Origin of the sequence: Alkalihalobacillus sp. BA299 (assembly GCF_017745675.1) — a bacterium.
In the GTDB taxonomy this organism is placed as follows: Bacteria; Bacillota; Bacilli; order Bacillales; family Bacillaceae_F; genus Alkalihalobacterium.
The window spans coordinates 346,029-461,371 of sequence record NZ_JAFLJM010000001.1; the positions used below are offsets into that span (position 1 = coordinate 346,029).

The 115,343-nt window shown below is 36.6% G+C and carries 106 protein-coding genes, 1 other RNA gene and 5 pseudogenes (1 of these 112 only partly in view); 86 read left to right on the forward strand and 26 right to left on the reverse strand.

Going from position 1 to position 115,343, the window contains the following annotated elements; genetic code table 11:
- The 3 genes and pseudogenes from J0N78_RS01640 to J0N78_RS01650 all read left to right on the forward strand — a co-directional run.
- Positions 1-786, forward strand: the 3' portion of a protein-coding gene (locus tag J0N78_RS01640) for a Cof-type HAD-IIB family hydrolase (RefSeq protein WP_209121253.1). 87 nt of this gene lie to the left of the window's left edge; the window shows 786 of its 873 coding nt (coding positions 88-873); the start codon falls outside the window, past its left edge; its stop codon occupies positions 784-786.
- A gap of 175 nt (positions 787-961) precedes the next feature.
- Positions 962-1,204: pseudogene (locus tag J0N78_RS01645) on the forward strand (PadR family transcriptional regulator); the annotation flags it as partial.
- A 21-nt stretch (positions 1,205-1,225) separates the two neighbouring features.
- A complete protein-coding gene (locus J0N78_RS01650) occupies positions 1,226-1,468 on the forward strand; it encodes a hypothetical protein (protein ID WP_209121254.1) in 243 nt (80 codons plus the stop codon).
- Positions 1,469-1,668: 200 nt separating this feature from the next.
- On the opposite strand, the gene J0N78_RS01655 is transcribed toward J0N78_RS01650, so the two are convergent.
- Together J0N78_RS01655 and J0N78_RS01660 are read right to left on the reverse strand one after the other, a co-directional pair.
- The gene (locus J0N78_RS01655) at positions 1,669-2,097 is read right to left on the reverse strand and encodes a VOC family protein (protein WP_209121255.1); all 429 of its coding nucleotides are present in this window, start codon (positions 2,095-2,097) and stop codon (positions 1,669-1,671) included.
- A gap of 125 nt (positions 2,098-2,222) precedes the next feature.
- Positions 2,223-2,531 (reverse strand): hypothetical protein, encoded by a 309-nt coding sequence (locus tag J0N78_RS01660; protein WP_209121256.1) that lies wholly within the window; start codon positions 2,529-2,531, stop codon positions 2,223-2,225.
- Positions 2,532-3,085: 554 nt separating this feature from the next.
- Between J0N78_RS01660 and J0N78_RS01665 the strand changes: the two genes are divergently transcribed.
- From J0N78_RS01665 to J0N78_RS01690, 6 genes are all read left to right on the forward strand, one after another.
- Complete coding sequence (locus tag J0N78_RS01665; protein WP_374193841.1) at positions 3,086-3,874, forward strand: ABC transporter ATP-binding protein; 789 nt, start codon at positions 3,086-3,088, stop codon at positions 3,872-3,874.
- Positions 3,874-4,737, forward strand: coding sequence for an ABC transporter permease (locus tag J0N78_RS01670; RefSeq protein ID WP_209121258.1), 864 nt, complete (start codon positions 3,874-3,876; stop codon positions 4,735-4,737). Before J0N78_RS01665 ends, J0N78_RS01670 begins: the two co-directional genes overlap by 1 nt.
- A 24-nt stretch (positions 4,738-4,761) precedes the next feature.
- The gene (locus tag J0N78_RS01675; protein ID WP_209121259.1) at positions 4,762-5,811 is read left to right on the forward strand and encodes an ABC transporter substrate-binding protein; all 1,050 of its coding nucleotides are present in this window, start codon (positions 4,762-4,764) and stop codon (positions 5,809-5,811) included.
- A 149-nt stretch (positions 5,812-5,960) separates the two neighbouring features.
- Positions 5,961-7,130 (forward strand): amidohydrolase family protein, encoded by a 1,170-nt coding sequence (locus J0N78_RS01680; RefSeq protein WP_209121260.1) that lies wholly within the window; start codon positions 5,961-5,963, stop codon positions 7,128-7,130.
- 194 nt (positions 7,131-7,324) lie between these two features.
- Complete coding sequence (locus tag J0N78_RS01685; RefSeq protein ID WP_247747051.1) at positions 7,325-8,110, forward strand: FadR/GntR family transcriptional regulator; 786 nt, start codon at positions 7,325-7,327, stop codon at positions 8,108-8,110.
- A gap of 89 nt (positions 8,111-8,199) precedes the next feature.
- On the forward strand, positions 8,200-9,426 hold the full coding sequence (locus J0N78_RS01690) for an amidohydrolase family protein (RefSeq protein ID WP_209121261.1): 1,227 nt from the start codon (positions 8,200-8,202) through the stop codon (positions 9,424-9,426).
- A 120-nt stretch (positions 9,427-9,546) separates the two neighbouring features.
- Here the strand turns inward: J0N78_RS01690 and J0N78_RS01695 are convergent, their stop codons facing one another.
- Positions 9,547-10,182: a cell wall hydrolase gene (locus J0N78_RS01695; RefSeq protein ID WP_209121262.1), complete on the reverse strand. Its 636-nt coding sequence runs from the start codon at positions 10,180-10,182 to the stop codon at positions 9,547-9,549.
- Between the two features lie 269 nt (positions 10,183-10,451).
- On the opposite strand from J0N78_RS01695, the gene J0N78_RS01700 reads away from it, so the two are divergent.
- A complete protein-coding gene (locus J0N78_RS01700; protein ID WP_209121263.1) occupies positions 10,452-11,378 on the forward strand; it encodes a ketopantoate reductase family protein in 927 nt (308 codons plus the stop codon).
- A 58-nt stretch (positions 11,379-11,436) separates the two neighbouring features.
- On the opposite strand, the gene J0N78_RS01705 is transcribed toward J0N78_RS01700, so the two are convergent.
- The gene (locus J0N78_RS01705) at positions 11,437-11,892 is read right to left on the reverse strand and encodes an acyl-CoA thioesterase (RefSeq protein ID WP_209121264.1); all 456 of its coding nucleotides are present in this window, start codon (positions 11,890-11,892) and stop codon (positions 11,437-11,439) included.
- Between the two features lie 309 nt (positions 11,893-12,201).
- Between J0N78_RS01705 and J0N78_RS01710 the strand changes: the two genes are divergently transcribed.
- Positions 12,202-13,395, forward strand: coding sequence for an aminotransferase-like domain-containing protein (locus tag J0N78_RS01710; RefSeq protein ID WP_209121265.1), 1,194 nt, complete (start codon positions 12,202-12,204; stop codon positions 13,393-13,395).
- Between the two features lie 63 nt (positions 13,396-13,458).
- Here the strand turns inward: J0N78_RS01710 and J0N78_RS01715 are convergent, their stop codons facing one another.
- Complete coding sequence (locus tag J0N78_RS01715) at positions 13,459-14,016, reverse strand: polysaccharide deacetylase family protein (RefSeq protein WP_209121266.1); 558 nt, start codon at positions 14,014-14,016, stop codon at positions 13,459-13,461.
- 209 nt (positions 14,017-14,225) lie between these two features.
- Complete coding sequence (locus J0N78_RS01720) at positions 14,226-15,464, reverse strand: aspartate kinase (protein WP_209121267.1); 1,239 nt, start codon at positions 15,462-15,464, stop codon at positions 14,226-14,228.
- 208 nt (positions 15,465-15,672) lie between these two features.
- Here J0N78_RS01720 and ectA point away from each other — a divergent pair, with 208 nt between their 5' ends.
- Positions 15,673-16,164, forward strand: coding sequence for a diaminobutyrate acetyltransferase (ectA, locus tag J0N78_RS01725; protein WP_247747053.1), 492 nt, complete (start codon positions 15,673-15,675; stop codon positions 16,162-16,164).
- Positions 16,165-16,193: 29 nt separating this feature from the next.
- Entirely contained in the window at positions 16,194-17,471 is a 1,278-nt protein-coding gene (gene ectB / locus J0N78_RS01730) for a diaminobutyrate--2-oxoglutarate transaminase (protein ID WP_209121269.1), read from the forward strand.
- A gap of 59 nt (positions 17,472-17,530) precedes the next feature.
- On the opposite strand, the gene J0N78_RS01735 is transcribed toward ectB, so the two are convergent.
- The 6 genes from J0N78_RS01735 to J0N78_RS01760 form a co-directional block, all read right to left on the reverse strand.
- Positions 17,531-17,893: a hypothetical protein gene (locus J0N78_RS01735; RefSeq protein ID WP_209121270.1), complete on the reverse strand. Its 363-nt coding sequence runs from the start codon at positions 17,891-17,893 to the stop codon at positions 17,531-17,533.
- Positions 17,894-17,968: 75 nt separating this feature from the next.
- Positions 17,969-18,748, reverse strand: coding sequence for a phosphonate ABC transporter ATP-binding protein (gene phnC, locus J0N78_RS01740; protein WP_209121271.1), 780 nt, complete (start codon positions 18,746-18,748; stop codon positions 17,969-17,971).
- A 96-nt stretch (positions 18,749-18,844) separates the two neighbouring features.
- Positions 18,845-19,600 (reverse strand): phosphonate ABC transporter, permease protein PhnE, encoded by a 756-nt coding sequence (phnE, locus tag J0N78_RS01745; protein WP_209121272.1) that lies wholly within the window; start codon positions 19,598-19,600, stop codon positions 18,845-18,847.
- 12 nt (positions 19,601-19,612) lie between these two features.
- On the reverse strand, positions 19,613-20,512 hold the full coding sequence (gene phnD / locus J0N78_RS01750; RefSeq protein WP_209121273.1) for a phosphate/phosphite/phosphonate ABC transporter substrate-binding protein: 900 nt from the start codon (positions 20,510-20,512) through the stop codon (positions 19,613-19,615).
- Positions 20,513-20,586: 74 nt separating this feature from the next.
- On the reverse strand, positions 20,587-21,639 hold the full coding sequence (gene selD, locus J0N78_RS01755) for a selenide, water dikinase SelD (protein ID WP_209121274.1): 1,053 nt from the start codon (positions 21,637-21,639) through the stop codon (positions 20,587-20,589).
- Between the two features lie 48 nt (positions 21,640-21,687).
- Complete coding sequence (locus J0N78_RS01760; protein ID WP_307794887.1) at positions 21,688-22,701, reverse strand: glycosyltransferase; 1,014 nt, start codon at positions 22,699-22,701, stop codon at positions 21,688-21,690.
- Between the two features lie 320 nt (positions 22,702-23,021).
- Between J0N78_RS01760 and J0N78_RS01765 the strand changes: the two genes are divergently transcribed.
- The 3 genes from J0N78_RS01765 to J0N78_RS01775 all read left to right on the forward strand — a co-directional run bounded on the left by J0N78_RS01765 (position 23,022) and on the right by J0N78_RS01775 (position 24,712).
- Positions 23,022-23,906 carry an ion transporter gene (locus J0N78_RS01765; RefSeq protein WP_307794878.1) on the forward strand — a complete coding sequence of 295 codons (885 nt, stop codon included), beginning with the start codon at positions 23,022-23,024 and terminating at the stop codon, positions 23,904-23,906.
- A 158-nt stretch (positions 23,907-24,064) separates the two neighbouring features.
- Positions 24,065-24,313, forward strand: a complete 249-nt coding sequence (locus J0N78_RS26325; protein WP_209121276.1) for a thioredoxin domain-containing protein — start codon at positions 24,065-24,067, stop codon at positions 24,311-24,313.
- 9 nt (positions 24,314-24,322) lie between these two features.
- A complete protein-coding gene (locus J0N78_RS01775; protein ID WP_209121277.1) occupies positions 24,323-24,712 on the forward strand; it encodes a peroxiredoxin family protein in 390 nt (129 codons plus the stop codon).
- A gap of 192 nt (positions 24,713-24,904) precedes the next feature.
- Here the strand turns inward: J0N78_RS01775 and J0N78_RS01780 are convergent, their stop codons facing one another.
- The gene (locus tag J0N78_RS01780; protein WP_209121278.1) at positions 24,905-25,042 is read right to left on the reverse strand and encodes a hypothetical protein; all 138 of its coding nucleotides are present in this window, start codon (positions 25,040-25,042) and stop codon (positions 24,905-24,907) included.
- A 281-nt stretch (positions 25,043-25,323) separates the two neighbouring features.
- On the opposite strand from J0N78_RS01780, the gene J0N78_RS01785 reads away from it, so the two are divergent.
- Both J0N78_RS01785 and J0N78_RS01790 read left to right on the forward strand, forming a co-directional pair.
- The gene (locus J0N78_RS01785; protein WP_209121279.1) at positions 25,324-25,869 is read left to right on the forward strand and encodes a tripartite tricarboxylate transporter permease; all 546 of its coding nucleotides are present in this window, start codon (positions 25,324-25,326) and stop codon (positions 25,867-25,869) included.
- Between the two features lie 297 nt (positions 25,870-26,166).
- Entirely contained in the window at positions 26,167-26,691 is a 525-nt protein-coding gene (locus tag J0N78_RS01790) for a cell wall hydrolase (protein ID WP_209121280.1), read from the forward strand.
- Between the two features lie 74 nt (positions 26,692-26,765).
- Here the strand turns inward: J0N78_RS01790 and J0N78_RS01795 are convergent, their stop codons facing one another.
- The 3 genes from J0N78_RS01795 to J0N78_RS01805 form a co-directional block, all read right to left on the reverse strand.
- Complete coding sequence (locus J0N78_RS01795) at positions 26,766-27,326, reverse strand: CBO0543 family protein (protein WP_209121281.1); 561 nt, start codon at positions 27,324-27,326, stop codon at positions 26,766-26,768.
- Between the two features lie 527 nt (positions 27,327-27,853).
- Positions 27,854-28,270, reverse strand: a complete 417-nt coding sequence (locus J0N78_RS01800; RefSeq protein ID WP_209121282.1) for a cupin domain-containing protein — start codon at positions 28,268-28,270, stop codon at positions 27,854-27,856.
- Complete coding sequence (locus tag J0N78_RS01805; RefSeq protein ID WP_209121283.1) at positions 28,267-28,866, reverse strand: TetR/AcrR family transcriptional regulator; 600 nt, start codon at positions 28,864-28,866, stop codon at positions 28,267-28,269. The genes J0N78_RS01800 and J0N78_RS01805 overlap by 4 nt, the downstream gene beginning before the upstream one ends.
- A 352-nt stretch (positions 28,867-29,218) precedes the next feature.
- Between J0N78_RS01805 and J0N78_RS01810 the strand changes: the two genes are divergently transcribed.
- Entirely contained in the window at positions 29,219-29,647 is a 429-nt protein-coding gene (locus J0N78_RS01810; RefSeq protein WP_209121284.1) for a hypothetical protein, read from the forward strand.
- A 5-nt stretch (positions 29,648-29,652) separates the two neighbouring features.
- Entirely contained in the window at positions 29,653-30,630 is a 978-nt protein-coding gene (locus J0N78_RS01815; protein ID WP_209121285.1) for a right-handed parallel beta-helix repeat-containing protein, read from the forward strand.
- A gap of 130 nt (positions 30,631-30,760) precedes the next feature.
- Here J0N78_RS01815 and J0N78_RS01820 read toward each other — a convergent pair whose 3' ends face one another.
- Positions 30,761-31,309 (reverse strand): CBO0543 family protein, encoded by a 549-nt coding sequence (locus J0N78_RS01820; protein ID WP_209121286.1) that lies wholly within the window; start codon positions 31,307-31,309, stop codon positions 30,761-30,763.
- Between the two features lie 480 nt (positions 31,310-31,789).
- Between J0N78_RS01820 and J0N78_RS01825 the strand changes: the two genes are divergently transcribed.
- Positions 31,790-33,616 carry a MotA/TolQ/ExbB proton channel family protein gene (locus tag J0N78_RS01825; protein ID WP_209121287.1) on the forward strand — a complete coding sequence of 609 codons (1,827 nt, stop codon included), beginning with the start codon at positions 31,790-31,792 and terminating at the stop codon, positions 33,614-33,616.
- A complete protein-coding gene (locus J0N78_RS01830; RefSeq protein WP_209121288.1) occupies positions 33,609-34,307 on the forward strand; it encodes an OmpA family protein in 699 nt (232 codons plus the stop codon). Before J0N78_RS01825 ends, J0N78_RS01830 begins: the two co-directional genes overlap by 8 nt.
- A gap of 672 nt (positions 34,308-34,979) precedes the next feature.
- On the opposite strand, the gene J0N78_RS01835 is transcribed toward J0N78_RS01830, so the two are convergent.
- A complete protein-coding gene (locus tag J0N78_RS01835; RefSeq protein WP_209121289.1) occupies positions 34,980-35,207 on the reverse strand; it encodes a hypothetical protein in 228 nt (75 codons plus the stop codon).
- 269 nt (positions 35,208-35,476) lie between these two features.
- Here J0N78_RS01835 and J0N78_RS01840 point away from each other — a divergent pair, with 269 nt between their 5' ends.
- The 27 genes and pseudogenes from J0N78_RS01840 (at position 35,477) to J0N78_RS01970 (ending at position 64,205) form a co-directional block, all read left to right on the forward strand.
- On the forward strand, positions 35,477-36,268 hold the full coding sequence (locus J0N78_RS01840; protein ID WP_209121290.1) for a SurA N-terminal domain-containing protein: 792 nt from the start codon (positions 35,477-35,479) through the stop codon (positions 36,266-36,268).
- A 318-nt stretch (positions 36,269-36,586) separates the two neighbouring features.
- Positions 36,587-36,763, forward strand: coding sequence for a hypothetical protein (locus J0N78_RS01845; protein ID WP_209121291.1), 177 nt, complete (start codon positions 36,587-36,589; stop codon positions 36,761-36,763).
- Positions 36,764-36,792: 29 nt separating this feature from the next.
- Positions 36,793-37,005: a hypothetical protein gene (locus J0N78_RS01850; protein WP_209121292.1), complete on the forward strand. Its 213-nt coding sequence runs from the start codon at positions 36,793-36,795 to the stop codon at positions 37,003-37,005.
- 73 nt (positions 37,006-37,078) lie between these two features.
- On the forward strand, positions 37,079-37,363 hold the full coding sequence (locus J0N78_RS01855; protein WP_209121293.1) for a DUF1292 domain-containing protein: 285 nt from the start codon (positions 37,079-37,081) through the stop codon (positions 37,361-37,363).
- 472 nt (positions 37,364-37,835) lie between these two features.
- Positions 37,836-39,323, forward strand: a complete 1,488-nt coding sequence (locus tag J0N78_RS01860; RefSeq protein WP_209121406.1) for an AbgT family transporter — start codon at positions 37,836-37,838, stop codon at positions 39,321-39,323.
- 188 nt (positions 39,324-39,511) lie between these two features.
- Positions 39,512-40,747, forward strand: coding sequence for a M20 metallopeptidase family protein (locus J0N78_RS01865; RefSeq protein WP_209121294.1), 1,236 nt, complete (start codon positions 39,512-39,514; stop codon positions 40,745-40,747).
- Positions 40,719-42,074: an amidohydrolase gene (locus J0N78_RS01870; RefSeq protein ID WP_209121295.1), complete on the forward strand. Its 1,356-nt coding sequence runs from the start codon at positions 40,719-40,721 to the stop codon at positions 42,072-42,074. The genes J0N78_RS01865 and J0N78_RS01870 overlap by 29 nt, the downstream gene beginning before the upstream one ends.
- Entirely contained in the window at positions 42,075-43,334 is a 1,260-nt protein-coding gene (locus J0N78_RS01875) for a M20 family metallo-hydrolase (RefSeq protein ID WP_307794879.1), read from the forward strand.
- Positions 43,335-43,458: 124 nt separating this feature from the next.
- Positions 43,459-44,784, forward strand: coding sequence for a helix-turn-helix domain-containing protein (locus J0N78_RS01880; RefSeq protein ID WP_209121296.1), 1,326 nt, complete (start codon positions 43,459-43,461; stop codon positions 44,782-44,784).
- Between the two features lie 604 nt (positions 44,785-45,388).
- Positions 45,389-46,999: a gamma-glutamyltransferase family protein gene (locus J0N78_RS01885; RefSeq protein WP_209121297.1), complete on the forward strand. Its 1,611-nt coding sequence runs from the start codon at positions 45,389-45,391 to the stop codon at positions 46,997-46,999.
- A 130-nt stretch (positions 47,000-47,129) separates the two neighbouring features.
- Positions 47,130-47,945 (forward strand): N-formylglutamate amidohydrolase, encoded by an 816-nt coding sequence (locus J0N78_RS01890; RefSeq protein ID WP_247747055.1) that lies wholly within the window; start codon positions 47,130-47,132, stop codon positions 47,943-47,945.
- 390 nt (positions 47,946-48,335) lie between these two features.
- Positions 48,336-49,166 (forward strand): hypothetical protein, encoded by an 831-nt coding sequence (locus J0N78_RS01895; protein WP_209121299.1) that lies wholly within the window; start codon positions 48,336-48,338, stop codon positions 49,164-49,166.
- A 191-nt stretch (positions 49,167-49,357) separates the two neighbouring features.
- Entirely contained in the window at positions 49,358-50,695 is a 1,338-nt protein-coding gene (locus tag J0N78_RS01900) for an FAD-binding oxidoreductase (protein ID WP_307794880.1), read from the forward strand.
- Between the two features lie 220 nt (positions 50,696-50,915).
- On the forward strand, positions 50,916-52,103 hold the full coding sequence (locus tag J0N78_RS01905; protein ID WP_209121301.1) for a sulfite reductase subunit alpha: 1,188 nt from the start codon (positions 50,916-50,918) through the stop codon (positions 52,101-52,103).
- A gap of 302 nt (positions 52,104-52,405) precedes the next feature.
- The gene (locus J0N78_RS01910) at positions 52,406-52,783 is read left to right on the forward strand and encodes a hypothetical protein (protein WP_209121302.1); all 378 of its coding nucleotides are present in this window, start codon (positions 52,406-52,408) and stop codon (positions 52,781-52,783) included.
- Between the two features lie 400 nt (positions 52,784-53,183).
- The gene (locus J0N78_RS01915; protein WP_209121303.1) at positions 53,184-53,570 is read left to right on the forward strand and encodes a MarR family winged helix-turn-helix transcriptional regulator; all 387 of its coding nucleotides are present in this window, start codon (positions 53,184-53,186) and stop codon (positions 53,568-53,570) included.
- Positions 53,571-53,577: 7 nt separating this feature from the next.
- A complete protein-coding gene (locus tag J0N78_RS01920) occupies positions 53,578-53,916 on the forward strand; it encodes a nitroreductase family protein (RefSeq protein ID WP_209121304.1) in 339 nt (112 codons plus the stop codon).
- 774 nt (positions 53,917-54,690) lie between these two features.
- A complete protein-coding gene (gene hppD / locus J0N78_RS01925; protein WP_209121305.1) occupies positions 54,691-55,809 on the forward strand; it encodes a 4-hydroxyphenylpyruvate dioxygenase in 1,119 nt (372 codons plus the stop codon).
- Positions 55,810-55,842: 33 nt separating this feature from the next.
- Positions 55,843-56,820, forward strand: a complete 978-nt coding sequence (locus tag J0N78_RS01930; RefSeq protein WP_209121306.1) for a hypothetical protein — start codon at positions 55,843-55,845, stop codon at positions 56,818-56,820.
- Positions 56,821-56,840: 20 nt separating this feature from the next.
- Positions 56,841-58,100 (forward strand): fumarylacetoacetase, encoded by a 1,260-nt coding sequence (fahA, locus tag J0N78_RS01935; protein WP_209121307.1) that lies wholly within the window; start codon positions 56,841-56,843, stop codon positions 58,098-58,100.
- Positions 58,101-58,161: 61 nt separating this feature from the next.
- A complete protein-coding gene (locus J0N78_RS01940) occupies positions 58,162-59,331 on the forward strand; it encodes a homogentisate 1,2-dioxygenase (RefSeq protein WP_209121408.1) in 1,170 nt (389 codons plus the stop codon).
- Positions 59,297-59,596: pseudogene (locus tag J0N78_RS01945) on the forward strand (4a-hydroxytetrahydrobiopterin dehydratase). Before J0N78_RS01940 ends, J0N78_RS01945 begins: the two are co-directional and overlap by 35 nt.
- 87 nt (positions 59,597-59,683) lie before the next feature.
- On the forward strand, positions 59,684-61,414 hold the full coding sequence (locus tag J0N78_RS01950; protein ID WP_209121308.1) for an aromatic amino acid hydroxylase: 1,731 nt from the start codon (positions 59,684-59,686) through the stop codon (positions 61,412-61,414).
- A gap of 185 nt (positions 61,415-61,599) precedes the next feature.
- Positions 61,600-61,965, forward strand: a complete 366-nt coding sequence (locus J0N78_RS01955) for a putative zinc-binding protein (protein ID WP_209121309.1) — start codon at positions 61,600-61,602, stop codon at positions 61,963-61,965.
- 473 nt (positions 61,966-62,438) lie between these two features.
- Positions 62,439-62,666: a DUF1858 domain-containing protein gene (locus J0N78_RS01960; RefSeq protein ID WP_209121310.1), complete on the forward strand. Its 228-nt coding sequence runs from the start codon at positions 62,439-62,441 to the stop codon at positions 62,664-62,666.
- A gap of 14 nt (positions 62,667-62,680) precedes the next feature.
- Positions 62,681-63,910, forward strand: coding sequence for a DUF438 domain-containing protein (locus J0N78_RS01965; protein ID WP_209121311.1), 1,230 nt, complete (start codon positions 62,681-62,683; stop codon positions 63,908-63,910).
- Positions 63,911-63,962: 52 nt separating this feature from the next.
- Positions 63,963-64,205, forward strand: coding sequence for a metal-sulfur cluster assembly factor (locus J0N78_RS01970; protein ID WP_209121312.1), 243 nt, complete (start codon positions 63,963-63,965; stop codon positions 64,203-64,205).
- A 130-nt stretch (positions 64,206-64,335) separates the two neighbouring features.
- Here the strand turns inward: J0N78_RS01970 and J0N78_RS01975 are convergent, their stop codons facing one another.
- Positions 64,336-65,109 (reverse strand): hypothetical protein, encoded by a 774-nt coding sequence (locus tag J0N78_RS01975; RefSeq protein ID WP_209121313.1) that lies wholly within the window; start codon positions 65,107-65,109, stop codon positions 64,336-64,338.
- Positions 65,110-65,343: 234 nt separating this feature from the next.
- Between J0N78_RS01975 and J0N78_RS01980 the strand changes: the two genes are divergently transcribed.
- A complete protein-coding gene (locus J0N78_RS01980) occupies positions 65,344-67,014 on the forward strand; it encodes a ribonuclease J (RefSeq protein ID WP_247747056.1) in 1,671 nt (556 codons plus the stop codon).
- 201 nt (positions 67,015-67,215) lie between these two features.
- Here J0N78_RS01980 and J0N78_RS26330 read toward each other — a convergent pair whose 3' ends face one another.
- Positions 67,216-68,775 carry a DUF4084 domain-containing protein gene (locus J0N78_RS26330; protein WP_209121314.1) on the reverse strand — a complete coding sequence of 520 codons (1,560 nt, stop codon included), beginning with the start codon at positions 68,773-68,775 and terminating at the stop codon, positions 67,216-67,218.
- A gap of 365 nt (positions 68,776-69,140) precedes the next feature.
- An RNA gene (gene ffs, locus J0N78_RS01990) (signal recognition particle sRNA large type) lies at positions 69,141-69,405 on the reverse strand.
- A 443-nt stretch (positions 69,406-69,848) separates the two neighbouring features.
- Here ffs and J0N78_RS01995 point away from each other — a divergent pair.
- The 15 genes from J0N78_RS01995 (at position 69,849) to J0N78_RS02065 (ending at position 87,696) form a co-directional block, all read left to right on the forward strand.
- Positions 69,849-71,219, forward strand: coding sequence for an aspartate aminotransferase family protein (locus tag J0N78_RS01995; protein ID WP_209121315.1), 1,371 nt, complete (start codon positions 69,849-69,851; stop codon positions 71,217-71,219).
- Positions 71,220-71,225: 6 nt separating this feature from the next.
- Positions 71,226-72,782, forward strand: a complete 1,557-nt coding sequence (locus J0N78_RS02000) for a pyridoxal phosphate-dependent decarboxylase family protein (RefSeq protein ID WP_247747057.1) — start codon at positions 71,226-71,228, stop codon at positions 72,780-72,782.
- A 14-nt stretch (positions 72,783-72,796) separates the two neighbouring features.
- Complete coding sequence (locus tag J0N78_RS02005; protein ID WP_209121316.1) at positions 72,797-74,632, forward strand: IucA/IucC family protein; 1,836 nt, start codon at positions 72,797-72,799, stop codon at positions 74,630-74,632.
- Between the two features lie 7 nt (positions 74,633-74,639).
- On the forward strand, positions 74,640-75,197 hold the full coding sequence (locus J0N78_RS02010; RefSeq protein ID WP_209121411.1) for a GNAT family N-acetyltransferase: 558 nt from the start codon (positions 74,640-74,642) through the stop codon (positions 75,195-75,197).
- On the forward strand, positions 75,166-76,527 hold the full coding sequence (locus tag J0N78_RS02015; RefSeq protein WP_209121317.1) for a lysine N(6)-hydroxylase/L-ornithine N(5)-oxygenase family protein: 1,362 nt from the start codon (positions 75,166-75,168) through the stop codon (positions 76,525-76,527). The genes J0N78_RS02010 and J0N78_RS02015 overlap by 32 nt, the downstream gene beginning before the upstream one ends.
- Before the next feature lie 3 nt (positions 76,528-76,530).
- Complete coding sequence (locus J0N78_RS02020) at positions 76,531-77,730, forward strand: MFS transporter (protein ID WP_209121318.1); 1,200 nt, start codon at positions 76,531-76,533, stop codon at positions 77,728-77,730.
- A 19-nt stretch (positions 77,731-77,749) separates the two neighbouring features.
- Positions 77,750-79,576 (forward strand): IucA/IucC family protein, encoded by a 1,827-nt coding sequence (locus J0N78_RS02025; protein ID WP_209121319.1) that lies wholly within the window; start codon positions 77,750-77,752, stop codon positions 79,574-79,576.
- Between the two features lie 172 nt (positions 79,577-79,748).
- Positions 79,749-80,624 carry a glycerophosphodiester phosphodiesterase gene (locus J0N78_RS02030; RefSeq protein WP_209121320.1) on the forward strand — a complete coding sequence of 292 codons (876 nt, stop codon included), beginning with the start codon at positions 79,749-79,751 and terminating at the stop codon, positions 80,622-80,624.
- Positions 80,625-80,646: 22 nt separating this feature from the next.
- Positions 80,647-81,333 carry a response regulator gene (locus tag J0N78_RS02035; RefSeq protein ID WP_209121321.1) on the forward strand — a complete coding sequence of 229 codons (687 nt, stop codon included), beginning with the start codon at positions 80,647-80,649 and terminating at the stop codon, positions 81,331-81,333.
- Positions 81,330-82,694 (forward strand): sensor histidine kinase, encoded by a 1,365-nt coding sequence (locus tag J0N78_RS02040; protein WP_209121322.1) that lies wholly within the window; start codon positions 81,330-81,332, stop codon positions 82,692-82,694. Before J0N78_RS02035 ends, J0N78_RS02040 begins: the two co-directional genes overlap by 4 nt.
- 133 nt (positions 82,695-82,827) lie before the next feature.
- Positions 82,828-83,820 carry a Gmad2 immunoglobulin-like domain-containing protein gene (locus J0N78_RS02045; RefSeq protein WP_209121323.1) on the forward strand — a complete coding sequence of 331 codons (993 nt, stop codon included), beginning with the start codon at positions 82,828-82,830 and terminating at the stop codon, positions 83,818-83,820.
- A 142-nt stretch (positions 83,821-83,962) separates the two neighbouring features.
- Positions 83,963-84,157: a hypothetical protein gene (locus tag J0N78_RS02050; protein ID WP_209121324.1), complete on the forward strand. Its 195-nt coding sequence runs from the start codon at positions 83,963-83,965 to the stop codon at positions 84,155-84,157.
- Positions 84,158-84,353: 196 nt separating this feature from the next.
- Positions 84,354-84,998: an arylformamidase gene (kynB, locus tag J0N78_RS02055; RefSeq protein WP_374193844.1), complete on the forward strand. Its 645-nt coding sequence runs from the start codon at positions 84,354-84,356 to the stop codon at positions 84,996-84,998.
- Positions 84,999-85,050: 52 nt separating this feature from the next.
- On the forward strand, positions 85,051-85,905 hold the full coding sequence (gene kynA, locus J0N78_RS02060; protein ID WP_209121325.1) for a tryptophan 2,3-dioxygenase: 855 nt from the start codon (positions 85,051-85,053) through the stop codon (positions 85,903-85,905).
- A gap of 279 nt (positions 85,906-86,184) precedes the next feature.
- On the forward strand, positions 86,185-87,696 hold the full coding sequence (locus J0N78_RS02065; RefSeq protein WP_209121326.1) for a flotillin family protein: 1,512 nt from the start codon (positions 86,185-86,187) through the stop codon (positions 87,694-87,696).
- Between the two features lie 110 nt (positions 87,697-87,806).
- On the opposite strand, the pseudogene J0N78_RS02070 reads toward J0N78_RS02065, so the two are convergent.
- Positions 87,807-87,998, reverse strand: a pseudogene (locus tag J0N78_RS02070) (NAD(P)H-dependent oxidoreductase); the annotation flags it as partial.
- A gap of 206 nt (positions 87,999-88,204) precedes the next feature.
- On the opposite strand from J0N78_RS02070, the gene J0N78_RS02075 reads away from it, so the two are divergent.
- From J0N78_RS02075 to J0N78_RS02105, 8 genes and pseudogenes are all read left to right on the forward strand, one after another.
- The gene (locus tag J0N78_RS02075; RefSeq protein ID WP_209121328.1) at positions 88,205-89,632 is read left to right on the forward strand and encodes an MDR family MFS transporter; all 1,428 of its coding nucleotides are present in this window, start codon (positions 88,205-88,207) and stop codon (positions 89,630-89,632) included.
- Positions 89,633-89,797: 165 nt separating this feature from the next.
- Positions 89,798-91,480, forward strand: a complete 1,683-nt coding sequence (locus J0N78_RS02080) for a methyl-accepting chemotaxis protein (RefSeq protein ID WP_209121329.1) — start codon at positions 89,798-89,800, stop codon at positions 91,478-91,480.
- Between the two features lie 427 nt (positions 91,481-91,907).
- Positions 91,908-92,429: an AMP-binding enzyme gene (locus J0N78_RS02085; RefSeq protein ID WP_209121330.1), complete on the forward strand. Its 522-nt coding sequence runs from the start codon at positions 91,908-91,910 to the stop codon at positions 92,427-92,429.
- A gap of 190 nt (positions 92,430-92,619) precedes the next feature.
- The gene (locus tag J0N78_RS02090; protein ID WP_209121331.1) at positions 92,620-92,799 is read left to right on the forward strand and encodes a hypothetical protein; all 180 of its coding nucleotides are present in this window, start codon (positions 92,620-92,622) and stop codon (positions 92,797-92,799) included.
- An 82-nt stretch (positions 92,800-92,881) separates the two neighbouring features.
- Positions 92,882-93,505 (forward strand): TetR/AcrR family transcriptional regulator, encoded by a 624-nt coding sequence (locus J0N78_RS02095; protein WP_209121332.1) that lies wholly within the window; start codon positions 92,882-92,884, stop codon positions 93,503-93,505.
- A 61-nt stretch (positions 93,506-93,566) separates the two neighbouring features.
- A pseudogene (locus tag J0N78_RS26335) lies at positions 93,567-93,666 on the forward strand (acyl-CoA dehydrogenase family protein); the annotation flags it as partial.
- Between the two features lie 182 nt (positions 93,667-93,848).
- On the forward strand, positions 93,849-94,637 hold the full coding sequence (locus J0N78_RS02100) for an SRPBCC domain-containing protein (RefSeq protein WP_209121333.1): 789 nt from the start codon (positions 93,849-93,851) through the stop codon (positions 94,635-94,637).
- Between the two features lie 167 nt (positions 94,638-94,804).
- Positions 94,805-95,137, forward strand: coding sequence for a ribonuclease M5 (locus tag J0N78_RS02105; RefSeq protein WP_209121334.1), 333 nt, complete (start codon positions 94,805-94,807; stop codon positions 95,135-95,137).
- A gap of 88 nt (positions 95,138-95,225) precedes the next feature.
- Here J0N78_RS02105 and J0N78_RS02110 read toward each other — a convergent pair whose 3' ends face one another.
- Positions 95,226-96,386 carry a hypothetical protein gene (locus tag J0N78_RS02110; protein ID WP_209121335.1) on the reverse strand — a complete coding sequence of 387 codons (1,161 nt, stop codon included), beginning with the start codon at positions 96,384-96,386 and terminating at the stop codon, positions 95,226-95,228.
- Positions 96,387-96,689: 303 nt separating this feature from the next.
- Here J0N78_RS02110 and J0N78_RS02115 point away from each other — a divergent pair, with 303 nt between their 5' ends.
- The 5 genes from J0N78_RS02115 (at position 96,690) to cysI (ending at position 102,457) form a co-directional block, all read left to right on the forward strand.
- Positions 96,690-96,890 carry a cold-shock protein gene (locus tag J0N78_RS02115; RefSeq protein ID WP_209121336.1) on the forward strand — a complete coding sequence of 67 codons (201 nt, stop codon included), beginning with the start codon at positions 96,690-96,692 and terminating at the stop codon, positions 96,888-96,890.
- 303 nt (positions 96,891-97,193) lie between these two features.
- Positions 97,194-98,084 carry a metal-dependent hydrolase gene (locus J0N78_RS02120; protein WP_209121337.1) on the forward strand — a complete coding sequence of 297 codons (891 nt, stop codon included), beginning with the start codon at positions 97,194-97,196 and terminating at the stop codon, positions 98,082-98,084.
- Positions 98,085-98,273: 189 nt separating this feature from the next.
- On the forward strand, positions 98,274-98,567 hold the full coding sequence (locus J0N78_RS02125) for a Dabb family protein (RefSeq protein ID WP_209121338.1): 294 nt from the start codon (positions 98,274-98,276) through the stop codon (positions 98,565-98,567).
- A gap of 316 nt (positions 98,568-98,883) precedes the next feature.
- A complete protein-coding gene (locus J0N78_RS02130; protein WP_209121339.1) occupies positions 98,884-100,713 on the forward strand; it encodes an assimilatory sulfite reductase (NADPH) flavoprotein subunit in 1,830 nt (609 codons plus the stop codon).
- A 25-nt stretch (positions 100,714-100,738) separates the two neighbouring features.
- Positions 100,739-102,457, forward strand: coding sequence for an assimilatory sulfite reductase (NADPH) hemoprotein subunit (gene cysI / locus J0N78_RS02135; RefSeq protein ID WP_209121340.1), 1,719 nt, complete (start codon positions 100,739-100,741; stop codon positions 102,455-102,457).
- A gap of 167 nt (positions 102,458-102,624) precedes the next feature.
- Here the strand turns inward: cysI and J0N78_RS02140 are convergent, their stop codons facing one another.
- Entirely contained in the window at positions 102,625-103,545 is a 921-nt protein-coding gene (locus tag J0N78_RS02140; protein WP_209121341.1) for a DMT family transporter, read from the reverse strand.
- Positions 103,546-103,757: 212 nt separating this feature from the next.
- Between J0N78_RS02140 and J0N78_RS02145 the strand changes: the two are divergent.
- The 4 genes and pseudogenes from J0N78_RS02145 to J0N78_RS02160 form a co-directional block, all read left to right on the forward strand.
- Positions 103,758-104,833 (forward strand): annotated as a pseudogene (locus J0N78_RS02145) (aminotransferase-like domain-containing protein); the annotation flags it as partial.
- A 185-nt stretch (positions 104,834-105,018) separates the two neighbouring features.
- A complete protein-coding gene (locus J0N78_RS02150; RefSeq protein ID WP_209121342.1) occupies positions 105,019-105,246 on the forward strand; it encodes a hypothetical protein in 228 nt (75 codons plus the stop codon).
- 36 nt (positions 105,247-105,282) lie between these two features.
- On the forward strand, positions 105,283-105,381 hold the full coding sequence (locus J0N78_RS02155) for a hypothetical protein (RefSeq protein WP_209121343.1): 99 nt from the start codon (positions 105,283-105,285) through the stop codon (positions 105,379-105,381).
- Between the two features lie 384 nt (positions 105,382-105,765).
- Positions 105,766-106,743 (forward strand): ring-cleaving dioxygenase, encoded by a 978-nt coding sequence (locus J0N78_RS02160; RefSeq protein ID WP_209121344.1) that lies wholly within the window; start codon positions 105,766-105,768, stop codon positions 106,741-106,743.
- A 373-nt stretch (positions 106,744-107,116) separates the two neighbouring features.
- Here the strand turns inward: J0N78_RS02160 and J0N78_RS02165 are convergent, their stop codons facing one another.
- A complete protein-coding gene (locus J0N78_RS02165) occupies positions 107,117-108,316 on the reverse strand; it encodes an iron-containing alcohol dehydrogenase (protein WP_247747058.1) in 1,200 nt (399 codons plus the stop codon).
- A gap of 450 nt (positions 108,317-108,766) precedes the next feature.
- Between J0N78_RS02165 and J0N78_RS02170 the strand changes: the two genes are divergently transcribed.
- The 4 genes from J0N78_RS02170 to J0N78_RS02185 all read left to right on the forward strand — a co-directional run bounded on the left by J0N78_RS02170 (position 108,767) and on the right by J0N78_RS02185 (position 113,761).
- Complete coding sequence (locus tag J0N78_RS02170) at positions 108,767-109,414, forward strand: nitroreductase family protein (protein ID WP_209121346.1); 648 nt, start codon at positions 108,767-108,769, stop codon at positions 109,412-109,414.
- 400 nt (positions 109,415-109,814) lie between these two features.
- Positions 109,815-111,272 carry a CoA-acylating methylmalonate-semialdehyde dehydrogenase gene (locus tag J0N78_RS02175; protein ID WP_209121347.1) on the forward strand — a complete coding sequence of 486 codons (1,458 nt, stop codon included), beginning with the start codon at positions 109,815-109,817 and terminating at the stop codon, positions 111,270-111,272.
- Between the two features lie 89 nt (positions 111,273-111,361).
- Positions 111,362-112,456 (forward strand): enoyl-CoA hydratase/isomerase family protein, encoded by a 1,095-nt coding sequence (locus J0N78_RS02180; protein WP_209121348.1) that lies wholly within the window; start codon positions 111,362-111,364, stop codon positions 112,454-112,456.
- A gap of 108 nt (positions 112,457-112,564) precedes the next feature.
- Entirely contained in the window at positions 112,565-113,761 is a 1,197-nt protein-coding gene (locus J0N78_RS02185) for an iron-containing alcohol dehydrogenase (protein ID WP_209121349.1), read from the forward strand.
- A gap of 291 nt (positions 113,762-114,052) precedes the next feature.
- Here J0N78_RS02185 and J0N78_RS02190 read toward each other — a convergent pair whose 3' ends face one another.
- The gene (locus J0N78_RS02190) at positions 114,053-114,238 is read right to left on the reverse strand and encodes a hypothetical protein (protein ID WP_209121350.1); all 186 of its coding nucleotides are present in this window, start codon (positions 114,236-114,238) and stop codon (positions 114,053-114,055) included.
- Between the last annotated feature and the right edge of the window lie 1,105 nt (positions 114,239-115,343).

A 115,343-nucleotide genomic window follows, 5' to 3' on the forward strand; every position in this document is an offset into this window, starting at 1 on the left:
GCCATCAAATTGGCTCAAACGAATGATGTTGAAGTCGTAGTTGCGACTGGTCGTGCCTATTTCGATGTCCAGACCATTTTTAAAAATACCGATATTAAAACCTGGATTATTGGTGCGAATGGAGCAACAATACATCAACCGAATGGCGATCTGTTTCACTCTGTACCCATCAATAAACAAGATGCGATAGCTATTTTGAGCTGGCTTGAGCAAGAGGATTACTATTATGAAGTTTTCAGCAATCATGCTATTTTTACTCCACAGAATGGACGAGAGCTTTTAACTATTGAAATGGACAGAATAAAAAGTGCTAACCCAGAAGTGAGCATCGAACACCTCGAACATGCTGCCAAGAAGCAATTCAGTCAAACTGGTTTTTCTTTTATCAATTCGTACAGAGATCTTTTAGAGACGGATGTCGATATTTATAATATCCTTGCTTTTTCGTTTAATGAAGAGAAGCTGAGAAAAGGGTGGGCAAAATTTGAGCATAAAAAGGATTTAACGATTGTTAAGTCTGCTAAACATAATTTTGAACTAGAACATAAAAATGCTTCAAAAGGGATTGCCCTAGAAATTCTTGCCAATGAGTTAAAAATCAACTTATCTGATACAGCTGCTGTTGGCGACAGCTTTAACGATTTATCGATGTTAAAAAAGGCAAGAAGAAGCGCCGCAATGGGAAATGCCCCACAGGAAATTAAAAATTCCTGTGATGAAGTGACCCTTTCAAATGTTGAGGATGGGGTTGCTCATTTCATCTATTCCTTAACCAAGGATGCTTAATTTATTATTATATCCTCTAATACACACTGCTTAAACTCGTACAGTGTTAGAAGTGTTTAACAGTTAGATTAATGGTGAATTCTTTAATGAAGAATTTGCCTTTTTTATTATTTTTATAAGAACGTTAGAATAGCTAAAAAGATGGTGATAAAATCAGTGGATATAATTACAGTATCTGAGCGGGAACCAGTATGAACTAAAGGAAGCAACTTTGTACACGGCTTTTCGCAGGTTAGAGAAAGAAGGGTTAATTGTTTCATATTGGGGAGATGAAACACAAGGTGGACGAAGGAAATATTACCGTCTTACTGAAGAGGGAGTGGAGCGTTACGAACAAAATAAAAAAGAATGGAAGTTTGCAAAAGGTGTATTAGATCAATTAATTGAGGGAGGAATTACCGATGAAGAACCAAAGTAATTTGGATCAAAAAATCAAAACATGATTGTAACTTATAGTGTCTTAACAAGAGAGACAAGTCAAAAGTATGCAATGAACAAGGTTCGCGCTATTTTTTATGCGATAGGATTCGGTTTAATTTTATTTAGTTTATTTGTGGCCTTTACTTCTGGTTTTGCTACTGGGGAGATGTTTATTGCGATTAGTTCGTTTATGGTTTTCTTCTTAGTCGGAATTGGATTGTTATTAGGTCTTCTCTTTACTGGGACAGACCGGAAAAAATGAAGGTGATAGACGTACAATTTATGATAAGATATACGAAAACCACCCAACGCCCTTACAAGCAAGAGGTGGCTCTCAAGAAAAAATAAAAAATAACAACCACTAATTGGCGTTAGAGGTTGCAGAGAGAAGTGTTGGCGCACTTCTCGCTCTTAATTATACATTAAAGTAATATGAGATTCTAGCTTACCTTAATACAGGCATTATATTCCCATTTCTCCACTGTCATAGTTGAATTGCCAAATAATCCCAAACTTATCTGTTACTTGACCGTAGCACTTGCTCCAGAATGTTTCTTGAAGTTCCATCCCTACTGTGCCGCCATCCTTTAATTTATTGAAAAAAGACTTAATTTCGTCTATGTTCTTACTGATTATGGCAAGGCTAATATTATTACCTGGGTTAAAAGGCATTCCAGGAAAAACATCAGAAAACATAACATTGCTACCAGCAATAGTAAGGCGTGTATGCATGACCAAATTTTTTGCTTCTTCTGGAAGAACAAATTCTGGATTAGGGGGCGAATCCCCAAAAGTCATAATTTGTGGTTTTTCTGTTTCAAAGACTTGGGCGTAATACTCTACAGCTTCCCGGCAGTTGCCATTAAAATTTAGATAAACATCTACAGCCATTTACTTCACTCCCATTATTTTTACAGTTTAATTAAATGATCAGCCTACCTCAATTATCTTATCCGATAAATTAAGAAGAAACAAATTTAACGCAGTTATGGCCCCATAAATTCATTGATTTTTCATCATAAATAATAATAATTTATCTTTGGCTCCGAATGGATGATCATTTGTCCTTCCTTTTCTTCGAGATCGACTCTAAAGGTTGTCGGATTACCCGGAATCGTAATGACGACAAAGGGTGGTATATCTGAGTTTTTATCTAAATGAATTTTGTATTGAACATATGTATGCGTTCCAAAATTAAAACGTCGAAGTTTTTTCTGATCTTTTTCTTCACAAAACAACGCTTCATGTAAATTCCTGCTTGTTAACTCCTTACCAATCAACGAGCTTAACCTTTTTAACATATCAGCTTTTTTAATCATTTTCATCTTTCCCTTCGTATATCTATATCCATTTTAAGCGATTTAACTTTAATTATCCTAATACATTATTTTGATAAAAAGAAATATCGGAAGCCAATAGTTAAGAAGAAAATATTAGTTAGAAACACTGACAGGAAAGCTATACAAACCTAATGTATTATAGATTTTTTTAAAAGTAAAAATGATAGAGAGTCAGTTATAATAAGGAAATTCGATTACCTTAATAAAAAACGTCCGATTTATGCGAGGGGGCTGCCACAATAGTGGGGGCCCCCTAATCTTTTACCATACTGGTTTTTACAAGACTTTACAAACCACGTTAGGAAAGCTGACCTAGTACAAGACGATTGAACGTTGGTGGTGATATCGTGATTATCAAGGAACCGTAGGAGGAGATCAATGTACAGTTCTCTGGTAAGACCGGTCATACCAGACGGGGCAGGAAATTTTAAGCACGGTTTTCTTAATATGTGAAGGAATTCAAATCGAAAATTTAACAAGTGTCATGTCGAAAGTCTTACTTCTATTCGAATACAACGTAAAAAAGGAGGGTAGCCGTGGTGACTATAGAACGAGAGATCGTTAAATTTCAACACGTTGACAAAGTCTTTAATAATGAAACCATTGCTTTAAGTGAGTTTGATTTGTCAGTTATAGAAGGTGAATTCGTGTGTTTTTTAGGACCTTCGGGATGTGGTAAATCAACTGCGCTAAGGATGGTTGCTGGTTTAGGGGAAGCAACAAAGGGGGTAGTCAAAGTATTTAACAATTCTCCCAAAGAATTAATTAAACAAACAAATGAAATTGCTTTTGTCTTCCAAGATGCGAATTTGTTGCCATGGAGAACGGTTCTTGATAATGTACTTCTTCCTCTTGAATTAAGAGCAGGTAATAAGAAGGAACAAAAGCAGGAAGCGATTCGTGTATTAGAGATGGTTGGATTAAAAGATTATTTAAAAGCTTACCCTCGCCAACTATCTGGCGGGATGAAAATGAGAGTATCCATTGCTCGTGCATTAGTGGCTAAGCCAAAACTGTTATTGATGGATGAACCTTTTGCAGCACTAGATGAAATGACGAGACAAACCTTGCAATTGGAATTACTAGACATTTGGCAGAAGGAAAAGGTGACATGTCTATTTGTTACCCACAATGTTAACGAGGCTGTGTTTCTTTCTACTAGAATTGCAGTGATGTCTGCGCGTCCTGGTAGGTTATCATCATTAATTACTGTCGATTTACCCTTTCCCCGAGAGTTGAATATCAGAACAGAGCCTAGCTTTACTAAGTATGTCGATCTAGCATCTAAAAAGCTCGAAAATAGTAATGAAAGAAGGGAGGTACTTTAATGTCTATGCCTTCTGCTGAGGTAACCAACAAAAAGAAGCTGTTAACCGAAAATACTAGTTTGAAAAAAAGTAACATTTGGAGGACGTTTAAGGAAAGTTATTTTGGTCCGATCGTTGCCTTCATTATTTTTATTGCGATTTGGCAGACAGTCCCTTTAATTTTAGGGTTAAAACATTATATTTTACCTAAGCCTACCGATGTTGTAGCAGCAGCCGTTGCAGATTGGCACCTGTTATGGCCAGCCATTCAAATCACTGTCTTTGAATCCATTATAGGTTTCGTTCTCAGTGCTGTCATTGGGGTATTGTTCTCAGTTTTATTGGCTAGTTCCAAAATAATTGAGAGAAGTATATATCCTTATGCGATCCTTTTACAGACCATACCGGTAGTTGCGGTAGCACCGATCGTCGTCATTTGGTTTGGAGCAGGCTTTAATTCTATTGTAGTTATCTCATTCTTAATTGGTTTCTTCCCTGTCATATCCAATACATTAATGGGGTTGAATTCTGTAAATAAAAATATGGATGACCTGTTTACATTGTACAATGCTTCTAAATGGCAACGAATGTGGAAATTACGAATTCCATCCGCATTGCCGTATATGATGGCTGGGCTAAAAATCTCGTGTACATTGTCCATCGTAGGTGCAATCGTTGGTGAATACATTGCTGGAATTGGAGGAGGTAAGGGTGGCCTAGGATATTCGATTACAGTTGCTGCGATACAAGTAAAAACACCCTACTTATTTGCGTGTGGTATTGCTGCTGCCCTTTTAGGAATTGGTTTTTACCTTCTAGTAAGCTTGTTTGCTAATATGATGCTTAAATCTTGGCACGAGTCAGCGATGAAGGTTGAAAAATAATAAAAAAGAAGAGGTGTTATCAAGATGAACAAACTTGGGGGTCTTTTGAAATTTAACATGTTGTTAGTAAGTATGGCTGTCCTGTTATTATTAGTGGCTTGTGGTAATGAAAATGAAGGCACTGCTACTGATGCTGCCGGTGAAGAGGTATCCAATGAAACGGTAGGTAGTGAAGAAAATCAAGAGCTAGAGTCTGTGAAACTCGTATTAAACTGGTTTGCACAGGCTGGACATGGCGGAATATATGCAGCAGACGCCCAAGGTTTCTTTGAGGAAAAGGGAATCGATGTAACCATTGAACCCGGTGGTCCGCAAGTTTCATCCATCCAGATGGTTGCCTCTGGCAGTGCAGAGTTTGGTCTTGTCCACGGAGATCAGCTAATCGTTGCAAGAAATCAAGGGATTGAATTAGTAGCTTTAGCAACAATTTATCAACGGAGTCCACAAGCATTTATGTTTCATAAAGGTCATGGTATTGATGATTTCGATGAAGTAAGTGGTCGAACCGCCTTTATTCAACCTGGGATTACCTATTGGGAATATTTTAAAAGTAAATATGATTTAAGTGATGTTAATGAATTAGCCTTTACTGGAGACCACACTAACTTTATAAACAATGTTGAATCAGTAAATCAAGTTTATGTCACAGGAGAACCATTTTTTATGGAACAGCAAGGAATTGAAACAGAAGTAAAATTAATTTCTGATTCCGGCTACGATCCCTATCAATATGTTCTGTATGTAACGAAAGATTATCTAACAGAGAATGAAGAGACTGTGCAAAACTTTGTTACGGCTTTTATCAAAGGTTGGAATTATTTTAAAGAAACGCCGGATGAAACATTAGAATTAATTCATGAGAAAAATCCAGATAAGTCAATGGAATCCTTGCAGTACGAATTAGAAGTAGCAAAAGACTTTATCTATGTAGGAGATGCAGAAAAATATGGTTTTGGTTATATGACAGAAGAAAGATGGTCCACACTCATTGACCAGCTGAATGAAGCAGGGGTGTTGGATGAAGCGGTTGAGGCAACAGATATATTTACTACGAAGTATTTACCTGCCAAATAATCAGTGGAGGGATTAATCCCTCCTCCCATGCTAGTTGATCTAATCCGTGCTACACCAACTTTAATCAAAGTACCAGTTATTGTCTTGAGATAACTTCTGTCGCTTATTTACTAACTTTATCGGTTAGATAGAACGAGGAGGATGAAGTCATGAAAAAAGTAATTAAAAATGTACGGTTCGAGGGTAAGGTAAGGGATCTGGTTATCGAAAACGGACTCATCCAGGAGATTGTAGAATCTGAAATGGAAACAGAGGTTTTTACATATGATGCGAAGGGTCTTTTATATTTACCAACACTCGCTGATATGCATTGTCATTTGGATAAACACCTTCTTGGTGAGTCATGGCGATCGCTCCAGCCCTTTACTACGTTATCGAAACAATTAAAGTTTGAAAAAGAGTTGCTCTCATCTATGGAGAATTCAGTGGCAACTCGAGCATTAATCTTGGCAGAAGTCATGCTAAAACAAGGAACAACAAAAATCAGAACTCATGTAGATGTCGATCCTGAACTTGGGTTGAAGCACCTAGAGGCCGTTCTTGAGCTGCGTGAACAATTAAAAGAATTAATGGAAATTGAAATCGTTGCCTTTCCACAACAAGGCTTATTACGGTCAAATTCTGTGGGCATTATGAAAGAGGCGCTTCGAAACGGAGCCGATCTTGTCGGAGGCGTTGATCCAGCTGGTCTTGATAGAAGAGTGGAAGCAAGCTTAGAGGCCATGTTTGATTTAAGTGTAGAATTTAATGCAGGTATAGATCTACATTTACATGATCCAGGTCATCTTGGTGTGTACACGATTGATCTTGTCACAGACTATACAAGACAAACGCAGAAGCAAGGTAGGGTTGCCGTCAGTCACGCCTATTGTTTAGGTATGGTTGCTGATACGGAGTTAAGTGATACTATGAATGCCTTAAAGGAAGCAAGTGTATCGATTATTTCAAGTGTTCCTATTGATCGTCCGATGCCACGAATAGAAACAATGGTTTCTGCGGGGGTAACCTTTCAAGTCGGTACAGATAACATCCGTGATGCTTGGTCCCCATATGGTAATGGAGATATGCTGCAACGGGGTTCGCGATTAGCGGAGAAGAACGGATGGGTAACTGATGAGCTCTTAACCAAAGCGTACTCCTTTATAACGAACCGTTCCTTGACCCCAAAAGTCGGTGAAAAGGCTGATTTTATGCTAGTAGACGCGCAAAACATTAAGGATGCCATCGCATCCGTACCAAAGCGAGAAGCAGTTTTTTCAAAAGGGAACCTCATCTCTGGTGAAGAACACCAATTAGAAGGTGAGTACATATCTCGGTAAGCAACTGCAGGGTATCAGTAAAAATAAAATCATTCCAACTAAGATAAATTCCAGAGACTAAGTAGTGCCAGTTAGTTTGATGGACAATGCTCCATTGATCTTCTGGCATTTTAAATACTGGTATAAATAGAGTTTAGAAACCGAGTCAGAAAACTTCACGTACTACACGACGTCTGTAATTTGGCGTGATATCGTTGAGGAACAAGAAAACGGAAAAAATGGATGGCAATCTGGTAAGACCGGTCATACCAGATAATGAAGAAAAACTATACGCCCAAGGAGAAACGAATATGATCGTTGTAAGTGAAACCGTTCAGAAGTTTTTACTAGACTATATTAGGAAGAAGGGGCTTCAAACAGGTGATAAACTTCCGTCTGAAAGAGAGCTCGTTCAATTATTAGAGGTAGGGAGATCATCGGTTAGAGAAGCGATTCAAATTCTTGCTGAAAAAGGTATCATTGAAAAGAAACCTGGAAAGGGAACCTATTTAAAAACAAAGATTCATTATAATAAATTAAAGGACATCACGACATGGTTACCTTCGATTGATGTAAACCAGTCCTTGGACTTATTAGAATTTAGAAAAGGAATTGAAGTAAAAATTGCGTTCTTAGCTGCCAAAAGGAGAGATGAGGCTTGTATAAAAAAAATGGAAAAGTCCATGGATGATTTAGCTGTTTGTGTCGCAAATGGAACCTCTATTATTGTTCCTGATCTCGATTTTCATGGAACGTTAGCTATAGCAACACAAAATGATGTCATCGTCAACGTCTATCAATCAGTTGTAGAAAATTTTAAAAAGGTGCGAATGGAAATGGCAATTAATGATGATGTCGAGCACGCTTACTATTATCATAAAGAAATCTTAAAAGCTGTGAAAGAAAAAGACGCGGAAAGAAGTAGTATCCTAATGCAAAGGCATCTCGAGGATGTGCAATTTAATTACCGAACGATGTTATCTGAGTTAGGAGCAAAATAACAATAACAAGGGTATTAGGAGCTTTTACTGGTTTTGCAACTCTATTATTCTAAGTTAATCGTTCAATTATTTATAAGAGGGGGCCAATAATGCTAGACATGTTGTTTCATAAAGTTGCTATTCCGCACAACGATGAAAAAATGGATGTAGGGGTTCAGAATGGTAGGATTACTTATCTATCTAAGGCGGGAGAGCAGGTACCCCAAGCAAAGCAAACCATTAAAGCTGATGGAAGGGTTCTATTACCTGGACTTGTGGAGCCGCACATTCATTTAGATAAAGCCTATTTGCTGGATCAAATGAAAGAAGATGCTACAACGCTGGATGAGGCAATTCAATTAACAGGTGATTTAAAGAAAGGATTTACAAAGGAAGATATTAAACAACGCTCGATAAAAGTATTAGAAAAATGTATTTCATATGGTGTAACTCATCTTAGGTGTCATGTAGAGGTAGACCCGATTGTAGAGTTAAAAGGTTTGGAGGTTTTATTAGAACTTAAAGAGCAATATAGAGAACGGATTGATATACAACTCGTTACGTTTCCTCAAGAGGGAATATTTCAACAAAAAGGAACGGCTGAACTGATGGAAGAATCGCTGATTATTGGCGCAGATGTTGTTGGTGGGATTCCCTATAATGACCCGAATCCCATAGGTCACCTTGATTTTGTTTTTCAATTAGCTCATAAATATAATAAACCACTCGATTTTCATGTTGATTTTTCCGATGACCCACAGCAATTGGCCATAAAAGACATCATAAATCGGACATTAACATACGGGTTTCAAGGACGAGTATCGGTGGGGCACTTGACTTCACTTGGATCCGTTCCGTACAACCTCGCCCAGCAAATTGCTGCAGATATTGCTAAAGCAAATATCCATGTGATGTCATTGCCGGCAACCGATTTATTTCTCAATGGTAGAGGTGATAAAGAGAGAATGAGGCGAGGGGTGACACCTGTCAAACTTCTTTTGGAAGAAGGAGTGAATGTCATCGTTGGAACCAATAATATTCAAAACCCATTTACTCCTTTTGGTACAGGCGATCCTTTAGATGTAGCATTACTTCTTGCACATGTAGCACAAATGGGGACGTATCGGGATTCAGAAACGTTGATTGATATGACTACTGTCCATGCTGCGAGGGCATTAGGCATACCATCCCACACAATAGCGCTCAATCATCAAGCGGACCTTGTCCTTTTTGATACAACAAATCCTCGTAATGTTTTACTAGAACGACCGCAAAGGTTAGGAGTATGGAAAGGAGGAGTTCAAGTTGATAGGGATAGAACAGTTATCCAAGTGTAAATCAGATCAGATCAAATCCACCAGATATAAAGTTAGGTGGATTTATCTGACAACCTCCTTGACCACATTCTGATCACATTATATTACTTAAACATATGTACTTACCTATATGAAAATGTATTAATTTTTAAATACATGTTGTCCAATAACAAGGGTTGTCCTCCTAGAGTCTAACCAACGGCTTGTAGCTATGTCTGGGTTGTAGAAGAATAACGAACCTCGAGCTATATTTCTCATGTTGGATAATGCTGCATATACTGCCTTGATGGACTCCTTATCAGCTGGTTTGTTTATTTGTCCATTTGCAACGGGTTGAAATTGACCACGTTGATAAATGACTTTTTTTATGGTATTAGGAAATTGGGGGCTTTCTACTCGATTTAAGACAACATCGGCCACCGCAACTTTTCCTTCAAAAGGCTCTGTTTGGGCTTCGGCTCTTACAATTCTAGCTAATAAATCGATCTCAGCTACCGAGAGGCTTACTTCGAGGTTTACTTCGGTAGAGTGGTTTTTTTCCTCTATAGACATAGCTTCGGAAGAATTACTTGTTTCATTTATATTAATATGCTGACCTACAAAAATCAGGTCAAGATTCTCAATTTCTGGGTTATCCTTCGCTAGTTCTTCTAATGTTAAACCATGTTCCTGTGCGATTTTCGTCATTGTATCTCCTTTTTCAACGGTATAAGCAAAAGTAGGTGCAGCAAAAGATAGAGCTGCTAGTAATGTCAGTACAAAAATTAATTTTTTCATAAATATAGTCCTCCTAGTTGATATAGTAGTTTTAAAAACTCTTATCTACTTCCATTCCTATGAACGAAAAAAATAGAATAGTATTACAATTTGATTACAATGAGATAAAGGAGCTTGAAATTGAGAGATTTGGAAAAAAATAGAATTCTATCCCATTTAACTGGCGCTAAGACTCCCACTTCATGGTTTTAGGTGATAGAATAGAGTATGCGAAGGGGTGTTTGTTAGAATAAATGGATAAAGTTTATCATTAGGGAGGCTGTTCTATTATGAATATACTGGTGCAAGGTGCAGGAGCTTTGGGAGTTTATTTTGGTGGGAGAATGTTAGAAGCAGGTGAAAGCGTTTCGTTTTTTGTTAGAGAAAAACGCGCTAATCAATTAATAAAAGAAGGTTTGAAAATAAACAGCCCTGAAGGAAGCTTTGAAACAAAAGACGTAATGGTTTATACATCGCCTGAAAAAGTCAAAGATATAGATTTAGTAATACTGGCTGTAAAAGGATATCATCTTAACCAAGTCATACCGCAAGTCCAAATGATCGTACAACAGACAGGAGCGTTTGTGTTGCCTTTGTTAAATGGTATGGAGCATTTGCAATTATTACAACAAGCAGTTGGAACAGAAAAGGTGGTAGGTGGCTTTGCTTCTATCATTGCTACGTTAAATGAACAAGGTCACGTAGAGCATACAAACGGAAGTAGTACTATAAAATTTGGAGCCCTTCATAACGAGCAAACAAAAATATGTGAGCAACTAGAAGCGATACATAGTCATGTAAAAACAAATATACTAAGAGAAGAAAATATTTTAAAACATATGTGGAAGAAGTATATATTTATTACAGCTTTTTCTGGAATCACTTCAGCAATGCAGCTGCCAGCAGGTTTTATTGCGAGCTCAGAGGCTTCATTTGCCGTTGCTAGAAAAGTAATCTATGAGATGAGTTTGCTCGCTGAGAAAGAGGGCATTGCTTTAACAGATCAAGAAGTGGAAGTAATGGCAAACCGATTAAAGGGTTTCAAAAAAGAAGCGACATCTTCCATGCATCAGGATATGAGAAAAGGGCTGCCTATAGAAGTCGAGCATTTACATGGGGGAGCACTGCGGATGGCAGCCAAACACCATGTGACTGTTCCTGTCATTGAAACGCTGTATGGTGTACTGAAACCGTATGAAAACGGCAAACCGAATTGACTATTATAAATAGTAATGAACGAGCAATAATCAAATGCGATTTTTGCTCGTTCATCTTTCAATTAGTCCCTTTTTTTGATAATTCCTCTCCTTTTTCAAACTTCACTATTTTCTCTCGAATGAAATCAGGAACTTGTTCAGAACTTTTTGTGTTAGCATTGTAACTAACATAGATAATTTCAGCTAAAAGTAAAGGGGCACGTTCTCCTTCCTTTGTTATCATGAAATCCATAGTAAAACTAGTATGGCCTATTTTTTTTACTCGACACCAAATATTTAACCAATCACCAAGCCGTGCAGGGCTTTTGTATTCAAGTGTTGTTTTTGCTAAGACAAAGTCAAATTCTTCATCTTCAGCAAGCTGGACTAAATCTAGTCTTAATCCTTCTTCGAAATATTCAGATACTGTGACATCTAAATATGTAAGGTAATGGGCGTTAAAAACAATTTTTTGCCCATCTATTTCTGAATAACGAACTTTAAGGCGATGAGAGAATTGGTAATTTTCAATCATAATAAGATAATCTCCTTTTTATTTGTCATTATAGAATATTCATAATATTACAATAATTATTGTTGCCTTTGCAAGTAAAACCGTTTTCAAATGATCAAAGATTGTATAAGTCAATGAATTCTATTAATGAAATTGTTAACTGGGAAAAGGGAAGGAATTACATGATATTTATCAATATTTGAAGTTTCAGTTTACGTAATGTATCTTAGTTCAGATAGAGGAAATTTAAAATAACTTAATGATTAATTAAACAATTTTTGAATAATCCTATTGTATTAAAAGGGATGAATGGAAAGGTGAATGATAGAAGTGAGTATTGAATCTTTTTTTTCCGAAAACATTAAATCCGCACTTAAGAGTAATCCTCCTGGTGAATGGATGACGAAAGTTCCAGCTGGGTGTATTCGTCTTAATTCTGGCTATCCGTCACCTACTCATGTGCCTGTTATGCCGTTAAAGACAGCAGTAGCTAAGTTATTTGAAGAGGAGCAGGATTTACCGCTCCATTATCTTGGGAGTCCAAGAATTACGAAATTAAAGGAGCAGATCCAAAAAAGATTGGCTGAGCGTGGTATTCATGTTTCGGAAGAAGAGCTTTTGATTACATCAGGTGCTTGTCAGGCGATCGATCTCATTGCGCGCATTCTAATAGATGATAAAACAATCGTTGCTATAGAAACACCAACGTATATGGAGGCTTTAGAGATTTTTCAAAATTATACGAAGAGTTTTATTAGTATTCCAGTAGATAAGTATGGATTCGATACCAATCGATTAGAAGAAGTTCTAGCAGAAAGGAAAAGTAAAGGGCTCACTCTTCCACGGCTACTATATACAATCCCAACCTTTCAAAATCCTACAGGAACAACCCTGACAGCGGAGCGCCGGCAGCATTTACTGGAGCTTGCTGCCAAATATAATTTCCTTATTTTAGAAGATGATGCCTACGGAGAATTATCTTTTAATAAATGTCCAATCCCACTAAAAGCACTGGATAGAGAAGACCGTGTTCTCCATGTTGGTTCATTATCAAAGGTAGTAGCACCAGGGCTACGGATTGGATGGGCAGCAGGGGCGTCTGAATTGATTACTGCGTTAGCTTGGTTTAAAAAAGACTTAGGCCATCCTTTTTCTCATGCTACAACGGCTACATTCTTAGAAATCACAGATTTTGAAAAAAGGCTCAAAACCTTAAGAGACGCGTATCAGGAAAAGTGTACTGTTTTAATCTCCTCACTGGAACAATACCTTTCAGAATTAGTGTCGTGGTATGTGCCTGAAGGTGGGTACTTTGTGTGGGTCAAAATTCCAGGTGTCGATACGGCTCAATTGTTAACTCAGGCTCTAGTTGAAGGTGTTGCATTTGTTCCTGGTAAATACTTTTTCTTGAACCAAAAGGATGGAACTGAGTTTATCCGCCTTTCGTTTAGTTATGCGGATGAAAAAGAAATCGTTGAAGGAATTAAAAAACTAGGTAAAGCTGTAAAATCAATTCTTGTTTAATTATAATAATTAATTTAAATCCGAATGGAGTTCCATGCATTACAGCGTTTAACAAAAAGAAGATTATATTTTTCTAAAGTGAAATCCTTTTGCTTTTATTTCGGTAATTAACTCAGGCAACGCCTCTAGTGTTTGTTTTAGTTCGTGCAAAAGAATAATGGCACCGTCTTCTAAATGTTCCAATACATTGGTAATAATTTTTTGTGGATTATCTTTTAGCTCCCAATCCATAGATGAAATTCTCCACATGACCGGAGTTAGCCCTAATGTTTTTGCTACAGCCATTGTATCTTCGTTGAACTGTCCAAATGGGGGACGAAAGTATTTGATTTTATGCTTTGTTATTTGTTCTATTTTCGATTTACTGCTTGCTATATCCTGAAATTGTTCCTTGTAGGACAACTTTGTCAAATTAAGATGCTTTCTTGAATGTGTTCCAATATCATGGCCCTCATCTAAGACTCTTTGCCACGGTCGTTGATCGTATAATAGTCTTGATTGCCAAAAGAAGACAGCAGGGACATTTTGGTGCCACAGGACATCGAGTATATCAAGAAGAACTTTACTCGGGCCATCATCAAAGGTAAGGACAACGGTCTTTACTTTTTCCTTCTTAACCATTGTCACAGCGTTTGAATGTACAGAATCGTACACGATCCTTGAGTGATCAACAATTCACGGATTTTTTACCATGACCACCCCTCCTTTGGTTTATACATATTCGTTTATTGGTCGATCATGTGAATTTTCGTAGGGGTGGTCATATAATTTTCCTGGTATTAAAAAAGCTTAACTTAACCCAATTACCTTATTAATGCATGGAAGAGTATTTAGGCCTCTACTTTTGCTTTTTCAGTAGTATCTAAATCGAAGGCGCTATGTAGAATTTTTACAGCATTTTTTCCTTTTTCCTCTGGGATAATGCAGGAAACTTTTATTTCAGAGGTTGTTATCATTTTTATTTGAATATCCTCATTAGATAATGTTTGAAACATTTTTGCCGCTACACCGGGGTGGATGCTCATTCCTGAACCGATGATAGATACTTTGGCCACATCTTTTTCATAAAAGGCATCAGTAAATAGTAATTCACTTTCATGTTGTTTTAATGTTTTAATTGTACGCTCTGCATCTTCTATACTTACACTGAAGGATAAATTAAACGTTTCTGTACCACGATCACTTAAAACGATCATATCTACATTAATCTTTTCTGAAGCTAAGGAATCAAATAAACTAGATATTGTGTCAACTTTATTAGGCATGTTTAGCACGTCTATTTTAATGACATCAGTATCATAAGCTATCCCGCTAACCACATTTTCTTGTTCCATTTCGTTTGCCTCCTTAATATAAGTTCCTTCCTTATCTGAAAAGCTGGAGCGAACCAAAATTTTAACTCCATGAACTTTAGCAAGTTCAACTGCTCTTGGGTGTAAAACAGATGCACCTAATGTTGCCATTTCCAACATTTCATCATGTGATATAGCCGGAAGTTTTCTAGCTTTTGGAACAATTCGCGGGTCCGTACTATATACCCCTTCAACATCAGTATTGATCTCACAATAATCAGCTTTTACTGCAACGGCAAGAGCTACAGCTGAAGTATCTGAGCCACCTCTTCCTAAAGTGGCAATTTCCTCTTTTTCTGTAATTCCTTGAAATCCTGCAACGATAACAACCTTTCCTTCTTTTAGTGATTTATATATTCGCTTTGGGTTAATATCCAAAATTCTTGCATTGCCAAATTCAGATTCTGTTTCTATGCCAGCTTGCCATCCTGTATAAGATATGGAAGGGACATCTAATTCTTGTAAAGCTGTAGATAATAAAGCGATCGAAATTTGTTCGCCTGTAGTTAAAATCATATCCATTTCACGACGAGGAGGTTTTTTTGTAACTTGATTCATTAAAGAAATTAACTCATCCGTTTGATCTCCCATCGCCGAAACAACAACAACGACTTGTGTTCCTTCTTGAACGGTTTTTTGAATTCGTTTGGCAACGTTTTTAATTCGCTCTACATTCCCAACCGACGTTCCACCATATTTCTGTACTACAATTCCCATAAGTGACCACCTTTTAAGTTCAATATAATCAGTAGTTTTAACAATTTTTTCGACTCTTAATTTTAAATTAATTAAATGGCTGAATGTTCCAAGAAATATTGAACTATTACTAAAACTGGAGATAGTTTTTTTTATAACTGTACGTATTTTAACTAATCATAAGATGAAGATGTTTCTCTTTCATCAAACTTTTAGGAGGTTCGATCTGTTGCCTACAAAAACAATGACTTTACGTAAGCCTCATATAGAGGATGGCGCAAATATTTGGAGGCTTATTCGCGATACTCAAGTTCTGGATTTAAATTCACCTTATTTTTATCTAATTTTATGTAAATATTTTGAGGATACCTGTGTTGTTGCAGAAGAAGATCATCAGATTGTCGGATTTGTTTCTGCTTTTTGTCATCCAAAAAGCCCCGAAAAAATGTTTGTCTGGCAAGTTGCAGTAGATGATTCCCAGAGAGGAAAAGGGGTAGCTTCTGCTCTTCTGCACGAGCTTGTTAAAAGGAAGGAATGTTCAAGTGTTCAATTTATAGAAACAACCATTTCTCCTTCAAATAAAGCTTCACAAGCACTATTTAGCAAGCTGGCTAAAAATTTAGGAACGAAAATAGAAAAAACGGATCAAATTCCACCAGAAATTTTTCCAAGTAATAATCATGAGACGGAACAAACCTATTTAATAGGACCTTTCCATTAATTAAGAAACCAAAAAGGAGGAGAAACATTTTGCCAACTGTACAAGACAAACCTAATTTAAATGTATTTAAAGAGCATGAATCTGAGGTGCGAAGTTATTGCCGAAGTTTCCCCGCAGTTTTCACAAAAGCAATCGGCGACAAACTTTGGGATCAAGATGGAAATGAATATATTGATTTTTTTGCAGGAGCAGGAGCGTTAAATTATGGGCATAATCACCCAAAAATGAAAGAAAAATTATTGGAATATATTAAAAGTGATGGAATTACTCATGGGCTTGATATGGCAACAGAAGCAAAAGAAAAGTTTATTACAAAATTACAAGAAACGATTCTTAATCCAAGAAATATGAAATATAAGGTTATGTTTCCAGGACCTACAGGGACTAATTCCGTTGAGAGCGCTCTAAAATTAGCAAGAAAAATTACAGGACGAGAAACGGTCATGAGTTTTACGAATGCGTTTCATGGAATGACCCTAGGAGCACTGTCAATCACAGGAAATCAATTTAAACGGCACGGTGCTGGGGTCCCGCTGCATAATACAGTTGTTATGCCATTTGATGAATTTATGGGGGAGGAAACAGATTCAGTCGATTATATTGAGCGCTTTTTAGAAGACAATGGAAGTGGGGTTTCTAAACCTGCAGCGATCATTTTAGAAACCGTTCAAGGAGAGGGAGGAATAAACGTTGCAAGCTTTGCATGGATAAAACGAATTGAAGAGCTGTGTCGGAAGTGGGATATCCTTTTAATCATTGATGATATTCAAGCAGGTATAGGACGTACAGGATCATTTTTTAGCTTTGAGCCAGCGGGAATTGAACCAGATATTATCTGTCTTTCCAAATCAATTGGGGGGTATGGTCTTCCATTTGCGTTAACTTTATTTAAGCCAGAACACGATATATGGGAGCCAGGAGAGCATAATGGAACGTTTCGAGGGAACAATCTAGCTTTTGTAACAGCAACAGAAGCCTTAGCTTTTTGGGAAGATGATTCATTAGTAAAGCAAGTGGAAAGAAAAGGAGAAAAAGTCCATCAGTTTTTAAAAAGCCTTGTTCAGAAATATCCTGACCTTAAAGGAGAAGTTCGTGGAAGAGGCTTAATGCAAGGATTGGTTTGTCATGTTGAAGGATTAGCCAGCACGATTTGTTGTACTGCTTTTGAAAAAGGGTTAATTGCTGAAACCGCTGGAATAAATGATGAAGTTCTAAAAGTGATGCCTCCATTAAATATTGATGATGAAGTATTAGATAAAGGATTATCAATATTGGAAGAAAGTATTAAGGCCGTATTAAAACAATAGGAAGATTATGGATAAAAGGACTCCTTCGTTTGTAACCAGGAGTCCTTATTTGATTAGTCTTATTCTTGAATTTGCTCATTCCAGCAAGCATCATGTTCCCATGGTTTAAACAGCTGCTGACTTTGCTTATTGAGGTATTGGGAATAGGTGACATTATTTTGTTCGTCATTAAAGCCGCTGCATTCAAAGATTTGTGACAGAATATCATCTTTATTAAAATGCATTTCTTCGATGGCAGGATCGATTGTAATGACGATGTTTTTAAATGAACTTTTTATTAACCTAAATTCGTCACTATTTATGGATGACATGCCGTTCTCTTCCAATCTAAATCTTTGTTCATAATTAGGGTCAGATAAAAAACCATTAAAAAATGTTTCTAATAATTCCTTCTCATTTTCATTTTGAACAATGATTTGCAACAAAAATCCCTCCTTTAGTTATAATTTGTTCTCCAATAATCATCCTATACTTAATTGCTTATGTGAAGTTTCACTTTATACATATTCGAGTATTGGTCGGTCATGTGATATTTCGTAAGTGTGGTCATATGTTTCCTGATATTGTTTTTCTGTGAAATCTTCAGGTTTACCGTCAAAAATAAGCTCACCGTTTTTTAAAGCAAGAATCCTTGTCGCATACCTTTTAGCGAGTGTTACATCATGGACGTTGATAACGGTTAGTAACTGATTTTGAACGTGCATCTCTTGAAGAAGCATAAAGATATGGTTGGATGTACCAGGGTCCAAACTTGCTACAGGTTCATCACCGAGAAGAACTCGAGGTCTTTGTAGAACTGCGCGTGCGATTCCAACCCTTTGCTTTTGTCCTCCGCTCAATAGTTCAACTCTGCGGTCTATAAAGTCACTAAGTCCTACATCGTGAATGACCTTTTTTGCTTGTTCAATTTCTTCCTTTGAAAACCAGCCAATTAAATTTTTAAATGTACTTCTGTAGCCAAACATTCCCGTTAACACATTTTGTAATACGGAAAGACGGGGGACGAGGTTAAAATGTTGAAAAATCATCCCCATTTCTCTTCGAACATTCCGTAATTGTTCTTCATTTTTAGTGGATAATGGCTCACCATCAAAAAATACTTCTCCACTGGTTGGTTTATGTAATCCATTCATACAACGGATTAAAGTTGATTTTCCAGCACCGCTTTTTCCCAATATACAAACGAATTCACCTTCTTGAAGTGTAAGATCAATTGACGAAAGTGCGTTTTGGTTCGTTCCTTTATAACGGACTGATAAATTTTGTATTTCAAGCATTACCTTGACTCCTTTTTTTACGGATTAAGGGTAGTAGAGTTAATTTATTTAAACAAACTTGAAGGGGGATTAAAGCCACTTCAAAGCATGAAATTTTTAAATGATTCTATTTCTGACAAAACCACCATACAAATCAACGATAATGACAATAACCATAATAACGAAAACATCAAGGGCAACAGCAGAGTACTGAAACGTTTTAAAGTCATTAAAAAGTCGTTGCCCGATGCCGCCGCCACCAATAAAACCAAGAATTAATGACGTCCGAATAGCCACTTCAAATCGATAGAAATAATGTGATAATACATTCGGCCAAATTTGCGGAAGGATACTAAAAAGGTAAGCAAACCATTTTTTTGCACCAACCGCTTTTATGGCTTCTTGTGGTCCGCGTTCAGCGGATTCAATCAGTTCTGATATTAATTTTCCCAAAACACCGATATTATGAATCATAATGGCTAAAACAGCAGGGAAGGGACCGAGTCCAAGTGCTGTTAACAATATCAAACCAAACACAATTTCAGGAACAGAGCGTACAAAGCTTAAGCTTACTCTTGAAAAATGAAAGAATAGCTTGGACGGCGATGTATTTCTTGCAGCTAAAAAGCTAATAGGGAGGGCAATCAGTAGCCCTAAAAAACTGCCAAGAAATGCCATTGCTAACGTTACAAAGCTAGCTTCTAGAATTTTGGGTAATAAAGAGAAATCCAATGGGAACCAGTGTGAAAGAAAATCAATCATGTTCCGAAAATCTCTAAATTTGGATAAATCAAAATCTGTTAACTTCATACTGATATAAACTGCTAATGCTAACAGAAAAAAAGTTATAAAATTACGCCCATTAAACCACACGAAAAATCAGCTCTATTCTGTAATAATTCCTTCTTTTATTGCTGCGTCCCTAATCGCTTTATAATCCTCATCTGTCGCTTCAGTAAATCCAGAAGCACCAAAAGCATCTAATATGACTGGATCATCGATTGCTTTGAATGTCTCAATCAATGTGTTTATTGTCGTTTCTTCTGTATCACGGTGAACGGCCCATGGATATTGGAAAAGCTTTTCTGATTTCCAGATAATCTTGATTTGTTCTCCGTTAATTTTCCCAGATTCAACTAATTGATGATAAATGGCACTGTCGATGGCCCCAACATCAACTTGTTTATTTTGAACCGATAGAGCAGTTGCGTCATGAGAACCAGAATATCTCACGGACTGAAACGAATGTTCATCATCAGATTGAATAACACCACGGTTTTTTAATTCGATCGAAGGGATCAATGAACCAGATGTCGAATTGATATCACCAAAGGCAAGGTTAACCTCGCTAGGATTTTTTAAAACATCTTCAAGTGTATCCCACGGAGAATCTATTTGTGTAATAAAATAGGAGTAGTAATAAGGTTCCCCGTCTACTAACTGGGTAATAATCGCCTTAGCACCGCTTTTTTCATGGGCAACGACATAAGTTAAAGGACCGAAAAAGGCCATATCGATTTTGTTGTAGTTCATCGCTTCAACAACGCCGTTATAATCAGGATATACATCTATTGTTACATTTCGATCTAGTTTTTCTGAAAGGGTAGCTTGGAGGTTTTCCATTGCTTCATCCATAGCACCCTCAGTTTGAGCAGGGATAACCCCAATTGTAAAGTCTTCAACTGTTTCCTTGTTCTCTTTACCGTCACTAGTTGAATCGTTTCCACAAGCCGTAAGAAAGACGAACAATAATAGAGTCACGGAAAAAATAATGCTCTTTTTCATTTTTACCACCTTAATTTTTTTATTAAATTTTTAATATTTAAATTGGTTAAAAAAGGACCCGTACCCGAGTCCTTTTATATGACTTTAATGCAGCCAGGTTTTTCATCTGTAACTTCACCGATGATAGCTGAAGTAACTTGCTTATCTTCTAAAGTACGCTGTAATGCTTCAGCCTCGGCTTCTGGTACTGAAATAAGTAATCCCCCTGATGTAATTGCGTCACAAAGGATCAATTGGTCGATTTCACTAATCGCCTTGTCATATTCAACTCTTCCACAAATCCATTTATGATTTTTCTTTGTTCCACCTGGAATGATGTTTTGTTCTGCAAGCTCTTTCGTTTTAGGTAAAATTGGGACTGCTTTATGGTCAATCACAATTCCAACTTGACTGCCCTCTGCTATTTCAAGGGTATGACCGAGCAATCCAAAACCAGTCACGTCAGTACAAGCATTAACATTGTATGGTTCCATCGCTTCAGCAGCATCTTTGTTTAAGGTAGCCATAACGTGCATGACGTTATCTAAGTCTTCTTTAGAAAGAAGGTCTTTTTTGATGGCTGTTGTAAGAATACCAACGCCAATTGGCTTTGTTAAAATCAAGCGATCACCAGGCTTAGCACCTGCGTTGGATCGAATACGATCAGGATGAACAGTCCCAGTAACAGATAAGCCGAACTTTGGTTCTTGATCATCAATGGAATGACCACCAACTAAGGCGGCACCTGATTCTTTAACCTTATCAGATGCCCCAGCTAAAATTTCGGCTAGAATACTTTTATCTAATGTATTTATTGGAAAGCCAACAATATTCATCACCGTAATTGGTTTTCCACCCATGGCATAGACATCGCTTAATGAATTAGCTGCTGCGATTTGTCCAAACATATATGGATCATCCACTATGGGTGTGAAAAAATCGAGTGTTTGCACAAGTGCGGTTTCTTCATTAATTTTATAAACTCCAGCATCATCAGAAGTATCAAGTCCGACTAATAAATTTGGATCAGGTACAGACTTTGGTAAATGACGCAGAACCTGCGCCAGGTCTTCAGGACCAATTTTGCATCCTCAGCCACCTTTTGAGGATAAAGAAGTTAATTTAATGATTTCTTCTTTTTTACTCATATATATCACTCCTTAAATAATTATTAAAAAAATTTTTTTGGAGTTCATCTATGCTTCAGTTAGGCTCAATCTTTCCTTCAAGACATCCTGATAGATCTTAAGTAATGTTTGAACCTCAGATGTACTTGAATGATATTTTTCAATGTACGCTTGAGCGGCCTCACCGAGCTTCTCCCTTATTTCGTTATTATTGACTAGTTGCTCAGCATAATCAAGAAATTCGACTTCATTGTTATATACAAAACCGGTCTTTTCATTGAATACAAGGCTAAGGTTCCCGTGGTTGCTTGATACTAATACAGGTAGGCTATATGCCATTGCCTCAATAATCGCAGAGGGCTGACCCTCTGTGTGAGATGTGTTAAGAAGCGCATCGGCTTGCTTATAAATGGCACCCATGTTGGAGTGTGGAATTTGACCAATATAACTTACCCAATCCTTATTTTGGTCAACGAGATTTTTTACAATCTGTCCTTCATCTTCTTCAATTACTGGACCGACAAGTAACAAGCGAACGGATGGATATTTTTCATATAAAGTTTTGAGCATGTTAATGGCAAATGGAACATTTTTTACCTTTCTTATCCCAGCTGGTAGAACAAATAGGAAAGTGTTTTCTTCCTTTTCAATTGAAAAATCGGTTTCTTTAAATAGGGTTGCCCCTTGTGGAATAACGTAGATTTTATTTGCCATATTCGGAGCTTCTTTTACTAAAACCTGCTTTGCTTCCTCATTAAATACATGAATCGCCTTTGCTTCAGATAAACATTGAATGACATCTGCACGTTTGTCTTGATGGTATAAATCATGATTTAAATCCGTTCCTGTCATCGTAACAACAAAAGACTCGATTTTCGTTTTAAGGTGTTCCTTAAACTTATAAAATTTATAGGCGTGGAAGCCATGGGTAATATCCGATGGGGGCAAGGCAGTCACCGAGCTGTTCTCTGTTATCGAAATAATTTCTGTTTCAACATCTAAATTCTCTAGTCCATCTGCAATTCGCTGGACAGTCACCGTGTTTCCTCGTGGTTGATGAAAATTGGGGGTGGCTAAAATCACCTTCAAACAATCACTTCCTTAGTACAAAATAAAGTAATGTTGGTTCCTTACTAAGTTTTATTTAAAGTTAATAAAATATCAAGAAGATTGCACTATAGATTAAGAACTCATAATTTATTTTTATAATAATTTATCCTAAAAAGGCGGTAAGTTTACATAGATTAGATATATATTATTTTCCAGATTTCAAGTGTCTTTAATTGAATAGAATCGCCAGAATTAATCGTTAAAATAGCGGTATTAAAAATAATTGTAGAAGTTGGACAACAGAACATTTAAAATAGATCTTGTTAGGAAAAAGCAAATGATAGAAGGGGAATGTGGTTGATACCATGGAATTAATAAAGAAAGAAGAAACGAATCAAAATAATAGTTCATTAAGAACTAAAGTTAGAAAAATCGTTGAGCATGAATATTTCCAACCGATAATCATTGGGATCATCCTATTAAACGGACTGATTATTATTAGTGAGACGTATCTCAAAGGAAATAGTCTATTAATTACTTTAGATAGAATCATTGTTTGGGTCTTTGTGCTAGAACTCATTTTTAAGATTATTGGTCTTGGTTTCAAAGGTTATTTCTCTGATCGTTGGAATCGATTTGATTTTCTTATTGTTATAGGAAGTATGATCTTTTACTCTACGCCTTTCGTCAGCGTTCTGAGGTTAATCCGGGTATTGCGCTTATTACGAATGATTCCAGCTATTCCTGCGTTACGGAAAATTATTGATTCCTTAATGAAATCCGTCCCAGCATTAACAGGGATATTAGGATTGTCGGTGTTGATTTTTTCTATTTATGCGATTATTGGAACAACATTCTTTAGTGAGGTACTTCCTTATGAGTTTTTTGGAAGTTTTCACACCGCGTTATTTACCTTAATGCAAGTCGTGACGTTTGAATCGTGGGCTAGTCAGGTGGCAAGACCCATTATTAATGAAATCCCATGGGCTTGGGTCTATTTTGTATCATTTATCATCATTGGTGCATTGGTTATTTTAAACCTTGTTGTCGCCGTTATCTTAAGCTATTTAGGACAGGACGATGATGCGAAGCGCGAGGAACAAATGGAGCAATTATTCAGGGAGAATCAAGAACTAAAGCGGGATATCCAAGATATTAAACAATTAATCCTTGCTAGTCATCAAAATCAAACCATAAAAAACAATGAAGATAATAATGTTTACCAAGAAAACCGCTAATTTACTGGGATCGGACAAGTAAATTTGTAGATGGCATGAACAATTAAAATGGTGCTCTGGTGAAACTTTATGTTAACGGCTTTATTATCGGTGATAATATCAGCAGCATTCAGTAGGTAGAAAATGGTATAATAACTTAAGAAAGGAGGTTGAAGCATTTGCCGTCACTTCAAGAACAATTACTAAAGTTAAAAGAAAAGGTTTCTCAGAAAGTACCGGAAGAATTTATGAAAGTTACGACAGAGGAGATCCAAAAATTAATGGATAGCCGATTGATAGATGGTTTATCGATCAGGAGTAAAGCACCCGAACTTTCTTTACCTGATAGTCAAGGGAAATTGGTAACCTTATCTGAAACACTTCAAAAAGGACCCGTTATTCTATCCTTTTATCGGGGCAGCTGGTGACCGTATTGTGTGATTGAACTTCGTGAGTTGCACGAAGCTATAGCAAGTCAAACGAATATTCAAGCATCTATACTTGCCGTAAGTCCAGAACAAAAGGAGAAGACAGCCGCTTTAGCTGAAAAGGTTCCAGTTTCTTTTCCGCTGCTAAGCGATGTAACAGGGCAGGTCATGGAGGACTATAAGGTTGCGTGGGTGATCCCGCAAAAGATCCGAGACCTATACATGGAAAACTTTAATCGGGATTTAAATGCTATCAACACAGGAGCAGGATGGGTTTTACCTGTCCCAGCGACATATATTATCAATCAGGAGGGGGACATCGTTTCTCGATACGTAAATGAGGATTATACTAGCCGAATGGAACCTTCAGATATTGTTAATATCATCCAATCGTTATAAGTTTATTTCCTATCCAGCCTAACTAAGGTCAGACCTGCATTGATAGACGAGAATGTACATTAAAACATTCTCGATATTTAGGAGGGTGACTACTATAGGTGAGGTGTCGAACCTTTGTCATTTTAACATAATATATCGTTACATTTTTAGGCTAGTACCGATATACGATGATTAGGTCCTTCTATTTCCTTTTTAGTTACCCTCCTGAACCCCACCATGTACACCGTAGAGAACAGGCTCCTCAAAACCCTCAATGTAAGCTTCTCGAATTTTGTTCGCAGTATCCTTTTGAACGATCGTAATATTAGTTAGTTTGATCGGTTTACTCACCTTTATCACCACCTTTTACTAAGTATAGCATTCTCGTCCAATTATGGAAAACAATTAGAGTTGGGCCGATGCCTCTACCAGAAATTTTATTATTGGATGAGCTCTTTGGATGAACACTTATAATGAATACTAATAATACCCCGAAACTTCTTCTACCATCTTTTCTATAAATCTCACTTAAGTATCCATAAAAAACTTTAATTTTATTTATAATTCCCTTGATAGTATAATGAGTTCAAGCTTTTTTCTAATTTTTTTAATTTTTAGTTAATATTTAAATAATGGAAAAACGGATTGCGGAAACACCAAGTGGAAACATCTATTTGAAGTTCTTTTATGAAGAATTAATTTTGAAGCAATTGTTGAATGATTCCGCTGATATCGTCTGGGCCGCCATTGCTACATTATTCGTAGCAAACATCTTATTACTTATATTAAACACTTTATTTGTTCCCTTTTTTGCAGTACTCATCCAAAAAGCAGAACCGTACCTTACAGCAGTTATCGCTTGTTTGTGTTTTGTAGGTGTGTACGCCTATAGAAATAGCTTGTTTGATGTAGGACTATTAATGTTATTTGGAGTTGTTGGTTATTTAATGAGGAAAAATGGTTACCCTTTAGCACCATTATTACTTGGAATGATATTAAGTCCGATGCTAGAGCAAAATTTTAGAAGAGCATTGCTGTTATCAGATAATAATTATTTCATATTTGTGAGTAGTCCAATATCTATTAGTTTTGTCTTATTGTCACTTCTTATCATCGTACTTCCGAAAATTCAAAAATATAGACGTTTGAAAAAAGATAGTTCACATTTAAATTACTAATAGCCAAGTAAAGCTGATCGAAGAAGCTATTAATTCATTGCCAAAACAAAATGATGAACAACACCATGAAGGACACCATTGATATATTTAAAGTCGGCTTGAAAGTCATTACCCCATTTCTGGAACTTAATACCTGATATTCCATGGAAGACATTACAGGTTTAAAGACTGTTAAATGTTTGTTAAGGTGGTAAAAGAGAATTTTAGTTGGACGTTAGAGAAGTTAATGATGCTTCTCTTATTTCATCCTAGCCGAAATCAAATAGGATATATTTTGATAACAAGGAGGATGATTTTATGATTAATATCCTTACAACATTAATGTTATTAACAGGAGCAGAAGTGACGGAAGAAGAAATCGGATTACCGAAGTTGCACGATGAACGTGGCGTTTATACGATAGATAAAGAATTGAATGAGCTAAACGAAGCGGGAGAATTGAAGAGCCGAATCGTCCGAGCTTCATTAACAGATGAAGAAAAAGATCTCCTTGAACGTCTTGTAACAGCAGAAGCTAAAAGCGAACCATTTGATGGGAAGGTTGCAGTTGCAGAAGTCGTTTTGAATCGAATGGACAATGAGCATTTTCCAGACGAGTTAGAAGCTGTCGTCTATCAAGAGGACCAGTTCTCTCCAGTATCAAACGGGAAAATTAATAAAGAACCTACTAAACAGTCAAAGAAAGCAGTAGAGGTAGCTCTAAAAGGAACGAATCAAACAAATGGTGCTTTGTATTTTTACAACGACAACATCATTAAGACCAGTTGGTTGGAAAACAGACAAACGACAACTAGAATTGGACAACATGTATTTAAGCGATAGATACTTTCTTATTCTTTAAGAAAAAATGGGCCCCCGAAATAGCAGCCCAGATTTTCTGTATAAACATTCTATTACTAATTCGAAATATATTTGAAGTTTTGACGCTTACTCAAAAAGTAACTAGTCAAATACAACAAAAAGAAGATTAGAAAAGAATAATAGTGATTCCAACGCACTGGTTGATATAAACCCATCCATATGAATAGGGGTTCGAATACAAAAGATGTGATTCCGCTAAAAAATAATCCTTTGATAAATGGATTTATTTTTGGTTTCCACTCTATTAAAAACATAACAGATACGGGAATAAGTGTAATATCCCATGGAATGAAAGCAGGAATGAAAGGAAGCACATCGTAATAATAGAACCACAGACCTAATTTCGTCCCTAAAAAATCCAAGTATGTAGAGACAATCATGAGGAAAAAACTAACGAATAATAGACGGTCAGAGCTTTCTTTATTACGAAAAATAATCCAGATAATCCATGGTACAATAGTAAGAATAACACCAATCCACCAATGCACAGTAAAAATAACATGTTCCTTCCAAATGTCAAACTTTAATTTTTGAGCATCATTCATTAACTCAATAATACCATTTAAAGCCTCTTTATAATCTTTAGGTGGATTCATTTATTCTCATCACCCCTTCTTTCCCTTTCCATTATTAAACCTTAGTTAATAATTGTTTGTAATAACCTTTTATTTTATTAATACTATTTAATTTTTTTATTTTACATTTTTTGTATTAAATATTATTTCCATCGCTTGTGCTTTAGTTAAAAAGCGCAGGCGAGTGGAAATTCTTGTATTTATTGAAAAGACATTCTGCATCTGCAGTAGGGATTAAAATTGGATTTGGTAATACATGAAGGGCAGGGTTTTTGGTAGGTTTTACAAGGCTCACAGTTTCAGGATTTAATAAGTATGAGGGATCTCTAAGTAAAGTGAAAGGGGAAACCAAAAAGAGGAGGACTCAAAAGCAAAGTGACAAGCACCTCCACTACAAAAAATAGTTGCTACTATATTGAGTAGCAACTATTTTTGTGTAAAAGCAAGGACCGTAGACATTTTATAAGCCCCTCTTTTATTGCTGAAAATGGTACCTTAATTATAAATTCTGCCTAAGGGAAAGGACTAATTAGGTCTAGTTACCTGTTTTAAAGGACCTTCATCCCAACTGGTGATACTTCTTCTGAAAACGTTGTGCGGGAATCTTTGTTAGCAAAGAAGCCTAAAAATTTTGCAGTTCCTTCGCCGTTATTGATAATGTAGTGCGGTACCGATGGAGGAATTACGACTAGGTCACCGTCTGAGACGTTGCTACGTTCATTATCGATGACTACTTCGGCATCACCACTTAAAACAAATAAAATTTCTTCACTGCTTTCAAAATGTTCCCCAAGCTCTTTACCTGGTTCCAACTCAAAATACACTACAGTGGACTGCGTACTATTAATTCCAGACCAAAGGGGAAATTGTGGTGTAAATGGTAAATTGGCTTTCCACTTCTTACTCTTTTCACTGTCATACCATAAATCCATTAAGGGCAGTTTATGAATGTTTACTTTATTCATTCTTTATCCTCCTTTAATTGAATCAAAATAGATCTTTCCGTTTGTTCAATACACTTATTTTTTTCTAAACCACCAACCATTCTTAACGTGCGGTAAAAGAGGGGATGCAGCAATCCTTGGATGAAACCCTGTACTTGTTCTTTCTTGTCATTAGAAATAAGTATGTCTTGAAGCATGACCTGTACAGCTGCTTTAATTAATGCTTCATTTTGTAAGGAGGAATTTCTCATGACTTTTGATTGATCTGCGAGACGAAACGACAGCCATACAAGCTCCAATGTATCCTCATGGAAGGAATAAAAGTCATTGACGATGGCTGAAACTTTTTCATCAAGATTTTGTAGATGCATGTACTTATGAATCTCAGGTAACTTATTAATTTCTAGAAAGTGGTTGGCACATCCCCTAAATAAGTCTTCGTTAGTAGGAAAATACTTTCGAATGGTTGGAACCGAAACACCAGAATGTTCTGCGATCATTTTAATATCTGTAATCCCTTCAGAGTGCATATTGTAGGTCGTTTTTATAATGTTTTCAATGGTTGATTGTTTGCTTTTTTCACGTAGATCTGAATGATAAGTGCGTTTTTTGCTCATGCTAAAACCTTCTCCTATGAACAGTTTCAATGTAGGTTTAGAAGTGTGACAACACTCCTCTCAAACGTACTAAATTTTCTGTTAATTACTATATAACACAATTATAAGTTATTTAGATATATATAGTCAATATTGAATATAAAAATAATATACCCAATATTGAAAAATCCAGTTTATTTTATTAAATGACTTTATTCACATACGGGGTATTTATTTATTTTTCGTATTTCTCCATTGTTGTCCTCTACACGCTAGTTACCTTCAACATATCATACTCAAATAAAGGATAATAAGAGAGTAAAGAAGTGTATTTTTTATAGTGTCATTCGACTAAACGTAAGGAGGAAGACAAATGGCAAAAAAGAGACGTTTACAAGTGAGAGTCTCAGAATCTATGGAAAAGAATAAAAACAGTAATAAAAAACATACTCAGTCAATTAGCCATGATACAGAAAATAAAACCCAAGATCAGACGAGAGTCGTTTCAAAGGAACGTATACGGAATATCCTTAATGAATTAGAGCATACGGGTGTTTTAGAAAAGCTTAATGGGGAACGTAATACCTTAAATGTATTATCCGGTGCCTCTGAACAACAAAATCGAATAAAAGAATTAAAATCGACGGCGGAGTTTATAAAAACAATTCAACAAGCGGTTTCCTCTAATAGGAAAGAAGAGTTAACTATAGATAGCATAATACAAGGTATGGCCAAAATAAAAGAAACCATTCAACATCAGGCGACGGAAAGTTTTAATCCAAAATCTTCTAGAGAGGAGTAACTAATATGAGGGTTATACGTGTACCGCAAGATGAGCCGACGATTCAGGAAGCGGTAAACTCTGCCAGAGCAGGAAACATTATTATTATTGACGAGGGTGTCTTCGATGAGGAAGTAAGTATTTTCACTGATAATCTTTTGATCGTTGGTAAAGGAAGTAAAACTGTCCTTCAATCTCCTACATGTGAAGAAGGCACTGGGTTTCAAGTTAACGCGAACGGTGTTCAAATCCATGAAATGGCTATTCGAAACTTTGACATAGGTATTCAAGTGATCGATTCTAGTGACATCGTGTTAGGTAATTTAAAGCTTGAGAATAATGTAGGGACTGGTATCGAGATTTTATTCAGTTCAAATATTAAATTAGTAAAAGTAGAAGTTATCAGAAGTAGAGTCGGACTTTTCCCATTTGTTGTTACTGATTTTAGCATGGAGGGTTCGAAATTATTTCAAAACTTTATCGCTCAGTTGGACGCCGTCATTTCCAGAGCAACCGTAACCAACACGGAATATCGAGATAATTTCTTAGGTTTCTTACCTGGACCAGGGAACAATTACCATGTTAATTTTTGCAAATTTATCGGAAATGAATTTATTGGTGGATCGTTTTTTGCTATAGATGATGGTTCAATTAAAAATTGTATTGCTGAGGACAATTCTTTTTCAGCGGGTTTAGGTAGTTCATTAGGAACCAGAAACCACATTGCCTTTAATCAATCCAGAAGAAATGGGCTTTCGGGTATTCGATTAGGTAGTGAAGATTCATCGGTAGTTGAGTTTAATGAAGCTACAAATAATGGGCAAGGTATGCCAACGCTTAGCGGTGGCGGGATATTCCTCCGTTTCACAAACAATACTGTGGTTCGTTTCAATACGGCCAAGAATAACATTCCTGCCGACATCATTGTTATTGATGGGTCAGGAAATACGTTTATCGGCAATGATTTTGATACATTTAGAGAAACCCCGACAGATCCAATTTAATGTATTAGGTAGAATGAAAAGACCTCTTTGTAGGTCTTTTTCTTACTTTGCGTATCCAACCGATAAATTAGGATAGGTCATGCAGGATTATAGATTTGGTTGCGTGATACCTAACCGATTTGAGATCTCTTCAATTAAGGACATTATATGATTTTCCGTGACATATTCGATGAGCAATTAAATATAGGATGAAATAGATGGGAAATGAATAAATATGCTTCCATGTCAAAGGTTTATAAATCTCAACTAATATAAAGAACGGTTCAGCTACAAAAGCTGTTACTAGTCCAAATATAACCCCTTTAATGAATGAACTTATATTAGGCTGAATTTGAAGAAGAAACATTGTGAAAACAGGGATTAAAGATACATCCCAAGGAATAAATGCAGGAATAAAAGGTATGACTTCGTATTTATATAGCCAAAATCCCAATTGAATGCCAAGAGAATCTAGCCAGGAAGATATAAACATCATAAAAAATCCAGCTGTTAATAAACGTAATGAACTGTCTTTTTTTCTGAGTAGAAGCCATAAAATCCATGGAATAACCGCTAATCCAATTCCTGCCCACCACTGCCAAGTGAATACAACATCTTCAACCCATAATTGCCTTTGTTCTATGCTTATTTCATGAATCTGTTTAAACAATTCCTGGAGCCGTTCAATACCTTTATTCATAAAAATATTTATCCTCACTTTAAAATTTGTCTATTTTAAACAATGTTGTAATAAAATAAGTTTATTATACTAACAAATGCTAATCCATTTTTATATTTAGAAAAAACCCTCCATGTCTTTTTGAAAACATTTAGTAGCAAAACAAAAAGGATCAATAAAAGTTGTTTTTGTTTCATAATCATACCTTCTAAAGTAATAATTTATTTAAAAGGTATTATTTACTATAATAGTAAAAAATACCTTATATGCAATCTCCCTTATTGAAGTAAATCCCTCGTTTGCTTCAGGTAATAAACCCATGACTTTCCACTCTTGTCCACTTTTTTGTGCCCAATCTTTCATTTTTAAAAGTTTAGGGGTGTAAACTATGGGGTGAAGTTTTAAATTGTAAAGGTAGAAATAACAGTTAGTTTAACGTCCAGTCATGATTTGTCCAACCCCTGAATAGCTATTAACAAAGAGGAGATAGGGGGATTTTTCATGGTTGAAGCGATACTTAGGATATTTATAAGCGAACAGCAGGTCCAATCGATTATATCTAATTCATTGATCGAATTTATTTTCTTGGTACTGTTTATAACCTTTTCCGTAGTCGTGCTCATTCATTTTATTTTGTTTAGTAGATTACGAAGGATACGTAACTTTATTAAAGATACTCAAACTCTGGACATTGCACCAGTCAATCGATTTAAAGAGGAATATGAACAGAAAAAACAAAAGGAAGCTGTAAAGGTCGAGACATTTGTTCAAAATAAGTTTTCTAGCTGGCGTGTACTAAATTTACCGGTCGTTAGTCTCATTAAAATGGTTCAGATGACTGTCTCCCTTTTTATCTTAGTGGGGGTATTAGGAACATTCATTGGGTTAGCGATGTCACTTGGAAGTATTAATGCAACAGGGGATCAGCTCGTAGAAAATGTTGCATTAGTTCTTGCTGGTATCGATGTGGCGTTTTATACAAGTATTGTCGGTATGGGACTATCTCTAATTATGACTGTCGTTACACGAGTTGCAAATACGGAATATCTATTAACAGATATTATGTTAAAAACAGAGTCTCATATAGAAGAAAATGAACCAGATGCGATGACCCGTCTTATCGGTGTATCAGAAACGATTAATTCCTCCATTAATCAGCTTCGGGAAACGAATCAAGAATCATTACAAAATATTGTCCAATCCTTTCAGGGTTTTCAAGAATATACGGTTGGTTTACAGCAATCTGCAAAGGATTTAGCAAAGTTTAATGAGGGGTTAACGCAAAATTTAAAGGATTTCGCAGTCATTTTTAATAGTATGCGAGAGCTTACCAGTGGTTTTGAAAAAGGCGTTACGAAGCTGAATAAGAATTTTGATCAGTTATTTAATTATTTTTATAAAATGGACCAGCGAAATGAACGGATGACGAGTGCTTTTACCGAAACATATAAAAAAATCGATGAACTAGCGACTGCTCAGATGGAAACAATGAATGAGTTTCAACATTCCGTTGTCGATGTGAAGGACTATTTCTCATCGGTTGCAAAGAGACAGGAAGCCATGTCTGGTGCATTTGAAAGAATGAACGCACAGAGTGAAAATCTTGTAAAACTGATGACGGACAATAATCAACAGTTTGAACGGATATTTGGAAACGATGTTAGTTCCAAGCTGACCGGAATTAATACGTATTTAAACGAACTAAGGAGTGCCTTTCATACGCTTGGAACTGCGGTTGCTCGTCTCCCTGATGCTTTAGAAACCGTCAACAAAGCACAAGGAGAATATAGGAATCTTCTTTCGTATCGTTTTGACGAACTGAAGCAGTTTAATTATGAATTTACGAATCATTTAAAAGTGCACTCGGCAAATTCACAAGCCTTTGAAAAATATTTGAATAATGCTTCTCGTTCCTATGAACAGCTTGGTGTGAACAATCACCAATTGCTTCAGGAAATAAATCGGACGATCACGCAAATGTCAGATTCGTTGAATCAACGCGAAAAACAGTTCGATGCAAGTGTAGATGCTCTAAAAGAAAGTCTTTCTAGATATGTGGTGAATTTAGAGGGAAGCCTTGGTGACAAATTAGATAAAGTAAGTAGAAATATTGGTGATTATGTCATTGATATGAATGAAGCTGTCAAAAAAGAATTTAAGCAAATTGGGGAAATAACCGAGGATAGTCAACAAAGAAGTGCTCGATACATGCAGCAAACTCTTAATGAGTTGAATCAAGAATTCCAGCAATTAAATCGTCAGCTTCAGTCGTTCTCACAAGATTCGTTGAGGCAAACCAAGCGAGTAAGGGTTGGAACCAATGATTAATAAGTATAAGAAGCTATTTAAAGGTGAACAGGAGGAAGGTCATTTTTGGCCGTCATTCACGGATTTATTAACGGTTATTTTACTTTGTTTTATCCTCATTTTTATTATTATGATGGTCATAAAATCGTTTCAAATTGAAGAGATGAAACGAACAATTGATCAAATTATGGGAGTTAGAGTTAATTTAATACAAGATCTTAATGAAGAGTTTAACGAATCTACGCTAAGTATTGAAATCGATGAGAAAACAGGTGCGTTGATCTTTAATACGGATATTTTATTTGAGTTCGATGCAGCTGTATTAAAGCCAGAGGCGTTTAAGTTTTTAGATGAATTTGTCCCCGCTTATTTGGATGTATTACTAGAAAGTGGCTATGAAGAATATATTTCAGAAATTATCATCGAAGGTCATGCGGATCAACATGGAAGCTATTTGTACAATTTAGAACTTTCGCAACAACGGGCTTTTAGTGTCGCAGAGTATATTCTAAGTGATGAATTTCCTTACAAAAACATCAAAGAGCATTTAATCGATAAATTAACGGTAAACGGGAGATCTTATTCCGAAGGGCGTACCGATGCAGCAGGGAACTATAGTAATCAAGCATCTCGAGTAGAATTTAAATTTCGTTTAAAAGATGAAGAAATTTTAGAGAAGACACGCGAGTTACTAGGTGGGAGGTCACAATGACTTATGCTTGTCCCTTAGTGGCTTAAATGTACTAGGGGACAGATGTGTTTTTAGACTTAGTTCCAATGAGTATAAAGATAAACCTTAAAATTAATAGAAGGCTGACAAAGACAGGGCGAGGTTTAAATTCGCAGTAGTTATTTTCAAGTAACACGTCATTTATACCAACACCCTGTTTTAATTGAAAATAGTGAACGATGACTGGTTTTTTTACGTGTAATAAATAACTTGGGGAAAAGTATGCTAGGGTGAATGGGTTGGTTGAGTAGTCTATTATACGCCAACATCACCAACTAGAAAAAGGATATTTTAGTGGAGCAGTAGGTTATCGTTACTAAATACGACGACGCGGGACATATTGAAAACATTGTTCACATGTAGAACACTGAAAAGACTCTAGGAGCTCTAAGTCCTCTAATTCTTTTGGAGCGCGGCAGGGATTAGATTTATCTTCAAAGTCATCAATGTTACATACTCTTACAATGCGTCTTTCCTGATCTTTAAAAATACAACAACGGTAAATTTGAGGCCGATTCATCTATTATCACCTCACTCTCTTTTTATAAGTATATGAGATAAAATGATAGAATGAATCGGCACATTTACTAGGACAAACATACAAATAATACGATAGGAATAATAAGAAGAATGATATATCTTTTATTCAATGCATTAATTAACTACTGATTGATTTACATAATGACCCTGCCCCGTACCGTTTATATGCCATCTAAGTTCATTTATAGAAGCGTTATTTTCATCTAAAATAATAGTAGATAGTTTGTTCCCTTCTGAAATTAAATGTTCTTCTGACGGTACTAGGATTTCATATTCTTCAATGATTTGCCCCCTTACTTCAATAGGGTTCCAACTTTGTATAGTTATTGTCTTTTTAATCATATTATCTCTCCTAAAAAATAGTTAAATTAATAAATTTATTCCCATTAATTAATTATCTTATACATCTTTTAATAGAGCTTAAACTTTCGAACTTTGTTATTTTTACACATTTAAATGTATAAATTCTCTAATCCTTGCTGCAACAGTTCTCGTAAATGTAATTAATTTAATAATCATAGTTGAATTAGTATTTTTACTTGGCTAATGGGTGTATAAACAATATGGATATGTTAAAATAGCTATCAAAATGCAAAGTAAAGGAGAATGATATGAGTAAAAAGTGGTTTTTAAGTTTATTGCTTGCAGGATTTGTTTCTGTAGGAGCTGCATGCGGTGATGCAGATGAATCAGCTGAAAATAATAATGACAGCTCAGAATTACAGGAGGAACAAGCTAGTGGAGAGAGTGAAGCAGCTCCTGTGGCTGGTGATGGTCATCCAGAAATGCCAGAGCCTGACTTAGAGGGCATTCCTAATGTTGTTGCAGAAGTAAATGGCAAAGAAATATTGAGAGAAGAGTTTGAACAAGCTTATGTAGGTCAACTTACGCAAGTCGCAATGCAATCAAAGATGTATGGTGAAGAGGTTAACCAAGATCAATTAAAAGAACAGATTGTAGACAGTATGGTTGGACAGGAACTCCTTATACAGGAAGCAGATAGAGCGGGTTATAACGCTTCAGAAAAGGACATCGATGAAACACTGGATGGGTTACTCGCACAATATGGGCTTGATTCAAAAGAAGAGTTTATGGTTGCTTTAGAAGAACAAGGAATGGACAAAGATGAAGTAATGTCTCAGCTGCAAACTCAAGTAAAAGTAGATAAGCTTTTAGCTAGTGAATCTGGTGACATTGAACCAACCGACAAAGAACTCGAAGAACTTTATGATCAAATTAAAGCCCAGCAAGAACAAATGGGTGGAGAAGAAGCAGAAGTTCCATCTTTTGCTGAAATAAAATCAGATCTTGTAGAACATGTTAAGAAGCAAAAAACAGCAGAAGCAGCTCAAGCGCTTATTGAAAAACTTCGTGCAGGTGCAGACATCACGATCCATTTATAATAGTATAAAACCAGATCCAGTTTTAAAATTTACCCTTGTAAAGGACATTTTAAAAAAGACTATACTACATTAAGAAGGTGATTTCTGAATTGATCAGAGGTCATCTTCTTTAATTTCCATTAATACCTGTAAGCAGTACTTTTCCAGATACATTTTTGCTTGAATTGTCGTAATAAATTTGGTAGCTTTTAAAGTATTATCTATAAGAAGCTTATCTTGCTTGTCCCTTTGGTTATCTATCATTTAGCTCGAAAATACCAAGGTGTATACTTATCAATGTACTTTAAGTGTTGGACTTCAGATAGGTGGTATAAAAAGATGAGAAAAGTTGAAAAGAAATACAAAAAACAACGAGAAAAAGGTGAGAAGAACCAAGGAGGCTTAGTAAAAGGTATACTCGTAGATATACGAGATTCGCTATTATTTGAAATTGTCATAAGAGTATTATTTTTTATTCCAAAAATGATCATTCGTTTACTGAAAAATATGAATTAATCTATTGAAATACGTGGTGAAAAATGAAAATGAAACAGATTTTTTTTAGATATTCACATTGGTTAGCGTTCTTCTTCTTAAGTCTTAGCTTTGTTACAATGTTTGATAATTTCGAAAAGGATACAGCTGACATTGTAGCTGCTGTAATGGGAGCGATAGGGCTAGTTTCCGTCGGTTTCCTAACATTTATTGTAGAAAAAAACATAAGAAAGAAAAGAAAAGATAAGAATAATAAAGTGTAATAGGTGCTTTTGTAGTATTTTCTTTCATGAAAATTAAGATTTGTCACATATTTATAAGAAAGGAGGAAACGGAATGGCTGTTGAAATTGGTGAAGAATTATTATTTGGTGAAGATGGCAACGAACAGCTATATGAGGTTCTATACACCTGTGAACTAAATGACAAGCTATATCTAGTAGCAGGGTTAAGCGCAGCGTTAGACGATGAGAAAGGTGAAGCTGATATTATTGCGTTCAGCTATACTGAAGATGAAGAAGGTACACTTTATTTTGATGAAATTGAAAACGAGGAAGAATGGAAGCAAGTTGAAGGGAAATTCAACTCTTACATAGATGAGATAGAAAACGAAGAAGGCTAAAAGCAATATGCTTTTGGCCTTTTTATATCCCGTTTAACTGGTGACAAGATTCACGCTTCACCCGGGAGTCTATTATTACATGGATGAAATCATTAGACCTATAAGTTGAAATCGCTTTTAAACTCTCAAAAATATGGATTGGACACATTTTTGACACAGATTGGACAATTAAACTTGGATTCTGGACCAAATATTTAAAAACCGGATCATAAATCGAGAATCTGGACTTTAAAATCATAATGTGACTAGCCGTTATTATAGTTTTACTTTTCGGCTGCGATCCTCACCAAGTCTTTAATAAATTAAAAACTCTTAAATATTTTCAGAAAATTACCTTGATTTATTTTAGGATCTTTTGTACTATTTATTTAAGGAATATTTCAGGAAAGTTTCCTTAAATAAATTAAAGGACGGTGTTATTGTGGGAGAACCAGCTTTACAGCCAAATCATCCAGAAAAGAAAGGGGTGTTTATGCGCCTCTTAGATGTAGTTGAACGTGTAGGTAACAAATTACCACATCCATTTATTCTATTTGTTTATTTAGCACTCTTCATTATTGTATTATCAGCTATTGTTAGCATGTTTGGGGTAAAGGTCGTTCATCCAGGTACCCAAGAAGAGCTAGCAATTAGAAGTTTAATTTCAGGTGAGGGACTAAATTATATTATTTCCTCCATGCTTACTAACTTTACAGGATTTCGACCATTAGGGTTAGTGTTGGTTATGATGCTTGGGATTGGTTTAGCACAACAGGTAGGTCTAATTCAAACGTTTATGCGTAAAGCAATTTTAAATGCTCCGGCTAAACTTGTTACATATGCGGTATTGTTTGCAGGGGTTATTGGAAACTTAGCCTCTGATGCTGCTTTCATTATTGTTCCTCCTTTAGCCGCTATGGTATTTTATGGATTAGGACGACATCCATTAGCAGGTTTGGCCGCAGGCTTTGCCGGTGCGGGTGCAGGGTTTACAGCCAATATATTTATTGCAGGAACAGATGCCCTATTGTCTGGAATTTCAACTGAAGTCGCAACAACTATTGATCCAAACATTGTTGTTACACCTATCGATAACTGGTTCTTTATGATTGCTTCAGTCGTAATGCTTATGGTTGTAGGTGCATTTGTTACAGAAAAAATAATTGAGCCTAAGCTAGGAAAATATGAAGGTTCAGTTGATAAAGAATTGGAAGAAGTAAAAGAAGAAGAATCTCGTGGATTACGTAATGCAGCTATTGCAGGACTTGTGTACTTGGGCCTTGTCGCTTTAGTTGTATTACCAACAGGTGCACCATTACGTAATGTGGATGGTGGACTCGTTCCATCACCATTCTTATCAGGGATTATTCCAATTATCTTATTTTTCTTCGTTACGATTTCGATTGCTTATGGTATGACGGTAGGAAAAATTAAAAGTACCGCAGATATTCCAAATTATATGGCAGAGGCCATGAAAAACATGGCAGGCTATATTGTCCTTATCTTTGCAGCTGCTCAATTTATTGCTTATTTTGCTTGGACCAATCTAGGAGTTTGGATTGCGGTAACCGGTGCAGAATTTTTACAAAATGCTAATCTAACAGGTGTTTATGTTATTGTTGGATTTACGATCCTTACTGCGATATTAAATTTATTTATTTTCAGTGGTTCGGCACAGTGGGCATTAATGGCTCCTGTATTTATACCAATGTTTATGATCCTAGATTATCATCCAGCGATTGTGCAATTAGCTTACCGAATTGGAGATTCATCAACGAACATCATTACACCGCTAAATCCATATATGTTAGTCGTTTTAGCATTCATGAGAGAGTATGATAAAAAAGCAGGATTTGGAACACTTTTCTCATTGATGATTCCATATGCACTTATCATCTTAGTCGTGTGGATTATCATTTTTGTTGTTTGGATTTTAATTGGTATACCAATTGGACCAGGAATAGAAATGTTCCTTAAGTAAGTTTAATAGATTGCTAAGTGGAAAAAATATAAGATAAAGGTGACCACTACAGTAAAAAGGGCAGGCACTTCAAGTACGTGATGCAGTTGCAATCGATCAAGATGCAGCTGCATCTTGCGTGAGTGCTTACTCTATATCAACAAATGAGTCACATTCATTGTGAAATCTACGATAAAGGAGTAGATCGTATGAAACCTATTATTAAAGGAAAAGGCGATCAATATTCTCAAGAAATTATAGAGTTAAGAAGGCATTTTCATCAAAATCCTGAATTAAGTGGCGAGGAATATGAAACTTCTAAAAAAGTCCAAGAAAAATTAAAAGAATATGGAATTCCATATTCAACTGGATATGCAAAAACGGGTGTATTAGGAGTGATCGATGGAGGTCGCCCAGGAAAAACGGTAGCATTACGTGCAGATATGGATGCTCTTCCTATCACAGAAGAGAATGAAGACTCCTATATATCAAAGGTTAAAGGGAAAATGCATGCATGTGGACATGATGCACATACGTCAATGCTGCTAGGGACAGCGCGAATATTAAATGAAGTAAAAGAAACCCTTCCAGGGAAAATCCTTCTCGTCTTTCAACCATCTGAGGAAATCACACCCATTGGCGGAGCTGAACCGATGATGAAAGATGGTGTATTCAAGGAGCATACGCCAGATGTGATTTTCGGTCAGCATGTATGGCCTGATTTACCTGTAGGTCAAATCGGTGTATTACCAGGCCCTTTCATGGGTGCATCTGACCGTTTTAAAGTTGAAATTGAAGGGGCAGGAGGACACGCGAGTATGCCCCATCAAACGGTTGACGCTATTATTATTGCAAATGCTGTGATCACGAATTTACAAACTATAGTAAGTCGTAATGTGAATCCGATTGACTCGACCGTCTTAACGATTGGGAGAATTGAAGGTGGCTGTCGTTATAATGTTATTGCTGACAAAGTGACATTTGAAGGAACCATTCGTACGTATAAAACCGAAACCAAACAGATGGTTAAGGACCGATTTTATTCTATCGTTCAAGGTGTGACTGAATCAATGGGTGCCAAAGCAAACATTGAGTATTATGACGGCTATCCAGCGACGGTTAATGATCCTGAATGGGCAAAACGGGTCAAACAGACGTCGGAGGTTGTATTAGGGGAGGACTCAACACCGAGAGTAGATCCATGTTTAGGTGGAGAGGATTTTAGTAGATTTTTATTAAAATATCCAGGGGCATACTTTTGGCTAGGGACAGGACTACCAGGAGTTGAAAAGCAAAAACCTCTTCACGATCCTAAGTTTAAGCTTGATGAACGTGCTATTCCAATCGGCATGGAGTTAATGGCACAAATCGCAATAGACACACTTTATCAATTAGAGGAAGGAGAACGATGTGATAATGAAAAGTTGTACTCCATTGGAAACTGAGGAAGGGAGAACATTTTTTAAGGAAATCGATGATGTTTTAGTTGATTGGAGAAGACTTTTCCACAAACATCCAGAAGAGGGATGGCTGGAATATCATACAACGTATGTACTTGGAAAGGAATTATCTAAATTAGACTTTTCTTTATTCGTTGGTAAGGATGCTTTAATAAGTGAACAAAGAATGGGTGTACCTGATGGTAAGAAGCTAGCTCAAGCAGAGGAGCGAGCAAGAGACCTAGGTGTACCGGAGGATTGGATGGAAAAGATGACAGAGGGGCATACAGGACTAGTAGCTCAGTGGGATACTGGTAAAGTAGGCCCTCATGTCGCGTTCCGATTTGATATTGATGCTCTTCCTATTTTGGAGTCTGATGATGAAAGCCATACTCCTCAACAAACCGGTTTCCGCTCAGTTCATAAAGGCTCTATGCATGCATGTGCACATGATGGACATGCGGCAATTGGTTTAGGAGTAGCTCATTTCATTCATCGTTTTCAAAAACAGCTAAAGGGGAAATTCACTCTTCTTTTTCAACCTGCAGAAGAAGGAAGTCGCGGGGCAAAAGCAATGGTTGAAAAAGGGTGGTTAGATGATGTGGATTATTTCTTGTCAGGCCATATTGGTGTTCTATCATTGAATATAGGTTCGGTTGCTGCAACGACATCAGGATTTTTAGCGACAACAAAAATCAATGTAACCTTTCATGGAAAGTCTGCACATGCAGGAATGGCTCCACATGAAGGAAAAAATGCACTTTTAGCGGCAGCGTCAGCTACCACTCATTTACAAGCCATAACTCGCCATGGTCAAGGAGCAACTAGAGTAAACGTGGGCTTATTAAAAGCGGGAAGTGGCCGTAACATTATTTCTGATAATGGATATATGGAACTTGAAACACGTGGAGAGACAACAGAACTCAATGAATTTATGGTTGAGGAAACGAAGAGAATTCTTCAAGCGACCGCGCAATTACACAATGTTACAGTGGAAATTGACATCGTTGGCCAAGGCATTAGCGCTGAGTGTGATTCAATGTGGGTTGACCGATTAGAGCAAAGCTGTGAGAGTAGTTCAACGATAAAAAATGTGATCTCATCCATGAGAATAGGCGGATCTGAAGATGTGACTTACATGATAGAACGAGTACAACAACGGGGTGGAAAAGCGACCTATATGATCTTTGGCACACCATTAGCTAATGGTCATCATCATCCTCAGTTTGACTATGATGAAGAGGTTCTACCGATTGCGGTCGAAACGTTTGGACGACTTATTTTTAACTTAATAAAAGATAGTAAAGGGTCTGATCTTAAAGGGGGAGAATAGATGATGTTGAGCTGGCTTGAAGAGCATTTACAAAAGTTGAATTTGGTAGAAACAATGATTCAAGAAGATGGTTTTACGCGTTTAGGTTATAGCGACTTAGAGTGGAAGTCAATGGAGGTTTTTACTACAATCGCCGAACAACTAGGTCTTCACGTAAGGCAAGATGAAGCGGGTAATCGTATCGCTCGCTGGGAGAGCGTTGCAGAGGAAAGTAAATCTCTTCCTGCAGTTGCTGTTGGTTCACATGTCGATACGGTTACTCATGGTGGAGGGTATGATGGTGTCGCTGGTGTGTTATGTGCACTTGGAGCGATTAAAAAATTAAAAGAAAAAAACTTTACTCCAACTTACCCTGTCGAAGTGATTTGTTTTGCTTCTGAAGAATCCTCAAGATTTGGTATATCAACAATTGGTAGTAAAGCAATGGCTGGAACTCTATCGCCAGAAAAAATTGGTCATGTGAAAGATGAACAAGGCGTATCAATTAAGGAAGCCGTCGAACAACAGGGACTAGAGTGGGAAAAGGTAACTCTGGCAGAACGTGATCGCGATGCGTTAAAAAGTTTCCTCGAATTGCATATTGAACAAGGTGTTAGAATTGAAAATGCTGGCGCAAACTTTGGAGCGGTAACGGCGATCGCCTGTCCAATTCGTTTAAAAATAAAAGTACAAGGACAAACGGGACATACTGGTACAACACCGATGAAGAATCGACGAGATGCTTTTGTTGCAATTGCTCCGTTAGTGTCAATGATTTCTGAAAAAGGACAAGAACTGTCTGAAAGGTCAGCTTACCCGGTTGTTGCTACAACAAGTACGATTAATCTTGAGCCTAATTCTATGACGAGTATTCCTGGACTAGTGGAACTAGGGATTGATATCCGCAGTGTCGACGATTCCTTGAAGGAACAAATGGTTGCTTTAATCAAAGAGAAATGTATAGAGTTAGAAGAAAAATTTTGTGTTAATATAGAGATAAGTACCTTAGTCAATAATCCATCTGTAAAATTAGATGAGGCATTGCTGGAGAAGGTGAAACAGTACGGAGAATCAATAGGCTACAAAAGCTTTGTTATGGAAAGTGGTGCAGGGCACGATGTAATGAATATGGCAAAAAAATGGCCTTCAGGTCTTATTTTTATCCCATGTCGTGACGGTCTAAGTCATCACCCAAATGAATATGCTTCGCTTGAGGATTTACATATGGGTGTTGAAATTCTATCTGAATATATTTCTCGAGAAGCCTCGAAAAGTAAATAAAATAAGATATAGACATTATATTCAGAAATCATTTCCTAGTCATCACTATAACATTCCATATGTGACGCTTTCAAAGTAGATATTCATTCTTTTAGTGAAGAAAAACTAAAGTAGGTGACAGAAAATGAAAGTGCGGATTGGGGTGATTGGCCCTGATGACTCGGTTAAACGAATTTTTTATTTCGTTGAAAAGTTTTCTGAATATCAAGATATGGACCTTGTTCCTTTTTCATATGATAAAACAGAAGAAACAGAAAGGATTATTCTCGAGAATCAGAGTAGAATTGATCAATGGCTTTTTTCTGGTCAGGCCCCATATTATTTTGCTTTGGAAAAAGGCTTAATTAATGAAGAGGAAGCAAGTTACCCTATACTACATGGTTCAAGCCTCCTAGGGACATTTTTGGAAGTTCTTATGCACGAAGGTAAAGAAATTAACCAAATCAGCTTAGATACGATTCAACAAACTGAAATAGAGTTTATCCAAGAAGCCTACTCTTTAAATTTGTTAGATATTCATGCATACTCCTACATTGGATATGAACCTGCAGAGGAGATCATCGCTTTTCATCAAGAACTATATGAGCAAGGAAAAAGTCAAGTTGCTGTTACATGTATTAAAGCGGTGTATTTACGATTAAAAAAATTAGGGATCCCTTGTTATCGTGTAACTCCTTCACAGTTAGCCATTAAAAGAGTATTAAGTTTTCTAAAAGAGCGAGGACAATCAAGCCGCTATAGACAATCGCAAATTGCCATTTTAGGGATTGAAGTTCTCCATTCGTCAACAAGCTTAGACGAACAGTATTTTTCCTATGAAATGAAGCAAAAGGAGCTAGATTTAAAGCATGTGTTATTAGAGCATGCAAAAAATGTGAAAGGTTCGTTTGTCCAAATTGGTGATGGACTTTTCTTTGTGTATACAACAAGAGGAGAGCTAGATGCGCATTTCAATGATCACTCTCGCTTTTCATTGATTGATAATGCCTACCTACACAGTAAGCTGCCTATTTGTATTGGAGTAGGATATGGTTTAACAGCTTTTGACGCTGAACAAAATGTTCGCTATGCACTCCGATATGCACGTGAGTATAATGAGCCAATTATAGTCAGCGTTAATGAAGAAAAGGAAATCAAGGAATATTCCAAGTCTGAAGAAAATGAGCATGAGATTTCATTTTCTCAACGTCAATGGGGAGAAGAGTGGGAACAGAAGTTTAAAGAAGCCAAACTCAGTCCTACGGTTGTCTCTAAAATTGAAGCATTAACGAAGCGCTACAAAAAGAATATCGTCACTGCAAATGAAGTTGCTCAATGGTTAAAACGAACCGAACGGAATGCCCGCCGCATTTTATCAGAATTAGAACGTCTAGGATTAGCAAAGACAGTGGGAGAAGAACAAGTAGGACAACGTGGCCGCCCACGAAAAATTTATGAACTGAAGTTTTAATATGTACCTATTTAGGTAATAAAAATGCTAAAAGTCTCTTTTTAGCATTTTTATTATGAATTTTTTATTTAAGTGTTTAGTATATCGGTCTAACTCCAGATATATCGGTCTAACTCCAGATATATCAGTCTAACTCCAGATATATCAGTCTAACTCCAGATATATCGGTCTACTCCTGAATATATCGGTCTAACTCCAGATATATCGGTCTAACTCCAGATATATCGGTCTAACTCCAGATATATCAGTCTAACTCCAGATATATCGGTCTACTCCTGAATATATCGGTCTAACTCCTGATATATCGGTCTAACTCCTGATATATCGGTCTACTCCTGAATATATCGGTCTAACTCCAGATATATCAGTCTAACTCCAGATATATCGGTCTAACTCAGAAAATATCGTTGTAACTCTAGATAAATCTTTCCTACCAATCATTTGAATAAAATACAAAAGATAATTTTATGTGTATTAACATTCCCCGAACAGGTAGAAAATTTATTTTCGGTGCATAAAATAGTCTAGGCACTATTTCTCCTGATTGTGGTAAAATATTCTAAATCAACATCTATTATTCTCATAGAAAGAATGGCGACCACGAATGAAAAAGACGAAAGTTTTCTCAGCAAAAAGTGTGTATGGTATGGTATCAACCGCTTCGAAGCCAGCTACAGAAGCGGGAGTTAAGATGCTTGAAAAAGGGGGGAACGCCGTAGATGCTGCAGTGGCAGCAGCTCTATGTTTAGGAGTGACTGAGCCGCAAGCCTCAGGTATAGGTGGACAATCTATGGCTTTGTTTTATTTAAAGGAAACGGGGCGTGCGTTTGCATTAGATGGCTCATCACGAGCGCCCTTTAATATTCAGCCAATGAAAACACCCGAAAAACCGATTGCGCTTGGTTTAAAATCAACGACGGTTCCATCTACACCCGCAACACTTGGCTATATGCAAGAAACTTATGGTCGACTTACCTTTGCTGAAGTCGTAGAGCCGGCGATCCAAGCTGCGAAGGAAGGCTTTATTGTTTCTCCATTAGTCTATCGATTGCTTAAGAAGGAAGCAGCGCATTTAAGGGAAGACCCTTTCATTGTTAAAAATTTTTTTGAAAATAATGAACCGAAGCGAACTGGAACCATCATTCGTCAACCTGAGCTAGCTAACTGCTTACAGACAATGGCAAGGAAGGGTTGGCAAGACTTTTATGTCGGAAGTATAGGAAGAAAAATTATAAAAGATATGAAAAAGAGAGATGGATTGATTACTGAGGCAGATCTTTGCCAGATCCCCCTTCCAGTCGAAAGAGAAGTTTTATCAAGTAGTTACCGGGATTACGACATTTATACGTTTCCGCCACCTGGAGCAGGACGGGTACTGATCCAAATATTAAATACATTAGAAGCCTTTCCTCCTGAAATCATGAATACAGAGGAGCCCATTGGAGCCGTCATTTCAGCATTAGCCTTTCAATTTGCCTTAACTGACCGACAAAGGTTGCCTATCCATCCTGATTACTATTTGCAAACCGTTAATAAATTGATGTGTGATAAAGATTATGCCGCTGAAATTGCTAGTCTCATTTCAATTTATAAATCATCGTTGGAGGAAAAGTACCCACCACCACCAACTTCTGGTGAAACGACTCATTTGTCTGTCTCAGACAAGGACGGAAATGCTGTCGGTATTACTCAATCCATAGAACTTGTGTTTGGAAGTAAGAGAATGGCTAGTGGACTCGGCTTCTTTTACAATAACTATATGAGTGCTTTTGAATATAAAAATATGACACATCCTTATTTTCTATTACCAGGTGGGAAGCCCTGGAGCAGTGTGGCACCGACACTCATCTTTAAAAATGGTTCCCCGAGATATTTATTAGGCAGTCCTGGTAGTAGTCGAATTTCAACCTCTCTTGCCCAAGTTATTACTAGACTAGTGGATAGGAAGGAAAGCTTAGATTCTGCGATTGCAGCTCCACGGTTTCATTCATCAGATACAGCAAAGCTCTTAATTGAAAAGCTTCGTTTTAATGATGATGTCATAAATGCATTAACAACGACTGGCTTTGAATTAAAGAAACGAGGAGCTTATAGCTTCTATTTAGGATGTGTGCAAGGCATACAGTTTCCTGAAAAAGAAGGTGAACCATTTTACGGAGTGGCTGACCCGAGGAGAGATGGAACGGCCGCAGGTCCAAAATCATTAACACAATGAAGGGTGAGAGATCTAAGTGAAAATAGAGATTAGCTACAATCATATAAGTCAAACAGTTATTAAATTATATGGAAAACGCACTTTATTACAAGGCTTGTTTTTACCTGACCGATAATTCATGAAGGGCGAGATGACTAAACTACCTATCGTGATTTCTGTCCCGCACGGAGGGCTGATGCTCCCGGCTCATTTAATCAAAAAATGCTTGTTAACAAAAGAAGAAATTTTATTGGATTGTGATACATGGTCTCATGAACTTTATGATTTTAAAGATTTAGTAGAAGAATATGTGGAAACACCAATTGCTCGGATTGTTGTCGATATGAACCGTGATAAAGAGGATCTTCCACCGCATAACCCAGATGGAGTCGTCAAAACATTGTCCGTCGTCCAAAAGCCCGTTTGGAATACAGAGGGTGGATTAACGAAAAATGAAATACAAGCTTTGATTGCTCATTATTATTCGGAATATCACCAGAAGTTAGAAGCGGCTTCAAACAATCCGAACATTGTGTTAGGAATAGATTGTCACACAATGCTTGATATAGGACCATTCCCAAACCGTTCGAAATGGGAAAAACGACCGCTGATTTGTCTTGGGAATCGCGGATCAGAAACCGGACATCCTCATGGCGAGCCGATCACAGCACCAGTAGACCTGCTGTTAAAATTAAAAATGCTGCTTGAAGAAAAATTCAGCGATTATGCTAGTGATGCTGAAAATATGCCGTTAGTAACCTTAAATAAACCGTTCACGGGTGGTTATATTACGAAGTTTCACGGAAATAACGGAAACATCCCTTGGATTCAACTCGAAATCAATCGCAGAATGTATTTACCAAATAATGTAGACAAAATGACAATAACTCCGACAAAACAAGATGTATTAAAATTGAAAAAAATAAGAGATGATTTATATGATGTTTTTAAGGAACTACTAAATTAAAATGAGAGGAACGGATGGAAGGTTCCGTTCCCCATTATGATATGATCAGGGTTAGGTCGATAAATTTACACCAACTTTTTTAAGTGGAGTCATTAAAAAATTATAGGAGAGTACTTTCAAAAAAAGGCTCTTTTCTCAAAGATTGTTGCTTTTAGCTTTTGGACCGGCCGTTCAGACAAATGAATTTGTCTTGATAAGGCTATTTTATTTTCAAAAAACGGTCCAAAAGCAACAAAGTTTACGAAAACATTTAAAAAAAACAATGAAAGTTGAAGGAAGCTGTTTCGTCTCTTGGTCGATCGAAACTTATGGTTATGGAAATCGCTATGTTAATAAATAAAAAATTGGACAACTTAAGCCTATACTCATTTTAAGAGGGGGGCTTTATTTATGTATAAAAAGTACTTATTTATTCCCATCTTCCTGATTGTTCTTTCCATAACACTTCCTACAAACACTCATGCTTCAAAAGAAAATGAAGATAAATTGATCTTTAAACCATTTACATTAGTACAAAAAGAGTTTGTTGATTTAAATGGGAACGGAAAAAAAGAAGCAGTTGAGTTATATGCTGAAAAAAATCAGTATGATTTAGCAAGAGCGTGGAAGTTAGTGGTGGATGGAAAAGAAGTGAAGAAATTTGTAGATATGTACGATTTATATCAGTTAGGTAATATGAAGTTTAATGATGTAATGAATGATCAAACAGAAGAAATATTACTTTATTTTCAATCCGTCGGAAGTGGCGGAATTACAGGATTAAATATTTTTAAAGAAAAAGACCATAAATTCTTTGAAGTGTTTACGGATCCTAATTCAAAGGATTGGTATAAAGAATCATTAGAAAGGTTTGAAATGAAATATCTTGGCGATTACAAGGTAAGTTTTTATGATAAGCAGACGGGGTTAAGCGCAATCATTCCGTTATCTGAGGAGCGCTATAAAACGTATCCTGATAAGAAAAAACTACAAGAGCTTCTAGAAAGTATTGATACTCGTATTGATCCAGTGTCAGGCTATGAATTTAAAACGATTTCACCAGGAAAACCACAAGAGATTATTACTACTCAGCTCGTTTGGGGCATTGCCCACGTAGACGGAATTGCTTATTTTAAGACAATCTATGTATTTGATCCTACCGAATACAAATATAAACCAACAAAAGTTGCATTATATAGTACGGAAACCGATGAACTATTAGCTGAGAAACCAATAAAATAATGTTAACATTATTTTGTGGACATCCAAGAGAGTATTTTGAAAAATGAAAAGAACGCTTGGAATTTCAAAAAAAATTTCAATAATAGACTGGACGTAATTTCTCACTTTTTTACAAGTTATACGGTATTGTGCCGTTTCGAAACTGTTAAGGCTATCATAAATTGCTGTAAACATTAAAAGTGGGGATGCAAATGGTAGCTAAATTAACCGGTCGAATTGTGTATTTAAATGATAAGGATTATACCAAGGCACGAGAAAACCTTAATTTATTTAATTCGAAATTTCCTGGCGCCATCGTTTATTGCGAAAAAGAAGTTGATGTTATAAATGCTTTAGCTTGGGCTCGAGAGAATAACGTATCGTTTCGTGTTAGGAGTGGAAGGCATAGTTATGAAAACTTTTCTGTCTTAAATGGCGGGATTATTATTGATATAAGTGAGTTGAATAAAATTTCTGTTGATTTAGATAAAAAAATAGCGACTATACAAGCCGGTACAAACTTAGGGAAAGTGTATACTCATTTGTGGGAATGCGGTGTAACGATTCCGGCAGGCACAGAGTTTAGTGTTGGTCTAGCAGGTTTAACATTAGGAGGTGGCATTGGTTTATTATCAAGATTATTCGGCCTAACCTGTGATAATTTAATTGGTCTACGAATTGTCATACCTAAAGGAAAGAGTGAAGCGAAAGTTGTTGATGCTTCTAGAGAAACCAATTCAAATTTGTTCTGGGCATGCTGTGGAGGAGGAGGAGGAAATTTTGGTATCGTTACTCAATTTCATTTTCGTGTTCATCCAATCTCTATTGTCTCACTTTTCCGTGTTGAATGGGATTGGAAACACTTAGAAAAAGCATATAATGCTTGGCAAACTTGGGCTCCATTTACAGATCTAAGACTAACCTCCCAATTGGAACTCAGTACAAAATCCAAAAATTCAATTGTAGCTGAGGGACAATTTGTTGGTTCCAAGGCTGATTTAAAAAAATTGATTGTACCATTAGTAAAAAATACTAAGCCTCGCAAAATCCAAGTCACTACTGTCACCTTTATTAAAGCAGTAAAACATTTCAATAATCCAGCTGGAAACATCCCTTCTTTTTTCAAACGTTCAGGATCGTTTGTGTTCAAACCCCTTCCTTCAAAAGCCATAGAGATCATCAAACAATTTTTAAGCGATCCACCTAATGAAGAGGCAACGATTTGGCAACAGTCACTTGGAGGAGCGGTTCAACAAATTAAACCAACAGAAACCGCTTATTTCCATCGGAAGGCAATTATTGTACAAGAATATAATACAAGCTGGGAAAAAGAAGAGGATGCATCGATAAACCTGAGTTGGGTAGTAGCATTAAGAAAGGCATTGAAACCATATATACAAGGCGATTACGTAAATTGGCCAGATGTATATATAAAAAATTGGCCAGAAACCTATTATGGAGAGAACTATGCGAGACTAAGAAAAATAAAAACAGAAGTAGACCCTTTCAATGTGTTCCGTTTTCAACAAAGCATCTCGCCATTACCATAAATAATTAAAAGAGTAACTGGTTCTTTATAATTATAAAGGGAACCAGTCTTTTATTTTACTTATATAGTTTAAACTTAGAGACAAACTATAGTAGTCGGAAATTTTTTAAAAATAAATTATTTAAAATTATATAAAAATGGTAGAATTTAATTTATGATACCTTTTACATACTATATAATAGAAATGTAAATGCTTAATACAACTTTGTGGGGTGAATAGTGTGCAAATAAGTGTAGAAAAAAATGCTGAACAGACAAAGGCAGAGAAAAAACTGCCAACAGCCTATTCAAGGACAAATCCATTTCAAGCAAAGGTTCTTGAAAATATAAACTTAAATGGAGCAGGTTCTAGTAAAGAAACGCGACATATCGAGTTATCTTTAACTGACTCAGGACTTTCTTACGTACCTGGTGATTGCCTTGGCATTATCCCTGAAAATGACCCTGAATTAGTTGCTGTCATAATGAAGGAAATGGAATGGGATTCAGAAGAAGCTGTCACAATTAACAAGCAAGGCGAAACACTTCCATTAAAGGAAGCGCTAACAAAGCACTTTGAAATTACGTTATTGACGAAAAAGGTTTTACAGCAGGCTGCTGAATTAACAGATAACGCGGAATTAAAAACACTTGTATTGCCGGAAAATGTTGACCAACTGAAAGAATATGTCGACGGACGTGATTTACTTGATATGTTACGTGATTTTGGTCCATGGAAGGGCTCTGCACAAGAAATTGTGTCGCTTTTAAGAAAAATGCCACCGCGCCTATATTCGATTGCCAGCAGCTTTTCCACGAACCCTGATGAAGTACATCTAACGATTGGGGCTGTGCGTTATACGACACACGGACGCGAAAGAAAGGGCGTGTGCTCAGTCTTATGTGCAGAACGTCTTCATGAAGGAGATACATTACCAGTATTTATTCAACCAAATAAACATTTTAAACTGCCAGAGTCCGGGGAAACAGATATTATTATGGTTGGTCCAGGGACAGGCATTGCACCATTCCGTTCATTTATCCAGGAACGTGCAGTAAACGGCGCAGAAGGTAGATCATGGTTATTTTTTGGAGATCAACATTCAGCAACAGATTTTCTTTACCAAAACGAGTTAGAAAGCTATCAAAAGGATGGAGTTTTGACAAACTTAGATGCTGCGTTTTCACGTGATACAGAGCAAAAAGTATATGTACAGCATAAAATGCAAGAAAACAGCAAAGAATTGTTTGAATGGTTAGAAAAGGGAGCTTACTTCTACGTTTGCGGAGATAAGCAATATATGGCAAAGGACGTTCATAACACATTGATCGACATTATTGAAAAAGAAGGCGCCATGTCTCGTGAAGCAGCGGAAGAATACTTAAATGCAATGCAAAAGCAAAAACGTTATCAACGTGATGTCTATTAATATTCGACTAGTGTCTGTATTACTGCTCAAACTATAATTTCATAAAAAATTGTGACTTCATTTCGCCACTAGCGGCCGATTGAAGTCACTTTTTTTATGTTAGAATCATATCGAGTTAAACTGAAATAAATTACAGCTCCTGCGTTTTGGTAACTTTTTTTAAAGCCTAAAGTGCACGATTTTTTCAATACGCTTTATTTATCTTATAAGAGTAAATTTTTACTAGTATTTTCATATTTTTTAGTAGGAATTTAAAGTTTAATCTGTTATATTGATGATAAAGTAAGGAGGTGTTAAAAACGATGCAAGAGTTGGAGTTAATGATAGAGGCATATCGACAGCTATATGAGATAGAAAATAAATTAAGATTGATCATTAAAACAAATATGGTTCAAAAATATGGAGATCACTGGGTAACTATTCTTCATGAGAATAAGAATGAAGAAGTTTCTCATTATCACGAATTGATCGCTTTTTTTGGAAAATACCCTCAAGTATTACCACATTTTTCTCCTCATCAAAGAAAAAAATTAATGAATTTAACTCCTATTAGAAATAAGATTGCACACTCCCAGTTAATTAATGAAACTGAAAATAAGATGTTAGAAGAATGTTACCGTTTAGTTATGAAACAACCTATTAATAAGCGAAATAGAAAAAAGGAATATTATTCCATATAAAAGGACTAACGTTTAGTAAGATATACCTTATTCATGGATAGTATATTATAGAGAAATGACCGCTGTATCAATTTCATGAATGGGATGAAGATAAGGTATATCTTCTACTAGACGAACAATAATTAAAGGAACTGGACAAACGATCAATCCTTATCATTAAAACGATATACTTTTAGGTTTAACCAAATGGTTAATAAAAACCCTAAAACAAAAAAACTCACACCAGATATGGAGGTTGGGGAAAAGTATTCGAGTAATCCCATTTTTATCACTCCTTTTACGATATTATATCTCAATACGATATATATACATTCAATGTACAAATGAGTTTGTTCTTTGTATAAATAATTATATCGTGTTAAGATGTAATTATCAATAGGGAAGAAGGTAATTATAGTTTATGAATCCAAATATATCTAAAGATGTTTATGAATCCTTAGCTGAATTTAGATATCAATTAAAAAGATTCCTCCATTTTAGCGATTCAGAGGCAAGGAAATTTGGAATTACTCCTCAGCAACATCAGTTATTACTTGCAATAAAAGGGTTTCCGAGTCGTGAATTTGCAACCCCAGGAGAGTTAAGTGAACGATTACTTATTACTCACCATGCATGTGTCGGGTTAATCGATCGTTCTGAACATCTTGGACTTGTGTCTAGAAGAAAAAATCCAGAAGATGGTCGAAGTGTACTAGTTGAAGTTACAGAAAAAGGAAGTGATATTCTCGAAAAGTTGTCTGAGATACATTTGGAGGAACTTACTCGAATAGGGTTATTTAAAGGATAAAAGATTCATGCCATGGTTAAAAGAAGCTAATATAGCAATTGTAATAACAGGTCGACCTACGGTAAGTAAATACTGGTTACAGGATGCTTCAATAGCAAGTGGGTTTGTGTGGCTAGCGGCGGTGAATTTAGGTTTGGGTTGTGCGTTTGGAGCAGTTTATAATTTAATGGATGAAAAAGAATCACACAAACGAGAGTCTTATGTTCGAGAAGCTCTAGAAATTCCGAATGACAGAAGTATTATAGCAATCTTAGGAATAGGATATGAAAACAAAAAGCCTGCATCTAAAAGAATGGCTAGTAAAAGTGAGGTTATTCACTACAATACTTTTGGTTCAAACCCTTAATTAGATGGGAGAGATGGGCAATGGATGAAAAAGTGGGGAAGTGTACTCGCTGTGGAATAACGATTTTTTGTAGGAGTGGCTTTTTAAATGGGGTAATTTACAAGGAAGGCGTCCTTTTATGCTTTCCTTGTCTAGAAGAGCATAGTCAAGATCAAAAATAAAAGATAAAAAATTGATGACTTTTAATAATATTTGCTTGTATATTTTCGCAACAAAAATTCTAGACCTAATCGAAATATTCGATAGAGTCTAGAATTTTTTTGTTTATTATCTATCTTTTTGAATGAATAGTCTAAATGTAAGTGCTAATAAAGTAAGGAACCCGGGATTCTTTAATGCTGTATTTGTCATATGAACCTACCTCCTAAAATATTAACGTCTTTTGTTGTTGAATTAATCATAACAAGTATTAGAAAGGTTGTAAGTGATTTTGATAGATAATGTTCCATAGAACATTGTCCAGCTGAATTAGCTTCCGGAAGAGGGGATGTTTTAGTTGCCCAAGCGATGTAGTAAGCTGTCTTGAATAAGCACAATCGAAATTAAACAAGTCACTCGAAAAAAATTTTGTAAAAATAAAAAACAATTTATAATGATTGCACGATAAAAAGCGTAATAATAGTGGTTTTTAGCGTTTGTAATTGTTTATAGCTTTATCCTTGTAAAGGATTTAAGCGTTAATGTAAGCGTTTGCAAAACTAAGATTTATATACTACTATTCAAATTAAAGTGGTTATTATTTTCAATTTTCAGATTAGTATTAGGGGGTATTTTATGGATAAAAATGCATTTTCACTAAATCAAACGGAGAAGGAAATATTTCCAGTCGAAAGCATTCATCATATGGAATTATATGTAGGAAATGCAAAACAAGCGGCTTATTATTTTTGTAGAGCATTTGGGTTCCAAATTACAGCCTATCAGGGACTAGAAACAGGATGTCGTGATCGGGTTTCTTACGTTCTAAAACAAGGAACAATCCACTTAGTAGTCACTGGCTCTTTGTCAGATCAAACGGATGTATCATCATTTGTGAAGTTGCATGGTGATGGAGCTAAAGACATTTCACTAAAAGTGTCAAACGTTAATTCGGCTTTTCAAGGAGCGGTAGAACGTGGGGGAATCCCAATCAAATCCCCATGGACAGAGAGTGATGAAAATGGAACGGTGAAAAAAGCAATGATTGGTACTTATGGAGATACCGTTCATACTTTAATTGAAATTAAAGATTATAAAGGGTGTTTTTTACCTGGCTTTCAACCGTATGAAGATAAAAAGCATACAAAGTCCACAGGCCTTGTCGGCATTGATCATGTGGTAGGGAATGTAGAAAGTATGGAAGAGTGGACGACGTATTACGAGAAAGTGTTTGGATTTAAGGTTCTTAGACATTTTGATGATGAAGACATTTCAACCGATTATTCAGCGCTAATGTCTAAGGTAATGACGAATGGAACGGGAAGAATCAAGTTTCCGATTAATGAGCCTGCTGAAGGAAAACGAAAATCTCAAATTCAAGAATACTTAGATTTTTACAATGGACCTGGCGTGCAGCATTTAGCTCTATTAACCAATGACATTATCGCAACGGTTAAAATGCTACGTGAAAATGGAGTGGAGTTCCTTGAAACGCCTGGAACCTATTATGAAGATTTAAGTGCTAGAGTGGGAGATATTGATGAAGATTTAAAGAAGCTTCAAGAGCTTAGTATTTTAGTAGACAGAGATGATGAAGGTTATCTCCTGCAAATTTTTGCAAAGCCAATTGTAGATCGTCCAACATTATTTATCGAAATTATCCAAAGAAAAGGAGCAAGAGGTTTTGGGGAAGGAAATTTCAAAGCACTGTTTGAGTCGATCGAACGCGAGCAAGAGAGACGTGGGAATATTTAAGCTCTTGAAATGTGTTAATGAAGGGAGTAAAAAATGGTAGAAAAAAACATAAATACAGGTGATGAGACATTAAAATCTAGTACTCTAATTTTCTTTAGGAACTTAATTGATTATGCTGGGTTATTTCCACCTGCACAACTCCCATTAGATCGAGCGATTCGCAATTATGCAGCTTTTCAAACGTATGAGGATGCTTGGATGCTCGGACATTTTATTATTCCAGTCACACAGTTGAAACAACTGACTCCTTCCGTAGCGCTTTTTTCTGAATCTAATCCATTGACGCTCTCGGCAATCGGACGTAGTAGTTCGGATGCCGAAAGCTGTCTAAGTTTCCTCCAAGCCGATTTGAAACAAATTAGTTTATTTAACGAAAAATACAAAGCTGCTGCTTGTATCAAAGGGTTTGAGCTGCCGCTACCGCCTGTTGTTCCAAAAAGAGACTTACTCGAAGTCCTTTCTCTCGAGACGAAAAAACGTAATTTGAAAACTTTTTGTGAGGTGACGGTAGCCTTTAATGAGGATTGGAACCAGCAAATGCTCGCAACGTTAGATGAAATCGCGATCCAAAATAACAAGCATAACGGGAGACTAGGGATTAAATTACGAACGGGCGGGCTCACTGTAGAGGCGTTTCCTGCACCGGAACAGGTGGCGGCTGTCATTGTTGGTTGTAGCGAACGAAGTATACCACAAAAGTTTACAGCTGGCTTGCATCATCCAATCCGTATGTACCGTAATGAAGTCAAAACAAAGATGCACGGGTTCTTAAATGTGTTTACCGCCGGAATGTTAGCTAGAACGCAAAACATAGATCTAGCTACTGTAGCCCAAATCCTCGCTGATGAAAACTCAGCCAACTTTACTTTTACAGAGCAAGGCCTCGCTTGGAAGGGGACGGTTGTGAATGTTTCGGAAATGGAACACCTTCGACTAAATGCACTTTGTTCGTTTGGGAGCTGTAGCTTTGATGAACCACGCGAAGATCTCCGAACACTACAAATGATCTAAAAGGAAGGGGGCTTTTAGAAATGAAGTCTTTTATAAACGTCAAGCCTGAATCTCACTTTCCGATTCAGAACTTACCATATGGCGTATTCCGCCCTCGACATGGCGGAAAACCTCGGATCGGTGTTGCTATCGGAGAATACGTTTTGGATCTTTCTGTGTTGGAGAAAGCCGGACTGCTCAAGGAAACGGGTGTAGAGGATAGAGGGATATTTGACCAACCTTCTCTTAATCCGTTCATGGCTTTAGGAAAGAACGTATGGAAAAAGGTGCGTGAAATACTTCAACACTTATTAAATGAAGATGAACCAGCTTTACGAGATGATCCGTGGCTTCGTCGTGCAGCGTTACGAAAGCAAAGTGATGTTGAACTATTATTACCGGCACAAATTGGTGACTATACGGACTTTTATGCTTCAAAGGAACATGCAACGAATGTAGGAACGATGTTTAGAGGAAAAGAAAATGCCTTGATGCCCAACTGGACGCATTTGCCCGTAGGATACCACGGCAGGTCTAGCTCGGTAGTGATTAGCGGTACTGATGTGCATCGCCCAAAAGGACAGATGAAGCCACTGGATAAGGATCAACCGATATTTGGGCCAAGTCAACAACTTGATATTGAACTTGAAATGGGCTGGTTTATTGGACTGGGAAATGAACGGGGCCAACCGATTCCAATCAAAAATGCAGAGGAGCATATCTTCGGACTCGTGTTAGTGAACGATTGGAGTGCTCGTGATATTCAAGCTTGGGAGTATCAACCGCTTGGTCCGTTTTTATCGAAAAGTTTTGCGACATCTATTTCGCCTTGGGTTGTTCCGCTAGAAGCACTTGAACCATTTCGAGTTGAAGGGCCGAAACAGGAACCTCCACCATTACCGTACCTACAAAAAGATGAAGCGAGTTCATTTGATATTGAGCTAGAAGTCTATCTAAAGGGAAAGGATATGGGGCATTCACAAAAGATCATCTCTACGAATTTTAGCTATCTTTACTGGAGTATGGCACAGCAAATAAGTCATCATACGGTAGCAGGTTGTAATTTACGTCCTGGTGATTTACAGGCATCAGGCACGATTAGTGGTCCTCAGAAAGAAAAACGTGGATCTTTACTTGAACTCACTTGGCGGGGAGCGGAACCAATGAATCTTTACAACGGTGAGCAACGGGTCTGGTTAGAAGATGGAGATGAGATTACTATGACGGGTTGGTGCCAAGGGGATGGATATAAAATTGGGTTTGGAGAAGTAACAGGACGAATTCTTCCAGCACTCGAATAATATTAGTAGTACTAACACTATTTCAGACAAGGAGGGTTTAACTGTGCCATTTTATAAACAAATGGGAGAGATTCCTCGAAAGCGGCACACGATTTTTAAAAAGGAGGACGGCTCATTATATCGTGAACAGGTGATGGGTACGAAAGGTTTCTCGGGTATGCAATCGATCCTATATCACCATCATCCACCTACGAGTATTTCCAAATCCGAATTGCTGAAAGATTGCAGCGTTCATTATGAGGGGCAAAGTGACCTCGCACATCGTCATTTTTATACTCATCAATATACAGAACAAACCGATGCTGTTATGGGTAGATATTATTTGCTCGGAAACGAAGATGTGCTCATTGGTGTTGTGAACCCCACCTTACCGATGGACTTTTTTTATCGAAACGGGGATGGGGATGAAGTATTATTTGTTCATTATGGTTCAGGTAAGGTGGAAACGATGTTTGGTATACTCACTTATAAACCAGGTGATTATATTGTCATACCGATTGGGACGATCTACCGAGTAATCCCTGATGATGAAGAAGCTAAATTTTTAGTTATAGAAACGAATAGTTGGATTACAACACCGAAACGCTATCGTAATGCCCATGGCCAGTTACTTGAACATAGTCCTTTTTGCGAACGTGATTTTCATGGGCCAGAAAAATTAGAAACATATGTTGACCAAAATGAATATGAAGTAAGAACAAAATCAAGAGGCTATATCCACTCTCATACATTTAATCATCACCCATTAGATGTTGTCGGATGGGATGGATATCTTTACCCATTTATTTTTAATGTCGCAGATTTCGAACCAATTACTGGCAGAATTCATATGCCACCTCCTATACACCAAACGTTTGAAGGAAACAATTTTGTGATTTGTTCCTTTGTTCCCCGGATGTATGATTATCATCCAGAAGCCGTACCCGCTCCTTATTATCATAGTAATGTGAACAGTGATGAGGTACTTTATTATGTTAAAGGAAATTTTATGAGTCGGAAAGGGATAAGTGAAGGTTCCATCACTTTACATCCTTCTGGAATTCCACATGGCCCGCACCCAGGAAAGATTGAAGCAAGTATTGGCAAGAAAGAAACGATGGAGTTAGCAGTTATGGTTGATACGTTTAAACCGTTACGTGTTGTAAAACAGGCACAAAACCATGAAGATAAAGACTATAAGTACAGTTGGAAGGAGGATGACCGTGGAAAAGTTAACAGAACAAGAAATTGAACGGTTTTTAAATACGCATAAAGATTGGAAGTTAGTTGATGAAAAATGGATCGAGAAAAAATATCGTTTTCAATCTTATTTAGATGGAATTGATTTTGTTCAAAAAATTGCTCGTAGATCTGAAGAAATCAATCATCATCCTTTCATTTCGATCGATTATAAATTAATACGAGTTAAGTTATCTTCCTAGAAAGAAAATGGGTTAACATCGCTCGACATTCAATTAGCAAAAGATTATGACGAAATCTATCATGAGGTTAAATAGGGGTAATATTTTATATTGGCAGATTGTGAATTCGTGATTTTCGTATGATTAGGAAGAAGCACATCGCAGAGAGGATGTGACAATAAAATGGTAACGAAAAAAGTACCAAAGCATTTGAGGAAATATACGATTGAACAAAATTATGACAGCTATACCGCTATTAACCATGCTGTGTGGAGATATGTGATGCGGCAAAATCATCATACATTAAAGGAGCTGGCGCATGAAGCGTATACCGAAGGGTTAAAAGCATCTGGAATCTCGACCGAGAGAATTCCTGATGTAAATGAAATGAATAACTGTTTAGCACCATTTGGATGGGGTGCTGCAACGATTGATGGTTTTATTCCAGGAGTAGCATTCTTTGATTTTCAAGCAAACGGAATTCTCCCCGTAGTCGCTGAGATCCGTAAATTAGAAAATATTCAATATACGCCAGCTCCGGATATGATCCATGAAGCTGCAGGACACGCCCCAATTCTTTGTAATGACAAATATTCTGAGTATGTAAAGCTCTTTGGTCAAATTGGAAAGAAAGCGATTGCGACAAAAGAAGAACATGACGTATTTGAAGCGGTTCGGTATTACTCTAATCTTCTTGAAAAGGGCGGGGCAACAGAAAAAGAAATTGAAGCGGCAAAAAAACAAATAAAAGAAAAGGAAAAATTAATCGAAGGAGTTTCTGAAGCAGAGAAAATCGGTCGTTTATACTGGTGGACTGTTGAATACGGTTTGATAGGTAATTTAGAAAATCCAAAAATATATGGGGCTGGACTTTTATCATCTGTTTCAGAAGGTGGAAACATTTTAAGTCCAAATGTAAAAAAAGTTCCATTTGATTTACAAATGATTATTAATACGGGATTTGACATCACGAAGCCACAACCACAATTGTTTGTATGTACAAATTTTCAGCAATTAATTGAGGGTGTCAAAGAATTTGCCAAGCAGATGGCGTTCATGAAAGGCGGTACCGAGAGCATCGAAAAAGCAATTCAATCAGCCAATGTAGCAACCGTTGTCTATAGTTCCGGCCTGCAAGTGACAGGAGTTTTTCATCAGGTGATAACGGATAACAACAAGGAGCCCATATATATAAAAACGACAGGGGCAACAGCGTTAGCTTCCAATAATCAAGAAATAAGGGGACATGGCACGAAGACGCATCAAGATGGCTTTGGTTCTCCCGTCGGACGATTAAAAGGAATCGAAAAGCCCTTGGAAACATTGTCAGAAAGTGAAATGCTGTCGTTAGGGATCGTTGTTGGGCAAAATTGTAAGCTCCTGTTTGAAAGTGGTGTAGAGGTAAAAGGTACAGTGGAACAAACCGTTAAACAGGATAAGAAGATATTAGTAATATCTTTTCAACATTGTCTAGTAACCTATGAAAACCAAGTATTGTTTGAACCTGAGTGGGGAATGTACGATATGGCGGTTGGCGAAAAAATCATATCGGTTTTTGCAGGTGCAGCAGATGGTGAAGCGTATTATTCGGATCAGGAAGTTGTAAGTAGTAACATCATACACCATCGCGAAGAGACAGAGCTTGATGTATTATATCAAAAGATTCAAGCAATTAGAGAAAAAGTTGCAGAAAATCCAACTGGAACGATTAAGGAAGTATGGAGAAAGCTCAGTAAAAAGTATCCGAATGATTGGTTATTAAGATTAGAAATCGTAGAAATTCTTCATCAAAATCGATGGTTCCCACAATTAGAACAGTCTATTCTTTTAGAACTCGAGAAGCTTAGTCACGAGAATAGTCAATTAAAACCGCTGATTGAAAATGGGGTAAATATTTATAAAAAAATCATTTAGAAGAAGTTCGGGGTTGTTGAAGGTGAAAAAAAGAAAGCTTTTATGAAAAAGCGGTGACCTATATAATAAAACGGTTGCCGTTCTTTTTTTTATAAAATTATGTTATTTATTCAACTTTTTCATAGAGAGTTATACGGAGGATGAAGAGGGAACGCTCTTTTTTGATGAATGGGAGGAGTACATGTATGAAAAGAACAGATTTACCTCTAGTTTATTCCTGCTCTGGGTGTTCCTCGGCGGCACAAACCGCGAACATGATTGCGATAAAAATGGATCGGGAAAACATCGCTGAAATGTCCTGTATTGCTGGGGTTGGTGGCGATGTCAAACCACTTGTCAGAACGGCAAAATCAGGAAGAGAAATTATTGCTATTGACGGGTGTTCCTTAGCCTGTTGCAAAAGTTGTTTAGCCAGACATGAGATTCAACCAAAGCATCATTTCGTACTGTCTGACTTTAATATTCCAAAAATCATTGGAGAAGACCCTAACCCCAAACACGCGATAAATACGTATAAACAAATTTTAAAATTAACAAACTTGAGCTATTAATCACAGGCCGATAAAAATTAATAACAAAATCAATTGGGAGAGCGGCTATCGAGGTGGATAGTCGTTTTTTTGTTCGTAAAATGAAAAGAAGAAGATGAACAAAATACCAATGCTTGGATAAATCAATATCCGAGCATTGGTATTGGATTATGCCTCCATTTATTTAAAATTTTCAATCTAAATAAAGAATAATATCAGCTATTCATTGATTACGTAGTGACAATCATCACGTTAGGTCAAGTTATTCTCTATGTCGATCTATGGAGTTGGTTCTCGTCGTGAAATGTCAACCATTTTTAACCTTTATCTCCAATGACTACATAAAAAATTCAATAGAAATATATCGAAATAAAAACAAGTAGATTATTTTCTGTCTGTGTGACATAGCTCACAAACACAGGGAAATATTTTTGTTACATTGTTATTGAGAATAGCTTTCACTGATAGACTCACTACTGAATGAGGTGAACATAATGGATAAAAAAATTCAATTTAGCCATACAGTTTATGAGTTAACAACTGCTCATCCAGAAATTATAAGTATTTTACAGGAACAAGGTTTTGACCAAATCACTAAACCAGGTATGCTGCAGACCGCTGGAAGGATGATGACAATACCCAACGGATGCAGAATGAAAGGAATATCAGTAGACACCGTAAAAGAAGCATTACGAAATCATGGTTTTACCATTGTAGAGTAAAGGAGATGTTGATAATGAGTGAAATCATTAACAATCGTGAACTAGAAAACGTCGAAAAGTTAGACCGCCAAGAAACATTAAAGAAGATTATTAAAGACCTTCATAGCGGAAAAAGTGTAGATGAGGTAAAAGCGGAATTTGAAAATGCTGTTGGGAATATATCTGTTGAAGAAATTTCCAAAATGGAACAGTCTCTTATGGAGGAAGAGGGTATCCCTGTCGAGGAGGTTCAGCGTTTATGCTCCGTGCATACAGCCATTTTCAAAGGCTCCATTGAAGAAATTCACCAATCTAATCAACCAGAAGAACAGTCTGGACACCCTATTCATACGTTTAAGCTGGAAAATAAGGAAATTGACCTTTTAGTTAATTTTAAGCTTCAACTTCATTATGAACACTTTGCAAAAGAAGATAGCGAAGAAAATAGATATAAATTAATCGAAGACTTAAATCTATTACTAGATATTGATAAACATTATAGTCGTAAAGAAAATTTACTTTTTCCTTATTTAGAAAAATACGGTATTTATGGACCGACACAAGTAATGTGGGGAGTCGATGACCATATTCGAGCAGCAATAAAAACAGCGAAGCAAAAGCTTATGAATTATGAGGGAAATAAACAGGCCGTTTTAGATGACCTTGATTACGTTATTCGTGAAGTAAGTGAAATGATCTTTAAAGAAGAAAATATTTTATTTCCAATGGCTCTAAATACACTTACCGAAGACGAGTGGGTCAAAATTGCACACGAAAGTTCAGAAATTGGATATTGTCTAACGAACCCTGCCGCTGAGTGGAAGCCAGATCGCGTGGCATTACAGGAGGCTGAACTTGCCGAGGGCCTTATCCATTTCGAAACAGGAGTCGTTTCGGTAAAACAGTTAGAGTTAATCATGAACCATCTTCCTGTTGATATTACCTTTATTGATAAAGATGATGTCGTTCGATATTTCTCTCATGGGAAGGAAAGAATTTTTGCCCGGACAAAAGCAGTTATTGGCCGAACAGTTCAAAACTGCCACCCACCAAAAAGTGTGCACATTGTCGAACAACTTCTCAAAGATTTTAAATCAGGGAACAAAGATTGCGAGGATTTCTGGATTAATATGGGTGAAAAACTTGTATATATTCGCTATTTCGCCGTACGCGATGAGAAAGGAGAATATATGGGAACACTCGAGTTCACTCAAAATATTCGCCCAATACAGGACATCGAGGGAGAAAAACGCATTTTGTCATAAGGAAACAACTGCTATATTTCTATAGGCAGTTCATCATTAAGGAGGGAAAGACATGAGTAAAGAATTAGTAGATCAAATCTATGACATGTTAGAGGAAGTAAATGATCCTGAGCTTGGAATCGACATCGTAAATTTAGGACTAGTTTATGAAGTAGTTGTCGATGAAAACAACAATGTGCAGATTAAAATGGCGATGACTTCAATGGGTTGCCCAATGGCTGGAGAAATCGTTGCCGATGTAAAAAACAAAGTAGCACGAAGCGAGGAAATAAATGATTTAGAAGTCGACGCCTAAAAAATAAACCATCATAACCGCACAACAAAGGCCAAATGCAGGGAAGCAATTGGCCTTTGTTTTCGTATACTGTCTAATTCAAATAGAAACAATAACTGGTTTTAAGAGTTTAGATGCGAAATTCTATACCTTACTTAGGAACGGATGATTCGGGTTGTTTTGGTTGTTCCTTCTTTTTATCTTTCATTAAGGAAAAGGTCAATGGTTGATCAGAGCCTGTCATTAGCTTATAAGCATAGGAAGAGGTCAGTTTATAAACGTCTTCAATTTTCGTGGCTAAATCATTTGTTCGCTCAAAAACGATAGACCGTAGGTGGGTCAGTTGGCGGGAGATTTTTTCTGTTAATGCTTCTTGATTATCTAATCGTTTGATCACACCAGCTTGAAAAGCCTCTTGGTTTGAGATTTTTTCGACTACTTCTTTTTGTAGTTCCTGTTGCTCGTTTACTTGCGAAGAAATTTGCTGGGTAGCTGCTTCATTTTTCTCTAATCGGCCTGAAATTTCTTGATTCGATTCCTTTAAAATATGAAATTCGTCTATAATAGATTTTTTTAACAAAATATCTTTTGCGATGTTCGTTTGTAAATTGATATTATTTTCATTGAGTGTGGTTAATTTTTGAAGAATATGATTTTCAAATTCCTTATGATGACGATTACGATCGTTCATGTCAGTTATTTGATGTTTCAGAAGGTTCCACTGACTTGACTGTGTATTTGCTAATTTTTCATAGTGTGTTTTAAGATCAGTGATGGATTGGGTAAGTTCTTTATTTGCCTCTTGCTGCTCATTCAAAAGCTTTGCGAAGGAATGATATTGTATAAAGCCTTGATTAGGTGCATTAATTTTATTATTATTTTTAAAGACATCAGGATGGTCTTTATTATTAATAAATATACTCATATTTATCTCCTTTTCACCTTTATAATTATTGTAATATTTTATGCGTAGAAAAATAAAAAAGGAACAAAAACCCATATAATGTGATAATAATCCTAATGAAATATTATATGGGGAGAAGTACTAAGTGTATATTTTTAAATTGAGACAAAATACACTTAATGTAATTCCCTTCTTATACTTGGAAATGAAACAGGGCATACTAAGTCAAAAATATCAAGTTAGGGGGAATCGATTTTGAGTATAAAAAATACATTATCTATTTTTGCCTTAGGCGGACTTAATGAAATTGGGAAAAATATGTACGTCGTCGAATATGGAAAGGATCTCGTTATTATAGACTGTGGCAATAAATTTCCTGATGAAAGTTTATTAGGAATCGATTTGATTATTCCTGATATCTCCTATTTACTTGAAAACAAAGATAAAATTAAAGGGTTAATTGTTACACACGGGCATGAAGATCATATCGGTGGGATACCGTTCTTCCTCAAAAAATTAAATGTACCTGTTTACGGAACACGCTTTACACTCGGTTTAATTGAATTGAAGTTAAAAGAGCATAAAATCTTAAGGGAAACGGAATTGATCGAAATTAACCCGAACTCGAACTTAAATTTAGGAGATATTGATGTAAGCTTTTTCAAAGTGACTCATAGTATCCCAGATTGCTTAGGGGTTGTATTTCGTACACAAGAAGGGAATATCGTACATACAGGAGACTTCAAGTTCGATTTAACACCAGCCAAAAATGAGCATTCAGATATACATAAAATGGCAGAAATCGGTAAAGAAGGTGTCCTTCTCTTATTATCGGAAAGTACCAATGCCGAACGTCCAGGCTCCACACCTACTGAGCAAATGGTAGGTGAACATGTAGTTGAAGCCTTTATGAAGGCAGACAGGAAAGTCATTCTATCAACATTTGCTTCAAATATTAGTCGTGTTCAGCAAACTGTAGATGCGGCAAGAGAAACAGATCGAAAGCTGGCATTGCTTGGAAGAAGTATGGTGAATGTCGTAGAAGTTGCAATAGAACGAGGGTATTTAACGGTTCCTGAAGGCATGCTGATTGAACCTAAAGAAATCAATGCATTACCACCAGAGAAGGTTGCTATTCTTTGTACTGGAAGTCAAGGAGAGGTAATGGCTGCTCTATCCCGCTTGTCGACTGGAGATTTCCGCGGAGTTGATATTTTAGCTGGAGATACCGTTATTTTAGCAGCAGGTCCGATCCCTGGTAATGAAAAAAATGTAACACGTATCGTAGACAATCTATTTGCACTTGGTGCGAACGTGATTTATGGACCTGGCAGTTCTTCAGGCATGCATGTTTCCGGTCACGGCTATCAAGAAGACCTAAAGCTCATGCTGACATTAATGAAACCGAAATATTTTATCCCGATTCATGGAGAGTATCGAATGCTCCATCACCACCGATTATTAGCCGAAGCTGTTGGAGTAGAAGAAGGAAATACGTTTATTTTGAAAAATGGCGATGTCGTCGATATTAAAAATGGCGAAGCACGACACACACGGAAAGTTCCAACAGGAAATACATATGTGGATGGTATCGGTGTTGGCGATGTAGGTGAAATTGTATTGCGTGATCGGAGACAGCTTTCTGAGGATGGTATGCTCGTTATCGTACTAACGATGAGTAAATCGGAAAAAAGGCTCATTTCTGGTCCTGATACCATTTCACGCGGATTCGTGTTTGTCAAAAATTCTGAAGAACTTTTAAAAGACGTAAATGCTTTGATTAAAAAGACCGTAAACAGCCTGCAGGAAGCAGATAAGAGAGAATGGGGGATTATCAAACAACATATTAAAAAAGCAGTCGGTCAGTTCTTATTTACGAAGACAAAGAAAAAGCCGATGATTCTTCCGATTATTATTGAAGTGTAACTAGGAAGGACGTCTAGATACACGGATAGTTGATTGAAACAGAAGAATCCTTTTTTAAGAGGAACTTCTGTTTCTTAATTAAAGAATAAGAAAGTTTAAATTTCGAGGATGTCTAGCTGCAGGTGTCATCGGCTCGAGGGCGCTTGCGCTTTTCTTGTTTCGAAGGAACCCCCTCAATTAATGAAGTTCCCTTTATTACCTTTACATTATTTTAACGCTAGAACCATAAAATTGATATGTATTCTTTCCTCGTTCTTTTGCTTGGTACATAGCTATATCTGCATTTTTAATTAACTCCTCTTTGCTTTGTCCATCGGTAGGGTAGAAACTAATACCGATACTAGGACTAGTTAAAAACTCCTTTCCCTTTAAATAAAAGGGTGGGACAAATTCATCGATAATTTGTTGAGCTATCTGAGAGGCTTCATCATGATCCACATTTTCAAGTAAAATGATAAACTCATCTCCGCCTTGACGAGCGACTATATCCTGGTTTCTTACACTACGTTTAAGCCTATTAGAAACATCGATTAAAAGGAGATCACCTGCTTCATGCCCCATTGTATCATTGACAATTTTAAAATGATCTAGATCTAAAAACATGATGGCTAATTTTGAATGGTGTTGTTCATAATTTTTAATACAATCATATATAGTTGCTAATATTTTGCTTCGGTTTGGTAACCCGGTTAAGGAATCGTAGTTAGCCATCCGTTCCATTTTTGCCAATGCAGTGTGTAATTCAGCTGTTCTTTGTTCTACTTTGCTTTCCAAATCATTCGATAATTGTTGCAAGTCATCAAATAATTTTTCATTTTCTGATAAGGTTACGATTTGTCGAATAAGAACAAGTAAAATAGTCACTATAAAGCCGATCTCAATTTCTGTAAGGTGAGGATGGACAAACACAAACATAAGTAGTAATAAAATAACACTGAAATAAGTCACTAAATGCCCTTTATTTCCCCTATGTTTCGTACTCGTTTGAAGAGCTGTAAGGTTCCCATGTTCCTGAGTACATAAACCAGCAAAGCCAATAAGCAATAAAGAAAGAGCCCATAATGGAGCAAACCAATTACTCCCTATAACATATGCACTTTGCATATATTGAAAGACATATATAGAATCAGCAAATAATTGAGAGAAAAAACCAATTATAATGAGAGATAGCACAGTTGTGTTTATAGCATTTTGGGCAAGAAAATACAAACTAATTGAAGCAAATAAAATACCTAAATTTAAAATTGGATAAGCGATAGAAACAGCAGATGTAATGATAGCATCTAAGGAAAAGGATAGATTCGGTCCGATCAAAAAGGTCCAACTTAATGTAGTGGCAACAGTCATAATAATTAATAAATTGAACAAAAAGCGCGCCATTGGGTAAAAATTCTCCAAGAGCCACCTAATCATTATAAGGGCTATAAAAAAAACAGAGTATTGCATTATCCAAAAACCATCTGCCCAGCTAGGGTAAGGAAGATCGACTTGCAAAAACAAACGGTAATAAATAGCGATCCCTTGAGCGATAAAAGAGCACCCCACCCCAATACTTAAAATAAGCCAAAAATATTTAAACTTATCCTTTATTGATCGATACGTTTGGAGTAACCATATAAAACTAATGGTTGAAGCTAAAAGAAAAAAGAAATCCGCTCCTAAAAAACGTAGTAATTCATGTTCCTTCAATAAAAATATCCATATATAAAAGAAAAACATATATAAAACGATAAAAACTATTGCATGTTTTCGATTTCTCACAAAAATATTTACCTCCGTTTCATCTTGAAAAAATAGTTAGATAAGTAAGGCAAAAGCAGGTGACTATTCTAACTTTTTGACAATACTAGTCACAACTAGCACTTTAGACCCGCAACTATATTGCTCATCATTGGACGTTTTGTCATTTTTTACTGTGCAAGTACTTTTCATATAATTATAAATGACTAGATCAATTATGAATATAGTAGATTATTTCGAAAAAGATTTATCTATTGATCAAAAGTTTTTTATTTGGATTTGCATGTATCTAGAACTAAAGAAAAGAAAAAGAAGCTCCACCTTTTATAAAAGGTGGAGCTTCTTAAAAATGTGAAATTGCTACACAAGTAGCATCATTATGTAAATCGCAAACCTATTTACGATCTAATCATCCATACGTTACTATCTCTTTGACTCAGAAAAAGTGCTCTTTTACACAAGTAAAGTTCCCTTCTTATGGCTGCTTCCTTCCGGATCTGACCCGTTCGTAGGCTTTCCTTTGCAAAAGACTTTTTCTTCAACACCAAATCAATAGAACTGTCTACACATAACTAGACCTTCCATAGGAATTTGACCCTGCTATAGCGGATTGCAGGTTACAAGGCACCGCTACCTCCCCGTCTATTGCGATCTGTTTCAATTGAATAATTATATCTTACTATGAATTTCTAGACTTGTGAATGCTAATTAATTGGTATAGGAGTAAAAAAATAACAGTAACTAATTCAAAAGAACGTAATAGTTAACAATTTTTGTCGTCTTAGAGAATTTGAAAAATCCGGGTTAAAATAAAAGAGGGACATAAGAACTGAATTTAAAAGTTTTAATTGACAATGATTATCATTTTTAATAATATACACACAGTGGCAACTTAATTAACATTGATTATCATTATCATCATTTAATTTTCGATATAATATCTATAATTAAAGAGGTGAACTACTCTCCGGAGTTAGATTCAGTATAGAACTGATCTTTCTCCTCATTATTTTATCCTCATTGATAATGATAATTATTATCGTTGTTTTTAGCCGCTTGTTTTATAAAATGAATGAAAAGAAAGTAGGGAGCACATGCAGGACATTTTAAAAAACAAACCATTTCTTGATGTTCAAGCGAAACGCGAATCCAATGCTCGTTCTTATCCTCGCCGAATTCCAATTGCGATCAGTGAAGCAAATGGGATTTATGTGAAGGATGTCGAAGGAAAATTATATATTGATTGCTTAGGTGGTGCCGGAACTTTAGCACTTGGACATAACCACCCTGTGATCACGGAGGCAATTAAAAGAGTATTGGATGACAAGCTTCCATTACATACATTGGATCTTACAACACCTGTTAAAGAAGAGTTTGTTGAAGAGTTGTTTAGTACTTTGCCTGAAGATTTTGCAAAAAACGCCAAAATACAGTTTTGCGGACCGTCGGGGTCAGACGCTGTTGAAGCAGCTTTGAAATTAGTAAAAACGGCAACAGGGAAAAGAAGCATCCTCGCATATCAAGGCGGCTATCATGGAATGACCCATGGTTCGCTAAGCTTGATGGGTAATTTGGGGCCGAAGAAACAAATTACAGGATTAATGCCGGATGTCCATTTTCTACCGTTTCCTTATGATTATCGATGCCCATTTGGTGTCGGTGGTAAAGATGGGTATGAAATTGGAGTCTCCTATATTGAACAGCTTTTACATGACCCTGAAAGTGGGATTGTTCCTCCTGCAGGAATGATAATGGAAATTATTCAAGGTGAAGGTGGAGCGATTCCAGCTCCTGATCAGTGGGTAAGAGAGGTGAGAAGAATAACAAAGGAACATGAGGTACCACTAATAATTGATGAAGTCCAAACAGGATTTGGCCGGACTGGTAAGTTATTTGCGTTTGAACATGCAGGAATTACACCTGATGTTGTTGTTATGTCAAAAGCGATTGGAGGTTCTCTTCCATTAGCTGTTATCGTTTATCATAAAGATTTAGATCAATGGAACCCTGGTGCACATGCAGGAACGTTCCGTGGGAACCAAATGGCGTTTTCTACTGGTACAGCAACAATGAAATACATAAAAGAAAATTGTTTAGCTGATCATGCTGATGAAATAGGACAGCGTTTCTTATCTCATTTACGTGAGATCCAAGCTCAAACAAATTGCATCGGTGATGTTAGAGGGCGAGGATTAATGATTGGCGTTGAAATAGTGAATAAAGAAAAAGCAGGTATGGATACAAGAAATGTACCAGCTCATCCGAAGTTAGCAAGTCTTATTCAACGAGAGTGTTTCAATCGTGGATTAATTCTCGAACTGGGAGGTCGTCACGGTAGTGTCGTTCGCTTCTTACCTCCATTAATAATAACTGCTGAAGAAATTGATAATGTGAGTGAAATTTTCTTAGAAGCCGTAAAGCAGGCTGAGACGGAGATCAATGAGCGTATAGAACAGGAGGTATAAAGAAAGATGGCCATACATGATGTAGGTTTACTAGAACCAGTAATGCAGCAACCGGAAACGATAGTGAAACAGAGCTTTGATCGATTCTTTTTAAATGAAAATGAACAGAGCGTTGAATATTATACGCAAGCTATGCTACGAGCACAAGAAGCTATTATTCAGCATTTTTCTAAAAGTGACAAGCCATATAGTGGCTTGTCACCTGAAGACTTCGCAAACCTTTTTGATCATAGCTTTACAGAAATCTTACCAGAGAATGGTTCAACATTAGAAATGTTATTTAGAAACATTGGAGAAACTATTTTAAAGCATTCAATCGTTGTATCTAACCGAAAATGTATTGCTCATCTACATTGCCCGCCTTTAACAGCTGCTCTTGCTGCAGAAGTAATGATTAGCACAACCAATCAATCGATGGATTCTTGGGATCAAAGTGCGGCTGCCACGATTCTTGAAGAAAAGATGATGCAATGGTTAAGTAACCTGTTTTTCAAAAGTAATCGAGCAGACGGTGTCTTTACTAGCGGAGGAACCCAATCAAACTTTATGGGGTTACTTCTTGCACGTGACCGTTTTTTAAAACAACAATTGAACTGGGATGCACAGAAAAAAGGATTACCAAAAGAAGCTAGTAAACTAAGAATTCTATGTTCGAAAGCTGCCCATTTTACCGTTCGCCAATCAGCGTTTTTACTTGGATTAGGTGAGAAGGCCGTTATTCCGATTGAGACGGACGGGGAACATCGAATGTGCGTCGACCATTTAGACCGTTGCTTAATGGAACTCAGAGAACAAGGCTTACTTCCTTTTGCTGTAGTAGCAACAGCAGGAACGACTGACTTTGGCAGTATCGATCCACTAGTAGAAGTCGGTAAACGTGCTAAAGATTATCAAATGTGGTTTCACATCGATGCAGCATACGGAGGTGCCTTGATTTTAAGTGAACGCTATAAACATAAGATAGCGGGAACGAATCTCGCTGACTCAATAACTGTTGACTTTCACAAGTTATTTTATCAACCGATTAGTTGTGGGGCTTTTCTCGTCAAAGATCAAGCAGATTTTGAATTTATAAAACTAAATGCAGACTATTTAAACCCTGAAGACGATGAAGAGACGGGTATTCCTAACCTAGTCACAAAATCGATTCAAACAACAAGACGCTTTGATGCTCTAAAGCTTTTTGTCACGTTTCATAGTATTGGCCGACAAAAATTAGCGGAAATGATTGAGTACACAATGGATTTAGCCCGAGAAACCGCAAGTATCATTGAAGAAGATCGCGATTTTGAGCTCATTAATCAACCTGAAATCAATGCGGTGGTTTTTCGCTATCGGCCTCAAAAAAAGGAAGGGGTAAATCATTCAGAATGGCTCAATCGAATGAACAGCTCCATTCGTACAAAACTACTTGAGTCAGGTTACTCTGTATTGGCCCGAACCCGAGTTAATGAATCTGTTTACTTAAAATTCACATTACTTAATCCGCAAACGACGTTAGAGGATATCCAGTCGATCCTCCGCCAAATAAAGCATGTAGCATATTCAGAATCAAATATATAGAAAGGATAGATGACATGAATTCTAAGTACATTGCTGAACAAGCAACGATCCAAAGCTTTTTAAATTGTTATTTAAGAGAAACCGGAAAATATGAGGTGATTAATAAAAATAGCGACTATGACTTTCCTCCTCAATTGAAAAACAGAGTTGAAGTAGATCAAATCGTCGTATGTGAATTTCCGAACCAAGGGATTTATGTATATGTTCCGTTACGTTACTGGTCAGTAACAGGACGTCATATATTTTCGTTTCCACTCTATTATTCTCCTTTAGCTGATAAAAGCTCTTTACTCGAACTCGATTACGTAACGCTAGTAAGCATCGTAATTAAAGAACTCAACATGAGCTCTGGGGTAACCACTCAATCAACTAGTGATCAAGACGAACTAATGTTACGAGTGATATTAAGCTGCCAAAATATTGAACAATTTATTCAAGAACGCTACAGTGAGAGAGATCGTCTCTATCAAACAGATATGAATTTCATAGATGCAGAACAAGCATTAATCTTTGGCCATTTATTACATCCAACACCGAAAAGTCGTCAAGGAATTGCCGAGTGGGATGTTCCTATTTACTCACCCGAATTAAAAGGAGAATTTTCGCTACATTATTTCCGTGTTCATACATCAATCGTTCAGCACGGATCAGCTTTAGAAGATACAGCTATAAACCTTGTAAAAAAACAAATAGAAGATGATCCTTATGCAAGCAACGAATTTAAAGAGAACTATTGCCAAGCAGATGATTACGCACTTATTCCGATACATCCATGGCAAGCTGAATTTTTAATGCGCAAACCAAAAGTACAGGTACTGATGGAAAAAGGCTTGATTGAAAGTCTTGGAAAACAAGGGCGTACCTTTTACCCAACTTCTTCGGTTCGGACAGTATATCATCCAAAGGAGAAATTTATGTTGAAGTTTTCCTTGAATGTAAAAATTACGAATTCTGTTCGTGCAAATAAAAATATGGAGCTTGAGCGAGGTGTAGAAGTAAAAAAACTCCTAGATGGCAAAATCGGTGGGTATATGAGAAAGCTTCATCCGAATTTCCATATCATAAGTGATCCTGCTTTTTTAACTGTAAACATAGAGGGTGAACAGGAATCTGGCTTTGAAGTCATTTTAAGAGAAAACCCATTTTATTTACATCATGCCGAAAACGCAACCCCAATTGCTGCTTTATGTCAGGATTCCATGGAAGGTCATACATCAAGATTAGCAGAGATCATTAAAAGCTTAGCAGAAAAAGAAGGACGGACAACCGAAGAGGTTAGCTTAGAATGGTTCCGTCGCTATCTTAATCTCTCTTTACAGCCGATTTTCTCGCTGTTCTTTACTTATGGAATTGCACTAGAAGCCCATCAACAAAATAGTGTGATTCAATTAAAAGACGGTTATCCTGATCATTTCTTTTATCGCGATAATCAAGGCTATTATTTTTGCGAATCTTCCTATGAACAATTGAATCAGCTATTGCCAGGAATAAGCGAAAAAAGTAAAACTGTTTGTTCAGATGCAATTGCTGAGGAGCGTTTACGTTACTACTTTTACTATAATCACTTGCTCGGACTAGTCAATGCATTTGGAGTAGGCCAGCTAATTGATGAAGGAAAGCTATTACAGGAAATAAAGACTGTACTCGTAGAGATGGAAGTACCAGTAGAAAAATCATCGAGTCTCATTGAAAGTTTACTAACGTCTGAGAAACTACCATGCAAGGCGAACCTCCTGACTCGGTTTCATGACATGGATGAGCTGGTAGGGTCTTTAGAAACTCAATCGGTTTATGTTGAAATTGATAATCCACTGGTACAAAAGGAGTTGGTAACAAGTGAACGTATTTGATGAAGAGATTGGTTATGAGATCTCTTTTCGACAAGTTAAACTAGAGGAGGATTTGGAGCGCTTGCATTATTGGCATCACCAAGACCATGTCATTCCGTTTTGGAAGCAAAATTTTCCTCTTCCTGAATATAAGGCTCATTTAGAAAAACTCCTGCAAGACCAACACCAAACTTTATATATCGGTCACATCAACGGAGAACCGATGAGTTATTGGGAATGTTATTGGGCAAAAGATGATATCATTGCCGATTACTATGATGTGAGACTAGAGGATCAAGGAATACATCTATTGTTTGGCCCACAGAAATTTTTAGGAAAAGGGTTGGCACTCCCTCTTTTACGGGCAATCGTTGCCTTTCGTTTTCAGCATGAAAGCACTAAGAAAATTGTGGCTGAACCAGATATTCGTAATGACAAGATGATTCATATCTTTAAAAAGTGTGGGTTCGAACCACAAAAAGAAATCGATCTACCAGATAAACGCGGCTTGCTAATGTTTTGTGAGCGTACAACATTTTTTAAGAGGTGGAAACATGTCAAGAAAATCGAACAACAGTATGTATGATGTTATTGGTATTGGAATTGGTCCGTTTAATCTTGGATTAGCTGCCCTGGCGGAAGAGAGCACGGAAATAAAGACGTTATTTTTTGAACAAAAGGCCTATTTTGAGTGGCACGGGGGGCTTCTGATTGAAGAAACGACACTTCAAGTTCCGTTTTTAGCTGATGCTGTAACGATGGCAAATCCGAAGAGTAGGTTTAGTTTTCTGAATTACTTACATGAGCACGAGCGCTTGTATAAATTTTATTTTTTAGAACGATTTCATATTCCAAGGCGGGAGTACAATCATTATTGTCAATGGGTGTCTGAACAACTAACAAACTGCTGCTTTGGTCAAAAAGTTACGGCGGTTGAGTGGAAGACCGATTTTGCAGAAGTGAGCTGGTTTGAAGGTGAGATCAACAGCGAAAATGGTTACTTTAAAGTCGAAACGATGGATATGGAATCAGGGAATGTCAACTACTATTATTCACGTCATCTCGTGATTGGTATTGGTAGTGTACCTTATGTTCCAGATAGTATGATTGGACACTCCTCAGAACAGCTTTTTCATTCTGCACAATTTTTACCTAATCGAGAGCAATTACGAAAAGCGAAATCAATAACTGTAGTAGGGTCAGGTCAAAGTGCGGCAGAAGTATTTCTTGAATTACTAAAAGAACAGACTAGGTATAGCTATCATTTAGATTGGTATACAAGATCAAAGGGATTCTTCCCAATGGAGTACTCAAAGCTTGGCTTAGAGCATTTTTCCCCAGATTATACGAATTATTTTTATCGGTTATCTCAGGAAAAAAAGGACGAGCAATTGCCAAAGCAGGATTTGTTATATAAAGGAATTAGTGCAAAAACGATTGCAGATATTTATGATGCTCTATATGAATCTACAGTTAGCGGGGAAAAACCACCTGTTCGCTTGCTTCCAAAAACGGAAGTGATGGAAGTGAAGGAGATAGAGACTGGTACGAAAAGAAAGCTTCAATTACTTTGCAATCAATGGGAACAAGAAAAAACGTTCATCCATGAAAGCGAAATGATTGTTGCGGCGACTGGTTATCAGCACTTGATTCCACCGTTTATTTCAAACTTAAACTCTCTTATTCAATGGGATGAAAAAGGTCGATATTTAGTAGAGGAAAATTATCAGCTGAAGTTGACGAAAGAGATCGCTAATCAAATTTTCATTCAAAACGGTGAGATGCATACACATGGAGTCGGGGCACCGGATTTGGGGTTAGGCGCCTATCGAAACTCAATGATTATCAATCAACTTGTCGGTAGGGAATTATATCCTGTTCGACAGCGGAATGTTTTTCAGCAATTTGGAGTTTAATAAATGACATCAAATAAAGCGATTCAGCCGATGCTATTTTTCCTGATCTTTTATTTAGTGTTTACAGATGTGGCCCTATCCCCGTTTTATCCGCAGTTTTTTGAAAAAGTGTTTGGTATTGTCGATTTGGAGTTTACGGCTTTTTATATATTTATCGCGAGACTAACGGTTGTAATTGCGGTACCAATTTGGGGCGTCCTTTCTAAGTATTTTGAAATCAAGCACCTGTTATATACAGGTCAATGGATTTCCGTTGTTATGATGCTTGGCATGGGAGGGGCTGAGCATGTTACATCGTTTGTAATATTTACGGTCTTACTTTTAATCGGAAAAAGCAGTTTCTTTCTCATTTATCCTTTACTGATTGAACGCAGTGGGGAGGACAAACGTTCTGCAGTCGTTGGAACGTACCATATGGTTTTTCACGGAGCGATCATATTAGGGACATTATCAGGTGCTTGGATCATCAAACTAGATGAGCCATTATTCGTATTCTATGGACTAGCAGCAATTGAAATTATTCTATGGTTTATGGGGTGGTTTACATTTCGAAAGCTGTCATCTAGGAAAAAAGCGGTTCCTAAAAAAGATTCGGTTCAGCTTGCCGGAAGAAACATCCATTTTTTATTAACGATAGGGCTCATCATTTTAGCCTTTCACGCTGCTAACAATATGATTCGTCCATATTTTACAACGTATACGATCCAAGATTTTCAGCTTTCCTTCGTTGAAAGTAGTGTCTTATTTTTAATTCCGAGTGTAATGGCGATTATTGCTTATCCACTGATTCGGAAAATCATGTTACCTCAAAAATTACCGGTTATATTTGCTGTTGCATTAGGCATTTTATCTATCAGTCTATTTTTACAAGGAATGCCAAGTAGTTTAATTATTCTATGTATCGGAAGGGTCTTTTACGGATTTTTTCTAGCGATAGCACAATCAGCGCTAGAGGTTTACTTATTCCATAAAAGTAATGATCAATTAAGCTTGAATTATTCAATCGCATCGTCATTTCAAAATGCAGGTTTATTAGTTGCGCCAATTCTTGCATCAACGTCAGTGCTTACTTATAACTTAGCTGCCCCATTTGTTTTTGCTGGAGCGATTTGTCTTTTCATATTATTAGTCGCTCATTTAATTTTATTTAAAGATACAAAGTCTCCAGTCAAAGAAGTAGCTTTGGAAAAAGATATTGTATAACGAAAAGGAGAGTGAAAGCATGCAAAAATTATACCAAGTAAAAGAGACGTTAACACCAGATCGTTGGAATGAAGTCGGTCTAAACTTATTAGCGAAAATGATTTCAGAGTTCATGTACGAAGAAATTATCCACCCTGAGATTATTGAAGAAACAGAGTCTAGTACCGTTTATCAGCTAGTCATTAAGGCGGGTGAGAACGACCACGAAATCTGCTATCGATTTAAAGGGAAAGAACGGATGATGGATAGCTATCGAATTGATCCGGAAACGATCCAGTGTTTACGCAATGGGCAATGGGAAATAACTCAGAATCCGATTCAATTTATTTTAGATATTCAGCAAACCGTTGGCATGAACCCATTGACAACAGGGCATCTCATTAAAGAATATAACAACACACTATTAGCAGATGCACACATTTTACAGAGTAAGGAAAACCAAAGTGTCGAAGAGCTAGTTGATATGGATTACGGTGAGTTAGAAGGTGAGATGGAGGGTCATCCGTGGATCACATATAATAAAGGTCGGATTGGATTTGACTACCAAGATTACCTTTCGTATGCACCAGAACAAAAGAAACAAATCAAGCTTTTGTGGGCTGCTGTTGATCAAGAATATGCAACCTTCCAATCGATTTCTAAAATCGATTATAAGACGTTTATTGAAGCTGAGCTAAGTAAAGAACGATACGAAGATTTTATGAAAATCTTATTAAACGAAGGGGTAGAGCCTTCAGACTATTTCTTTGTACCAATCCACCCTTGGCAATGGAATAATATTATCATTCAATATTTTCCTGAGGATATTGCCAGAAAGAAAATGATTCCACTTGGTGAAGGTGAAGATGATTACCTTCCACAGCAGTCGATTCGTACATTTGTCAATACAACTCATAAAGAAAAACATCACGTGAAATTACCAATGAGTATTTTAAATACGTTAGTTTATCGTGGTCTCCCAGGGGAACGAACGGTAGTAGCACCGGTCATTACTGATTATATCCAGAATATTCGCGATCAGGACGCTTTCTTGCGAGAGGAGTGCCGAATTATCCTGCCAGGGGAAGTAGCGAGTATTAACTATGAGCACCCATATTATTCAAAGTTGAACGGTGCACCGTATCAATATTTAGAAATGTTAGGAAGTATTTGGCGTGAAAGCATCTATTCTTTTCTAGAAGACGGAGAGCAACCGATAACTTTAGCTTCTCTTCTTTATAAAGACAAGGCAGGAAAGCCATTTGTTGCTTCATTAATTGAACGATCTGGACTAACGGTGAATAAGTGGGTTGAAAAATTATTCAGCGTCGCATTACCTCCTCTTCTACATTACTTATATAAATATGGCACGGTCTTTTCACCACATGGGCAAAATACCGTATTAGTGTTAAAAAATTTTATCCCGCATCGATTAGCGATGAAAGACTTTGTGGATGATGTAAACGTCAGTGACGAACCTCTCCCTGAATTACAGCAGTTACCGAAGGAATTAAAGACCGTTCTTCGCAGTGAAGGAGCAGAAGGGTTATGTCAATTTATTTTCACTGGACTATTTGTTTGTCATTTCCGTTACTTAACGGATATTCTTGAAACCTATTTTCACTATGAAGAAGAAAGGTTTTGGTTGGTATTAAGAGAAACAATTATTCAGTATCAAAATCGCTTCCCAGAACTATCGGAACGGTTTCAACTATTTGATTTATTACGACCATCGTTTACGAAGCTATGCTTGAACCGTAATCGAATGATTGATTATGGGTACGAAGATGATGACGATCGTCCACATGCGTCGGAATTCGGAAAAGTTCAAAATCCATTACATCTTGTGGCCGTGTTAGAAGTATAAATTATATAGGTAGAGGAATAACACGAAAGAAACAATTGTTCAAGTGCTTGATGATTAAACATAAAAAACTGAGTGTCCTAAATAAGGATACTCAGTTTTTTTGAGTTATAATAGAAATTAGAAGTATCAATCCAGTTTGTTGTATATTTGGTGTTTCCAAAGAGGTGTTTTTATGTTCAGTAAGCTAAAATGGAAGAGATATTTAGCATCAAAAGCTTTATATCATAGATTTTTAACTGATAGATTTACAGCAAAAATACCATCAGCTAGAACTTCAAATAATTATGGCAATGATAATATACATCAGTACATAGTAGCTCATCGTGGTGCAACAGGTTATGCACCGGAAAATACGATGGCAGCTTTTCAAAAAGCCATAGAAATGAAAGCGGATTTCATCGAGCTAGACGTACAAATGAGTGAAGATGGCGAATTAGTTGTCATTCATGATACAACAGTCAACCGTACAACTAATATTGACTCAGTAGAACAAGTCATGGTTAAAGACTTGACGGTAAAGGAATTAAAACAATTAGATGCAGGTAGCTATTTTGGAACAAAATTTGTAGGTGAGCAGATCCCTACTTTTGAAGAAGTTTTAGATACATTTTATGGGAAAATTGGATTTGTGATTGAAATTAAAGCTCCTAATTTATATTTAGGGATTGAACAAAAAGTTGCGGAGATTCTTATTGAACGTAACCTGAACAAACCTTGTAATGGAGAAATTTTGGTGCAGTCTTTTGATTTTAATACCGTAAAAAAACTACATGAACTATTGCCAGATGTTCCAAGGGCTGTCCTTACATCGAAGAAGAAAGATCTAACGGACACGCGTTTGAAAGAATTCACATTTTATGCCGACTATGTCAATACGAGCCGCCGCTTAGTAACAAAAAAATTAGTAAATAAGATCCATTCTCTTGATATGAAAATCATGACATGGACTGTTCGTAAAAAAGACCAGGTAGCTCCTTTGGTTAATGCTGGTGTTGATGGGATTATTACAGACTACCCTGACTATGTTCCAAAAAATATGCATAAGTAACCAATAGAGGAGGAAATTAGTAATGAAGCATTTTTTACTCGTTGAAGACGAAAAAATATTAGCTAAAAATATTGCCTTTTTTCTAGAAAGAGAAGGCTATCAAGTGGATATCGAATATGATGGTGAAGCAGGTTGGCTATCTTATTCAACAATATCCTATGATCTGATCTTACTAGATTGGACTTTACCAAAGAAAGACGGTTTAGAACTTTGTAAACAAATACGGAAAGAATCAAATGTACCGATTATTATGATTACAGCAAAAGGTGAAATTTTAGATAAAATTATTGGCTTAGAGCTAGGTGCAGATGATTATATCGTTAAACCGTTTGATCAACGAGAATTATTAGCTAGAATTCATGCTTTGCTAAGAAGAAATGACACTTCAAATAATGAACGGGTAGAGCATTTGCTTCAATACGAGGGTCTAACATTAGATCGTGCAAAGCTACTTATTTTATACAAAGACCATTCGATTTCGCTTACTGCTAATGAGTATAAATTGATGGAAATCTTAATGAACAAGCCGAATAATGTCTACTCAAGGGAATATTTATATGAGCAGATTTGGGGAGGGTCACTGGAATATAGTGAAAGAACGGTAGATGTCACTATCAGTCGATTACGAAAAAAATTAATGGAGCTTTCAGGTAAAAAATATTTTCAAGCCGTAAGAGGTATGGGTTACCGTTTTGGAGAAAACGCATGAAAATTCAATACCAATTGTGGTTGATTTTTTCTAGTTTATTTCTTATTGTCTGTTTTGTTGTTTACATGTTTGTTTTATCTACGTATGAACAACGCTTACAAGAAGGCTACGAACAAATAGCTATTGCTCAAGGCACTCCCATTATTGATGAAATCAAAGATACATACCCTTATACACCAAACCGTAGTATCGGTTACCTTCAAAGGTACAGCGAACAGGTAAATGGCAGATTGATTATGTTGGATCATAACAAAAATGTTTATGCAGATAGTTATCAACAGCTAAAGTCGAATACTAGCTTAAATCTTACTATATTAGAACGAGACACAGCTCCAGGATCACTTTTTATTAAAACAGATCCTTTCGGCTATGTTCAGTATACTTTATTTCCCTTTCAGAAGTTAGATAATAAAGGTTATTTATTAATGATTCAGAAAGCAGACCAACTGTACACTGAAGTTAAGGCATTTCAGAAATGGATGGTTTATACGCTACTTATCGCTTTAGCTGTTTTCTTTTTTATTTCATATTTTGTTTCAACGTGGTTTTCGAAACCAATCCGTGAAATTATTTTCCATTTAAAAAAAATAACGCCACAAAAACGTTCTTTTTCCGTTAAACATCGGCGAAATGATGAGGTTAAAGAACTAATTAATGCGTTACAAAATATGGTTGAAGAATTAAATCTATATGATGAACGTCAACGAAGGTTTCTGAGCACTTCCTCACATGAATTAAAAACGCCATTGGCAACGATACAACTGATCCTTGAGAATTTACCTTATGTACGTGAAAAAGAAGAGACATTTGACGAATTTGTACAAGACTTATCATTCCAAGTTCAAAAAATGAAGCAAATGGTTGACCAATTATTACATATTAATCGTATATGGGATAAACAACTTAATAAAAACAAACTTCATACACAAGACATCCAGCGTCACCTCCTACGGTCCTTTCAACATATAGCCCAAGACAAACAAATAGTACTAGATTTTGATTTTGAGCCTGTTCATTTATTTGTCGATCGAGCATTGTTTCTGCGTGGATTGGATAACGTAGTTTCAAATGCGATTCGCTATTCTCCAAAAGGTCAATCTGTAGAAATTAGCATTCAACAAGATAAAGGGAACATTCAGATTAGTGTGTGTGATCTTGGGATTGGGATCTCCAAAGAAGATCTTCCTCATATATATGAACCATTTTATCGTGCCAATGATGCGACGGCATGGAATCAAGAAGGGAGCGGTTTAGGATTAACGATAGTCAAACAGATGATTGAGTTGCATAAGGGGTCGATTACTATTGATACAGTTCAAAATGAAGGAACGTGTATACACTTATTTTTACAAAATACTTAAGTAACAAAATTGTTACATTTCTTAAATTTCCATGATACAAAACGTTACTATAGTATAACTAAGCCGGAATAAGTAAGTACAAAGTAAGGTGATTCTTGGCGTACTACTTATAATTTACAAGGAGGTTAGTATAGTGAAAAGAATCTGGACCCTTTTGCTGATTTTGTTAGTAAGTATCGTAATCTTTACCGCTTGCGGTCGTAATGTAGAACCGGATCAAATGAATCAACCGCATGATGAGGAAATAAATACTCCTTCAGAAGAACCAGGAGAAGTGGAAGAGCAAGATGGACGGACTAATGGAGAAGAACAACTAAATGATGAGGGAGCTGTTGATGAATCCAATTTATCTCCTACACCTGATGAAAAGGATGAAACACATCAAGTTGTACTTTACTTCCCAGATCATGATTTAATGTCTACTTATCGTGTTGAAAAAGAGATTGTTGTAAGAAAAGGAGAAGATGTGACAAAGGCCGCACTTGAAAATTGGATTAAAGGACCCGACCATGAAGAATTAACGGGATTAATCGATTCAGATGTGATCATAGAGTATGTTGAAGAAGTTGATGGAATCGCCCATGTAAGTTTTTCAAAAGAGATTCAGGAAAGTAATTTAGGCTCAAGCGGTGAATTAATGTTTGCTGAACAGATTGCGATGATCATGCAGCAATTCGGATTTGATCGGACACAAATTTTAGTAGAAGGAAGAGTTGGCGAAACATTGCTCGGACATCTTTATACAGGTGATCCAATTGAAGCTAATGATCCGGAAAGCTACCTGTGGGTGGATGAAAAGGATTCTCGTGAAATCGTATTGCAAAATGTAGCTTTCCGAATTTTTGAACCTACACCTAACAGTGAAGTGAAGGATCGGATCGTTGTAAGTGGTTTAGCACGAGTTTTTGAAGGGACGATATTATATGAATTTGAAGATGGCCACTATATGCTAGATGAAGGCTTCACAACAGCGGCAAGTGGTGCACCCGAATGGGGCGAATTCGAGATTATTATTGAACTTGATGAGGTAACTAGCAATTCAGGTCGAGTGATTCTTTTCGAGGAAAGTGCTAAAGACGGTTCAAGAATTAATGAATTAAAAATCCCAGTCAAGATTAAAAATTAATTCACATTGTTTAATAAAATATAAATATAATTTTATATATAGCACTTTAAGAAACGATTTGATTCTCTAAAGAATCCGTTGTATAAAACATCCGTTTATGCAAAATCTACGCATATACATTGGATAAAAAGGAGAGGAAAATATGAAGAAACAACGAAAATCAACTCAGGTAGACCAACAAAAGCAAATAATAGCCAATCAAAATCAAACAGGACAGTTTACCGAAGTGGATACAGAGTTTTCTTTGGATGAAAGTGTGCAAGAAGCGGTAGCCAAAAGTCGTCAATATGAAGCAAAAAATCAACAGCCAACTTACGAACCCAATAAACCATTTTAAAAGGCTACAACCTATGTTCTGTTTTACTTTTTATTTATTGACATCGTTCTGGTTAACATATAAATCTGACACTTCGTATGGTGTCAGATTTTTTATGGAATTATTATTTCCTTTGGTCATGCTATTTAGAAAATGATGATAAAATCGAATAATAGATTTACTAAAGCCATATTTTACTAGATAGGAGGGGTATTTTATGAAAGATAAAGTAGATATGAAGAAAAAATGGATTGATATATCTCAACCATTAACCGAAACGATTGCCCATTGGCCTGAGGATACACCATTTTCTTATGAAGTTAGTTATACAAAAGAACAGACTGGATCGGTTAATATTGGTCAAATTACTACAAGTGTGCACATTGGGACACATATCGATGCTCCGTTTCACTTTAAGAATGATGGCACAAAAGTGCTTGACTTGGACATTAATGTATATATTGGCCCGTGTCGTATTATCGATGTGTCGTCTTATATGAAAATTGATGAGGACGTATTGGCGCAATATGATTTAGACGGTGTGACACGGTTATTACTAAAAACGTCAATCCCAAATAACCCGAGCTTATTTCCAAAAGAAATTCCTTATTTGACGAAAGGTAGTGTTGGCTTTTTAAAAGAGAAAGGAATTATCTTAATCGGGGTTGATGTTCCTTCTGTTGATCCCCTTGATAGTAAGGAACTAGAGGGGCATCATGCTTTGTATGACCATGGAATACACATTTTAGAGAACGTCATGCTAGACCATATTGATCCTGGAGATTATGAGTTGATTGCTCTGCCACTTCCGCTAAAAGAAGCAGATGGAAGTCCTGTTCGAGCTGTCGTTAGACCGCTCTAGGTAGAGCCATTAAAAAAGGTTCCAAAAGGTTCCATTATGGAGGGGTGCGAGGATGGATTATGATAAAAAGAAACGCAACTCTACAACTGCATCGGAAAAGAATATTCATACTGATTTCACAAATCTAATGACCTACGGTGAATACTTACAACTTGATCAAGTCTTGTCTAGCCAAAAGAGATTATCTAACCATCATGATGAAATGCTCTTTATTATCATTCATCAGGTTAGTGAACTATGGATGAAACTCATTCTCCACGAATTAAATGCAGCGATAGAATCGATTGAGAAGGACGATTTATCTACTTCCTTCAAACAATTAGCAAGAGTATCGAAAATTCAATCTCAAGTGATTCAAGCTTGGGACGTCCTATCAACTTTGACCCCTTCTGAATATACGGAATTTCGCAGCTCCCTAGGTCAGGCCTCTGGGTTTCAATCCTTTCAATATCGGATGATTGAATTTGCACTTGGTTATAAAACTGATCATATCTTAAAGATTTACAAAAAGGATCTAGAACTTTATGCAAAATTAGAAAAAGCATATAAATCCCCTGGAATTTATGATGTAGCAATAATGCAACTGAATAAAGCTGGATTTCCTATTCACTCTAACGTGCTTAACAGAGATTACTCCACCCCATATCAGGGAGATCGAACTGTGCGTAAGGCATGGTTGGAAGTTTATCGAGATGTAGATCAGTATTGGGATCTATATGAGCTGGCAGAAAAACTTGTTGATATAGAAGATTGTCACCAGCAATGGCGTTTTCGTCATATGAAAACCGTTGAACGAATTATCGGTTTTAAGGTTGGAACAGGAGGCTCTAGCGGAGTCAATTATTTGAAGAAAGTATTAGACCAACGTTTCTTTCCTGAATTGTGGGATCTCCGTACTGAGCTGTAAGCCATTTTTTTACACATGACATATCATATGAAAGACAAAGAAAACCTTATCCAAAAGATTATTCTTGGATAAGGTTTTTAATAATATAGCTGGTAGTTTGCCAATATGAGCATAAATATGTGTTGAAAAGAAGATACAACTTGATGATTTATAAAGATTTTTACAAATATGTGAAACTTTTTACATTTTCATTCGTAAGTAAGATATAGCAATACATAAGGTGGCAATCATTGTGAAGCCATCATCATTACTATTTCATTTTTCTTAGGAGGCGGTTACATGACGATTTTAACTTTTCTGGCATTTTTAATTCCAGTATTGATACTGGCTGCAATTGGGGGAGTTATTTGGTGGTTCTGGATGAAATTTCGCTATAAGACTGCGAGATCAAATGAAGCATTAATTATAGCTGGTCCAAAATTAGGAGATCCCAATAAAGAAACCAATATTTTTACGGATAATGAAGGTCGTTCAATTAAGATCATTCGTGGTGGTGGTCATCTACTAAAGATGCACCAAACGGCAACACCTGTTGATTTAACGTCATTTCAATTAAAGCTAACTACACCGCGCGTTTTTACAAATGGCGGGGTTCCAATTATTGCGGATGCCGTTGCAATGGTCACAGTGTCTGACACATTAAAAGGGATTGCCATTTATGCTGAGCAGTTTTTAGGTAAGGAGCAAAAAGAAATTGAAAGTGAAATTTCAGAAGTACTTAATGCAAACTTACGGGCGATTTTATCGAAAATGACGGTAGAAGAAATTAACGAAGATCGAGAAGGCTTTAACAAACAAGTAACTGAGGTTGCACAAAATCAGTTAGATAGTATGGGTTTCAAAATCACATCATTAGGATTACAAGACTTACGTGATGCTGACCCAGAAAATGGATACCTCGAGAACTTAGGTCGACCACGCATTGCTGAAGTTCGAAAACGTGCCGAACTTGCTGAGTCTGATAGCGATAAGGAGACACGTATTCACCGAGCGAACAATGACAAAGAAGCGAAGGAACAGGAGTTTCAACGACAAATTGAAATTTCAGAGGCTCAAAAAGAGAAAGACCTAAAAGACGCAGCAATTAGAGAAGAGACGGAACGGGCGCGCGCGAAATCAGAGCAGTCGTATCAGTTAGAAAAAGCAAAACTAGACAAAGAAGTTCAAGAAGAGGAGCTTCAACTCCTTGCACGTAAAAAGGAAGAAGAACTACGGATTAAGCACCTTGAAAGAGAACGTGCTGTAAAGTTAGAGGAAGAAGAAGCAAAAGTCCGTAAAGCTAAAACTGACGCTAACTTCTATGAAACTACGAAAAAAGCAGAAGCAGATGCTGAGAAATCTCGGATTGAAGGGGAAACGAAGGCGAGGATTAAACGGGAAGAAGGTCTTGCTGAGGCAGAAGTTATTCGTAAGCGCGGGGAAGCCGAAGCTGAAGCGAAACGTTTATTGGCTGAAGCCATTGCTAAACATGGTGAAGTCATTATTGTCGAAAAACTAATCGAAATGTTACCACAGTTTGCTGAAGCCATTTCTAAACCATTATCTAATATTGAATCTGTGAAAATTATCGACACCGGTAATGGTAACGGAGTAGCCTCGTATAGTAAAAGTATTACAAACACCATGGCACAAGTGCAAGAGCCTTTAAAAGAGCTGACCGGACTTGATATTTCAAAGCTATTAACGGACCTCGTAAATAGAGGAAATACTCATACTGTCGTACGTACAGAAGCAGCTCAGCCTAATCATAGTCAGAACGCAGAAACTACAAATATTGAAACTAAGCCATAGAAAAACAGCACCCCAAATGTTAGTTCGTGTCTAACATTTGGGGTGCTGTTCATAATAGTTAGCGTCCATTTATTTATATTGGGAACATTTGTAACTATTTGTTACTATGGACCATCTTCAAGTAAATTTTCTTCTTCTAAAATTTTTTGTACTTTATCAAAGCCAAATCCTTTAATAGGGCCTGAGTTAATTCCGATTAGGGCAGCAGCTGTCATCATAATGGCTAAAGCAATGTATGATTGTTTCCCAGCCCAATCCAACATCGAACGATCAATTTCTAGATGGTGAAGATCCTCCTCCTGAAGAATGAAATTATAATTGCGTTAATTTACAATTAATACTCTTTTTTTACACCCCGTTTACCCGATAAAAAAACCTAATTCAGGGTTAATAGCATTCGAGATGGATTAAAACATTTAGTAGTGGAGCGAAATGACTTGAGAAATTTACAGAAATATTGGATTATAGATAAGTGTTCTTGTTGATGTTTAAAATTTTGGAGGAAAATATGAAAACAAAAATCAATTCAAAAGCGATCCTAATCACCTTTATGATTGGTGCATTTTTTGCAATATTAAACGAAACCTTGTTGAACATTGCCCTAACGGAATTAATGAGAGTTTTCAATGTTGATGCTCCAACAATTCAATGGTTGGTAACTGGATTTATGCTGGTGATGGGTGTATTAATGCCTGTTTCTGCCTTGTTGATTCAGTGGTTCACTACAAGACAAATGTTTATCGGTATCATGACTGTATTTTTATTCGGGACAGTTATTGCTGCGTGTGCTATTAATTTTTCTATGCTTTTAGCTGGGAGAATGATCCAAGCTGTAGGTACTGGGTTATTAATACCTGTTATTATGAATGCTTTTCTTTTCATTTATCGACCAGAAGTTCGTGGGAAAATTATGGGGACGTTTGGGTTAGTCATTATGTTTGCTCCGGCAATCGGCCCCACTTTGTCTGGAGTTATTGTTGACTTAGTGGGGTGGCGCTGGTTATTCATCACCGTTATTCCTTTTGCTGTATTTTCGATTTTATTTGCTTTGAAATTTTTGGAAAACGTTGGAGAAGTAACTCGTCCTAAAGTAGATATTTTCTCGATTATTCTATCTACAATCGGAATTGGAGGAGTCGTTTATGGATTTAGCAGTGCAGGGGAAGATTCGGAAGGGTTTAGATCCGTCACGATCATTTCTATCATATTAATTAGTTTAATTAGTTTAACGATGTTCGTATGGCGTCAATTGAAATTAGATGAACCATTATTAGATGTCCGTGTGTTTAAATATAATAGTTTTTCACGTGGAATCAGCCTTTTTGTCATTGTCATTATGGCCATGTTTGCTTCTGAGATTGTGATGCCCATGTATTTACAAGGACCACTTGGATATTCTGCAAAGGTAGCTGGTCTGTTACTTTTACCAGGAGCATTATTAAACGGCGTCATGTCACCCATAATGGGAACATTATTCGACAAGTACGGTCCAAGGAAATTGATCATACCTGGTACTATTGTATTAGTCGGAGTTATGATTTTCTATAGTAACATAAGTACTTCAATCCCGATTTGGTCATTTATCCTTGTGTATATTGCATTGATGATGTCGATTTCGGCAATAATGATGCCTGCGCAAACGAATGCATTAAATATATTACCGCAGAAGTTATACCCACATGGGACAGCAATCGCAAGCACATTACAGCCAATTGCAGGCGCATTAGGAGTTTCGGTCTTTGTAAGTATAATGACTCAAAGTCGCACCAATTTCTTAGAAGAACAATCAAGTCCAATTAGTGAGCAACTCATAACTGAAGCGATGACATATGGTGTACACCATGCGTATTGGTTTGCACTGGCTTTATGTGTGGTAGCATTATTGATCGCACTTTTTATCAAAAAGTCTATTGCTCCAGATTTTACTCAAGCTTAAAGTGCAAGGAAGGGGTCATTTAAACTTTCTTATTCTTAAATAAAAAGTAGATAAAAAGTTGTATTTTTTGGTGAATTATTAGAATATTGTGGTAAGATATTCACAGGTCTTTTTGAAGTGTACGATAGAAGTGGGATAACAACATGATAAGGAGGATTTTTTATTTTGTCTTTTTTAAAAAATTTATCGATTCGTATTAAATTATTTTTAATTTTTAGCATTGTATTGCTATCATTTTTCGGGGGATTTGCATTTGTTTTCTTAGAATTAGATAAAGCAAATCATGAGGTCGAAACATTAGAGCATCGTGGAGAACGTGCTCTAATAATAACCGATATAGCCGCAATATTTCGTGCAAAGTTTATCCAAATAAGTGAATATGAACGTACTGGCAGCTTTAATCAAAATTCATACGATGAATTTAATACGAAACTTACTAGCATTCTAGAGGAAATCGAAAGTCGCATGGAGACTGATAAGCAACAAGAGTTATACCAACTGATTGCCCAGAACAATCGAAAAATGGATCAAGCTAAAGATCAATTGATACTAATTGAAGGTGCCAATCAATCTATTATGGAAGAATTGAATAAGATTAGAGAAGAAACGGCGATGGCCGCACTCGAGTTATCCGACTTAATAGTTTTAGATTTAGAGTCCGCTGGAGAAAGTGCTAAAGCCGCTATATCTCATACAAAAGTTGTCCTTATTGTAGCTATTAGCATAGCTATAGTGATAGGTACACTGCTTGTTATATTCTTTAGCAGCTACTTATCTAAATCTTTAAATCGAGTAGCTGAGACAGCGGATAATATTAGTAAAGGAAATCTTCAGATTGAAAAAATAAATGTAAATTCGAAAGATGAAATCGGGCGTATGAGTGATGCAATGAATAAGATGGTAGATCAACTACGTGATCTAATCTTCCAAATTTCTAGTACTTCCGATCAAGTTGCAGTATCAGCCGAACAATTAACTGCTAGTGCAGAGGAAACGAGCACGGCTACAGATAGTATTACAAATTCTATTCAAGAAGTAGCTTCGGGAGCTGAAAGACAAGCAGAGGGTGCAAACTCTTTAACAGAAGTGGCAAATGAAATATCAAATGGTATGGGGAAAATTGCGCATAATATGGACGAAGTACATCATTTAGCAGGTATCTCTTATGAAAAAGCTAATGAAGGAACTGGCGTTATTATGAGGTCTGTCGAACATATGAAGTTGAACATCAACGAAAAAACGATGACGACATCTGAAATTGTTAAAAAATTAGGAGATAAATCAACTGAAATAGGTAATATTATTAACCTTATAACTGATGTTGCAGAACAAACCAATTTATTAGCGTTAAATGCTGCAATTGAAGCTGCAAGAGCTGGTGAGCATGGAAAAGGCTTTGCAGTTGTTGCAGATGAGGTCCGTAAATTGGCTGAGCAATCTAGTCAATCTGCTGGGCAAATTGGTATGCTCATAAATGACATCCAAAAAGGCATACATGAATCTGTGTTAGCTATGGATAATGTAAAGCAGGCAGTAGAAGAGGGAATTGTTTATGCTGAAAATGCTGGTGATTCTTTTGAAGGTATTAATGGCGCTATTGATCAAGTTTTGTCACAAATACAAGAAGTTGCTATTGCTTTACATGAAGTTACAGTCAGTTCAGATACAATGATTAGCTCCGTAAATGAAATGACGGAAATCACAAAGAATTCAGCGAGCAATTCACAAAATGTAGCCTCTTCAGCAGAAGAACAAAATGCTTCTATGCAAGAAATAACAGCTTCAGCAGAAACGTTGAGTCAGATGGCAGAAGAATTACAGAACTCTGTTAAGAGGTTTACAGTGTAAAGTTTTTCACATTAATAGATTATATGAAAAAGGGTAATTCAATAAACATGTATTGAATTACTCTTTTTTTAAAGCCTATCGATTTTTACTCGATTTATCTCATACTCTTAGGGGACAAAGTGAGGCCCATGCTGAAGAAGTGTCGAAACAACCGTGAAATTTGTAAATATGTGTCTTTATTCAGAAAATTCGATAAAATAATTGACACAGCTCCTCAGCTATTTTATAGTGTTTATAAGAATATACATACTGACTAGTTAGTTATGGCAAAAATAATGTGATCGCAATGACTGCTAGTAGGTAACATTAGGCTAAACCGACCGATCGTACGGTCGAAAACCGGTTACTTTGAAAGCGTTATCTCATTTGGAGTTCTATCCCGTTTCTTTCGTTTGATTTGTAATTACAGATAAAAAGGAGAGATTCTATGAATCTTTATACAAATCTTTCAAACGCATTCAATCATTTTCCAGAAAAAGAGGCTTATATATTTTTAAATGAAAGTACAACCTACAAAGAATTACATCGTATGGTCAACAAATTTGCTCATAGTTTATCAAAACAAGGTGTTGGAAAAGGGGATATGGCCACAATGGATGAAGAGGGGTATTTTTACATTGTGGACAGAAAGAAAGATATGATCAATGTCGGCGGATATAATGTATATCCAAGGGAAATAGAAGAAGTACTATATGATCACCCAGATATTGTAGAAGCAGCCGTAATTGGAGTTCCAGACGAAAGTTACGGAGAAGCCGTTAAAGCATTTGTCGTTTCTAAAAATGAAACATTAACAGAAGACGAATTAAAACGCTATTTTGATGATAAATTAGTGAAATACAAAAGACCAAAGTTTATTGAGTTTCTATCTGAATTACCGAAAAACACAACGGGTAAAATTTTACGGAAAAATTTAAGAAATATTGGGCAGCAAACTCAAGTAAAATAGTTTATTTGAAAACAACGGATTTATCCGACATTCGATAACTCCGTTGTTTTTTGTTACTAGTAGGTTAATTTTAAGTAAATTTAGCATTTGTGTTGACAATTTGAAAGAATATTCATACTATTGATTTATACTGACCGATCCATCGGTCGGAAATGGAGTGTCTGCATTAATTAACTGAGGTGAATGAAGTATGGATAAAATTATTCAATTACTAAATGGCTCAATAACGGAACTTAATAAATTGGAGAAAGAATTAAAAAATTTAAATGAAGAAGAATTAGGACAAATCGCAGCTTCCTATCCGTTCAATGACTACTTTCATGAACTCGTAATGAAGCTAGAAAAATGGAAAAGCGAACTTGAAAAATGACTAATTGTCATTCGGTCGTTTATCGTAGATTACAGATTAATTTAACTTAAGAAATAGGGTTGACTGAATGGAGGAAAAGGAAGTGTCAGAGAATACAAAAAAGAAAATAACCAATGCAGCTTTAGCACTTTTTAAAGAAAGAGGCTTCCATGAAGTTACAGTCCGTATGATTGCAAAGGAAGCGGGAATATCTAATGGTGGCTTCTACCATCACTTTCATTCTAAAGACGAACTTCTTTATAAATTGAATGACTCGATCCTTACATACGTTATGGAAACGGGAAGAGCCGCAACAGTTGGAAAAGAAAGTCCAGTTGATAAACTAGCCGCGATGATCCGAACCTTCATCATGGCGTTTGATGTCTACAATTTAGAAGTGAGTGTTATGTATCGTGAAGGTCATTATCTCGCACCGGAATACTTTGAGAAAATTAAGCAAAAGAGAGATGAATATGAGAGTTATATTTTTTCAATCTTAGAAGCAGGAATTCAGACTAGCGAAATTCGTAAAAGTACGCCTCTTCTCTTAAATGGAATGGCAATTTTCGGGATGATTAACTGGACGTATCAATGGTATGAAAGAAATCGCAGTATTTCGATAGATCAAATAGCTGATGTATATATAGATTTTCTATTCAATGCATTACTGACGAAGAAAACAAAACAGAATCCAAAATATGAACAGTATTTTCTTGAAGATGAGTAAAGGCATGCAACCTAATAGATAGATTACTAATTTAAATAAAAAACTTAGAGAGAGATAGTAAATGAATTTTCAATTATCCGATGAACAACAAATGATTAAAAAAATGGTTCGTGATTTTTGAAAATGAAGTTGGACCAACGGCGCATGAACGTGATGAAAAATTAAAAATATCAATAACTAAAACCTATATGAGAGGAATCTCTGAATATTATATTACGTTTTAAGAAATAAATTACATATTGACTTAATTAAAAACACATGTTACCTTTAGGTCACACAATATATGTGACCTAAAGGTAACATGTAAATAAATATCGTAATACTATCAAGAAAGGATCATGTTATGGAAGACGAGCTTTCCACACTGTTTAAAGCGTTGGGACACCCTATTCGAAGAGGTATACTCGACATTTTAAAACAATCGCCAAAAACTACAGGTGAGTTAAAAGAATTCTTTCCTGATGTTTCTAGATATGCGATCATGAAACATTTAAATACTTTGCAGGAAGGAAATTTAGTCGTCATACGTAGAGAAGGAAAGTACAGACTTAATTATCTTAACGCTATACCACTACAGGAAATGTACAATCGCTGGGTGGGGAAATACATGAAAACAGCAGCGACTTCATTGTTAAATTTGAAATCGGTGACTGAACAAAAAGGAGGACACAAAGACATGAAAGCGATAGATCAAGCACGAGTATTCCGCATTGAACAAGAAGTATTAATCAACGCGCCGCGTGAGCGAGTATTTGAAGCGTTGACAGAAAATGTAGAGGATTGGTGGGAATTTCGTTTAGCACCAAAAGGAGTATCATCCAGATTTACGTTAGACCCTGTACCAGGAGGACAATTTATTGAAAAATGGGGTGAACGTGAAGGAGCCGTGTGGGGAAACGTTTACTATGCGAATGCTCCAGAGGAAATCCGTCTAATCGGTCATCTAGGTATGCAGGGGGCGGTGAATAGCTCATATACGTATCGCCTGCTAGAGAAAGGGGATAAAACAGTCTTGCAGCTTTCACATTCTGCATCTGGTATCATTGAAGATCACTGGGAGGAATCCCATATTGAAGGTTGGAAACACCTTCTTGAGACGAAGTTAAAAAAATATATAGAAGAGAATAAATAGTATTGTTCAGTCATGAATTAGAAGTGTGGAGGTAGTAGCACCTTTTATGTCTACGATGATAAAAAGAGTAAACAAGAAAGATATAAAAAAGATTAAGAGCAGTCTTGAGCGTAACAATAGCTAACTTCGTTTTTCATCTAAACTAAATTTGTTAAAGGATGAGTCACATGGAAAACAAAGTGATAATCGTAGAGGGAAAGAACGACCGGAAACGTGTACAGAAGGTTCTTGATGAACCTGTCGATGTGATTTGTACGTACGGTACATTAAGTGATGAAAAACTTGAGACGTTAATATTACCGATTGAAGATCTAGATGTTTATATTCTCGTTGATTCTGATGAGCCTGGTGAAAAATTACGAAAGCAATTAATGCATGAATTACCAAATGCTACCCATTTGTACACACAAAAGGAATATGGTCAAGTAGAGACAACTCCTTATTCTTATTTAGAAGTGGAATTGGGGAAATACTTTAATGTGAAAAATCAATTAATTTAGTTGAATGTATGATTTACCTTTCTTCTTTTTTGTTGGGACGAATGTTGTGGCTGAACTTCAGTATTATCCTCTGAAGTTCAGCCATTTTTTAAATGATATTTTCTCTACGAATTAAAATAATTCCGACCATGACTATAAGAATAAATTGTCCACTATGGCCCAGAAGATAAAATTCTGTTAAATGAATTACACCGGTAAAGACGAGCAGATCACGGACCATAAAGCCCGCCATCGCTAGGAAGCCGACTGCATAAAGTTTTGCTTCGGTACTTTTCATTAAGTTCCAAATGACAATGCCGAGTATAATAAGAACTTCAAATGCGGAGAGCTTTTCAAAAATGCCTTTAGTCAACGTAAAATAATCCGGGTTTATGATCGATAATAGGAACGCAAAAGTAGCTAACGTTAAATGGATTTGCCATAAACGACGGACAAACTTTTTATAACCAGGACCAAATAATTTATAAACAATTACGAGATCAAATGCGGATCTAAAAAAAACAGCAATCTGGAATACATAAATCCACAAATAAGGAATATCCATGATAAGCTGTTTAGAACCAGTAATACTAAATGAGTAAAGAGCAGCACAAAAGGCTGCAAAGGCAAAGGCAAAATATATTAGTTGAAATCGTTTAATCATAAAGAAAATGAAAGCAACTAAAGCAATAAAAAACTGGATCGCCCCAATTAGGATCTTATCAAAATCATCTTGAAACATTTTTGTTAAATAAGCGGAATGTGAGCCGACAGAAACTGCACCTGCAACACCAATCATATTTCCGTTAGAATATGACCGAATTGTAATTTCCTCAGAAGCAGATTCTTGGTCGAGAAGAATGAAGTGACGGCGGTTGTATCCTTTATAAGTGACGGTGTTAGCTTCAGGTATTTCACCGTACTGATAGATGAGCTCATCACCTTGAAAGACTTCGAATGTTCCATACATAAAAGAAATAAAAATAGCAGGATCTATCCAATCACCATCCGGGATGGAGTTACGTAAATATAAGATTTCACTTTCGTTTCGAGGTTCATCTAATTCTTTTACGTTTTCAGTTTTGTACCAACCATTTTGTGGAATTTCATGATCTTCTTCAATGGAATCAACCCATTGATACTCCCAACCATGTTCAAGCCTAAAAATAGAAGGAATGGACGAGTTTTCTTGGCTATATGTAGTGTAAGTAAAAAAGACCCAGTTTGAAATTAAAAATAAAAACAAAGATAGAATAGCTTTTGATTTCATGGTTTCCTCCAAATACGACAGTAAGGTTATTTACAAGGGTGGATGGACTGTGGTTCCGTTATTTGTGACAAAACTTTTTATTTTATTTTAAAGTAGAACGATAAGGAATACTATCATTTACTTTACTCCGTTATTTCATAAAATTTAAATACTATTTGCTTTTTCAAATTTTTTCTGTTATTCTAAGTAAGAATTATTTTTGTTCGGTCTGTAAGGAAAGAATAAGTTAAAACTTCTCGCCTTTGATTATTGAGCAACTATAGTATTAAATTGTGGTTAATATCCACATAGGAGGAAATAAACATGCAACAAGGTACAGTAAAATGGTTTAACGCAGAAAAAGGATTCGGTTTCATCGAAATTGAAGGTGGAGAAGACGTATTCGTACATTTCTCAGCAATCCAAGGCGAAGGATTTAAATCTTTAGAAGAAGGCCAAAAAGTTACTTTTGACACTGAACAAGGTCAACGTGGACTTCAAGCTACAAACGTAAACAAAGCATAATGATCAAAGGACCCTAAAAACTAGGGTCCTTTTTTTGATTATAAAAAAGACTGACTAATAAATGCCCCCCCCATTTGAATTCAAAAATATAGAGCTCATTAATAAATGAAAGTCTATATCTTCAGATTGAAGGATTTTGCATTTTAGTCAGCCTCAAGGACCAAACAGTAGTACAAGTGTTAAATGGTTAGATAAAGCATAACACAACATCTTTTAAATACCTATTAAAATTTGAAAATAATGAAAATCCCCTTATAATGAAAGAGTGAGAACGTAGAAAACTGGAAGAATAAGGAGAAAATAATGGATTCGGTAACTCATACGTTATTTGGTTTAACCTTATATGGGGCTACAAACAAAGAACACATGCCAAAGGAATTAAAAAGATCTGTATTTGTAGCTGCTGTTGCGGGGAGCTTAATTCCTGATATCGACGTCATATCGCAACTTTGGGATACAGAGGGCATGTATCAAATGTGGCATAGAGGAATAACGCACTCGATATTTTTAGTTCCTGTATGGGCGTTACTTATTTGGCTTGTATGTTTTCTCATATGGAAATCAAAAGATCGTAAAATTTTTTATATAGCTGCATTAGCTGTTTTTATACATAATACAAGCGATATTTTAAACGCATGGGGGACTGGATATTTTGAACCGTTCTCGTCTGTTAGGGTAGGATTTGGAACAATAGCTATTGTAGATATTGTCATTTGGCTAATTATGTTAGCTGGCTTTTTGTACGCCAAGATCAAGAAGGCAATACCCCATAAAGTGTATAAAATTGTTTGGACTATAATTGTCGCCCATGTCATCGTCCAATCGATACAAGGTTATATAATTTATCAGTCAACAGCGGATCAATACGAGCAACAAGCTTTAACGGCTAGGTTTATTCCAAGTCATTTTAAAGTTGCTGGAAAAAATGGATCAGATGTTGAAATATTACAAGGTAATATGTGGGGCGGTCTAGAAATGGTCGATCAGTTGATATCTCAAGATGAGGCAAATTTAGCTTTGTTGTTCCGTGAAAATCCTAGAGCTAAAACTCTTTATCAATGGTCTCCTTTTGTTGTTATAGTAGATGATGATGAAAGGTTAGGTATCTATGATCCGAGATTTTTTCGGATGGGTATCCCCTTTTTATATGAGTATATTGATAAGGAGGATTTGAAGTCTCTGGAACAGCGGTAGCGATGGGGAATGCAGCACCAATTAGACGGAGTTGCTATATTTTTAGAAGAGATGATGTCTAAAATAACGAAGTAAAATGAGTGAATCCGTAAAGAACAGATTTTTAAAATATGTCATTTTCTTTGCGTTTTAACCGGTTGTTAGATAAGAAGAGCATGTATACATATTAGCTAGAAATGGGGATATGAAATGATTCAACGTACAGTACTTGTCAAGTTTTCTGAAGCTACAACAGAGGAACAATTACAGGAAGTTGTAACTCGTTTTAAGGCACTAAAAAATCATTTGAAGGGCATTGTTGAATTACAAGCCGGCCGAAACATTTTAGAAAGAAATAAAGAATTCCAAATCGTATTAACCGTTCGCTTTGAAGACCAAGAAGCCTTAGATGCATATGTAGCGGACCCTGATCACCAAGCTCTTGCTAGATATATTAAAGAAGTAGGTAAAATAGATAGCATTGGAGTAGATTTTAAAATCTAAAGATTTAAGTAAAAAGAGCCCATATCGGGTTCTTTTTGCTGAAGGGATAGTAACGTAAAAACAAGTACCGAATTCATTTTATACATCATAGTTTCTAATGCTTAAATTTAGAGTGCAGTGGGTAATTTAAAATAATGAAAGTCTGAGAAGGGTTTAAAATAAAGAACATAAAACGAAATCTCTCTTAATTGTAAAATCAATCATAAGGATTTCAAATCATTAAAATAATAAAATCCAATTTGACTTATAGGAATAATATAGTACGATAAAATTAAGATTTTTGTTAAGAAAGAATTATTTTGTGAGGTGGATTTTGTTGCAACTTCAAGTCATGAACAGTCCGTTTAATCAGGAGCAGGTAGAGCTCCTTAATCGTCTTCTGCCAACTTTAACTGTTTCTCAAAAAATATGGCTGTGTGGTTATTTGGCTGCGACCCAGTCGGTTTCAGCACAAGTTCCAACTGAAGCACCAGTGCCAATTCCATCAACTAATGTGGCACCCCCTACTACTGAAACGCCAATTTTAAAAGACGTAACAATACTTTATGGTTCACAAACAGGGAACTCTCAGTCACTAGCTGTTAAATCAGGGAAAGCATTAGAAGAACGTGGATTTAACGTTACTCTTTCATCAATGAGTGACTTTAAACCAAATCAATTAAAAAAGGTCGATAATTTGCTCATTGTCGTAAGTACGCATGGTGAGGGAGAACCACCAGATAATGCTTTGTCGTTCCACGAGTTTTTACACGGAAGACGGGCACCGAAGCTTGATACACTTCGATTTTCTGTGTTGGCACTAGGAGATAGTTCCTATGAATTTTTCTGTCAAACAGGGAAAGATTTTGATCAGCGATTAGCAGAACTAGGTGGTACAAGACTTTACGATCGCGTAGATTGCGACCTTGATTTCGATGAGCCAGCTGCAGAATGGCTAGAAGGGGTTATTGCTGGTTTAAGTCAGGGAAATGGAAATACAGCAGCACCTGCTTCTACCGAAGATGTCTCTCCAGCTACTCCATCGGTGTATTCTCGAACGAATCCGTTTAAAGCGGAAGTGCTTGAAAACTTAAATTTGAATGGTCGTGGCTCAAATAAAGAAACACGTCATCTCGAATTATCGCTCGAGGGCTCTGGCCTCACCTATGAACCAGGTGACAGTATCGGGATATTTCCAGAAAATGACCCTGAACTTGTTGACGAGCTCTTAAAGGAAACGAAATGGGATCCAAATGAAAGGCTAACCGTAAGTAAGCAAGGAGATACTCTAACACTCCAGGAAGCCCTTCGATCCCATTATGAAATAACGAATTTAACAAAACCACTTCTTGAGCAAATCGCGAAACTGTCAACAAACGACAAGCTACAAGAACTTGTACAAAATACAGACAATCTAAAAAAGTATATAAGTGGTCGTGATCTCCTCGATTTAGTCCGTGACTACGGCACATGGGGGGAAACAGCGCAAGATTTCGTTTCAATTTTAAGAAAAATGCCTCCTAGACTTTATTCGATTGCAAGTAGTTTAGCAGCGAATCCGGAAGAGGTCCATTTAACGATCGGTGCTGTTCGCTATCAAACGCACGGGCGTGAACGAAAAGGAGTATGTTCGATTTTATGTGCAGAACGCCTCGAGCCAGGAGATACATTGCCGATTTTTATTCAGCATAATCAAAACTTCAAGCTCCCAGAAAGCCATGAAACTCCGGTCATTATGGTTGGTCCAGGTACAGGAGTGGCCCCATTTCGTTCATTTATGCAGGAGCGTGAGGAAGTCGGAGCCGAAGGAAAATCATGGATGTTCTTCGGAGATCAACATTTCGTGACAGATTTCTTATATCAAACGGAATGGCAAAAGTGGTTAAAAGATGGCGTACTCACAAAAATGGATGTAGCTTTTTCGCGTGATACCGATGAAAAAGTATACGTACAACACCGCATGCTTGAAAACAGTGAAGAGTTGTACGCTTGGCTGCAAGAGGGAGCAGTCTTCTATGTGTGTGGAGACGAAAAACATATGGCCCATGACGTCCACGAGACGCTCATAGAAATTGTTGAAAAAGAAGGCAACATGAGCCGAGAACAAGCAGAAGCGTACGTAGCGGAGATGCAACAACAAAAACGATATCAACGTGATGTATATTGATTGTGGAAGGAAAGGAGATATTTACATGGTGAATAAAACGTTAAGAGCACCCGACGGACCGCCAAGTGATGTCGAACGTATAAAAAGAGAGAGTGATTTTTTACGCGGAACGTTGAAAGAAACGATGCTTGATCGAATAAGTGCGGGGATTTCAGACGATGATAATCGTTTGATGAAGTTTCATGGTAGCTATTTACAAGATGATCGAGATCTTCGTAATGAGCGCCAGAAACAAAAACTAGAGCCTGCCTATCAATTTATGCTTCGTGTCCGTACTCCAGGCGGGGTAGCTACTCCAGATCAATGGCTGGTCATGGATGATTTAGCTCAGAAATACGGCAACGGCACATTAAAGCTTACAACACGTCAAGCTTTTCAAATGCACGGCATTCTAAAATGGAATATGAAACAAACAATACAAGAAATTCATGCATCACTCCTTGATACGATTGCTGCTTGTGGGGATGTTAACCGGAACGTAATGTGTAATCCGAATCCGGATCAATCCGAGGTTCATACTGAAGTCTTCAAATGGTCGAAACAATTAAGCGATGACTTATTACCCAGAACGAGAGCTTACCATGAACTGTGGCTCGATGAAGAAAAAGTGGTCGGCACTCCAGAAGTAGAAGAAGTCGAACCGATGTATGGCCCCTTATATTTACCAAGGAAATTTAAAATTGGTATTGCTGTTCCACCGTCGAATGATATTGATGTATTTTCACAAGACCTAGGGTATATTGCGATTGTAGAAAACGGAAAACTAATAGGGTTTAACGTAGCCATTGGCGGTGGTATGGGTATGAGCCATGGCGATAAAGAAACATATCCACAATTAGCTAAAGTGATTGGCTTCTGCACACCAGAACAAATCTATGATGTTGCTGAAAAAATTATTACAATACAGCGCGACTACGGAAATCGTTCGGAACGGAAAAATGCTCGCTTTAAATACACCGTTGATCGCCTTGGACTCGATAGCGTGAAGGCTGAACTAGAAAATCGACTCGGCTGGAACCTAAAGGAAGCAAAGCCGTTTCATTTTGACCACAATGGTGACCGATACGGATGGGTTAAAGGCGTGAAAGGAAGATGGCATTTTACACTTTTCGTTGAGGGTGGCCGTATCACGGATTACGACGATTACAAACTAATGAGCGGATTACGTGAAATTGCAAAAATTCATACCGGAGATTTCCGTTTAACGGCGAACCAAAATCTTGTCATTGCTAATGTTACGAGTCAAAAAAAGAAAAAAGTGAACGAACTGATTGAGCAATTTGGTCTAACCGATGGTAAACAATATAGTGCAATTCGCCGAAGTTCTTTGGCATGTGTTGCTTTGCCGACATGTGGTTTAGCGATGGCCGAGGCAGAACGTTATTTACCCGAACTAATTGATAAAATTGATACAATTGTCGGTGAGAATGGTATTCGCGACAAAGAAATTACGATCCGAATGACAGGCTGTCCAAATGGTTGCGCTCGCCATGCACTTGGTGAAATCGGCTTTATCGGCAAAGCACCTGGTAAATACAATATGTACCTTGGTGCAGCCTTTGACGGTAGTCGACTTAGTAAAATGTACCGCGAAAACATCGGGGAAGAAGAAATATTGAACGAATTAAGAGTTTTACTACCACGTTATGCAAAAGAGCGCAAAGAAGGTGAGCACTTCGGAGACTTTGTCATCCGTGCAGGTGTTATCAATGAAACAACTGATGGTACGAATTTTCATGAATAACGATAAGGCTTACGTATGAATTAACAAAATTTAATTGTAAAAATTAACCGAGTAGGAGACTGATAATAGGATTCCTACTTGGTTTTTTAGTGTATAGAGCTGTATGAACTGACAAATAAGAGATGAATGGTTGGACAAGTGTACAGTTTTAAATCATACAAAGGATGTCACTGAACTTTAGTCGATCCTGTGGTTATTTCAGGTATTTCTTCCCGTCTCTTTCCAAAACTATTGACAATAAGAACGCCAGAAAAAGCAATAATTCCACCAATTAATGCAAGGGTTGGCGGCCACTCTTGTAGCCAAATCCAAGCGACAAGTATAGCAATGGCTGGTTCAAGATACATCATACTCGCAACAGAACTAGCTTTACCAATAGAGAGTGCAACAGCCCAAGTGACATAAGCGATCGCGGCAGGAAAAATCCCCACATACAAAGCTGACAAATGCGCTTCAACGGAAGCGTTTTGAAGGGATGTTAATAATCCTGGTGAAAAAAATAAAAATGGAAGTGTGCCTGCACATGTAAAATAAGCTGTTAATTCAATTGGATGGTAACGAGATAACAGTTGTTTTTGAAGGACAAAAAACACGGACACGGCGATTGCTGAAATTAATACGAAAACGGCTCCCTTAGATAATGTTAGAGCTGGACCAGCAGACCCTAATGCAATACATATAATCCCCGTAAAACCAACCATCAGTCCAACCCACCCCATTATACTTATGCGTTCTTTTAAAATGAAAAGAGCAATGAGTGCTGTAAAAATAGGTGCTGCACCAATCAACATTCCTGCTGTGCCTGCGGTTATGGTTTCCATCCCAAATGTTACACCGATATGGTAAATACTAATTCCTATCCAGCCAAGAACTACAATTTTAATAAGATCTGCTTTTTTAGGTAAACTGAATTTCACTCCAGGCCACAGAGCTAACAGTATAAAAAAGAACGCTGATGCGATTAAATAGCGGACTAAAATCAAATGTCCTGGTTCATACCCACCTTGCAAGCTCGCACGGATAGCAGCAAAAGTTGAACCCCATATTAGAATTGTAAATAATGCCAGTAAAAAAGCCTTCATGTTCATTTAAAATCACTCCTTAAAACAGTACAGTAACGAATAGGAAATCAAAAAGATTAACTTGAAAATAATGTAAAAAATATAGTCTGGTCGTTAAATAAATAAAAACCAACCAATTTGCTTATTTACCAACGAACACTTCCTATTATATTTAGAGATTGATACAATGTCTTCAACTAGTAAAAGATATTAATGAATTTGAAGCCAAAAATCAATACATCCAGCTTGGAAAAAGTGAATTATCACATGATCTGTTTCCGTTACGCGAGATGCAACAATTGATGGAAACGTGGCCGCACAAATAACACCACTTAGTTATGAAGAACCTAGGGGAAATGAGCGATTACGAATAGCCATTTGTCGCTATTTAGAAACAAAAGGAATCTATACTTCGCCTTCTTCCATTTTAATTGTGTCTGGTGCATTGCAAGCCTTACAGCTTATTTCAATTGGACTATTAAGAAAGGGATCGACTATTTTTCTAGAAAGACCTTCTTACTTATTTTCACTGTCCATGTTTCAATCAGCTGAGATGAAGCTGAGTGGACTACCTATGGATGATGCTGGTCTCATCCCAAATGAAATTTTTAAACTTAAACATCAGAAAGAAAGTGCCGTCTTGTATACTATCCCAACATTTCACAATCCGACAGGTATATTAATGCGTGAAAAAAGACGCATAGAGCTCATGCGAATTTGTGAAAAAGAACAGATCCCGATCATTGAAGATAACGTATATGGAGATTTGTGGATCGATATGCCACCACCTGCACCACTAAAAACACTGGACAAATACGGGAGTGTGTTGTACCTCGGGAGCTTATCAAAAACATTAAGTCCAGGGTTGCGAATTGGTTGGATGGTAGGGCCCGAATCAGTGATTGAAAGACTTTCTGATTTAAAAATGCAAACCGATTATGGTTCGAGCTCATTATCTCAGAGGGTCGCTTTAGAGTGGTTTTCCAGTGGTTTATATGAAGAACATTTAAACAATGTAAGGGAACAGCTTAAAATCCGTAGAGAAGTTGCGATGCAAGCTCTTACAGATTACCTAAAAAGACTTGCTTCATGGTGTGAGCCAAAAGGTGGTTTCTTTATATGGGTAAAAGTTTCTAAACAGATGCAGAACAAACATCTATTTGAAAGAGCTTTGGCTGAAGGAGTTCTTCTTAATCCAGGAAATATTTATGCTAAAGAAGCGTATCAATATCTTCGCTTGTCCTATGCGTTTGCCCCTATCGATGAGATTAAAGAAGGCATTTATCGACTAGGTAAAATCATTCAATCAATGTGACGGTTTATATAAGGCAAAAAGTAACTGCACTATGATATTACTTTTATTTTTCAATTAGTTAATATTATTTACCGTTTTAATACATCTTCTTAAATAAGAAAAAGATGCTTGTAAAAATTGTATAAACTACAATATAAAGCTAAATCTATAAACAGAATCAAGAATGAGATAAAGGAGAATATATTGTGGAGCCAATTAAAGTAAATAACATGATTATCGATGAAGGATTTGAAATGGAAGAAGCGGTGACAGTATATATCACACACAATAATAAAGACTACAGCATTACGTTTAATAAAGCAGACCTTGAGCTAATCAATTCTTGGGTATTTGAAGAAGAAACATCTTTACCTGCGAACTTACCAGACAATATTATTGATTCAATAAGAGAAGATATTAAAAAAAGAATCTAGCTTCTTGTCTTAGTACGTTTTATCAAATATGGATAAATGTTTGAAGATACCGTTTCTGTTGTTGATTTAGAAACTTTAGACGAAATAAATCGTATAGAAGTTGGGGCGCATCCTAAAGGAATTTCTATTAACTAATGAAAGGCTTAAGGTTTAATAAGACCTTAAGCCTTTCACTATATGACATAATTACTTTTATAGGAGATTTTTGGTTTTACGAAATCGTACGGTTTAAAAGGCTCCAGACCCTCCACTGCCTTCACCTGTACCTCCGGTTGAACTAGAACTACTGCTATCTAGGAAGCTTCCTGCTTTTTAAGTTTTGACCTATTGACAGTCTTTTTACAAACATGATATATTTATCTCGAATTAAAGATACTTTAAACAAAGATAATTAAGGGTACCTTTTTTAAATAGCAACTACGTGTGATAGGGATGTGGTTGCAACGAGATGAAGTATCTGCAAACTAGTATTGGAATTAAAAATATCTCAACCATTCTATGGTTTTACTGGAGGATAAAATGAACGAATTAAAAGGATTACATCACGTAACAGCAATAACGAGTAGTGTAGAAAAGAATTACGAGTTCTTCACGTATGTATTAGGAATGCGACTCGTTAAAAAAACGGTGAACCAAGATGATATACAAACGTATCATTTATTCTTTGCCGATGACAAAGGAAGTCCAGGGACAGATATGACATTTTTTGATTTTCCTGGAATTCCAAAAGGCGTACACGGTACAAATGAAATTTCAAAAACATCATTTCGCGTACCAACCGATGCAGCTATAGAATATTGGGTCAATCGGTTTAACCGATTAGAAGTGAAGCATTTTGGTATTAAAGAACAGTTTGGTAAAAAGACATTGTCATTTGTTGATTTTGATGACCAGCAGTATCAATTGATTTCAGATGAAGGTAACGAGGGAGTTGCTCCAGGAACACCTTGGCAAAAAGGACCAATTCCATTAGAGTATGCTATTACAGGTCTGGGCCCACTTTTTGTTCGAGTTGCCAATTTTGATTTTTTCAAAGAAATGCTTGAGAAAGTGTTATTGTTTGAAGAAATTGATCAAGAAGGGTCATTCCATTTATTTGAAGTTAGTGAAGGAGGAAACGGAGCACAAGTAATTGTAGAGCATAATACTGTACTTCCACAAGCACGCCAAGGCTTTGGTACTGTTCACCATGCGGCATTTCGAGTAGAAGACCGCTCTGTGTTAGAAGAGTGGGATCAACGCTTACAAGGTTATGGGTTTCAAACATCTGGATTTGTGGATCGCTTTTTCTTTGGTTCCTTATATTCAAGAGTGGCTCCACAAATTTTATTTGAGTTTGCGACGGACGGTCCAGGATTTATGGGAGACGAGCCGTACGAAACATTAGGTGAAAAACTTTCGCTACCACCATTCTTAGAACCAAAACGAGAACAAATTGAACAATATGTTCGCCCGATTGACACTATTCGAAGTAATAAAGAATTTGTAAAAGAGTGAAAAGCACTGCCCATCGAAATATATTCGAATTTTGAATGAACTAAATGGTTCACTACTAGTAGAGATTATTTAAAAGAATATGTCTAACGAAATGAATTTCTCCCAATTAGTGAAGTATTACTTTCGATACGACAATAAACACTAGGAAATGATTCTTTTCCTAGTGTTTTAAATTTAGTTAAACAATGTCGTGTATACAATAAGGCTCTACAGTCCATGACCTACTAAAAAGTTCTCTTTTTTATACATATAACGGAACGAGAGTCATCAAAAATATAACTGATGTTGAAAGTAAATCACTAATTGATCATATTTTATTCTTATTTCATAAAAGCTACCTTGATAATCTCCCAGGTTAAATTGAAACCGAAAGCTACTCCTTAATCATTTGGTAAAGCTGAAACATGTCGTTTTGAGAAAATATTTTCGGTACAGGATATAGTGGGTTCGCTTCTTTCAATGCACGTTCTATCATTACAGGTAAATCATTGTCTACAATTCCATTTATTTTTTTAGGGATGTTCATGTCTTCATTCAGTTTTATTATAGCTGCTATAAACTTGTTTGCTTTTTCTTCAGTCGTATCCGATGGATTACCGATCTTTACTAAGTCAGCTAGTTCAGATAGTGGTATGTGTACCGATTTACCGTAATACTTGAGGACATATGGTAAGATAATCGCATTGGCTAATCCATGAGGAGTTCCATAGAAGCCACCGAGAGTATGTGCAATAGCATGTACATTACCAACATAGGCGCGGGTGAAAGCAAGTCCTGCTAAATAGGAAGCCTTTTGCATATTCATACGCGCCTGAATGTTTGATCCATTAACAAATGCTTCATATAGGTTTTCGAAAATCAATTGGATGGCAACTATACTGTACTGTCTAGTCTCTTTTGTATTACTTTTACCGATATACGCTTCAATTGCATGAGTCAATGCGTCCATACCAGTCGTTGCCGTAATAGGAGCTGGTAGCTTTTTTGTCAGTAATGGATCAAGAACCGCAACATCTGGAATAAGAACAGTATCATTAATCGCATATTTTTCATGCGTCTTGCTGTTTGAGATAACGGCAGCAAGTGTCACTTCACTTCCTGTTCCAGAAGTCGTCGGGACCGCAAAAAGCGGCGGAATTTCTTTTCTAACTTTTAAAACACCCTTCATCTGGTCCAGGCTCTTATCAGGTCTAGCAACACGTGCCCCGACAGCTTTTGCGCAATCCATTGGCGACCCTCCACCAAATGCAATTATTCCTTCACATTGATTTTCTTGATATTTTTTTAATGCTTCCTCAATATTATCAATGGTTGGGTTCGGAACAGTATCGTCATACAAAACAAAGCTCACACCTACAGACTCTAATCCTTCAACTAAAGTATCCAACAGTCCAAGGGAAGTAATTCCTTTATCTGTAACAATTAAAACACTATTAATCTCTTTACTTTTGATTAGATAGGGGAGATGACTCAATACATTTTCTCCTTCTAATAACTTAGGCATACGCCAAGGTAGAAAATGAGCAACCCATTTTAAGAATCGTTGATATACTCTGCAATAAAGCTCGTTCAACATATTACCTCCTTGTCTACGGAAAGCAAGAAAATGATTAGCACCTTAGTAAATTAAATTAGTGAATTAATCATACATTTACTAGATTATTATTACTAAAAAATCATCAAAAGACCAAAAATGTGAGCAAACCAACGAATGCACAAATAAGAATTTCTCCTAAAAGATGTAATATCCTTTTTATAGTACTCTATTAAAAACTACTTGATTTCAGGAACAGGTCAAAACGGTTATGAATAGAGAAGCACCCTCCCAATATTCTCGAGCAACAAAAATGCTGTTCCGTATGAAGGAGAAACCTTCAGTTAATTCTCTTTAGATACAATTAATTACAAATAGGTACATTTTGAGTTGCTTATTTTTTGAGATGGCATTTTGTTTCACTTTTGTTAAAATGAAATATGAAATAAAATTTATATTTTACATAACAATAATGAAAAGGGTGTTTTCATGGATTTTTTACAAGCAAAACAATTAATACAAGAAAGAAGAAGTGTTCGAAAATTTCAAGATAAATCAGTAGATATACAAGATATTATAGATATTATGGACTGTGCCAGATATGCTCCTTCTGATACGAACTCACAAACATGGGAGTTTGTCGTCATTACAAATAAAGATAAAATTAAAAAAATCGAAGAGATGACGTGGGAGGCACTTCATATAAAGGCCGAGGAAGCGACGGAAAAGGGATTAGATAAGCCAGCAAAACTTCTCGTTCGTTCTTTCGGGCCTTATGCGACGGCATTCTCAGGTGCACCCGTCTTAATCATTTGTTTAGCAACTCCTTACGAATCTAAATTCAAAGAAAAAATCTTTGATCCAATTGGATTTGTAGAAGAGGATGTATGGGCAGAAGAAGGGATTAAAAGTAGTTGCTTAGCTGCGCAAAACCTAATGTTAGCGGCACACGCAAAAGGATTAGGTACATGCCCTATGACAGGACCTGTTTTACTAGCACAAGATAAGCTTCGTGAGTATTTAAACATAGAAACTCACAAAGAAATTAACATGGTCATTTCATTAGGGCATCCAACTGAGCAGCCGAAAAAAATGGCTCGAAAACCTGTAGATGACATCGTTACGATTGTTGAATAAAGCTAGTTATTGTGGCTCAGCAATACATTTGAAATGGAAAAAGATTTTGTAATTAAAAATCTAATATTCATCTAAATGGGCGTAAGAGCTGCTTCGGCAGCTCTTTTTGTTTTTTTACAGATGACCTATCAATTTTTAATTCAGAAAATTTTATACCAGTCAGTATAAAATTTTAAAGAAAGAAAGAGGGATTACCTTTTATGAATAGAAATTAATTAAAGGGTAGTTAATTTAGAAATATTTTTCATCAATATCATTTAATAATTGTAGCAGCTAAGTCACAATATGCTACGAAGAAAACAACTTTGGCCTAAGTAGAATCAGGCTGATTTTAATACGTATTGGATACTGTGAAATTCAATTTGAAGAGAAACCCTTTAAAAGTGAAAGGAGTTTGTTTATGGTCAATCATACCGAAGTAAAAATACTTAAAAACTTTATAAATGGTGAGTGGGTCGAAGCAAAAACCAATCAAGTGGAAGAAGTTTTTAATCCAGCAACAGGGGAAGTGATAGCGAACGTTCCGATCTCTACATATGAAGATTTAGATCAAGCGGCTAAAATTGCGAAAAAAGCTTTCAAAGAGTGGAAAAACGTTCCTGTTCCTAAAAGAGCACGTATCTTATTTCGCTATCAACAGCTTCTCATTGAACATTGGGAAGAACTTGCTCAGCTCATAACAGCAGAAAATGGTAAAAGCTATGATGATGCTTACGGAGAGGTGCAGCGCGGGATTGAGTGTGTTGAATTTGCTGCAGGCGTTCCGACGTTAATGATGGGCGAACAACTTCCTGACATTGCAAGTGGAATCGAATCGGGAATGTACCGTTATCCAGTTGGGGTTGTCGGTGGGATCACTCCTTTCAATTTTCCGATGATGGTTCCTTGTTGGATGTTCCCGTTAGCTGTTGCATGTGGAAATACGTTCATACTAAAGCCTTCCGAACGAACTCCTCTATTAGCAAACCGCTTAGCTGAATTATTTAAAGAAGCAGGACTACCTAATGGGGTACTAAATGTAGTACATGGTGCTCATGATGTCGTCAATGGGATTTTAAATCACAAGGATATTAAAGCGGTTTCATTTGTCGGTTCACAGCCTGTAGCCGAATATGTTTATAAAACAGCCGCTGCCAATGGAAAGCGTGTGCAAGCATTAGCTGGAGCGAAAAATCATTCAATCGTTATGCCTGATGCGGATTTAGATCTTGCGGTTACTAATATTATTGGTGCAGCATTTGGTTCTGCTGGAGAACGTTGTATGGCTTGTGCGGTAGTTGTTGCGGTTGGAGATGTTGCCGACGAACTGATTGTTCGTTTGAAGCAGGCAGCCGATGATATTAAAATCGGCAATGGCAATGACCAAGAGGTAACGCTTGGTCCTGTCATCCGTGATTCACATCGTAATCGAACGATCCAATATATTGAGCACGGTGAAAAAGAAGGAGCAGCGTTAATTCGAGATGGTCGACAAGATAAAGTTAGTGAGGATGGGTACTTCGTAGGCCCAACGATTTTCGATCACGTCAACCCAGATATGAAAATTTGGCAAGATGAAATTTTTGCACCAGTTCTATCTGTCGTTCGGGTAAAAGATCTAGATGAAGCAATTGAAATCGCAAATCAATCTGAATTTGCAAATGGTGCTTGTTTATATACCGATAGTTCGAAAGCGATCCGCACCTTCCGTGAAGACATCGATGCTGGGATGCTCGGCGTTAACTTAGGGGTCCCTGCGCCAATGGCATTTTTCCCGTTTTCAGGTTATAAAAATTCGTTCTATGGCGACCTCCACGCGAATGGAAAAGATGGAGTTGCGTTTTATACCCGTAAGAAAATGCTAACAGCTCGATACTAAACAACAGGTAGAAGAAGGGAAAGTGAAGGCTATACGCTGTAAATAACCTCCCTTCTTCTATCAAAAAGATGATAGAGGAGATTATATTTATGAATGAAGCTAGTGTTTTATTTGAAGTAGAAAATAAAGTAGGTTGGATTCGTTTAAATCGACCAAAGGTCATTAATTCACTAAACGCAGAAATGGTTGAAATTCTGAACCGTCAGCTACAGGAGTGGAAAGATGATCCAACGGTCTATTTAGTTTGTATTAGCGGAGAAGGAACGAAAGGGTTATGTGCGGGTGGAGACATGCGCACCTTATATGATCTTAGAGATTCTAATGTTTTAGATATGGCTCGCAATTTTTTTTCAACTGAATACGCGATGGATTTGCTGATTCACCGTTATCCAAAACCTGTTCTCGTCAATATGGATGGGATTGTTATGGGTGGTGGGGTCGGATTATCTGTCGGTGCGTCTCATCGTATTGTAACAGAGAAAACAAAATGGGCGATGCCTGAGATGAATATTGGTTTTTTTCCAGACGTGGGTGCGAGTTATTTTTTAAATCAAATGCCTGGATATACAGGTCGTTATTTAGCCCTTACAGCAGGGATTATTAAAGCTTCAGATGTATTATATGCTGGAACCGCTGATTATTATATGAATAGTGAAGATTTACTTCAATTGAAAATGGATCTTTTGAATACGAACTGGTCAGAAACGAGTGTCGATGAACAATTGTTGGTCTTATTAAAAAAATATAGTCAACCACTTAATGTATCAACTTCGAATTTGGCGACTTCTCAAGAAAAGATTAATCAACATTTCTCTTTTAACACAATGGAAGAAATTGTGTCTTCATTGCAAATTGAAGCAAACAACGGAGATGAATGGGCAAAAGATACACTAAATATTCTTTTGTCGAAGTCACCAACCTCATTAAAGGTAACGCTGAGACAGTTAATGCAAGGTGAAAAACAATCGCTCGTTGATTGCTTCAAAATGGAATTTGTGTTGGGTATGAACTTTATGAGTCTTCATGACTTTTATGAAGGTGTCCGTGCTGTACTCGTTGATAAAGATCGATCGCCAAATTGGCAACCATCGAAAATTAACGACGTGTCAGAGGAGACAGTGTTAGCGTTCTTTACATGGGCAGAAGATGAAGAGTTATTAAAAAAGTTTGATGCAAAAGCATAATAAAGCTCTTACCGTTTTCGATCGTGTCATATGATCATGTTTTTCTATGGTCGAATGTAAGGTAAAGAAACGAGTTTCGCTAGTATGAGTAAGGGAGTTGGTACATTAATGAACGCTTTTTCGAGTGTTTACATGCCAAGAGCAATCTTTTATGGACGAGAATCTCTAAAGACCGTTGGAAAAGAGGCAAAGTCAAGAGGAACTCATGCTTTAATAATCAGTGACCAAATTATGAAAGACCTCGGTTATGTAAATCAATGCATTGACTTTTTAGAAGAAGAAAATATCTCGTATACGACGTATCTCGAGGTTAACACGGAACCTACAGATACTTTTGTTGAAGCAGGATTAGCTCGATTAAAAGAAAAAAACTGCGACATCGTTATTGCCTTAGGAGGAGGAAGTTGTATTGATACAGCTAAAGCTGTCGCAGTACTTGCAACGAATGAAGGTGATATTAGTGAGTACATGGGCAATAACAGGGTTGCAACAGAAAAGCCGTTACCACTCATCGCAATCCCGACAACAGCTGGAACTGGATCAGAAGCTACTGATGTAACGGTTATTACGAATACGAAAAACGATGTGAAAATGATGATCAAACAGTCTGCCTTTTTACCCGAAGTTGCGATTGTCGACCCATTACTTACGCTTTCTTCACCTAAATCAGTGACTGCTGCGACAGGCGTAGATGCACTATGCCATGCAGTCGAGGCATTTATTTCAAAAAAATCACACCCGTTTACAGATAACATGGCTTTATCAGCGATTAAATTAATCTTTGAAAATATACATGAAGTCTATGAAAATGGCGATAACCTTTCAGCAAGAGAAAATATGGCGTTAGCCTCGTTACAGGCAGGAGCGGCCTTTTCGAATGCTTCAGTCTGCTTAGTTCATGGTATGTCAAGACCGATTGGGGCATTATTTCATGTTCCACACGGGGTATCGAATGCAATGTTATTACCGGCCGTAATCGAATTTACTAAAGAGGAATGTATTGATCAGCTTGCTGAAATTGGATTAGTTATTAATCCTGATTTAAAAGGAAGTCCAAAAGAAGTTATTGCAGAAACAGTCGTAAAAGAAGTAAAGAAACTTTGTGTGGACTTAAACATCCCGAATATGAAGCAGTGGGGGATTGAGCAACCTGCTTTGGAAAAAGTTGTTCATAAAATGGCGGATGACGCGATCGCTAGTGGAAGTCCAGCGAATAACCCTAAAGTACCTGAAGCGCATGAAATTGTAGAATTATATTACCGTTGCTATGACTATAATGTGCAGGAGGAACTAAATACTCCTTAAATTAAATACAATAAGGGGTAGATTACTAATTATTGAGGGCAACCGAATGTTATTAATAATGTTAAAAGGTTGAGATTGTTGCATTTAGCTATTGGACCGTTAACCAAGCGAAAGCTTGGTTCTTCACGCTTTGGCGTGAAGCCTTTGAATATAAATCAGCCAGATGGACAAATGAATTTGTCCATTAGGGCTGATTTATGTTCAAAAAACAGTCCAATAGCAACAAAGTTTACGAAAACAGCTTTAAAAAAAATAGGCTCAGTTATATATCTGAGCCCATAATTCTTAATACTATTTTCCAAGCAAAGCCATTAATCCTTTATAGATAAGGAATAAAGAAAATACTAAAATAGCTAATACACCAACAGTAGTCGAAACAGGTTCAAACCCCGCTAAAAAAGTTCCTTCTACAGGCATACGAACTAAAGCGAAGCCTGCTAAAACGCTTGCTAACATTAATAAAATAAGTCGATCCATTCAAATTCCCCCCCTTCACAATAATGATATGTCCAAAAATGTAAAGGGTTACAAAAATAGGTAAAAGGACAGCTATGCCGTTACTGTGATTGTTACATTTAATCAAAATTTACGGAGAATTAACCGGTTATTTCAATTTTTCTCCCACTTAACCGAACGAGATAGGACAATAAAACGCTCTTTATTGATTGAACAAGTATATAAGGATGAAAAAATATGCTTTTAAGCAACAAGAAGTTCTATAAATATTGGTGTATCGGGGATGATATAAGTATGGTGAAGTATATAAAACCTATCTTTCTTGCTATAAAAAGTCAAATTTTAAAAATAGGGTGCTAATTCAAATGGCTTTATCTATTTCTATTACAATAACCATTATTATTTTACACATATTTTTTGTTCAAAAGAAGAAACTATCGTTTTTACAAAATTCTATTGTATTTATGGTTATGGTATTAATAATAAGAAATTACCTGACTATCATGAATATGGAATTGAACCTGATAAAAACGACAGAAAACCACATATTATTTGTGTATTTTCTTATTCAACGTGAAATTATAATACCTATTCTAACTCTTATATTTGTAAATACCTATCTGCAAACTTTCTCTTGGAAGGGCAAAACGTTTCTTTTTATAGGGATATTTTCTATTTTGTACGGAATAAACTATCTTGCTATTTACTTTGAAATAATAAAATTTGTTCAATGGAATTTTTTTAATTCAGTAATTATAGATATTTTGTACCTCATCATTAGTTTAGCGGTCGCTAAAATCGTATTATTCTTACAACACGGGGAGAGTAAGAAGAATGACAATCGTTTATGATAATGCATTTAATTGGAATGAGTGGTTTATCATTATAAGTATTATATCGTTAAGTATCCTAGTTTGGATAACACCAAAGATTTTTTCACTGTTGGAGGGGACCGCTTTTTTTATTTATGGTATTTATATTGGTTTGTTTTTTGATCATACCATTAGTATTCAACCATGGGATTTTTATGATGTGAATGACAGTTCAGAATATCAAGTAATGGACTTTTTAAGTTATCTTATGTACGGCCCTTATAGTTACTTTTTTATTTATTTCTACGTTAAGC

Coding starts and splice junctions, on each gene's coding strand:
- J0N78_RS02065 (WP_209121326.1), top strand. CDS start 86,185: ATGACGATTTTAACTTTTCTGGCATTTTTAATTCCAGTATTGATACTG.
- J0N78_RS01915 (WP_209121303.1), top strand. CDS start 53,184: ATGAATCCAAATATATCTAAAGATGTTTATGAATCCTTAGCTGAATTT.
- J0N78_RS02075 (WP_209121328.1), top strand. CDS start 88,205: ATGAAAACAAAAATCAATTCAAAAGCGATCCTAATCACCTTTATGATT.
- J0N78_RS01920 (WP_209121304.1), top strand. CDS start 53,578: ATGCCATGGTTAAAAGAAGCTAATATAGCAATTGTAATAACAGGTCGA.
- phnC (WP_209121271.1), bottom strand. CDS start 18,748: ATGCTTGAAATACAAAATTTATCAGTCCGTTATAAAGGAACGAACCAA.
- J0N78_RS01975 (WP_209121313.1), bottom strand. CDS start 65,109: ATGAGTATATTTATTAATAATAAAGACCATCCTGATGTCTTTAAAAAT.
- J0N78_RS01655 (WP_209121255.1), bottom strand. CDS start 2,097: ATGGCTGTAGATGTTTATCTAAATTTTAATGGCAACTGCCGGGAAGCT.
- J0N78_RS01860 (WP_209121406.1), top strand. CDS start 37,836: ATGCGCCTCTTAGATGTAGTTGAACGTGTAGGTAACAAATTACCACAT.
- kynB (WP_374193844.1), top strand. CDS start 84,354: ATGAAAGATAAAGTAGATATGAAGAAAAAATGGATTGATATATCTCAA.
- hppD (WP_209121305.1), top strand. CDS start 54,691: ATGGATAAAAATGCATTTTCACTAAATCAAACGGAGAAGGAAATATTT.
- J0N78_RS02015 (WP_209121317.1), top strand. CDS start 75,166: ATGTCAAGAAAATCGAACAACAGTATGTATGATGTTATTGGTATTGGA.
- J0N78_RS01830 (WP_209121288.1), top strand. CDS start 33,609: ATGATTAATAAGTATAAGAAGCTATTTAAAGGTGAACAGGAGGAAGGT.
- J0N78_RS01950 (WP_209121308.1), top strand. CDS start 59,684: ATGGTAACGAAAAAAGTACCAAAGCATTTGAGGAAATATACGATTGAA.
- J0N78_RS02160 (WP_209121344.1), top strand. CDS start 105,766: ATGAACGAATTAAAAGGATTACATCACGTAACAGCAATAACGAGTAGT.
- J0N78_RS01790 (WP_209121280.1), top strand. CDS start 26,167: ATGATTAATATCCTTACAACATTAATGTTATTAACAGGAGCAGAAGTG.
- fahA (WP_209121307.1), top strand. CDS start 56,841: ATGAAGTCTTTTATAAACGTCAAGCCTGAATCTCACTTTCCGATTCAG.
- J0N78_RS01705 (WP_209121264.1), bottom strand. CDS start 11,892: ATGATTGAAAATTACCAATTCTCTCATCGCCTTAAAGTTCGTTATTCA.
- J0N78_RS01995 (WP_209121315.1), top strand. CDS start 69,849: ATGCAGGACATTTTAAAAAACAAACCATTTCTTGATGTTCAAGCGAAA.
- J0N78_RS02025 (WP_209121319.1), top strand. CDS start 77,750: ATGCAAAAATTATACCAAGTAAAAGAGACGTTAACACCAGATCGTTGG.
- J0N78_RS02170 (WP_209121346.1), top strand. CDS start 108,767: ATGGATTTTTTACAAGCAAAACAATTAATACAAGAAAGAAGAAGTGTT.
- J0N78_RS02050 (WP_209121324.1), top strand. CDS start 83,963: ATGAAGAAACAACGAAAATCAACTCAGGTAGACCAACAAAAGCAAATA.
- J0N78_RS02035 (WP_209121321.1), top strand. CDS start 80,647: ATGAAGCATTTTTTACTCGTTGAAGACGAAAAAATATTAGCTAAAAAT.
- J0N78_RS01670 (WP_209121258.1), top strand. CDS start 3,874: ATGTCTATGCCTTCTGCTGAGGTAACCAACAAAAAGAAGCTGTTAACC.
- J0N78_RS01695 (WP_209121262.1), bottom strand. CDS start 10,182: ATGAAAAAATTAATTTTTGTACTGACATTACTAGCAGCTCTATCTTTT.
- J0N78_RS01865 (WP_209121294.1), top strand. CDS start 39,512: ATGAAACCTATTATTAAAGGAAAAGGCGATCAATATTCTCAAGAAATT.
- J0N78_RS02020 (WP_209121318.1), top strand. CDS start 76,531: ATGACATCAAATAAAGCGATTCAGCCGATGCTATTTTTCCTGATCTTT.
- J0N78_RS01910 (WP_209121302.1), top strand. CDS start 52,406: ATGCAAGAGTTGGAGTTAATGATAGAGGCATATCGACAGCTATATGAG.
- J0N78_RS01720 (WP_209121267.1), bottom strand. CDS start 15,464: ATGGGAATTGTAGTACAGAAATATGGTGGAACGTCGGTTGGGAATGTA.
- J0N78_RS01825 (WP_209121287.1), top strand. CDS start 31,790: ATGGTTGAAGCGATACTTAGGATATTTATAAGCGAACAGCAGGTCCAA.
- J0N78_RS01690 (WP_209121261.1), top strand. CDS start 8,200: ATGCTAGACATGTTGTTTCATAAAGTTGCTATTCCGCACAACGATGAA.
- J0N78_RS02125 (WP_209121338.1), top strand. CDS start 98,274: ATGATTCAACGTACAGTACTTGTCAAGTTTTCTGAAGCTACAACAGAG.
- J0N78_RS01840 (WP_209121290.1), top strand. CDS start 35,477: ATGAGTAAAAAGTGGTTTTTAAGTTTATTGCTTGCAGGATTTGTTTCT.
- J0N78_RS02105 (WP_209121334.1), top strand. CDS start 94,805: ATGGAAAACAAAGTGATAATCGTAGAGGGAAAGAACGACCGGAAACGT.
- J0N78_RS01675 (WP_209121259.1), top strand. CDS start 4,762: ATGAACAAACTTGGGGGTCTTTTGAAATTTAACATGTTGTTAGTAAGT.
- J0N78_RS02190 (WP_209121350.1), bottom strand. CDS start 114,238: ATGGATCGACTTATTTTATTAATGTTAGCAAGCGTTTTAGCAGGCTTC.
- J0N78_RS01650 (WP_209121254.1), top strand. CDS start 1,226: ATGATTGTAACTTATAGTGTCTTAACAAGAGAGACAAGTCAAAAGTAT.
- J0N78_RS01955 (WP_209121309.1), top strand. CDS start 61,600: ATGAAAAGAACAGATTTACCTCTAGTTTATTCCTGCTCTGGGTGTTCC.
- J0N78_RS01795 (WP_209121281.1), bottom strand. CDS start 27,326: ATGAATCCACCTAAAGATTATAAAGAGGCTTTAAATGGTATTATTGAG.
- J0N78_RS01885 (WP_209121297.1), top strand. CDS start 45,389: ATGAAAAAGACGAAAGTTTTCTCAGCAAAAAGTGTGTATGGTATGGTA.
- J0N78_RS01835 (WP_209121289.1), bottom strand. CDS start 35,207: ATGATTAAAAAGACAATAACTATACAAAGTTGGAACCCTATTGAAGTA.
- J0N78_RS01715 (WP_209121266.1), bottom strand. CDS start 14,016: ATGGTTAAGAAGGAAAAAGTAAAGACCGTTGTCCTTACCTTTGATGAT.
- J0N78_RS01890 (WP_247747055.1), top strand. CDS start 47,130: ATGACTAAACTACCTATCGTGATTTCTGTCCCGCACGGAGGGCTGATG.
- J0N78_RS01930 (WP_209121306.1), top strand. CDS start 55,843: ATGGTAGAAAAAAACATAAATACAGGTGATGAGACATTAAAATCTAGT.
- J0N78_RS01960 (WP_209121310.1), top strand. CDS start 62,439: ATGGATAAAAAAATTCAATTTAGCCATACAGTTTATGAGTTAACAACT.
- J0N78_RS01810 (WP_209121284.1), top strand. CDS start 29,219: ATGGCAAAAAAGAGACGTTTACAAGTGAGAGTCTCAGAATCTATGGAA.
- J0N78_RS02185 (WP_209121349.1), top strand. CDS start 112,565: ATGAACGCTTTTTCGAGTGTTTACATGCCAAGAGCAATCTTTTATGGA.
- J0N78_RS01785 (WP_209121279.1), top strand. CDS start 25,324: ATGGAAAAACGGATTGCGGAAACACCAAGTGGAAACATCTATTTGAAG.
- J0N78_RS02115 (WP_209121336.1), top strand. CDS start 96,690: ATGCAACAAGGTACAGTAAAATGGTTTAACGCAGAAAAAGGATTCGGT.
- cysI (WP_209121340.1), top strand. CDS start 100,739: ATGGTGAATAAAACGTTAAGAGCACCCGACGGACCGCCAAGTGATGTC.
- J0N78_RS02180 (WP_209121348.1), top strand. CDS start 111,362: ATGAATGAAGCTAGTGTTTTATTTGAAGTAGAAAATAAAGTAGGTTGG.
- J0N78_RS01895 (WP_209121299.1), top strand. CDS start 48,336: ATGTATAAAAAGTACTTATTTATTCCCATCTTCCTGATTGTTCTTTCC.
- J0N78_RS01855 (WP_209121293.1), top strand. CDS start 37,079: ATGGCTGTTGAAATTGGTGAAGAATTATTATTTGGTGAAGATGGCAAC.
- J0N78_RS02155 (WP_209121343.1), top strand. CDS start 105,283: ATGTTTGAAGATACCGTTTCTGTTGTTGATTTAGAAACTTTAGACGAA.
- J0N78_RS01815 (WP_209121285.1), top strand. CDS start 29,653: ATGAGGGTTATACGTGTACCGCAAGATGAGCCGACGATTCAGGAAGCG.
- J0N78_RS01880 (WP_209121296.1), top strand. CDS start 43,459: ATGAAAGTGCGGATTGGGGTGATTGGCCCTGATGACTCGGTTAAACGA.
- kynA (WP_209121325.1), top strand. CDS start 85,051: ATGGATTATGATAAAAAGAAACGCAACTCTACAACTGCATCGGAAAAG.
- J0N78_RS02040 (WP_209121322.1), top strand. CDS start 81,330: ATGAAAATTCAATACCAATTGTGGTTGATTTTTTCTAGTTTATTTCTT.
- J0N78_RS02140 (WP_209121341.1), bottom strand. CDS start 103,545: ATGAACATGAAGGCTTTTTTACTGGCATTATTTACAATTCTAATATGG.
- J0N78_RS02005 (WP_209121316.1), top strand. CDS start 72,797: ATGAATTCTAAGTACATTGCTGAACAAGCAACGATCCAAAGCTTTTTA.
- J0N78_RS01700 (WP_209121263.1), top strand. CDS start 10,452: ATGAATATACTGGTGCAAGGTGCAGGAGCTTTGGGAGTTTATTTTGGT.
- J0N78_RS01900 (WP_307794880.1), top strand. CDS start 49,358: ATGGTAGCTAAATTAACCGGTCGAATTGTGTATTTAAATGATAAGGAT.
- J0N78_RS02175 (WP_209121347.1), top strand. CDS start 109,815: ATGGTCAATCATACCGAAGTAAAAATACTTAAAAACTTTATAAATGGT.
- J0N78_RS02030 (WP_209121320.1), top strand. CDS start 79,749: ATGTTCAGTAAGCTAAAATGGAAGAGATATTTAGCATCAAAAGCTTTA.
- J0N78_RS01870 (WP_209121295.1), top strand. CDS start 40,719: ATGAAAAGTTGTACTCCATTGGAAACTGAGGAAGGGAGAACATTTTTT.
- J0N78_RS01940 (WP_209121408.1), top strand. CDS start 58,162: ATGGGAGAGATTCCTCGAAAGCGGCACACGATTTTTAAAAAGGAGGAC.
- J0N78_RS01850 (WP_209121292.1), top strand. CDS start 36,793: ATGAAACAGATTTTTTTTAGATATTCACATTGGTTAGCGTTCTTCTTC.
- J0N78_RS01660 (WP_209121256.1), bottom strand. CDS start 2,531: ATGAAAATGATTAAAAAAGCTGATATGTTAAAAAGGTTAAGCTCGTTG.
- J0N78_RS01970 (WP_209121312.1), top strand. CDS start 63,963: ATGAGTAAAGAATTAGTAGATCAAATCTATGACATGTTAGAGGAAGTA.
- J0N78_RS01680 (WP_209121260.1), top strand. CDS start 5,961: ATGAAAAAAGTAATTAAAAATGTACGGTTCGAGGGTAAGGTAAGGGAT.
- J0N78_RS01805 (WP_209121283.1), bottom strand. CDS start 28,866: ATGAGCAAAAAACGCACTTATCATTCAGATCTACGTGAAAAAAGCAAA.
- J0N78_RS01820 (WP_209121286.1), bottom strand. CDS start 31,309: ATGAATAAAGGTATTGAACGGCTCCAGGAATTGTTTAAACAGATTCAT.
- J0N78_RS02085 (WP_209121330.1), top strand. CDS start 91,908: ATGAATCTTTATACAAATCTTTCAAACGCATTCAATCATTTTCCAGAA.
- phnD (WP_209121273.1), bottom strand. CDS start 20,512: ATGAAAAAGAGCATTATTTTTTCCGTGACTCTATTATTGTTCGTCTTT.
- J0N78_RS01965 (WP_209121311.1), top strand. CDS start 62,681: ATGAGTGAAATCATTAACAATCGTGAACTAGAAAACGTCGAAAAGTTA.
- J0N78_RS01845 (WP_209121291.1), top strand. CDS start 36,587: ATGAGAAAAGTTGAAAAGAAATACAAAAAACAACGAGAAAAAGGTGAG.
- J0N78_RS02110 (WP_209121335.1), bottom strand. CDS start 96,386: ATGAAATCAAAAGCTATTCTATCTTTGTTTTTATTTTTAATTTCAAAC.
- J0N78_RS02000 (WP_247747057.1), top strand. CDS start 71,226: ATGGCCATACATGATGTAGGTTTACTAGAACCAGTAATGCAGCAACCG.
- J0N78_RS01800 (WP_209121282.1), bottom strand. CDS start 28,270: ATGAATAAAGTAAACATTCATAAACTGCCCTTAATGGATTTATGGTAT.
- J0N78_RS01875 (WP_307794879.1), top strand. CDS start 42,075: ATGATGTTGAGCTGGCTTGAAGAGCATTTACAAAAGTTGAATTTGGTA.
- J0N78_RS02120 (WP_209121337.1), top strand. CDS start 97,194: ATGGATTCGGTAACTCATACGTTATTTGGTTTAACCTTATATGGGGCT.
- J0N78_RS02090 (WP_209121331.1), top strand. CDS start 92,620: ATGGATAAAATTATTCAATTACTAAATGGCTCAATAACGGAACTTAAT.
- J0N78_RS02100 (WP_209121333.1), top strand. CDS start 93,849: ATGGAAGACGAGCTTTCCACACTGTTTAAAGCGTTGGGACACCCTATT.